The 115,343-nt window shown below is 41.6% G+C and carries 115 protein-coding genes, 2 tRNA genes, 1 pseudogene and 1 riboswitch (1 of these 119 running past the window's edge); of the genes and pseudogenes, 35 read left to right on the forward strand and 83 right to left on the reverse strand.

The genetic code is table 11. The features are described 5' to 3' along the window. Window positions 1-55: 55 nt before the first annotated feature. From ACSSWA_RS06345 to ACSSWA_RS06380, 8 genes and pseudogenes are all read right to left on the reverse strand, one after another. The gene (locus tag ACSSWA_RS06345; RefSeq protein WP_437355720.1) at window positions 56-967 is read right to left on the reverse strand and encodes a restriction endonuclease; all 912 of its coding nucleotides are present in this window, start codon (window positions 965-967) and stop codon (window positions 56-58) included. 556 nt (window positions 968-1,523) lie between these two features. Further along, window positions 1,524-1,823 (reverse strand): annotated as a pseudogene (locus tag ACSSWA_RS06350) (HigA family addiction module antitoxin). A 500-nt stretch (window positions 1,824-2,323) separates the two neighbouring features. After that, a complete protein-coding gene (locus tag ACSSWA_RS06355; RefSeq protein WP_437355721.1) occupies window positions 2,324-2,818 on the reverse strand; it encodes an anthrone oxygenase family protein in 495 nt (164 codons plus the stop codon). A gap of 132 nt (window positions 2,819-2,950) precedes the next feature. Continuing rightward, on the reverse strand, window positions 2,951-3,904 hold the full coding sequence (locus ACSSWA_RS06360; RefSeq protein WP_437355722.1) for a hypothetical protein: 954 nt from the start codon (window positions 3,902-3,904) through the stop codon (window positions 2,951-2,953). 779 nt (window positions 3,905-4,683) lie between these two features. Continuing rightward, a complete protein-coding gene (locus tag ACSSWA_RS06365) occupies window positions 4,684-5,247 on the reverse strand; it encodes a hypothetical protein (RefSeq protein WP_437355723.1) in 564 nt (187 codons plus the stop codon). Between the two features lie 297 nt (window positions 5,248-5,544). Further along, entirely contained in the window at window positions 5,545-6,603 is a 1,059-nt protein-coding gene (locus ACSSWA_RS06370; protein WP_437355724.1) for a serine hydrolase domain-containing protein, read from the reverse strand. A 373-nt stretch (window positions 6,604-6,976) separates the two neighbouring features. After that, window positions 6,977-7,744: a hypothetical protein gene (locus ACSSWA_RS06375; protein WP_437355725.1), complete on the reverse strand. Its 768-nt coding sequence runs from the start codon at window positions 7,742-7,744 to the stop codon at window positions 6,977-6,979. A 204-nt stretch (window positions 7,745-7,948) separates the two neighbouring features. Beyond that, complete coding sequence (locus ACSSWA_RS06380; protein WP_437355726.1) at window positions 7,949-8,371, reverse strand: hypothetical protein; 423 nt, start codon at window positions 8,369-8,371, stop codon at window positions 7,949-7,951. Window positions 8,372-8,781: 410 nt separating this feature from the next. On the opposite strand from ACSSWA_RS06380, the gene ACSSWA_RS06385 reads away from it, so the two are divergent. Together ACSSWA_RS06385 and ACSSWA_RS06390 are read left to right on the forward strand one after the other, a co-directional pair. Further along, window positions 8,782-8,856: transfer RNA gene (locus tag ACSSWA_RS06385), tRNA-Arg, on the forward strand. Window positions 8,857-8,877: 21 nt separating this feature from the next. Beyond that, the gene (locus ACSSWA_RS06390; RefSeq protein ID WP_437355727.1) at window positions 8,878-9,168 is read left to right on the forward strand and encodes a hypothetical protein; all 291 of its coding nucleotides are present in this window, start codon (window positions 8,878-8,880) and stop codon (window positions 9,166-9,168) included. Here ACSSWA_RS06390 and mgtE read toward each other — a convergent pair. The 10 genes from mgtE to ACSSWA_RS06440 all read right to left on the reverse strand — a co-directional run bounded on the left by mgtE (window position 9,165) and on the right by ACSSWA_RS06440 (window position 17,513). Continuing rightward, the gene (gene mgtE / locus ACSSWA_RS06395; protein ID WP_437355728.1) at window positions 9,165-10,547 is read right to left on the reverse strand and encodes a magnesium transporter; all 1,383 of its coding nucleotides are present in this window, start codon (window positions 10,545-10,547) and stop codon (window positions 9,165-9,167) included. The genes ACSSWA_RS06390 and mgtE overlap by 4 nt on opposite strands. Before the next feature lie 89 nt (window positions 10,548-10,636). Beyond that, window positions 10,637-12,217 (reverse strand): aldehyde dehydrogenase family protein, encoded by a 1,581-nt coding sequence (locus tag ACSSWA_RS06400; RefSeq protein WP_437355729.1) that lies wholly within the window; start codon window positions 12,215-12,217, stop codon window positions 10,637-10,639. 56 nt (window positions 12,218-12,273) lie between these two features. Continuing rightward, entirely contained in the window at window positions 12,274-13,026 is a 753-nt protein-coding gene (locus ACSSWA_RS06405) for a LytR/AlgR family response regulator transcription factor (protein ID WP_437355730.1), read from the reverse strand. Beyond that, on the reverse strand, window positions 13,026-14,072 hold the full coding sequence (locus ACSSWA_RS06410) for a sensor histidine kinase (protein WP_437355731.1): 1,047 nt from the start codon (window positions 14,070-14,072) through the stop codon (window positions 13,026-13,028). The genes ACSSWA_RS06405 and ACSSWA_RS06410 overlap by 1 nt, the downstream gene beginning before the upstream one ends. A 12-nt stretch (window positions 14,073-14,084) precedes the next feature. After that, window positions 14,085-14,834: a LiaF transmembrane domain-containing protein gene (locus tag ACSSWA_RS06415; RefSeq protein ID WP_437355732.1), complete on the reverse strand. Its 750-nt coding sequence runs from the start codon at window positions 14,832-14,834 to the stop codon at window positions 14,085-14,087. Window positions 14,835-14,843: 9 nt separating this feature from the next. Further along, on the reverse strand, window positions 14,844-15,539 hold the full coding sequence (locus ACSSWA_RS06420; RefSeq protein WP_437355733.1) for a LiaF transmembrane domain-containing protein: 696 nt from the start codon (window positions 15,537-15,539) through the stop codon (window positions 14,844-14,846). A 119-nt stretch (window positions 15,540-15,658) separates the two neighbouring features. Continuing rightward, window positions 15,659-16,126, reverse strand: a complete 468-nt coding sequence (locus ACSSWA_RS06425) for a nucleoside-triphosphatase (RefSeq protein ID WP_437355734.1) — start codon at window positions 16,124-16,126, stop codon at window positions 15,659-15,661. Next, window positions 16,092-16,778: a hypothetical protein gene (locus ACSSWA_RS06430; RefSeq protein WP_437355735.1), complete on the reverse strand. Its 687-nt coding sequence runs from the start codon at window positions 16,776-16,778 to the stop codon at window positions 16,092-16,094. The genes ACSSWA_RS06425 and ACSSWA_RS06430 overlap by 35 nt, the downstream gene beginning before the upstream one ends. 66 nt (window positions 16,779-16,844) lie before the next feature. Further along, window positions 16,845-17,186, reverse strand: a complete 342-nt coding sequence (locus ACSSWA_RS06435) for a hypothetical protein (protein WP_437355736.1) — start codon at window positions 17,184-17,186, stop codon at window positions 16,845-16,847. Beyond that, a complete protein-coding gene (locus ACSSWA_RS06440) occupies window positions 17,187-17,513 on the reverse strand; it encodes a carboxymuconolactone decarboxylase family protein (RefSeq protein ID WP_437355737.1) in 327 nt (108 codons plus the stop codon). Window positions 17,514-17,635: 122 nt separating this feature from the next. On the opposite strand from ACSSWA_RS06440, the gene galE reads away from it, so the two are divergent. From galE to ACSSWA_RS06465, 5 genes are all read left to right on the forward strand, one after another. Then, a complete protein-coding gene (gene galE / locus ACSSWA_RS06445; protein ID WP_437355738.1) occupies window positions 17,636-18,613 on the forward strand; it encodes a UDP-glucose 4-epimerase GalE in 978 nt (325 codons plus the stop codon). 3 nt (window positions 18,614-18,616) lie between these two features. Next, window positions 18,617-19,183 carry a dTDP-4-dehydrorhamnose 3,5-epimerase gene (rfbC, locus tag ACSSWA_RS06450; protein ID WP_437355739.1) on the forward strand — a complete coding sequence of 189 codons (567 nt, stop codon included), beginning with the start codon at window positions 18,617-18,619 and terminating at the stop codon, window positions 19,181-19,183. Further along, the gene (locus ACSSWA_RS06455) at window positions 19,180-20,508 is read left to right on the forward strand and encodes a UDP-glucose dehydrogenase family protein (RefSeq protein ID WP_437355740.1); all 1,329 of its coding nucleotides are present in this window, start codon (window positions 19,180-19,182) and stop codon (window positions 20,506-20,508) included. Before rfbC ends, ACSSWA_RS06455 begins: the two co-directional genes overlap by 4 nt. A gap of 181 nt (window positions 20,509-20,689) precedes the next feature. Then, complete coding sequence (locus tag ACSSWA_RS06460) at window positions 20,690-20,971, forward strand: hypothetical protein (RefSeq protein ID WP_437355741.1); 282 nt, start codon at window positions 20,690-20,692, stop codon at window positions 20,969-20,971. Between the two features lie 9 nt (window positions 20,972-20,980). After that, the gene (locus ACSSWA_RS06465) at window positions 20,981-21,631 is read left to right on the forward strand and encodes a YdeI/OmpD-associated family protein (RefSeq protein ID WP_437355742.1); all 651 of its coding nucleotides are present in this window, start codon (window positions 20,981-20,983) and stop codon (window positions 21,629-21,631) included. A 34-nt stretch (window positions 21,632-21,665) separates the two neighbouring features. On the opposite strand, the gene ACSSWA_RS06470 is transcribed toward ACSSWA_RS06465, so the two are convergent. After that, window positions 21,666-23,366, reverse strand: coding sequence for a short-chain dehydrogenase (locus ACSSWA_RS06470; protein WP_437355743.1), 1,701 nt, complete (start codon window positions 23,364-23,366; stop codon window positions 21,666-21,668). Between the two features lie 145 nt (window positions 23,367-23,511). Between ACSSWA_RS06470 and ACSSWA_RS06475 the strand changes: the two genes are divergently transcribed. The 4 genes from ACSSWA_RS06475 to rlmB are packed head-to-tail and all read left to right on the forward strand — an operon-like array spanning window position 23,512 to window position 26,537. Continuing rightward, entirely contained in the window at window positions 23,512-23,985 is a 474-nt protein-coding gene (locus tag ACSSWA_RS06475) for a PTS sugar transporter subunit IIA (protein WP_437355744.1), read from the forward strand. Between the two features lie 17 nt (window positions 23,986-24,002). Continuing rightward, on the forward strand, window positions 24,003-25,265 hold the full coding sequence (hisS, locus tag ACSSWA_RS06480; RefSeq protein WP_437355745.1) for a histidine--tRNA ligase: 1,263 nt from the start codon (window positions 24,003-24,005) through the stop codon (window positions 25,263-25,265). Window position 25,266: 1 nt separating this feature from the next. Then, the gene (locus ACSSWA_RS06485) at window positions 25,267-25,779 is read left to right on the forward strand and encodes a hypothetical protein (protein ID WP_437355746.1); all 513 of its coding nucleotides are present in this window, start codon (window positions 25,267-25,269) and stop codon (window positions 25,777-25,779) included. A 14-nt stretch (window positions 25,780-25,793) separates the two neighbouring features. Next, entirely contained in the window at window positions 25,794-26,537 is a 744-nt protein-coding gene (gene rlmB, locus ACSSWA_RS06490; protein ID WP_437355747.1) for a 23S rRNA (guanosine(2251)-2'-O)-methyltransferase RlmB, read from the forward strand. Here rlmB and bshA read toward each other — a convergent pair. Next, entirely contained in the window at window positions 26,534-27,661 is a 1,128-nt protein-coding gene (bshA, locus tag ACSSWA_RS06495) for an N-acetyl-alpha-D-glucosaminyl L-malate synthase BshA (RefSeq protein WP_437355748.1), read from the reverse strand. The two genes, rlmB and bshA, sit on opposite strands and share 4 nt — an antisense overlap. A gap of 85 nt (window positions 27,662-27,746) precedes the next feature. On the opposite strand from bshA, the gene ACSSWA_RS06500 reads away from it, so the two are divergent. The 3 genes from ACSSWA_RS06500 (at window position 27,747) to ACSSWA_RS06510 (ending at window position 32,115) form a co-directional block, all read left to right on the forward strand. Then, window positions 27,747-28,610 carry a carbohydrate kinase family protein gene (locus ACSSWA_RS06500; protein ID WP_437355749.1) on the forward strand — a complete coding sequence of 288 codons (864 nt, stop codon included), beginning with the start codon at window positions 27,747-27,749 and terminating at the stop codon, window positions 28,608-28,610. Beyond that, window positions 28,607-29,509, forward strand: coding sequence for a dTDP-4-dehydrorhamnose reductase (gene rfbD / locus ACSSWA_RS06505; protein ID WP_437355750.1), 903 nt, complete (start codon window positions 28,607-28,609; stop codon window positions 29,507-29,509). Before ACSSWA_RS06500 ends, rfbD begins: the two co-directional genes overlap by 4 nt. A 68-nt stretch (window positions 29,510-29,577) precedes the next feature. Beyond that, complete coding sequence (locus ACSSWA_RS06510) at window positions 29,578-32,115, forward strand: DUF3160 domain-containing protein (RefSeq protein WP_437355751.1); 2,538 nt, start codon at window positions 29,578-29,580, stop codon at window positions 32,113-32,115. A gap of 261 nt (window positions 32,116-32,376) precedes the next feature. Here the strand turns inward: ACSSWA_RS06510 and lptB are convergent, their stop codons facing one another. The 23 genes from lptB to ACSSWA_RS06625 all read right to left on the reverse strand — a co-directional run bounded on the left by lptB (window position 32,377) and on the right by ACSSWA_RS06625 (window position 52,895). Next, the gene (lptB, locus tag ACSSWA_RS06515; RefSeq protein WP_437355752.1) at window positions 32,377-33,108 is read right to left on the reverse strand and encodes an LPS export ABC transporter ATP-binding protein; all 732 of its coding nucleotides are present in this window, start codon (window positions 33,106-33,108) and stop codon (window positions 32,377-32,379) included. 1 nt (window position 33,109) lies between these two features. Then, window positions 33,110-34,474 (reverse strand): OstA-like protein, encoded by a 1,365-nt coding sequence (locus ACSSWA_RS06520; RefSeq protein WP_437355753.1) that lies wholly within the window; start codon window positions 34,472-34,474, stop codon window positions 33,110-33,112. A 3-nt stretch (window positions 34,475-34,477) separates the two neighbouring features. Continuing rightward, on the reverse strand, window positions 34,478-35,011 hold the full coding sequence (lptC, locus tag ACSSWA_RS06525; RefSeq protein ID WP_437355754.1) for an LPS export ABC transporter periplasmic protein LptC: 534 nt from the start codon (window positions 35,009-35,011) through the stop codon (window positions 34,478-34,480). Continuing rightward, on the reverse strand, window positions 35,008-35,985 hold the full coding sequence (locus ACSSWA_RS06530) for a KpsF/GutQ family sugar-phosphate isomerase (RefSeq protein WP_437355755.1): 978 nt from the start codon (window positions 35,983-35,985) through the stop codon (window positions 35,008-35,010). The genes lptC and ACSSWA_RS06530 overlap by 4 nt, the downstream gene beginning before the upstream one ends. A gap of 3 nt (window positions 35,986-35,988) precedes the next feature. Continuing rightward, a complete protein-coding gene (locus tag ACSSWA_RS06535; RefSeq protein WP_437355756.1) occupies window positions 35,989-36,747 on the reverse strand; it encodes a hypothetical protein in 759 nt (252 codons plus the stop codon). Next, window positions 36,734-37,210, reverse strand: a complete 477-nt coding sequence (locus ACSSWA_RS06540) for an HAD hydrolase family protein (RefSeq protein ID WP_437355757.1) — start codon at window positions 37,208-37,210, stop codon at window positions 36,734-36,736. Before ACSSWA_RS06540 ends, ACSSWA_RS06535 begins: the two co-directional genes overlap by 14 nt. Continuing rightward, window positions 37,200-38,015: a 3-deoxy-8-phosphooctulonate synthase gene (kdsA, locus tag ACSSWA_RS06545; protein ID WP_437355758.1), complete on the reverse strand. Its 816-nt coding sequence runs from the start codon at window positions 38,013-38,015 to the stop codon at window positions 37,200-37,202. Before kdsA ends, ACSSWA_RS06540 begins: the two co-directional genes overlap by 11 nt. Window positions 38,016-38,017: 2 nt before the next feature. Beyond that, entirely contained in the window at window positions 38,018-39,046 is a 1,029-nt protein-coding gene (gene ruvB / locus ACSSWA_RS06550) for a Holliday junction branch migration DNA helicase RuvB (RefSeq protein ID WP_437355759.1), read from the reverse strand. Further along, entirely contained in the window at window positions 39,043-40,125 is a 1,083-nt protein-coding gene (locus ACSSWA_RS06555; protein WP_437355760.1) for a heparan-alpha-glucosaminide N-acetyltransferase domain-containing protein, read from the reverse strand. Before ACSSWA_RS06555 ends, ruvB begins: the two co-directional genes overlap by 4 nt. After that, complete coding sequence (locus ACSSWA_RS06560) at window positions 40,118-40,525, reverse strand: cobalamin B12-binding domain-containing protein (protein WP_437355761.1); 408 nt, start codon at window positions 40,523-40,525, stop codon at window positions 40,118-40,120. Before ACSSWA_RS06560 ends, ACSSWA_RS06555 begins: the two co-directional genes overlap by 8 nt. 60 nt (window positions 40,526-40,585) lie before the next feature. Continuing rightward, the gene (gene kdsB / locus ACSSWA_RS06565) at window positions 40,586-41,347 is read right to left on the reverse strand and encodes a 3-deoxy-manno-octulosonate cytidylyltransferase (protein WP_437355762.1); all 762 of its coding nucleotides are present in this window, start codon (window positions 41,345-41,347) and stop codon (window positions 40,586-40,588) included. Window positions 41,348-41,358: 11 nt separating this feature from the next. Continuing rightward, window positions 41,359-41,649 (reverse strand): Asp-tRNA(Asn)/Glu-tRNA(Gln) amidotransferase subunit GatC, encoded by a 291-nt coding sequence (gene gatC / locus ACSSWA_RS06570; protein ID WP_437355763.1) that lies wholly within the window; start codon window positions 41,647-41,649, stop codon window positions 41,359-41,361. 18 nt (window positions 41,650-41,667) lie between these two features. Beyond that, window positions 41,668-42,924: a VWA domain-containing protein gene (locus tag ACSSWA_RS06575; protein WP_437355764.1), complete on the reverse strand. Its 1,257-nt coding sequence runs from the start codon at window positions 42,922-42,924 to the stop codon at window positions 41,668-41,670. Between the two features lie 75 nt (window positions 42,925-42,999). Beyond that, entirely contained in the window at window positions 43,000-43,593 is a 594-nt protein-coding gene (locus ACSSWA_RS06580; RefSeq protein WP_437355765.1) for a hypothetical protein, read from the reverse strand. Between the two features lie 39 nt (window positions 43,594-43,632). Further along, the gene (locus ACSSWA_RS06585) at window positions 43,633-44,730 is read right to left on the reverse strand and encodes a M48 family metallopeptidase (protein ID WP_437355766.1); all 1,098 of its coding nucleotides are present in this window, start codon (window positions 44,728-44,730) and stop codon (window positions 43,633-43,635) included. Next, on the reverse strand, window positions 44,727-45,482 hold the full coding sequence (locus ACSSWA_RS06590) for a tetratricopeptide repeat protein (protein WP_437355767.1): 756 nt from the start codon (window positions 45,480-45,482) through the stop codon (window positions 44,727-44,729). Before ACSSWA_RS06590 ends, ACSSWA_RS06585 begins: the two co-directional genes overlap by 4 nt. Beyond that, entirely contained in the window at window positions 45,479-47,305 is a 1,827-nt protein-coding gene (locus ACSSWA_RS06595) for a BatD family protein (RefSeq protein WP_437355768.1), read from the reverse strand. Before ACSSWA_RS06595 ends, ACSSWA_RS06590 begins: the two co-directional genes overlap by 4 nt. 18 nt (window positions 47,306-47,323) lie before the next feature. After that, window positions 47,324-48,055: a tetratricopeptide repeat protein gene (locus ACSSWA_RS06600; protein ID WP_437355769.1), complete on the reverse strand. Its 732-nt coding sequence runs from the start codon at window positions 48,053-48,055 to the stop codon at window positions 47,324-47,326. Further along, a complete protein-coding gene (locus ACSSWA_RS06605) occupies window positions 48,052-49,095 on the reverse strand; it encodes a VWA domain-containing protein (RefSeq protein ID WP_437355770.1) in 1,044 nt (347 codons plus the stop codon). Before ACSSWA_RS06605 ends, ACSSWA_RS06600 begins: the two co-directional genes overlap by 4 nt. Window positions 49,096-49,097: 2 nt before the next feature. Continuing rightward, window positions 49,098-50,093 (reverse strand): vWA domain-containing protein, encoded by a 996-nt coding sequence (locus ACSSWA_RS06610; protein WP_437355771.1) that lies wholly within the window; start codon window positions 50,091-50,093, stop codon window positions 49,098-49,100. Then, a complete protein-coding gene (locus ACSSWA_RS06615) occupies window positions 50,086-51,027 on the reverse strand; it encodes a hypothetical protein (RefSeq protein ID WP_437355772.1) in 942 nt (313 codons plus the stop codon). Before ACSSWA_RS06615 ends, ACSSWA_RS06610 begins: the two co-directional genes overlap by 8 nt. Beyond that, on the reverse strand, window positions 51,021-51,896 hold the full coding sequence (locus tag ACSSWA_RS06620) for a DUF58 domain-containing protein (protein WP_437355773.1): 876 nt from the start codon (window positions 51,894-51,896) through the stop codon (window positions 51,021-51,023). Before ACSSWA_RS06620 ends, ACSSWA_RS06615 begins: the two co-directional genes overlap by 7 nt. A 15-nt stretch (window positions 51,897-51,911) precedes the next feature. Beyond that, on the reverse strand, window positions 51,912-52,895 hold the full coding sequence (locus ACSSWA_RS06625) for an AAA family ATPase (protein WP_437355774.1): 984 nt from the start codon (window positions 52,893-52,895) through the stop codon (window positions 51,912-51,914). Window positions 52,896-53,074: 179 nt separating this feature from the next. On the opposite strand from ACSSWA_RS06625, the gene ACSSWA_RS06630 reads away from it, so the two are divergent. Beyond that, the gene (locus ACSSWA_RS06630; RefSeq protein WP_437355775.1) at window positions 53,075-53,734 is read left to right on the forward strand and encodes a class II aldolase/adducin family protein; all 660 of its coding nucleotides are present in this window, start codon (window positions 53,075-53,077) and stop codon (window positions 53,732-53,734) included. 40 nt (window positions 53,735-53,774) lie between these two features. Further along, window positions 53,775-55,295: an AbgT family transporter gene (locus ACSSWA_RS06635; protein ID WP_437355776.1), complete on the forward strand. Its 1,521-nt coding sequence runs from the start codon at window positions 53,775-53,777 to the stop codon at window positions 55,293-55,295. Window positions 55,296-55,298: 3 nt separating this feature from the next. Here ACSSWA_RS06635 and ACSSWA_RS06640 read toward each other — a convergent pair whose 3' ends face one another. After that, entirely contained in the window at window positions 55,299-55,817 is a 519-nt protein-coding gene (locus ACSSWA_RS06640) for a lipocalin family protein (RefSeq protein ID WP_437355777.1), read from the reverse strand. Window positions 55,818-55,843: 26 nt separating this feature from the next. Next, window positions 55,844-56,818 (reverse strand): DUF1028 domain-containing protein, encoded by a 975-nt coding sequence (locus ACSSWA_RS06645; protein WP_437355778.1) that lies wholly within the window; start codon window positions 56,816-56,818, stop codon window positions 55,844-55,846. Between the two features lie 124 nt (window positions 56,819-56,942). Between ACSSWA_RS06645 and ACSSWA_RS06650 the strand changes: the two genes are divergently transcribed. Further along, window positions 56,943-57,626: an FKBP-type peptidyl-prolyl cis-trans isomerase gene (locus ACSSWA_RS06650; RefSeq protein ID WP_437355779.1), complete on the forward strand. Its 684-nt coding sequence runs from the start codon at window positions 56,943-56,945 to the stop codon at window positions 57,624-57,626. Between the two features lie 31 nt (window positions 57,627-57,657). Here the strand turns inward: ACSSWA_RS06650 and trxB are convergent, their stop codons facing one another. Genes trxB through ACSSWA_RS06670 form a run of 4 tightly spaced genes read right to left on the reverse strand, consistent with a single transcriptional unit; the run spans window position 57,658 to window position 60,798 of the window. Next, window positions 57,658-58,608 carry a thioredoxin-disulfide reductase gene (trxB, locus tag ACSSWA_RS06655; protein WP_437355780.1) on the reverse strand — a complete coding sequence of 317 codons (951 nt, stop codon included), beginning with the start codon at window positions 58,606-58,608 and terminating at the stop codon, window positions 57,658-57,660. A gap of 41 nt (window positions 58,609-58,649) precedes the next feature. Beyond that, entirely contained in the window at window positions 58,650-59,582 is a 933-nt protein-coding gene (queG, locus tag ACSSWA_RS06660; RefSeq protein WP_437355781.1) for a tRNA epoxyqueuosine(34) reductase QueG, read from the reverse strand. Between the two features lie 32 nt (window positions 59,583-59,614). Next, window positions 59,615-59,950, reverse strand: coding sequence for a nitrite reductase small subunit NirD (nirD, locus tag ACSSWA_RS06665; RefSeq protein ID WP_437355782.1), 336 nt, complete (start codon window positions 59,948-59,950; stop codon window positions 59,615-59,617). Then, complete coding sequence (locus tag ACSSWA_RS06670; RefSeq protein ID WP_437355783.1) at window positions 59,947-60,798, reverse strand: MBL fold metallo-hydrolase; 852 nt, start codon at window positions 60,796-60,798, stop codon at window positions 59,947-59,949. The genes nirD and ACSSWA_RS06670 overlap by 4 nt, the downstream gene beginning before the upstream one ends. 51 nt (window positions 60,799-60,849) lie before the next feature. Here ACSSWA_RS06670 and ACSSWA_RS06675 point away from each other — a divergent pair, with 51 nt between their 5' ends. After that, window positions 60,850-61,743: an endonuclease/exonuclease/phosphatase family protein gene (locus ACSSWA_RS06675; protein WP_437355784.1), complete on the forward strand. Its 894-nt coding sequence runs from the start codon at window positions 60,850-60,852 to the stop codon at window positions 61,741-61,743. A 46-nt stretch (window positions 61,744-61,789) separates the two neighbouring features. On the opposite strand, the gene ACSSWA_RS06680 is transcribed toward ACSSWA_RS06675, so the two are convergent. From ACSSWA_RS06680 to ACSSWA_RS06720, 9 genes are all read right to left on the reverse strand, one after another. Next, the gene (locus ACSSWA_RS06680; protein WP_437355785.1) at window positions 61,790-62,122 is read right to left on the reverse strand and encodes a 4Fe-4S dicluster domain-containing protein; all 333 of its coding nucleotides are present in this window, start codon (window positions 62,120-62,122) and stop codon (window positions 61,790-61,792) included. Window positions 62,123-62,246: 124 nt separating this feature from the next. Beyond that, complete coding sequence (locus ACSSWA_RS06685; protein WP_437355786.1) at window positions 62,247-62,957, reverse strand: TPM domain-containing protein; 711 nt, start codon at window positions 62,955-62,957, stop codon at window positions 62,247-62,249. A gap of 14 nt (window positions 62,958-62,971) precedes the next feature. After that, the gene (locus ACSSWA_RS06690) at window positions 62,972-63,577 is read right to left on the reverse strand and encodes a LemA family protein (protein ID WP_437355787.1); all 606 of its coding nucleotides are present in this window, start codon (window positions 63,575-63,577) and stop codon (window positions 62,972-62,974) included. 16 nt (window positions 63,578-63,593) lie between these two features. Beyond that, window positions 63,594-64,955, reverse strand: a complete 1,362-nt coding sequence (locus ACSSWA_RS06695; RefSeq protein ID WP_437355788.1) for a PFL family protein — start codon at window positions 64,953-64,955, stop codon at window positions 63,594-63,596. A gap of 30 nt (window positions 64,956-64,985) precedes the next feature. Then, on the reverse strand, window positions 64,986-65,414 hold the full coding sequence (locus tag ACSSWA_RS06700; RefSeq protein WP_437355789.1) for an ACT domain-containing protein: 429 nt from the start codon (window positions 65,412-65,414) through the stop codon (window positions 64,986-64,988). Continuing rightward, the gene (locus ACSSWA_RS06705; RefSeq protein ID WP_437355790.1) at window positions 65,411-66,250 is read right to left on the reverse strand and encodes a hypothetical protein; all 840 of its coding nucleotides are present in this window, start codon (window positions 66,248-66,250) and stop codon (window positions 65,411-65,413) included. Before ACSSWA_RS06705 ends, ACSSWA_RS06700 begins: the two co-directional genes overlap by 4 nt. After that, window positions 66,247-67,110, reverse strand: coding sequence for a hypothetical protein (locus ACSSWA_RS06710; protein ID WP_437355791.1), 864 nt, complete (start codon window positions 67,108-67,110; stop codon window positions 66,247-66,249). The genes ACSSWA_RS06705 and ACSSWA_RS06710 overlap by 4 nt, the downstream gene beginning before the upstream one ends. Next, a complete protein-coding gene (yidD, locus tag ACSSWA_RS06715) occupies window positions 67,097-67,519 on the reverse strand; it encodes a membrane protein insertion efficiency factor YidD (RefSeq protein ID WP_437355792.1) in 423 nt (140 codons plus the stop codon). Before yidD ends, ACSSWA_RS06710 begins: the two co-directional genes overlap by 14 nt. Before the next feature lie 85 nt (window positions 67,520-67,604). Next, window positions 67,605-68,753, reverse strand: a complete 1,149-nt coding sequence (locus tag ACSSWA_RS06720) for an acyl-CoA dehydrogenase (protein ID WP_437355793.1) — start codon at window positions 68,751-68,753, stop codon at window positions 67,605-67,607. Between the two features lie 118 nt (window positions 68,754-68,871). Here ACSSWA_RS06720 and rlmN point away from each other — a divergent pair, with 118 nt between their 5' ends. Genes rlmN through ACSSWA_RS06755 form a run of 7 tightly spaced genes read left to right on the forward strand, consistent with a single transcriptional unit; the run spans window position 68,872 to window position 75,075 of the window. After that, entirely contained in the window at window positions 68,872-69,933 is a 1,062-nt protein-coding gene (rlmN, locus tag ACSSWA_RS06725; RefSeq protein ID WP_437355794.1) for a 23S rRNA (adenine(2503)-C(2))-methyltransferase RlmN, read from the forward strand. A gap of 16 nt (window positions 69,934-69,949) precedes the next feature. Next, entirely contained in the window at window positions 69,950-70,459 is a 510-nt protein-coding gene (locus ACSSWA_RS06730) for a hypothetical protein (protein ID WP_437355795.1), read from the forward strand. Further along, a complete protein-coding gene (locus tag ACSSWA_RS06735; protein WP_437355796.1) occupies window positions 70,459-70,893 on the forward strand; it encodes a hypothetical protein in 435 nt (144 codons plus the stop codon). Before ACSSWA_RS06730 ends, ACSSWA_RS06735 begins: the two co-directional genes overlap by 1 nt. 49 nt (window positions 70,894-70,942) lie before the next feature. Then, entirely contained in the window at window positions 70,943-73,273 is a 2,331-nt protein-coding gene (locus ACSSWA_RS06740; RefSeq protein ID WP_437355797.1) for a TonB-dependent receptor, read from the forward strand. 4 nt (window positions 73,274-73,277) lie between these two features. Continuing rightward, a complete protein-coding gene (locus tag ACSSWA_RS06745) occupies window positions 73,278-74,168 on the forward strand; it encodes a DUF4249 family protein (protein ID WP_437355798.1) in 891 nt (296 codons plus the stop codon). Window positions 74,169-74,212: 44 nt separating this feature from the next. After that, window positions 74,213-74,536, forward strand: a complete 324-nt coding sequence (locus ACSSWA_RS06750; RefSeq protein WP_437355799.1) for a DMT family transporter — start codon at window positions 74,213-74,215, stop codon at window positions 74,534-74,536. A gap of 2 nt (window positions 74,537-74,538) precedes the next feature. Continuing rightward, a complete protein-coding gene (locus tag ACSSWA_RS06755) occupies window positions 74,539-75,075 on the forward strand; it encodes an RNA methyltransferase (protein ID WP_437355800.1) in 537 nt (178 codons plus the stop codon). On the opposite strand, the gene ACSSWA_RS06760 is transcribed toward ACSSWA_RS06755, so the two are convergent. Genes ACSSWA_RS06760 through secA form a run of 4 tightly spaced genes read right to left on the reverse strand, consistent with a single transcriptional unit; the run spans window position 75,076 to window position 81,387 of the window. Beyond that, window positions 75,076-75,732, reverse strand: coding sequence for an AlbA family DNA-binding domain-containing protein (locus ACSSWA_RS06760; RefSeq protein ID WP_437355801.1), 657 nt, complete (start codon window positions 75,730-75,732; stop codon window positions 75,076-75,078). It lies immediately after the preceding gene. Next, a complete protein-coding gene (locus ACSSWA_RS06765; protein WP_437355802.1) occupies window positions 75,729-77,960 on the reverse strand; it encodes a tetratricopeptide repeat protein in 2,232 nt (743 codons plus the stop codon). Before ACSSWA_RS06765 ends, ACSSWA_RS06760 begins: the two co-directional genes overlap by 4 nt. 17 nt (window positions 77,961-77,977) lie before the next feature. Continuing rightward, on the reverse strand, window positions 77,978-78,316 hold the full coding sequence (locus ACSSWA_RS06770; RefSeq protein ID WP_437355803.1) for a P-II family nitrogen regulator: 339 nt from the start codon (window positions 78,314-78,316) through the stop codon (window positions 77,978-77,980). 8 nt (window positions 78,317-78,324) lie between these two features. Then, window positions 78,325-81,387 carry a preprotein translocase subunit SecA gene (secA, locus tag ACSSWA_RS06775; RefSeq protein ID WP_437355804.1) on the reverse strand — a complete coding sequence of 1,021 codons (3,063 nt, stop codon included), beginning with the start codon at window positions 81,385-81,387 and terminating at the stop codon, window positions 78,325-78,327. 164 nt (window positions 81,388-81,551) lie between these two features. On the opposite strand from secA, the gene ACSSWA_RS06780 reads away from it, so the two are divergent. Beyond that, window positions 81,552-84,335, forward strand: a complete 2,784-nt coding sequence (locus ACSSWA_RS06780; RefSeq protein WP_437355805.1) for a hypothetical protein — start codon at window positions 81,552-81,554, stop codon at window positions 84,333-84,335. 5 nt (window positions 84,336-84,340) lie between these two features. Here ACSSWA_RS06780 and ACSSWA_RS06785 read toward each other — a convergent pair whose 3' ends face one another. The 7 genes from ACSSWA_RS06785 to greA are packed head-to-tail and all read right to left on the reverse strand — an operon-like array spanning window position 84,341 to window position 91,691. Further along, window positions 84,341-85,423 (reverse strand): DUF4837 family protein, encoded by a 1,083-nt coding sequence (locus ACSSWA_RS06785; protein WP_437355806.1) that lies wholly within the window; start codon window positions 85,421-85,423, stop codon window positions 84,341-84,343. A gap of 49 nt (window positions 85,424-85,472) precedes the next feature. After that, window positions 85,473-86,138, reverse strand: coding sequence for a diacylglycerol/polyprenol kinase family protein (locus tag ACSSWA_RS06790; RefSeq protein WP_437355807.1), 666 nt, complete (start codon window positions 86,136-86,138; stop codon window positions 85,473-85,475). After that, complete coding sequence (gene ftsH, locus ACSSWA_RS06795) at window positions 86,128-88,200, reverse strand: ATP-dependent zinc metalloprotease FtsH (RefSeq protein WP_437355808.1); 2,073 nt, start codon at window positions 88,198-88,200, stop codon at window positions 86,128-86,130. The genes ACSSWA_RS06790 and ftsH overlap by 11 nt, the downstream gene beginning before the upstream one ends. Window positions 88,201-88,217: 17 nt before the next feature. Beyond that, a complete protein-coding gene (gene hpt, locus ACSSWA_RS06800) occupies window positions 88,218-88,772 on the reverse strand; it encodes a hypoxanthine phosphoribosyltransferase (RefSeq protein WP_437355930.1) in 555 nt (184 codons plus the stop codon). Then, window positions 88,769-90,121 (reverse strand): tRNA lysidine(34) synthetase TilS, encoded by a 1,353-nt coding sequence (tilS, locus tag ACSSWA_RS06805; RefSeq protein ID WP_437355809.1) that lies wholly within the window; start codon window positions 90,119-90,121, stop codon window positions 88,769-88,771. The genes hpt and tilS overlap by 4 nt, the downstream gene beginning before the upstream one ends. Before the next feature lie 9 nt (window positions 90,122-90,130). After that, window positions 90,131-91,219, reverse strand: coding sequence for a bifunctional diaminohydroxyphosphoribosylaminopyrimidine deaminase/5-amino-6-(5-phosphoribosylamino)uracil reductase RibD (ribD, locus tag ACSSWA_RS06810; RefSeq protein ID WP_437355810.1), 1,089 nt, complete (start codon window positions 91,217-91,219; stop codon window positions 90,131-90,133). A 1-nt stretch (window position 91,220) separates the two neighbouring features. Further along, window positions 91,221-91,691 carry a transcription elongation factor GreA gene (greA, locus tag ACSSWA_RS06815; protein WP_014855120.1) on the reverse strand — a complete coding sequence of 157 codons (471 nt, stop codon included), beginning with the start codon at window positions 91,689-91,691 and terminating at the stop codon, window positions 91,221-91,223. A 174-nt stretch (window positions 91,692-91,865) separates the two neighbouring features. Between greA and ACSSWA_RS06820 the strand changes: the two genes are divergently transcribed. Continuing rightward, window positions 91,866-93,029: a thioredoxin family protein gene (locus ACSSWA_RS06820; RefSeq protein ID WP_437355811.1), complete on the forward strand. Its 1,164-nt coding sequence runs from the start codon at window positions 91,866-91,868 to the stop codon at window positions 93,027-93,029. A gap of 53 nt (window positions 93,030-93,082) precedes the next feature. On the opposite strand, the gene ACSSWA_RS06825 is transcribed toward ACSSWA_RS06820, so the two are convergent. Then, a complete protein-coding gene (locus ACSSWA_RS06825; RefSeq protein ID WP_437355812.1) occupies window positions 93,083-93,727 on the reverse strand; it encodes a hypothetical protein in 645 nt (214 codons plus the stop codon). A gap of 94 nt (window positions 93,728-93,821) precedes the next feature. Between ACSSWA_RS06825 and ACSSWA_RS06830 the strand changes: the two genes are divergently transcribed. The 7 genes from ACSSWA_RS06830 to rpsU all read left to right on the forward strand — a co-directional run bounded on the left by ACSSWA_RS06830 (window position 93,822) and on the right by rpsU (window position 101,770). Beyond that, on the forward strand, window positions 93,822-94,331 hold the full coding sequence (locus tag ACSSWA_RS06830) for a class IV adenylate cyclase (RefSeq protein ID WP_437355813.1): 510 nt from the start codon (window positions 93,822-93,824) through the stop codon (window positions 94,329-94,331). Further along, window positions 94,318-97,410, forward strand: coding sequence for a PD-(D/E)XK nuclease family protein (locus ACSSWA_RS06835; protein WP_437355814.1), 3,093 nt, complete (start codon window positions 94,318-94,320; stop codon window positions 97,408-97,410). Before ACSSWA_RS06830 ends, ACSSWA_RS06835 begins: the two co-directional genes overlap by 14 nt. Window positions 97,411-97,581: 171 nt before the next feature. Continuing rightward, window positions 97,582-98,358, forward strand: a complete 777-nt coding sequence (locus ACSSWA_RS06840; protein WP_437355815.1) for a helix-turn-helix transcriptional regulator — start codon at window positions 97,582-97,584, stop codon at window positions 98,356-98,358. A gap of 644 nt (window positions 98,359-99,002) precedes the next feature. Beyond that, window positions 99,003-100,418, forward strand: coding sequence for a M14 family zinc carboxypeptidase (locus tag ACSSWA_RS06845; protein WP_437355816.1), 1,416 nt, complete (start codon window positions 99,003-99,005; stop codon window positions 100,416-100,418). 8 nt (window positions 100,419-100,426) lie between these two features. Then, window positions 100,427-101,023 (forward strand): sigma-70 family RNA polymerase sigma factor, encoded by a 597-nt coding sequence (locus ACSSWA_RS06850; RefSeq protein ID WP_437355817.1) that lies wholly within the window; start codon window positions 100,427-100,429, stop codon window positions 101,021-101,023. A gap of 1 nt (window position 101,024) precedes the next feature. Then, on the forward strand, window positions 101,025-101,492 hold the full coding sequence (locus ACSSWA_RS06855) for a universal stress protein (protein ID WP_437355818.1): 468 nt from the start codon (window positions 101,025-101,027) through the stop codon (window positions 101,490-101,492). Window positions 101,493-101,566: 74 nt separating this feature from the next. Continuing rightward, the gene (rpsU, locus tag ACSSWA_RS06860) at window positions 101,567-101,770 is read left to right on the forward strand and encodes a 30S ribosomal protein S21 (RefSeq protein ID WP_437355819.1); all 204 of its coding nucleotides are present in this window, start codon (window positions 101,567-101,569) and stop codon (window positions 101,768-101,770) included. 24 nt (window positions 101,771-101,794) lie between these two features. Here rpsU and ACSSWA_RS06865 read toward each other — a convergent pair whose 3' ends face one another. The 10 genes from ACSSWA_RS06865 to ACSSWA_RS06910 form a co-directional block, all read right to left on the reverse strand. Continuing rightward, the gene (locus ACSSWA_RS06865) at window positions 101,795-102,640 is read right to left on the reverse strand and encodes a TIGR00730 family Rossman fold protein (RefSeq protein ID WP_437355820.1); all 846 of its coding nucleotides are present in this window, start codon (window positions 102,638-102,640) and stop codon (window positions 101,795-101,797) included. A 73-nt stretch (window positions 102,641-102,713) separates the two neighbouring features. Then, window positions 102,714-103,055: a preprotein translocase subunit SecG gene (gene secG / locus ACSSWA_RS06870; protein WP_437355821.1), complete on the reverse strand. Its 342-nt coding sequence runs from the start codon at window positions 103,053-103,055 to the stop codon at window positions 102,714-102,716. Window positions 103,056-103,077: 22 nt separating this feature from the next. Then, window positions 103,078-103,151 (reverse strand) — tRNA-Met (locus tag ACSSWA_RS06875). Between the two features lie 63 nt (window positions 103,152-103,214). Continuing rightward, window positions 103,215-104,039 carry a M48 family metalloprotease gene (locus tag ACSSWA_RS06880; protein WP_437355822.1) on the reverse strand — a complete coding sequence of 275 codons (825 nt, stop codon included), beginning with the start codon at window positions 104,037-104,039 and terminating at the stop codon, window positions 103,215-103,217. Beyond that, window positions 104,036-105,046, reverse strand: coding sequence for a FecCD family ABC transporter permease (locus ACSSWA_RS06885; RefSeq protein ID WP_437355823.1), 1,011 nt, complete (start codon window positions 105,044-105,046; stop codon window positions 104,036-104,038). The genes ACSSWA_RS06880 and ACSSWA_RS06885 overlap by 4 nt, the downstream gene beginning before the upstream one ends. Then, window positions 105,025-106,011 carry a GTPase ObgE gene (obgE, locus tag ACSSWA_RS06890; RefSeq protein ID WP_437355824.1) on the reverse strand — a complete coding sequence of 329 codons (987 nt, stop codon included), beginning with the start codon at window positions 106,009-106,011 and terminating at the stop codon, window positions 105,025-105,027. The genes ACSSWA_RS06885 and obgE overlap by 22 nt, the downstream gene beginning before the upstream one ends. Window position 106,012: 1 nt before the next feature. Then, window positions 106,013-107,566, reverse strand: coding sequence for a hypothetical protein (locus ACSSWA_RS06895; protein ID WP_437355825.1), 1,554 nt, complete (start codon window positions 107,564-107,566; stop codon window positions 106,013-106,015). A 100-nt stretch (window positions 107,567-107,666) separates the two neighbouring features. Further along, complete coding sequence (locus ACSSWA_RS06900) at window positions 107,667-108,437, reverse strand: succinate dehydrogenase/fumarate reductase iron-sulfur subunit (RefSeq protein ID WP_437355826.1); 771 nt, start codon at window positions 108,435-108,437, stop codon at window positions 107,667-107,669. Window positions 108,438-108,462: 25 nt separating this feature from the next. Next, the gene (locus ACSSWA_RS06905) at window positions 108,463-110,373 is read right to left on the reverse strand and encodes a fumarate reductase/succinate dehydrogenase flavoprotein subunit (protein ID WP_437355827.1); all 1,911 of its coding nucleotides are present in this window, start codon (window positions 110,371-110,373) and stop codon (window positions 108,463-108,465) included. Next, window positions 110,373-111,041: a succinate dehydrogenase cytochrome b subunit gene (locus tag ACSSWA_RS06910; RefSeq protein ID WP_437355828.1), complete on the reverse strand. Its 669-nt coding sequence runs from the start codon at window positions 111,039-111,041 to the stop codon at window positions 110,373-110,375. Before ACSSWA_RS06910 ends, ACSSWA_RS06905 begins: the two co-directional genes overlap by 1 nt. A gap of 191 nt (window positions 111,042-111,232) precedes the next feature. After that, window positions 111,233-111,420: riboswitch (cobalamin riboswitch) on the forward strand. Between the two features lie 121 nt (window positions 111,421-111,541). On the opposite strand from ACSSWA_RS06910, the gene ACSSWA_RS06915 reads away from it, so the two are divergent. Then, window positions 111,542-113,452: a TonB-dependent receptor plug domain-containing protein gene (locus ACSSWA_RS06915; protein WP_437355829.1), complete on the forward strand. Its 1,911-nt coding sequence runs from the start codon at window positions 111,542-111,544 to the stop codon at window positions 113,450-113,452. 3 nt (window positions 113,453-113,455) lie between these two features. Here ACSSWA_RS06915 and ACSSWA_RS06920 read toward each other — a convergent pair whose 3' ends face one another. The 3 genes from ACSSWA_RS06920 to ACSSWA_RS06930 all read right to left on the reverse strand — a co-directional run. Next, window positions 113,456-114,079 carry a pseudouridine synthase gene (locus ACSSWA_RS06920; RefSeq protein WP_437355830.1) on the reverse strand — a complete coding sequence of 208 codons (624 nt, stop codon included), beginning with the start codon at window positions 114,077-114,079 and terminating at the stop codon, window positions 113,456-113,458. Then, window positions 114,066-114,998: a sensor histidine kinase gene (locus tag ACSSWA_RS06925; protein WP_437355831.1), complete on the reverse strand. Its 933-nt coding sequence runs from the start codon at window positions 114,996-114,998 to the stop codon at window positions 114,066-114,068. The genes ACSSWA_RS06920 and ACSSWA_RS06925 overlap by 14 nt, the downstream gene beginning before the upstream one ends. Window positions 114,999-115,110: 112 nt before the next feature. Further along, window positions 115,111-115,343 carry the end of a peroxiredoxin gene (locus ACSSWA_RS06930; protein ID WP_437355832.1) on the reverse strand. It continues 418 nt past the right edge of the window, so 233 of the gene's 651 nt are visible here — the last part of the coding sequence; the start codon falls outside the window, past its right edge — the gene reads right to left on this strand; its stop codon occupies window positions 115,111-115,113.

Genomic DNA, 115,343 nt, shown 5'->3' on the forward strand with positions numbered 1-115,343 from the left:
TGTGGAGCGCCAGCGGAACATGCGTCCACTGCGCCCGGTTGTTATGATTCTCTTTTTATTCATCTGTAAAATAATCTAAATCGACTTTCTTGACCTCGTATTTGGCAACCGGTGAAACACCCACGTCATTGTCAATCATGTATTGGGCAAGTTGTTCGCCATCAATAAGAATGATTTTGGTATCTATTTTACTCACATACTCTAGAGCTTCTTTTGAAAAATTCGATGTTGTGATAAATATGCCTTTCCTTGCTCGCTGTCCTTGAAGAGCTCCCGCAAACTTTTGTATTTCTGGTCTACTGACGGTATTTTCCCATCTTTTCGCCTGAATATAGATAATATCTAGGCCAAGCTTGTCTTCCTTTATGATACCATCTATTCCTTCGTCTCCACTTTTGCCTATAGCCTGTCCAGCATCTTTCCGACTGCCTCCATATCCCATTTTGACGAGCAACTCGACGACGATTTTTTCAAACAGACTTGGGGGGCATCGCTTAATTTGCTGCAAGATTTCCTTCGCAAGGTCCTCTCTTAGATTTTCATAGGCGACCTCCAATGCCTCTGCTGGAGTTTTTTCCGATTCGTCCTTGCTGTTTTCTTTAATCTTGCCTTGTGGTTTTCTCTTGCGTTGCCTAAACTCCCTGAATTCTTTGAACCGCTCCAGAAACTTTACATCTATTTTTTGTGGAGTTTTCTTTAAAACTTCAATACCTCTATGGCTGATTCGGAAATATCCTCTTCGCGTAGGTTCGATTAACCCAGCTTGTTTCAAATATGTTCTAGCCCAGGCCACTCGGTTATCGAAGATGGCCTGTTGTCCGCTAGGGAGCATTTGCTTCAGTTCATCATTTGTCAACTTGAATTGCGTTGCAAGATGATCGATGGCCTCTCTCAGGGAATGTTCCTTTTGATCAGCAACAAATTCAAGAAGAGGAAGCATGCAGCTTTGGTAATCAGGAATTGCCATTCAATATACCTTTTTCATCTTTTATCATAACTATTACTTATACTGCACAAAATATTTAATTGGGAAACGATATACTGTATTCTTATGCAGCATATCATTCCGATTATTTCGTTTTGCTTCAAAAAACACAATATTAAAAAATAGAGTCTGCATAATATTATTCCTCAACCGTATCAGTCTGACGAACCACAGTAACGCTTATAAAAATAAAACCCATTTCGGTCAGTTTGTTCGGATTTGCCCATCGGGGCCCTCATTGCTTTACTTCTTAAACTGAAAATAAATTTATTCAAACTTATTGTCAACATATTTTTCACGGATATCTGCAAGATATGCGTCGACTGCTAAATTAGAATAGAGCGCGTGATTGAGGGACGCGGGGTTGGGAAGGTTAAGTTTGGTATTTTTTGTTTAATCGGTCCGTATATAAATCTGTCTTAATATAATAACTGTTTCCGGCAGAGTTCGCGGCGGTTTTCGTATTGAAATCCCTTCTACCGGAATATGAAATATCCGGTTATTGAGAACCGTAATTTTAATCTATTCCGGACTGATTCTATGCCTTTTGCTGCGGCGCGTTTGTTTTTATTTTTGTCAGTATCTCTTGTTTGTTTTTCTTTCTTCTTCGATATCATAATCGTTTTGAAGACCAAGCCAGAATTTTGCTGTCGCCGAAATACGATGATAATCTCAACGCCGTATCGGCGGTAATTCTCCTTTTACCTTTAATTATCCGTGATATACGAGTCTGCGGTATACCGGTATCTTTTGCTAATTTGTAAGCAGTAATTTTAAGAGGAAGCAAAAACTCCTCGAGTAAAATCTCTCCCGGATGTATATTCTCTAATCTTTCCATTTTTATCCTCCCAATATTAATGATAGTCCACTATCTTAACATCGTGCGCATTATTGTCAATCCGTCTGAATACAATTCTCCATCGGTCGTTAATTCCAATACTTTAAAAATCGGAACCCCGTAATTTTTCTACTGGCGGGATATTGTAATAAGCGTTTACATTAAAAGCAAGACTTATTCTTATTTTAACCGCCGTAAATCCTTTGATTCCGTTCACAACTAAAGAATGAAATACAGCAAAAAACCCGCCTGTCGAGTAATTATTATCTCCGCACGTTTTTAAATTAAACAAATCAATTCTTGGCAATTTGTTCGAAAACGCTCATTTTTGCCATACCATACTCTATGGTAAGTTGAAACCAATTCTACGCAAACTTATTGTCAATAAAATTTTTTTAATGAATGCGCAAAAACGCATATCCTTATAATCCGGGAATAGAATGCAATCGCAGATCGCCTGCAGGAGAGTTTATCTTTCAAATCAGAGCGCTTACGTTAAGTCATACGTTAAGCAGCAAAATTATTAACAGTATCGAAGCAACGGATGAAGATACCGTTCTTATTCTATTCCAGCGATTCCAACGCGCCTCAAAATTATTTCGAACGGCTTGACATGCCGCTTCGTCTTCCGTATCGGTATTAATCAATTGCAATTTATTATTTAAAGGCACATTGATTATTATTGTCGGGACGTGAACTCCCGCTAAAAAAATAATAAAAGAGGACAGTATGATTATTGAATTATACTTTTCCAATTCCTGGAAACCCAGTATAACCGTTATGCCCAAAGCCGCGACAGAACCTAACCATAGAATTATGAATATCGGTTGACGGTTTTGAATTACGTTATCAATTACCTGAAATGTTTTAATAAATTCCCTGTTGCCAAGCGTTTTTATACCCGGCATTACAACAATCGTAAACGCCAGCAAAAAACCCGCTACAAGCGAGCAAAAGAATGCCGACGTCATCAGAAAAACGTGAAATAAATTCATTTATTACCCCGAATCAGTTAATATTCATTTATCAAAGAAAAATCTCAATCGCAAAGCATACATTTACCGTTTAATAAAAGCGCGGACTTTATGCTGATCCGTATCTTTAACAATCACTAAACAGAACGCTTTTTATTTTGGACGGGCAAATATAATCCCTTTAAGCCTGTCGTATTTATCGGAATCAGGAGCGGAGATATTATCGCCTGAAGTCAGGTTGTACCAATATTTACTGTTCAGGCTCCATTTATAAGCGTAAGGTCGTTTGTGCGCGTTTTCGCTGATTAAATATTTCATTTTGCCGAATCCGATTCCGCTTTTATTACCGTTAAGCGCTTCCGCTATGGGTTTGGAATTCATCGTACGCGTGTCAGCCGTCTTCGTGTGAGCGCTCGAAACGGCATCCATCACTTGTATTAAAACCGAATTATCGCTATTCACTTTGCCAACATCCCAGGCAATCATAACATGACCAGTGGTTGGATTTTTCGTATCTATTCTCCAATTATCGTCATACCTGGCGGCAATAATATCGCCTCTCTGCAAAGAATCGATCGAAGTGAAAACCTTCCAGTATTTGTTTTCGGCGGAAATATTGTCCGGATTTACGAGAATTACGTCTCTGAAATAATCATAAAACGAAGCAGCCAAGGGTCTGCTCGGCTTTTTCCTCGTTCCGTTTGTTTTCATTATACTCGTTAAGTGATCGACTAAATCCCGGTAATGACCGGGCAAAACTTTTTTGATAGCAATTATTCCTACAAATCCGCTGCAGTCGTATTTGTAAATTCCCTTTTGTTCGTCTATAACGCTGTCTTTCGAATGCACGTATTTCGTAACTTTCATATTATTCCAAACGTCAATACATCTGTTAATAAGCTTTGCCTGCGGAGAGTTGCCTGCTGCAGGGGTAAGATTGGGAACAACTTCGCCCGCGCCCGTCAACGAACCTTCGAGTTCGTCTTCCAGAATTTCATAATCGGAATCTGAATCGTCAATTTCACCGCCGCTTTCAACCGAATCGCAGCCTATCAGCGCGGCAATAATCATTAAAAGGCTTCCGAATAAATACGCTCTTTTAGTCATTACAACCTCCTCTGTATACTAATTAAGAATGAATTTATATGTTTATCCCGAATGTCCTAAATAAGTATACACCGCTGCGGTCTGTAATTTTTTTCGCCGGTATCCGGTCGGGAAGGGAATCGGGTATTTGCTTCTCGGCGCGGGACTCAAAAACCGGTTTTTATATTTTTTACAAACGACCGGAAAGGATTTCTTCCGGCTGCTTACAGAAAACAGAAATTACGTTACGTCCTAACGCCCGGACACGCGCTCTATTTTAACATGCTTTGCCAGGCAAGCGATGTGAGGGAATTTGCAATGAAGCCGAATTCGTATTCGCCCGGGTTCTTAATATTTTATACCGTTTCCAATTCTTTGTAATTATCGATTACAAAACCTTTGATAGATGATTGATTTTATGAAAAACAATTTCTTGAATATTCGGACTCCCCGGATGCCCTTTGCGACCGGAAGTATGAGGATTGTTTGTTATCAGATGCGCATTTTCCACTTAATTTGCGGTTTTGTAAAAAATTTTTCCTTTCTTAACTACTTTTAATTCATGCGAAGTACAAACTGAACATAAATATAACATAATTATTATAATAATCAATCTTTTTCCGGGACAACGGAGTTACATCCGGCATTTGCCCCTTCAACGGCGACGACGTACGGAACGGTTTTTTGTGTCTGTTCCGTACGAATCTATACATTAAAGCGTAATCTACAAATCCGTTTCTCCTGAAGTTAATCTATCATAATCTATTAGTCTTAAAAAATGATCATTGGCGAAAAACAATTCATACGTTTAGAGCCATTACCGTTTCCCTGTATGCGGCGGCGACTAACAATTGAACTCCGAGACAAAAACAAAAAATCTCGGTACCGGACAATCTGATTTCCCGCCAACTTTTGATTTTTATGCCTTTCCATTCCCGCAAAGTATAATCGTAAATACCGATTCCGGCAGTAGCGGAAATGGCAAGAACGTAGGCAGTCATTTCAATGCCGCCGATGCTCATGCCGAGAGCGGCGCCGTCTAATGCATTAAACTGTCTTAGGTCGGAGGCTGCAAAAGAATTTGTGCCGGATACAAGTCCGCTAGTAACTGCCAAAAGGACATTGACAAAATAACCGGCAGGCATTCCGTACATGCGCTGCAGATTCGAAAGCGAGCAGACCGGAAAAACAACTCCCAGATTAAAAAGAAGCGTAAGCGCAAATTCTTCCGAAAAGAATTTGCCGACGCAGTCAAAGAACCGATGGCAAACTGCGGACTTCCGCGCATAAAGCCTTCGGGTAATAAATAATTTCCGGCAAGAAAAGAAATCATATGCAGTAACGAATGGAGTCCGTACAACCACAAAAACCTTTTTAGAACGTTTTCCCGTATTTCTCCGCGTTGCCCCCGCATAATTTTACCTCCGTAAAAAACGCCCGGGAATTTATTTCTTTATTTACACCCCGTTCTGCGGCGCTCAATTTGTCCGCTGCTGTTTAAGACGTAAATTTAAAATATAAGCAGACAGTTTATTAGTCAATGAAAAATTAATACGGAGCGTTTATCTGCGTTTACCGGGAGGGCTTTAAGGTATACAAATCTAAGAGGATTGTCCGGGGAATATCATTGCGCGGTTCCGTTATCCATCGTTTCTTCGCCTCTATGATAAAACAGTTGCGCTATCAATTATTTTTTTCAGTATATCGACTATTCGATTATACATTATTTCCGACATATTCCAATTGTAACCGTCAAAGTTTACCGTATTTGTAAATTGCACTACTACGGCGTCTATATCTTGATGATATTCGGCGATAGTCTGATAACCGGGAATCAAACCCGTATGCCCGTATTCATAAATCGAGGAATAGATTTCCCGTTCTTTTTCATCTTGAAAAACAGAACCGTCATTAAGCGCGCGAATAAATTTGCTCAGGTCTCCGGCGGTCGCAAGCATCGATGCGTTGTCGTCCGCCTTCAAGTCGCTTTCGTAGCCGACGTAATATCCGCTCATTACGTCATCCAAATTAACTTCTTTAATAGAACCGTATGTATTATTCAGATTCAGCGGTTCCAATATATTTTCTTTAATATACCGGAATTTGCTTTCCCCTGTAACTTTTTCGATGATTTCAGAGAGCAACAAGTAATTCGTATTGCTATATTCATAATCCGTATCCGGTTCGAAGCCGGCAGGTAAATCGAGTATCAAATCCAATCGCTCCTTATCGTTCTGCTTCGGATGCGCCCAGTAATTGTATGTTCGCGTGTAATCGGGTATTCCGCTGCGATGCCGCGCCATCATTTTAATTGTTATTTTATCGGCGTTTTCTATTCTGTCCGCCAGTTCGGGAAAGTAACCGGAGAGAGTATTATCCAACGACAAACGTCCTTCATTCGCCAATTTGGCGATTGACACTGCCGTGTATAACTTGCCCACGCTCGCTATTTTGAAGAGCGAATTGGGATCCGCGGGAATTTTGTTCTCTCTGTTTTTATAACCCGAAACGTAAAAATCCGTTCGATTCCCTTTCGTATTGACGCAAACAATTATACCGTCGAATCCGCATTCGGAAGCTTTATCCGCCTGCAACTGAACAGCTTCGGGAAGAGGCTCTATCCATGCCTTTACAATAGGCCAGGGAACGTAATACAACGAGATAATTGTTCCGACGAACAACAGTATTTTTATGATTCGTTTCGACTTTATTTTATTCATTTGTTTACTCCTCGTCTTTAAAAAAATCCGGTATAACGTCGAACCCGTTATTAAATTTCCGAAAATCGTTGCGCAAATCGTTAAAGTCGTCAAATCCGCAAAATCATTCGAAATCGATAGATGAACAAGTCGGAAAACATTGATGGAATTATTATGCCCGCCGGACTAGTTTATTCGCCGCGTTTTTCCGGTTCGGTAAAAAGAATTATCGATATTAGTAACCACATTTATCCTGGGCGTTATCAATTGCCCGCAAATACCGGCTTGCAAGTTACGCAACTATTACATTAAATATCATAATTATTACAAGAAGGTCATCCGGTAAATACGGAAAACGGCGTCCTGCGGGAGTTCCTTAATCTATCCGGAACCGTCAGGGTTCGTTTTTCAGAACCGTGCTGAAATACATTTCGCCTCTGCCTCCGAACAGCTTTATATAAACGGAGTCTCCGTATCTTTTTGAAAACCGTTTGACCAGGTTTCGGGTTATCAGCGTGTCCCCTTCGAAAGAGCGGAGAAAAAATTCGCCGTACGGCATGCCAAGAACCGAATGCGTGTCGAAATTGCCCTGCGAATCGATATCGAAATACGTATATTGACCCGGTTTGAGATTATGTTCTTTGGCTCCGAGAATCTTTAGCGAATCCAAGAATAACCCGTAATGATCAGGACGTATCGATTCGGCTTGTCCCCAAATTATATACGCCGGTATTCGTAATATTGTATTTTGACGACAAATAATAATATTGTTCGGCCGGATTTTCATATCGAATGATTCGTACGAAACAGTTATAACGCCGGTAATCTCCTTGCCGTTTATTATAATCCGTATCGTATAGGAACCATTCCGGAGTTCGCCCAGATTAAACGATACGGAAGCGGGCATTGAAATCGCGGGACCAACTTCGGGCAGTATTATTTCTTTAAGTTCGACTCGAATCGAATTGTTTATTATACTAAGACTTCCGTTAATTTTTGCGCCGCCTTGCGAATAGATTCTTTTAGTATAGAATGAAAGAGCCGCGCTTCGTTTTCCCGGTTTAATTTCTTCTTTAATACCCATAATAATTTGAGAATCAATCGGCTCAAGCGGTACGATTACGCTGTCTGTCGGCTCGTAGTATATTGGGCTGGTTAACATCCCGCCCTTCTCATTACAACTTACGAATAAAACGGCTATTGCCGCGACGCTCGATATTGTTATCAAACATCTCATTTTACTTCAAAATCAATTACATCTTTCAAAATAACAGTTGCGACGCCGGGACTTTACTTTTTCTGAAAAGCAGCCTGCATGCCTGCGGCAGAGCGTACGGATTGAACGGTCGGTTAAAACGCTGTAACTTTAAAAACCTTTAAAGGTTATCTGGTAATTGGAACTTCTTGCTTTTTCAATTAATTTATGAAATTCATCAAAGCCATTAACTCCTAATATCTTTTTCGATTTTGTACGAATAACTATTTTTTTTGAAGTATGATTTTCTATGGAAATGATTTCATCAAATCTTATTTTTCTTTTTTTATTGAATATGTTATACAAAATCAAAAAATCTTGATATATATCTATTTTGACTGGACGATTGAAATATATTAACCAATTCCAAAACGCAAATCCCCAAAAAGGCAGAGCCAAAAGAAGTTTAATATTATTAATCTCTGCATACTTAAAAAATATTATTAATATTATTACAAAAAATACCGGGAAAACCCAAAGACTGTATTTTAGCGTCTTATTGAGTTCAATAGAATATTCTGCTTCTTTACTCATATTTTTACCCGTGTTATAACTATTAATTATACTGCACAAAATATTTAATTGAGGAATAATATCCCGTATTCTTATGCAGCATATCATTCCGATTATTTCGTTTTACTTCAAAAAACACAATATTAAAAAATAGAGTCTGCATATTATTATTCCCCAACCGTATCAGTCTGAAGAATAATTGTAACACTTATAAAAATAAAACCCATTTCGGTCAGTTTGTTTGAATTTGCCCATCGGGGCCCTCGTTGCTTTACTTCTTAAACTGAAAATAAATTTATTCAAACTTATTGTCAATAAAAAATTTCCGGCGCGCGATTACGGATTCTTCTGATAATCCTTTTAAGTTAATCCGCATTTGTATTTGTCATTTTTTGCGCAAGGCGATATATTTCGAAGTGGAATTTGGAAATGCCCCCGTAGCTCAGCGTGGATAGAGCAGCGGTTTCCTAAACCGCGTGTCGGAGGTTCGAGTCCTCTCGGGGGTACAAAACTTATTCGAGGGAAACGTGAAAAAATTATTGACCACTCTGATTTTCGCTCTGGTGGATATAGTCTGCTTTCTTCAGGGCTCCGTAATCCTTGTATACGCCCTCCTTCATGTAAAATACAAAGTGGAAATAGCGCGCGCCGAAGGATTTAATTCAGTCGAGCTCAATAATCTGCCCGTCGCCATCGGCGGATACTATTACTATCCCGAATCGTATATTAAAATAGCTATGATCGGAATCGGCCTGATTGTAACGGGCGTTTTAATGCGAAGCTGGCGCAAAAATTATATCGAACCGCAAAATCTCTAAGGCAAAAGCGTCCCGCTTAACATTATGTGAGCTACTGTAAAATAAATTACGATTCCCGTTACGTCCACCAGAGTTGCGACAAACGGAGCAGACGAAGTCGCCGGATCGAATCCCAGTTTTTTCATTATAAAAGGAAGCATCGAACCCATTAAACTGCCCCAGGCTACCACCCCGATAATCGAACAGGCGACGGTAATCGCAAGTAAAATCCAATGCTCGCCGTAACTGTAACCCGCATATTGCCAGACGGTAATTCGTATAAAACCGATAATTGCCAGAATAGCGCCAAGCATCAATCCCGTTATTATTTCCCTCCTGAATACATAGAGCCAATCTTTCAAAGTTATTTCATTCAAAGCCAGTGCGCGTATAATAAGCGTTGAAGCCTGCGAGCCGGAATTGCCGCCGCTTGAAATAATCAACGGAAGAAAAAGCGCAAGCACTACTGCCTGACTTATTTCGTGTTCGAAAAATCCCATTGCCGTGGCGGTAAACATTTCGCCTATAAAAAGAATGCTGAGCCATACCGCCCGTTTTTTAATCATTTTCATAACAGGCGTATCGGGATAAGGCTCTTCGAGCGCTTCGACTGCCGCGCTCTTATGAATGTCTTCGGTGGTCTCTTCTTCGGCAACGTCGAGCACGTCGTCTACCGTGACGATACCGACCAATACGCCCGACGAGTCGGTAACGGGCAGAGCGATTCTGTCGTATTTCTTAAAAACTTCGATTGCAGTTTCCTGGTCGTCGTTTACTTTCAGCGAAACAAAATTTCCGTCCATCAATTCCGATACTTTAGTATCGAGCGGAGCCAGCAGAAAATCCCGAATCTTAATATCGTCTATTAATTTTCCCCTGTCGTCCACTACATATAAAATGTTCAATGTTTCTTTGTCGTGTCCGTATTTTCTGATATAATCGAGCGTTTCCTGAACCGTCCAATTTTCCCGGATAGCGATATAGTCGGGAGTCATTAAACGCCCGACGCTGTCTTCCGGATAGCCGAGCAGCTGCTGGGCTATTTTTCGTTCTTCGGGCGTCAGGTAGCTGATCATCTGTTTGACGACGTTCGGCGGCATCTCTTCGAATAATGCCGTACGGTCGTCGGGCGACATCTCGTTGAGAAGTTCTGCTATCTTTTCCTGACTGAGGGATTTGATTAAATCTATTTGAGTGTCGTAATCAAGATATTCGAACACATCCGCGGCAAGCTCCTTCGGAAGAAGCCTGAATATCAAAGCCCGTTCGTCTTCTTCCAGATTTAGAATTAAATCCGCTATATCGGTAGGATCCCAATCTATTAGAATGTCCTTGAGTTCCGAAAAATTTCTTTTTTGAATTAATTCTTTGATTTCGGGATTGACAAGCATAGTAAGCATAAGTCACCTCCATTGAGTGGCGAGGTACTGAATTGATTAAAATCGGCAGGTCAAAATAATACTTTAATATTAAAAATCACACTCTAAATTCAATATTTCTTAAATTCCGCTATAATTTTATTTATCTCATCCTCGGAGATGCCGCTGCCGAACTGTTTGTTTGATTCTTTTTTCGTAAAAGAAGAATTGAAAGAGCCGACAGGCGGATTGCCCGCACGCGCTCTCAAGCGTTCTTCGATAATATTCGTAAATCCGGAGGCTCCCGCTTCCGTCCTTCTAACTCCGGTTCCTTCCAACGAATCGACCGCGTTGCCTTTGTTAACCGGATTGGTTTCGAACGCCAGAGTTTTAATATTCATCAAATGAGAAGCCGTAACGTTTTCCGAAATAATCGAACCTCCCCACGTGCCGGGTCCCAAAGTCATCGATGGCGTTAATCCCGTCGTGTATCCGACGGCGCCTACGGACGAAGGCGTGTTTACCACGATACGAAACGCGGGTTTTTCCAACGCAAATTTCAATATGATTTCCCTGTCGTTCGAATGGATTGCCATCGTGTGACCGATGCCTCCGAATTCGAGCAGTTCTATCGAACGGTGGCATCCTTCGAGCCATCCGTCAACCGTATAAAACGCCAGTATGGGCGAGAGTTTTTCGATCGAAAGCGGTTCGTCTTTGCCGACTTTCGTACATTCGGCAATCAATACCGTCGTGTCCGGAGGGACTTCGAAACCTGCGTAGGAGGCGATCCACGGAGCGGGTTTGCCCACTATATCGGCGTTCAGTTTGGCGCCTTTGGCGACTCGTTCTTCCAGAAGTTTCTTTTCTTCGGGATTTAAGAAATAACACCCGAGTTTTTTGGCTTCTTCGATAACTTTTTCTTTGATCGGACGGTCGACAATCATCGCCTGTTCCGAAGAACACAAAACGCCGTTGTCGAAAGTAGTGCCGTAGACAATATCCGCCACGGCTTTTTTAACATCGGCGGTTCTTTCTATAAAAGCCGGAACGTTGCCCGAGCCTACGCCGTAAGCAGGTTTTCCCGCGCTGTATGCCGCGCGCACCATCGGAGTGCTTCCCGTAGCAAGTATAACCGCAATGTTCTTATCGTGCATCAATGCGTTCGTGCCTTCTAGCGTGGGAATAGTCAACGTCTGGATTAAACCCGCCGGAGCGCCCGCTTTTTCGGCGGCTTCGGATAAGACATTCATTGCTTCGGCTGTCGATTTAACGGCTTTCGGATGAGGACTGGCTACAATTCCGTTCCTGCATTTCAACGATATAATCGCTTTGAACATTGCGGTCGACGTCGGATTGGTCGACGGAATCAAAGCCGCCACAACTCCCATCGGCTCTGCTATTTTAACCACTTTGCCGTTGCTTCTTATATCGATTATACCGACGGTTTTGAGGTCTTTAATCGAATTATAAACATCCCTCGTGGCAAACTGATTTTTGATAATCTTGTCCGATACTTTGCCGAAACCCGTTTCCTCGTGAGCCATACGCGCGAGTCTTTCGGCTTCGCGAAAGCCGGCTTCGCTCATCGCTTCGACTATTTTGTCCACCTGCTTTTGATTGAAATGCTTGAATTCCATCTGAGCTTCTTTTGCGCGAGCGGCTAAATTGCGAGCCAGTTGAATCGACTGAAGGTCTTTATCGAAGTCCATTTGCTTTCCGAATTTTTCCTCAAATATAAGGACTCCCTTTTCAAAGGTCAATTAAATTACCCGTTCATTATTTCTTTCAGTTTTTGATAACCCGATTTGCTGACGGGAATCTTTGCGCCGTCTTTAAGGATTGCCCTGTAGGATTCTTTTTCGAAGAGTTCGAGCTGCTTGACGGCGTCGAGCCGCGTTATGTAGGAACGGTGCAGACGGATGAAATTCTCGGGGTCCAAATTCTTTTCGAACCACTTCATGGTTTTCTGCTTGAGGAAATTTCCCCTCGCCGTATGCAGCATTACATAGTCGTCCTGCGCTTCGATATAATTTATTTCGTCGACGGAAATAATAAGAATATTATTGTTGTGTTTAACGACCACTCTTTCGAGCCGCTCGCCCTTTTCCCTGTCGGTTTCTTTCAGTTTATTCAGTTTGTCCCGTAGATCCGATTTATTGCCGATCGATAATTTTGCTTTGTCGAGCGCGTCTTTGAATCTTTCTTCCGAAAACGGTTTCAACAGATAATCGATTGCGTTTACTTCGAAGGCTTTGATGGCGTATTGATCGAATGCCGTAGTAAATACGATAGCCGGAGGTTCGTCGATCAATTCGAGCATTTCGAACCCCGTTATTTTAGGCATTTGAACGTCGAGGAAAATCAGGTCGGGTTTAATTTCGTTAATCAACTTTATCGCTTCGAATCCGTTCGAGCACTCGCCGGCAATTTCGAATTCGTCGTACTCCGAGAGATACCGGGACACAACTTCGCGCGCGAGCTTTTCGTCGTCTACAATCAGCGTTTTTATCTTTTTCATTATTTCTCCGGTATGTAAATATTCACCCTGAAAATTCCGCCGCTTTTATCCGTGGAAATCAAATTCTCGTTGTCGTAAAAGAGTTTGAGACGGTTTTTAATATTCTTCAAACCGATGCCTTCGCCTTTGCGGGGAACGGCTTCAGGATCGTAATTGTTTTCCAGACTAATTTTGAGGAATCCGTTTTCTCTTTTGCATTTGAGTTTAATGGTTACTTTTTCGACGCTCTCGTACACTCCGTGTTTTATTGCGTTTTCGAACAGAGGCTGAAGCAGCATGGCGGGAACTTCGCCTCCGCGGCAATCCTCGTCGCATTCTTCGACGTAATCGAATTTGTCCCCGAATCTTACTTTTTCGATGTCGAGATAGAGCCGCGAATTTTCGAGCTCTTCTTTCAGGGAATTTGTCCGGTTTTCATTACGCGATAAAGTGCCTCTTAAAAAAGAGGAGAGTTTAATCGTCATTTCCCGCGCTTTTCCCGGATCGCTCAACGTCAGAGAAGCGACTGAATTGAGACTGTTGAAAATAAAGTGGGGATTGATTTGATATTTAAGGGACTTCAATTCGGTCTCTTTTACAAGCGTCCTCAGTTCGGCTTCCTTCAATAATTTATCGTGAAAATTATTGTAATAAATAAGAACGTAATCGACAGAGATAATTATTACGTAGAACATAATGCCGGCAATCGAACGCCAAATCAAACTGTCGTTCAGCATTGTCAAATAATTCCCGTCGTCGATAATGTTCGAAAGAATAAAATACGAAGCTCCGAGCCAGAAAGCCGTAATTATTGCAGCCGAGGCTATATGATTAAGTATAATCTTGTAGGCGGGATAATTGTCGAGCGAATTGAAATTTACCATATACCAGAAACTGAGTCCCACAAAAGCGTAAAGTCCGTTAAATACAATGCCGTCGGCAATCGAATATCCGAAAGGCATATCCACAATAAAAAGAAGAATGAGCGACTGCGCCGCCGCAATAAATATCCAGAGCAGGAAATAGATTAAGAGCAGCTTTTTATTTTTGATAAACGGATTAATCATCACGGTTAACCGTCATGAATAATGGACTTCGCAGCCGCCGAAAACGACCGAGCCTTTTAAAATCAACAAACCTTCCTGATTCTCTTCGGCGCCCGGCATAACATAACGCTTATCGTCGAATCCACCGAAGACAGACGTAATATTCGAAATCACTTTCCAATTTTTCGGCACAAAGAGCGTGCACCCACCCATAATGCAGCTGACGTCGAGTGTAACAGCTCCTTCTGCGAGTTTGGAATTGTCGAAATTAAGCTGAAGGCTGCCCATAATAATGTTGATTTTACCGCCGCTGAAATTTTCCGAACGAATCACTTTATTGGCGCTTGTAAGTATGCATTCTTCGTTGATGAAATCCTCGTTTTCGGTATAGACAAAATCTTTCGTCTCCGTTTCCGCATCCTGCGATTCCTCTTCGGCTTCTTCCCTTTTTGAGTGATGGCCGTTTCTTTTCAGTATAATAAAGAGTCCGATAATAATAATGATAACAGGCCAGAAGTCACGGAATCTCAATACAAAGAAAGGATTTACAATTCTGCTTACAATTCCGAAAATACCGATTGCAAGAAAAACAATACCGACCGCGCTGTTTTTCGATTTCGAAAGAACCGCAATGCCGATAATCAGAAAGAGCATATGCCATGAAAAGACAATGTGCCGGAATGAAAAGTCGATCATAAAAACGTTGTCGATTAAAAGCAAAGCTCCGGCGATAATCAGAAGAATGCCCAGCCAGTTCGCGCCTGATCTTTTTGAATTATCCATTTCGTCTCCTTAGTTTTTAATTTCTCCGCCGCCGAAGATAATAATTCCTTTTATGTAAAGAATTTTGTCCTCGTCGAAATCCGAATCGGGAATCTTTCTTCTGGAATCCGAAAAGCCGCCGAAAATAGGAAGCACGTCGACGACGATTTTCCAGCCAGGCGGCGCTATCAAAGTGGCGCCTCCGAAAATGATTGTTATATCGAGTGTGTTGTCGCCTTCGGCAAGTTTGCAATTGGTCAGATTAATTTCGGAACCGCCGAAAATCGATACGATATTGCCGCCCCGGAAATTATTTATGTAGTAATTCTTGCTGCTGCCGCCGAATACTGATACTTCTTCGATTGTTCCTGATTCTTCGCCGGATTTCCCGCCCTCCGGTTCAGGTTTATGACGATAATGTTTTTTTCCGAAATTATATTTGGCTCTTCCGCCCTGCCTGAACAAAATATAAAAACCCAGAAGGATAAGCAGCAGAGGCCACAATTCAGGAGCTATATTGAACAATCCGATGCCGATAAAAATCAGCCCGGCGGTTTTGCTACGCGTAAGGAAAAAGATCAATATTCCGAACAGGATAAACAGATATTCCCACGAATAGACGAATTCCGGCAGCGTCAGAATTTCGTAATTGTCGAGCAGGAATAAAATTCCGAGCGCCACCAGAACAAATCCCGTCAGAATTCTCGTTGTCATATGACTTTGCATTTTTACTCCGTTAATACATTCCGACTGCAAATTAATAAATTGAGATTGAGCTGAAACGGCAAATCGGCGAATTGCGGATTTTTATCGGTAAATCGATCTGTTTTTTGGACGCCGCGGCATCAAATAATTTCGTACGGCTCGCGAATAATTTCCGGATCGACAATCTTAAATTTATCCGCAACTTTATCAAGCAAATTTTCCCTCACGACCAATATCAATTGCGCCGCGCCCGAGAATTCCAGCGCATAATTTAAAGCATCGGCGAGTCCTTCTCCTTCCAATTCAAGTTTACCGATTTCATCGAATACGATAGCGCCGTAATTTTGCTTTACGGCTTCGATTAAATTGTCGTTCGCCCGGCGAAAGGCATTCCGGCTGAAACGAAATTTCCCTACGGAAAGCTCGTCTTCTTTCCCTGCGGGTTCCAGCGAGTAAACCGTTCTGCTTTGAATGTGATAAAGGAATCGCTTCTCATTAATAACCGGTTGAAAAATTCCGTCGACGCCGGAACGCGCCGCAGCCCATTTGAAAAGCGCGGTAGTTTTGCCGGTATTAATAAGCCCGGAAATAATTTTTATATTGGACATTCTCGTCGTTCATTGTAAGAAGCAAAAAGAAGGAAAGCGAAAAGAAAAAGATCAATCGTTCGATTCCGAGGTACCTTTTGGAGACCGACCAGCTGTTGTTGAGAATTGCGCGGAAACTCGGGAACAGATCTGTTATGCTGTTGATTTCCGAAGCGTGCTCGAATTTTTCCTTTTCGATAAACCTTTTGAATTTTCCGATTACAATCGGCGATATTATGCTGAACCAGATGAAAGAGATAGTCAACGAACGGAGCAGCATAAAGACAACGCCCCAGAAACGATTATAATTATTAAGATAGTAAGAGAACACCAGCAGGAAAAGGCAAAATACGATAAACAATATACCCGACGGTCGCTGCCACCACCTTTTGACTTTTTTCTCCTTAACCAGAAAATTATCCGACGTTATCAGATGGAAAATGTAATAGGCTTTATAGTCGTCGTAAGATCGCCTTACCCATTTGGGAATATTTGCGGCTTTCAGTCCTACCACGATACCGGCAATCAAATGCGCCCCCACGTAGAGAGTAATAATCATCATGCTGAAACTGAATCCCGAACTGGTATCGAATTTATAGAACTGAAGAACGATATAATCGGCAAATTCATTGAGCGATTCCCAGAACGTAAAACCGAAGAGAAGCGTTAGCATGAAGAGACGCTGAAAAGCCGAATACAAAAGCGTAATAACGCCGAGTAAAAACGTCGCCGTTCTGTGCTACTTGATATAAGTATACAAATAATAACCGAGGAAAGCCTGCACGGCAATTGCAAAATAGGAATTCAGCGGGCTGTACGGACTAACGACGGCTTTTACCAATGCGGCAAGCAGAGCCGATTTCAAAATTATCTTTTTGTCTTCGGAATAATAAGCCAGAAGAGAGATGAATATTACCGCCGCCACGCTGAGGAATAGTCCCGTCAACGGAATTTTGAGTATGTGTAAAATACCGCCGAACGCCGCTTCGCTGAACGCCCAGAGCGCGGTTATTCTTTTCAGATCGATTTTAACTTCGTCCGGCTTCGGAGAATTAAATAAATCTTCGGTAATAAATCTCAATTATTTCTTTCCCTTTTTTTTGTCGAGAATATCGTCGATCCAGCTCATTACGGCCATCGAAGCGGGAAATCCGATTGTCGGAATAGCCAGAAGCGCCACCTGTCTAATTTCCTCGTTTTTGATTTTTGCTTTGACGGCTTTTCGCACCTGAGCGTGAACCGCTCCTTCCATCATTGCGCCTGCTGAAAGCGCCAGTTTAATCAATATCCTCGTCTTCTCGTCGAGCGGACCCGCTTCGTGGACCGCGCCTCCCAGTTTTTCGTACGCTACTGCCACCTGGGGATATTCTTTTAAGAATCGTTCAAATCTCTTGGGTAATTTTCCCATCTCCCGCCCTGATTGTTTTTCTTTTTATAAAGCTCAATGAGCTTTGACGAAATTATTATAGAGTTGAAAATATAATTTTGTATTTTTACAAACAACAAAAATTTTTTCAGGGTGAAATAAAAGTGAAAGTATTGGTCACAGGCGGAGCCGGATATATCGGTTCTCACTTCGTCAAATATCTTGTAAAAAATAATTTTTCGCCGGTCGTGCTCGACAGTCTCGTAAGAGGCCACCGCGAGGCGGTTGTCGATTCGGTCCCGTTAGAAAATGCGGATTTGCTCGACTACGACTCGCTCGAAAAAGTAATCAACAAACACAAGCCCGAAGCTATTGTACATTTTGCCGCATTCGCTTATGTGGGAGAATCGGTCGAAAATCCCGAACTCTACTATACGAATAATGTGTTGGGAAGTTTTAATCTGATAAAAGCCGCCGTTAAACACAATATTAAAAAGTTTGTCTTTTCTTCCACCTGCTCGATTTACGGCAACCCGCTTAACGTGCCTATTTCGGAATCGGAACCCGCAAAACCGATTAATCCGTACGCAAACACCAAACTCGTAATCGAAATGATGTTGAAGGACTTCGAATACAAGTACGGTTTGAAACACGTTTGTTTGAGATATTTCAACGCTGCGGGAGCCGACCCCGAAGGAGAAATCGGGGAAAGCCATTCTCCCGAGACGCATTTAATTCCGATTGTGCTCGAAGCGGCGCTGGGCAAACGCGAAAAAGTTTTTGTTTTCGGAAACGATTACGACACTCACGACAGAACGTGTATCAGAGATTATATTCACGTGATGGACCTTGCCGACGCGCATCTGAAAGCCCTCCTTTATCTGGATAAAGAAAATTCGACGTCGGAAATTATCAATCTCGGCACAGGCTCGGGTAATTCCGTTCTGGAAATAATAAAGAGAGCCGAAGAAATTACAGGCAAAAAAATAAATTACGAAATTACCGGTCGACGCCCCGGCGACCCAGCCGTTTTAGTAGCCGACAACAAAAAAGCGCGGAAACTTCTCGACTGGAAACCGGAATTAAAAATCGAAGAGATTCTTTCGACCGCATGGAAATGGCATTCTAATCCCAGATACTGATTAATGATTTTCGAAAAAGTACATATCGACGGACTTTTAATAGTAAAACCCGACGTTTACGAAGACCCACGCGGTTTCTTTTTTGAATTGTTCAACAAATTCAAATATGAAGAGGCGGGCATTAAATTCGACTTCGTCCAGGATAATATATCGAAATCGGTAAAAAACACGATCCGCGGACTCCATTATCAGGTCGGTGAATTTGCTCAGGGCAAGCTCTGCACGGTTTTAAAAGGCAGGGTACTCGATGTGGCTGTCGACATTCGTTACGGATCGCCGACGTACGGCAAATATTTCTCCTACGAACTCGACGACGTTAAAAAAGAACAGCTCTGGATTCCGCCCGGATTTGCTCACGGTTTTTCCGTTTTGTCGGACGAAGCAGTATTCATGTATAAATGTACTGCGCGTTACAGCAGAGAACACGAACGCGCAATTTTGTTTAACGACGCGGATTTAAATATCGATTGGCGAATTAACAATCCGGTTGTATCGGAGAAGGATTTGAAAGCCAAACAATTCAAAGACATAGAACACGATTTCATATTCAAACGGGAGGGCAATCAATGAAATTAGCCGTAATCGGTACCGGATATGTAGGTTTGGTAAGCGGAACCTGTTTTGCAGAAATGGGCAATACGGTCATCTGTGTGGACAACAATCCGGATAAACTCGAAAAACTGAACAAACGGATTGTTCCGATTTACGAACCGGGACTCGAAATTTTATTCCAGAGAAATATCGACAAAAAGAGGCTTTCGTTTACGTCCGATTTACGCCGCGCGGTTGAAGAATCGGAAATAATCTTTTTGTGTCTGCCCACGCCGCAGGGCGAGGACGGTTCGGCGGATTTGAAGTATGTATTCGGCGTCGCCGAAGAAATCGGCAAAATACTGCAAAGTTTACCGAATAACGAATTCAAAATAATCGTCAACAAGAGCACCGTTCCTGTCGGAACTTCCACGGCAGTCCGACAAATAATAGAAAAATACAATATCGAAAATTTCGAAGTGGTTTCGAATCCCGAATTTTTGAGGGAAGGATTTGCCGTCGACGATTTTATGAAACCCGACAGAATAGTCATCGGAGCGAGGAATCCGAAAGCGTTTGAAAAGATGAGAATTCTCTACGAGCCGTTTGTGCGCCAGGGCAATCCGATTTTCGAAATGGATCCCGAAAGCGCCGAAGTGACGAAATACGCTTCGAATTCGTATCTGGCAATGAGAATTACGTTCATGAACGAGCTGGCAAATTTTTGCGAAAAAGCCGGGGCAAATGTGGAAATGGTTCGCAAAGCGATGGGCTCCGACAGCAGGATCGGAAAACGGTTTCTATTCCCGGGAATCGGCTACGGCGGCTCCTGCTTTCCCAAAGACGTAAACGCATTGATTAAAACGTCGGAAGAATTCGGCTCGCCGATGAAAATTCTCAAAGTCGTCGACGAGGTAAACAAAAACCAGAAAGAACTTCTGGTCAAAAAAGTTAAAGAGCATTTCAACGGAAATATCGAAGGTAAAAAGTTTGCGGTGTGGGGACTCTCCTTCAAGCCGAATACAGACGATATGCGCGAAGCTCCTTCGATAGTAATAATTAATCAGTTACTCGACTCGAATGCAAAAGTGGTAGCTTACGATCCGGCGGCAATGGAAAACGCTCGTTTCTATTTAGGCGACAAACCCGCATACGCTCAGGACCAATACTCCGCCCTGCCGGACGCAGACGCTCTCCTGATTTTGACCGAATGGAACGAATTCAGAAATCCCGATTTCGACAAAATAAAAGAACTATTGAAAAACCGATTGATTTTCGACGGCAGAAATATCTTCGACCCCGCAAAAATGAAAGAGCTCGGATTTACCTACTACAGCATCGGGCGCAAACCCGTCAAAAATTAAATTTCATCGTTCATTTTCCCAATGCCCGTCGTTCCGGCGGGCATTTTATTTAGAGAGTTAAAACGATAATGCGTATCAAAACGGGACATTATATCTTTAAAACGTTCCGTTTTTTTATTAATTACCCCTAAAATCGAGGCACGATTTGTGCGATAATAAAGAAAAGAAATATTTAAACTCCATGAAATTAAACGAAATCATTTTTCATATTCTTACTATCTCATTTGCGCTGGCGCTAATTATAATTCTTTTTTCTTATACCATTACCAAAATCCGAAAGAAGAATCAACCGCCTGTAAATCGAATCAGCCGGACGCCTCCCATTATCACTCCGAAGACGCATATTATTCTACCGCGTAAAATCAAAGTGGTAAAGCAATACGATTTTAAGAAAGAGATGGAAAGTCATCAGATAAAAACGCGCCGTTATAAAATTATAAACGAGGAAATCCATAAAAGATAATTCAGATAGATGACGGGAAAGAAAAACAATCCGTATTACAGAAAACTCCGCCTTAAGGATAATCAAAAATTATTATTGATAAATCCGCCGGAAGAATTCGCGCGACTGATGTCTTCCTTCAATCCCGGCACAAAAGCGCGCAAAGGGATTCTTTACGATATAATTTTTCTTTTTTCGGAAACAAAGGATATCTTAAAGAAAGAACTGCCGGCAGCAATAAAAAAATTGAGCAATCAAGGAATATTGTGGGCTGGTTTTCCCAAAAAATCTTCCGGAATTTCGACCGACCTTAATCGCGATTCATGTTATGAAATCCTGCAGGAAACGGGAATGCAAATATTGACTTTAATTTCCGTAGACGTAAACTGGTCGGCTTTCGGGCTACGGGCGGGCGCAAAGCCTCAAAAGAAGGAAAACGGAAACCGGAAATCGGAATACATCGACGCCGAAAAGCGATCGGTTATTATTCCCGACGATTTAAAGAAGGTTTTTAAGACGAATAAAAAAGCTTACGATTTTTTCGAAACGCTCTCGTTTACGAACAGAAAAGAATATGTTCTCTGGATTACCGGCGCGAAGAAAATCGAGACCAGGGAAAAACGGATTAAATTAACAATCGAATATTTGATCGAAGGTAAAAAAAATCCGCACGAAAAATAAAGCCGCCGCCCATGACGAGGCGGCGGCTTATTCATCAGGCTTTCATTCGTTCGCCTTTTTCTTCCTTACTAAAAATCCATCCTACAACTTTCCCGATGTCGATTTTACCGAAGTCGTTCCAGTATTTTTTGTTTCTCACGTGCATCGAACTCGTGTCGTCTTCGGGTATCGAATTCGCTTCGGCTATTATTGTATTAATCCTGTCGATCCAGGTTTCCATATTTTTCTCTCTTAAGTCCACCCAGCCGTCATGCGCCCACATATCGATATTTTCCGGAGTTATGTTCAATTCGTTTTCCCCTCTGAACGGCGGTATTTTCATTGTATTTCCCCGCAGAAGCGACTTGCCGTCGGGCAGCAGTATCGGAATGCCGATTGAAATTATTTCGTTTCTCAGTTTGTCGTTTTCTTTAATAAACTCAAATACTTTCTTCGACAGTCGAGCCGGCGAATACTCCGGTATTTTTTTCATTTCGCCCGCTACGTGTCGCAGTAGATTTATTTCGTGCAAAAGTTTCGAAAGGCGCGGCGGACCGAGCAATTCAAACGCAACGCTCTCTTTATTATGGATGTTTTCGAGTTCTTCCAGTTTCTCCACCGCCGAATGTTGCAAGAAGCCGGCTCTGTAAGTCGGCTCGAGCGTCGCATTGTCGAGCGCGTTAATAATATCGTGACCGGTATTGCCGCCTTTAATTTCGTAAATCAGGTCGTCGGCAATTTCTTCGGGAGTAACATATTCCATTTGTCCCTGAGTCGTAATTGCTTCGAACTCGCCTCTCGAAAAAGTGCCGTTCTCGCCGGTATCGATATAAACTGACTTCAACGACTCTCCCGTCGACTTGAATTTTATGTCCGGTTTCAAATTCAGTTTCCCTTCCAATCGAACCGCGTCGTTGAGACCGACTTCCTGAATTTCGATCGGCTTGCCGGCTTTTCTGATTTCGCCGAACTCTATTTTCTTCCATGCAATTGCTGCGGTCGGTTTAATTTCTTTTGTAATGGGACCTTGAGGAGTTCTGCCCATCAAAAAGAGGAGTAAAGTATGAGCGCCGGCGACGGCGGATTTACTCAAAAGAACTCGCGAGGGTTTTTCTTCGCTGTGCGTGTAAGGAATGTTCAATCCCATTCCTCCTGTTCCGCTTGTGCCTATCTTAAAATAAATTTTCGTGCCCGCTCTGCTCATTGCGTTGTATAGAATTTGAACGTGTCGGATAATTTGAGGCACGTATTCTGTGCAAAAGAGTTTTTCCATTTCGCTTTTAAGAATTTCGGCGTCGGAGCCTTCGTTTATCAATCTTTTAATCCGGTAATAAGTCGAATAAACGTCCTGGTAAGCGATTGCCGTTGCCGAATTAACGCAGTCGATAACTATATCGGGTTTGAATTCCATAATTAGTTTATAAGCCGCCGAAGACTCCAATATCTCATCGCTCAATTCTTCCATAATATCGCGCATCATTATTCCTCGCGATTCGGGATTCTCGAGCAGCTCCATACGATTCTTGTCTTTGAATTCATGTCTTACGAAAATATTGCCCCACCACGGAATAAAATAATCTTCCGGCAAACCCGGAAATTCTTTTTTTAATTTTTCAACCTGTCCGAGGGCTTCCTCCTTTTTAAGCGAAGTGACGATAATTCTTTTCGGCTTTTCGCCCACTAGTTTACGGGTTACCGCGTTGCCGACCAGACCCCATGCCCCCAGAACCAGAACCGTTTTGTTTTGAATATCCATTACAACTCCGTTTTTTATTTTTAATGAAAAATTAAGGTTAGTTTTATCCGATTTCAAGAAAATTAGTAGTAAAAGGAGCGGGTTCGTTGATAAAGGGATAAGGGTTTCTTAAATTTGTACCAGTAAAAACTCAATTGGATATTAGATGAAAGTCTCGGAAATATTACAGCCAGACAAAATCATACCCTCTTTAAAAGGCAGATCAAAGACAGAAGTAATCAATGAGCTTGTAGATTTATTTAAAGACGACGAACGCGTCAAAGACCTTGAAGGAGTTCGGGAAGCGGTTCACGAACGGGAAAAAATAATGTCGACCGGCGTCGGAAAAGGTTTTGCAATTCCGCACGCAAAGTCAAACGGCGTCAACGATATAATTGCTGCATTCGGCAAACTCGACGAGCCGATCGATTTCCAGGCTCTCGACGGTCAGCCCGTTAACCTGGTCTTTTTATTGGTCGGCAAAGAAAATCTCGTAGGTCCGCACATCAAACTCCTCAGCAGAATTTCAAGGATGATGAACAACGAGGAATTCAGAGAAAATCTTGCAAAGGCTCGTACTGCCGAAGAAATTTACAATCTCTTTGTCGAAGAAGAAAAACAATATTTCGAGATTAACTAACGCCGGATTTCTCCTTAATGATTAAAGCAATTACAGGCACAAAAGATATCCTTCCGGGCGATATACCCAAATGGCGGTACATCGAAAATCTCGTTCGCGCAATTTTCGAAGAATTTAACTACAGCGAAATCAGAACGCCCATATTCGAAGAAACCCGGCTTTTTGCGCGCGGTATCGGCGAAGAGACGGATATTGTAAGCAAAGAAATGTATACATTCGAAGACCGCGGCGGCGTGAGCTTAACTCTCAAACCCGAAATGACGGCGGCGGTCGTAAGAGCGTTGATAGAACATTCGCTTCATAAAAAATCTCCACTCAACAAACTCTTTTATATCTCCCCCATGTTCAGGCAGGAAAGACCTCAAGCGGGAAGACTGCGCCAGTTCCATCAATTCGGCGCCGAAGCCATCGGCGGCAACGACCCTTATCTCGACGCCGAAATGATTTTGATTGCTTACGAAATTTTAAATGAAATCGGTCTGAAAAATTTAAAAGTGGTAATCAATACTCTCGGAATTCCTTCCGAAAGAGAATCGTATAAAAACGATTTGAAGAATTATCTTAAAAGTCATTACGACCGTCTTTCAAACGAAAGCAAGAGAAGATACGAAACGAATATCCTGAGAATCTTCGACAGCAAAGAGGAACAGGATATCGAAATAATGAAAAGCGCGCCTCTTTTAATCGATTCTTTAGGCAGAGAAAGCATAGAACATTTCGACAAAGTTAAAAATGCGCTCGAAAAACTCGGCGTTAAATACGAAATCGAGCCGAAACTCGTAAGAGGCTTGGATTATTATACGCACACAACATTCGAGATCGTAAGCGGCAGCGTCGGCTCGCAAAGCGCATTGTGCGGAGGAGGCCGTTATAACGGACTTGTGGCTCAACTCGGAGGCGACGATTTACCCGGCGTGGGATTCGCAGCAGGAATAGAACGGATATTGCTCGCCTGCGAAAACGAAAACATCCTCAATATTCCCGAAGACAAAATCGACGTATACGTGGCTCTGCTCGACAAAAACCTCGACGAGGATTCTTTCATTTTCACTACGCTTCTCAGAAAAAAAGGATTGAAAGCGGAACGCGATTATTTGTCGAGAAGCTTAAAGGCGCAAATGCGCGAGGCAAATAAATTGAACGCTTCTTACGTGATCTTTTTCGGCGGCGAGGAATACAAAGACAAAAAAGCCGTATTGAAAAATATGGAGTCGGGCGAACAAACCGGCATTCCGATTGAAGATATCGATTCAGTCGTTGAAAAAATAAAGCGAGGTTGAGATGCCTCTGAGAAAAGTGGAAGATCCGCCCAAGATTCCCAAAACCCGCAAAAAGAAAGCCGAATCAGTACTTAAAGCTGTCCCCGCTCCCAAACCCGACAAAGTAGAATATTTTTGCAAACTCTTCTTCAAATACGATAAAACGGAGAAGAAACAATATCTTATAATTCGCCTCGAAACGGCGGCTTATTTTACAAGTTTTAAATACGAAATAACCTACGACCTGCTCGAAAAAGAAAACGACATCTATATAATAATTACCGGACTCAAGGCGAGAATGGACCTTGTGCCGGAAGTTGGCCCGGCTACATGCGAATTAAAAAAGGATATTCTCGAAGGCAAAATCAAAATTAATCTGGCAAAACAAGACGGCGCAATCAACGGCGCCGAATACCTGCTTGATTTTAAAAACAGAAAAATCGAATTGGTCGAAGAATTCATGCCCCCCAAAAAGAACAACCGCGTCTTTTCCAAATTCGAAGTGGATAAAGATAATTTTAGTTTTGCCGATTAATAAGGAATCATAACGTGGAAATAATTTACGGCAGAAAACCTGTACTCGAAGCGATTAACGCCGGTGAAGAGATCGAAGTAATTTACGTTGCATACGGACAGCGCGGAGAAGCAATCAACCGGATATTTACAGCCGCTAAGAAGAACAATCTGAAAATAACTCAGCTCTCGTCGAAAAAATTCAAGCACTTTGCGGGCAATCTAAACGCTCAGGGCGTTATAGCTATTAAAAGCCTCTATAAATTTATCGACTACCGCGAGTTGATCGACGGCTCCTTTAAAAGCAAAGAGCCGCTTATACTAATCCTCGACACGTTACAGGACACGCATAATCTCGGAGCCGTATTGAGAACGGCTGAGTGCGCGGGAGTAGACGGAGTGATTATAACTTCGAATAACAGCGCTCCGGTTAACGAGACTGTAGCAAAAATTTCAGCCGGGGCATTGTCGCATTTGAAAATTTCGAGAGCAGCAAATCTTATTCAGCCGATCAAATATCTGAAAGAAAAAGGATTCTGGATTGTAGGCGCTCATTTAACGGACAAGTCGGTAAATTACGACTCGGTTGATTATTCGGGTCCGATTGCTTTGATTATGGGAAACGAAGAAAAAGGGATACGCCGGCTCGTCGCAGAGGAATGCGATTTTCTCGTTCAAATTCCGATGAAAGGAAAAATCGATTCCTTAAACGTGTCGGTTGCAACGGGCGTAATCCTTTTTGAAATTAACCGCCAGCGCTCGACCAAACAGCCGGATTAACTGTTCAATACCTTTTCGTAATATTCAATATATTTCGGCACAATCAATTCTTTATCGAAATGTTGTACCGCTCTGTTTCTCGAATTTGTTGAAAATGTTTTATACTTTTTTTCGTTGGTGAGCAAATCGAGGACATATTTAGCCATTCTTTCTACGTCTCCAATTTCCGCAATATATCCGGTTTCGTTATGCAAGATTAATTCCGGCAAGCCGCCTACAGACGAACTAACGACGGGCAGACCGCAAGCCATTGCTTCCAGAGCTGATAGTCCGAAACTTTCGGATTGAGAAGGCATCAAGAAGATGTCCGCAGCGTTTAGAATTTCGGGCAGGGCGTCCTGCTTGCCCAGGAAAATCACTTCTTTCTGAAGATTCAACTCCCTTGCCAGGCGTTCGCATTCCGAGCGTTCAGGACCGTCGCCTACGAGCAGCAATCTCGTCGGAATCTGCTTGTTTACTATATCGAGTATCCGGATTGTGTCGGTCACTCTTTTAACGGCTCTGAAATTGGAAGTGTGAACCAATACTTTTTCGCCGTTGGGCGCAATATGTTTTCTGAATTCGCTGCCGTCCATCGGACGATATTTATTGATATCGATGAAATTATAGATAACCTCGATATCTTTTTCGATATTAAAATTAGTCAGAGTTTTTTCTTTTAGAAAGCGTGAAACCGCCGTTACTCCGTCGCTCTCTTCGATGCTGAATTTAACCAGAGGCATGAATGACGGCTCCAATCCCATCAAAGTAATATCCGTGCCGTGCAGCGTTGTGATGAATTTAATATCCCCATTCGATTTTTTTCTTATCTGTTTTGCGAGGTAAGCGCTTACCGCATGAGGGATGGCGTAATGAACGTGCATTAAATCGAGATTTTCATACTCGATTACTTCGAGCATTTTACTCGTAAGCGAAATGCCGTAAAGCGAATGCTCGAACAACGGATAATTTGCCATTTCCACTTCGTGATAAAAAACATTTTCCACGAATCGATTCAAGCGATGCGGTATAGCATAACTAATAAAATGAACCTGATGACCTCTTGCAGCCAGAGCCAATCCCAATTCCGTGGCAACTACTCCGCTGCCCCCGTACGTAGGATAGCATGTTATTCCGATTTTCATAATTTTTCTTCTAATTTTTTGTAACTTTTCATCATTCAACAAATTCATGAATTAAACTGTTCACAATATATTAATTTTTAACGATATGAATATTGCATTGATCGGACATTCGATAATCGATTACGTTTCCCTTAAGGGAAAAGAATTCGTTAGACCGGGCGGAATCTACTATTCGGCGCTCGGTATGCTTTCTCAAATAAAACAAGGGGATAATATTTTTTTAATAACCGGAGTAGATAAAAATCAATTTTCGCTTTTTAATTCCCTATACGGCAAATTGCGCACGGACTATGTTTACAATTTATCCGATATGCCTTCGGTTCTGTTGATAACAGATAAAGAAGGAGAACGGGAGGAAATCTATAAAAATCTATCCGGGAAATTAAGCCTTCCCGAGATCGACTGGAACGACTTCGACGGTATTTTGATTAATATGATCACCGGTTTTGATATCGACTACAATCAACTTGCGGATATAAAAAGAAATTTTAACGGACCCGTTTATTTCGACGTTCATACACTGGCGCGGGGAGTCGACAGCAGGAACAGGCGTTCCTTCAGATCCATCCCCGAAATCGACAAATGGCTGGCAAACATCGATATTTTGCAGTGCAACGAAAGCGAACTGAAAACCGTTTACGATTACAGCGACCGGAAGGAAGCCGCCGAGGAAATAATGAAACACGGGGTTAAAATTGTTCTTATTACAAGAGGAAATTCCGGCTCCCAGCTTTTTTATATATCCGGCGACAGGACGGAAACGATTGAACTTAAAGCCGAAGACGTGGAAGAAGTAAACAAAATCGGGTGCGGCGACGTCTTTGGGTCGGTCTTCTTTTATTCATATCTTTCGACCCGGGATTTGAATTATTCTCTGAAAAAAGCCAATTATTTTGCGGGTTTAACCGCGGCGGGAAAAATCGAAAATATTATTAAAGCGAAATTATGATTAAAACGAGAATATTGGTCATAGGATCGAACGGGATGCTCGGACGACGTCTTGCGAAATATTACGCTTCCAAACAGGATAAATACGAACTGTTGTGCGCTTCGATCGAAAAGACTTCGGCAATAAAATCAGTTCCTTATAAATCCGTCGATATCACCGACAAGAACAGCGTAAAGAATATTACGCTCGATTTCTTCCCCGACTTTGTAATTAACGCAGCCGCATATACGAACGTGGACAAAGCCGAAACCGAACGGGAACAGGCATGGAAATTAAACGTAACCGGAGTGGAAAATCTGGCTTTTTATTCGTGGACTATCGACGCTCATCTTATACATATTTCTACGGATTATATTTTCGACGGCAAGAACGGTCCTTATACCGAAACCGATCGTCCGTCGCCTATCAGTTATTACGGCAGGACAAAGCTTGCCGCCGAAAATTCTATCCGCGCAAACGGAGTAAGATATACCATACTCAGAACAAACGTGCTCTATGGTCCCGCGAAAGAAGGCAAACCCGACTTTGTCAAATGGGTTATAAATTCTTTGAAAGAAAACAAAGCAATTAACATTGTAACGGATCAATACAACAATCCGACTTTTACAGACGACCTTGTGGACGCAATCGCCAGAACAATCGAGTTCAGAAAGGAAGGAATTTATAACATCGGCGGCAAGGAAATCCTTTCGCGTTACGAATTTACGCAGAGAATAGCGGACTATTTCAAACTCGACAAAAAGTTGATACGACCCGTACTTACGAAGGACTTAAAACAGCCGGCGCCCAGACCTCTGAAATCGGGATTGATTATTCTCAAAGCTTCGACGGAATTAGGATATCAACCGCGTTCTATCGAAGAAACTTTTGCAATCATTAAATCGGAATTGGATTTATAGCGCAGCCATTTTCTCTTTAAATTTTATACTTTCTTTCATAGATTTACTTTCAAATTAAGGGGGCTATTATGAAAGTAAAAGTTTCGTTTTTAATTTTATTTTTGATTCCGTTTCTTTTATCGGCTCAAAATTTCAGTTTGCAGAGTTACAAGGAATTTTTGAACTCAAATCTTAATATGCCGCCGGACAAACTCTACTCTCTTTTTGACGCCGGTAAATTCAAGGGATCGATCGGCGACAACATCGACGAGGCGAAATATTTCGATTCGATAAAAATCAAGTACGAACTTACCGAAGACGAAATCGAGCTGCTCAGAAAAAACGGTTTTGTAGTTACGGAAAGAATCAGCGGCGCCGACTTTCTGCATCTTTATCTCGACCTTTATAAAAACGACATACCCGCGATTGTAACTACGGACGCTATCTTAAATGCGTTTCACCTTTCGTACGACGTCATCCTGAAACAAGTGGAGATAGAATCGATAATTCCCAAACTCAAAGTTTTGTTAAAAGGGATGCACGGGGCTTTGCCCCAATTGAAATCGAAGTACGGCTCTTTTCCTGAACTCGTTCCGATGTTAAAAGACGCGGAAGTTTATACTGCTACGGCTCTAAAATTATTGGGAGAAAATTACGAACTTATTTATCAGGACAATAAAAAAACTCTGGATGAATTATCCGGACTGATAGATAATCTTAGCGCCGCCGGTTATCCGCTCTTTTCTTCCCAAGAAAGAAAAATCGATTTTTCGCAATTTAAGGTGCGGGGTCATTACGAAGATACATACTATCCCGAACTGGCTTCCTACTTTAAGACGATGATCTGGCTCGGCAGAACCGAGCTCTATCTTATTCCTCCGGAAGAGGCGGCAGACACTGTTGCAAAAGAAAACGTACAAAGACAGATTATCGACGCCTTTTTAATATCCGAATTGATTGAGACTGCGGGAGTTTATGACGAATACGCGTCGATTGATAATTTATTGAAAGCGTTTGTAGGCGAGCAGGATAACGTTACGCTTGAAGAATTAAGGGAAGTATTTAACGAAGCTCGAATTCTGTCGGCTGTCGATTTAATCGATACGAACAAAGTAAATGAATTTCAGAATATTCTTTCTACCAAGCCTTACGCCGATCAAAAAATACTTTCTCAAATATTGATGAGCGATCCGATGTCGCCCGATCAGATAAAGCCGGCTTCAGCTTTCCTGCTTTGCGGGCAGAGATTTGTAATCGATTCGTACATAACAAACAACGTTACCTTCGACAGGATTCTTTACAACAACGAAAAGATCCGCAGGATGCTCCCTTCGCTGCTCGACGTTATGTTCGCGCTCGGAAATTCGGCGGCTGCCCAGTTGTTAAAAGAAGAACTGGAACGGTATCATTACTCCGCCAACATAGCTTCCCTGAGATATTTGATCGATTCGTACACGGACGAATTCTGGAACAGTTCGATTTATAATTCATGGCTTAACTCGATACGAAGTTTGAATCCGCCGGAAGACAGGTCGGGTTTTCCGGAATTTATGCAAACCACAGCATGGTGGCAGCAAAAATTAAACACTCAGCTTTCGGCATGGACGGAACTCCGCCACGACAATCTGCTCTATGCAAAACAATCGTATTCCGGCGGTGTTGTATGTTCGTTCCCGCAAGGCTACGTCGAACCGTTCCCTCAATTCTATGCAAGAATGAAAACGCTTGCGGAAAATACTTATGCCAAATTCGAAAGTATAGCCGGCGAAAATGAATCTCTGAAAAATTATTTTACGTTTTTCGGCAGCGTGATGGATACACTGAAAACTATAGCCGAGAAAGAATTGAATTCGTCGCCTTTAAATGAGAATGAGATCAGATTCCTCAAAAATCTGCTGTACGAAAATATGGTGGGCTGCGCTCCGGTATTTAACGGCTGGTATTATCACTTGATTTACAAAAGTCCGTACGGCAGCCGCGAAGAAGCTCCCGATTTAATTGCCGCCGATTATCACACAAGTCCGACAGACGAATTGGGTAATATGGTAGGCTGGGTAAAACATGCCGGCACCGGAAAAAGGAATCTGTTGATTGTCGCAGCCGAGCATCCGAACGAAGGATTAACTGTTTTTGCAGGACCTGTCAACTCATATTACGAATACGTTACCAACGGTTTTTATCGAATAAGCGATTCGGAATGGCGGGAAGAATATCTGAACAAAGCGCAAAGACCGGAATGGGCAAACGTTTATCTTGCCGACTCAAACGGAAGAAAAATGCCGTCGGGCGCGCAACTGATTACAAGCGTTGAAAGATACGAAAACGAAAACGGTATAATCCCGACAGAGATTTACGCCCGGAATTTCCCGAATCCGTTCAACATAAGCACAATAATAAACTTTTCCGTTCCTGCATCGTTAACGGGTTCTTACGTGAAACTGAACATCTACAATATTAACGGAGAGCTTATTAAGACGCTCGTGGACGAAGAACTTCAGGCGGGGAATTACTCGACGCAATGGAACGGCACGAACCAAAACGGAAGAACCGTTTCAAGCGGAATTTATTTCTACGAAGTCCGCGTCGGAAATTTAAGCAAAGTCGGGAAAATGAATTTATTGAAATAACATATCGTTTAGAACAACGTTTTATGATTCATATCATAGAATAGTAAAATAATATTTATTAATTTTACGGTTAGAACTATAAAATTATGAAATATGGAATTCCAAAACTGGTCTATCGACAAAGGGGATTATAAAAGAGATAAAACAGCCACGTGGAGTTATCAGAAGAAACTTATCAGAAGACGGCGAATAAAAAAAATATTACTGTTAATTCTTTATATAACAATCCTCACATTTGCGACATACATAGTAGTAGAAGGTTTATGAGTAGCGGTCGAGTCTGAATTTTTCGCCGAGATAAAGTTTGCGCACTTCTTCGTCCTCGGCGAGATCGTGAGCCGTGCCTTCCTTAAATATTTTTCCGTTAATTAAAATATAGGCGCGGTCTACAATACTCAACGTTTCATGAACATTATGGTCGGTTATTAAAATACCGATTCCTTTGTGTTTGAGGTTGGCGACTATATTCATGATATCTTCTACGGCAATCGGATCTACGCCGGCGAAAGGTTCGTCGAGCAATATAAATTTCGGATTAGTAGCCAATGCCCTTGCAATTTCGGTTCTTCTTCTTTCGCCCCCGCTAAGCTGAAATCCCAAACTTTTCCGTACGTGTTTGATTCCGAGTTCGTCCAGCAAGGATTCGAGTCTCTCTTCCCTTTCGGATTTGCCAATATCGATCATTTGAAGAATCGCCATAATATTGTCTTCGACGCTCAATCTTCTGAAAACCGAAGCTTCCTGCGGCAGATAGCCGATTCCCATTTTAGCTCTTTTGTACATCGGCTCTTCGGTAATTTCATTGTTGTCGATAAATACTCTTCCGCCGTTTGGTTTAATCATTCCGACAACCATATAGAAAGTAGTTGTTTTACCCGCGCCGTTCGGTCCCAAAAGCCCTACCACTTCTCCCTGCTCCACGGATATCGAAACCCCGTTTACGACGGTTCTTTTTTTATAAATTTTTTTCAGGTTTTCGCCGCTTAATTTCATTTTATTTTCCAAGTGTTCGGTTTCTTATAAACTCGTCTTTAACCGGCCGGTTTTTAATAAGAATAAAATCGGGCAAAGTAAAATCGAGTTCTTTTTCTGAGACAAGATTTTCCGGATAATATTCGCTTGCCGGTTTTCCGAAAAGTTTCACTTTGTCGACTTTATTGTTCTCGAAATAAATCTCCGCATTTTGCGCGCTCGATTTTATCAATCCGTTCGGTTTATCTTCTTCGTAAAGGTAATAAATACTGAGCATTTTTCCAGTTACTACCGTTTTAATCAGTTTGCCGTCATCAAAAAACATTTCGAATTCCGCGCCCGAAATCTGGTCGTACCGATTAGGGTAGTCGGGATTCCAGGTAACTATAAGGGCGTTTAAAGTTGTTTCGGCGTCCGATTTGATTATCATTCGTTCAAGTTTATTATCATTAGTAATAATATCGATAGTGTCGCCGAGTATTTGAGTTTCCTCGTTCCATATAACAGGCGGCATTCGATCGTTCGGCAATTTGTATGTGTGAATTCTGTTTTCATTCCTGTAAAAAATCGAATAATTATTGACCGATGCAAATTCTCCCTTGAGCATTCTTACCGAGTCGGCGCAAACCAGGCGGTTTGTGGAATCCGAAAAGGATTTCATAATTCCCGCTTTCACAAACAAAGTGTCGGTCTCGCCTGAGTCGAGCGTGTCGATTTTCATCAGGAATGCGTTCCCAGTTACTTTCGAATAATCTTTTTTGTTTTCAAGATAATCGCCTTTGATCAGCGTCCCGTTTTTCAAATCGTTGACGCTTACGTTATTATAAGCGAACGCAGCATTCTCTTCTCTGTAATTAATCAAACTGTCAGCCGAGATTATAAACGCAGTGTCCGTTGCCGTAACGCCGCCTGCGGCGACAGCTTTATCGCTGTCGTCGTAATAATAGAAACGATCGGCTTTTAATGTAGAGACCGAGTCGCGTATAACCACATTGCCGTAAAAAAAAGCTCTTTTCTCGTCGTAGTAATAATAGCCGTTATCGGCTGTCAATCTGATATGCCCGTCTGTGTAATCGATTCCGTTATTCGAAAAACTTACTCGCGTGTCGTCGTAATAAAATCCACGGGACGTTTTAATTACAATACTGTCCTGGACGGCAACTACATTTCCGATTAACTCCGCTCTGTTTTTTGTAATATATTGAATTGCGGTATCGCATCTAATAACAACGTCGTCCTGATACATCACTACGTTGCCGCGCACTTCGCGTATAGTTTCGCCGTCGATTCTTTTGCCGATCAGACTGTCGCCTTCTACGCGCAGCATTTTGCCCTGTCCGAAGCCCGCAACGGCTGTTAATAATATTATAAAGAATATTTTCTTCACAGATTATTCCCGGTTATTCAGAGTTGCCGAATATGTAATCTTGAAAATCACGTAATTAGTCATCTGCTGGTCGGACAGGAAACCGTAACCTTCAATAATCTCGTCTTTCGATTTAATAGACACAAACTTATCGGTAAGAATTTTCCTGTCGGAATTTCTCCACATCAGTTCGCTCGTTTTAAGCGTCGTTCCGCTGTCGTTAACAGCGAACACACTGTCGTAAGCGAACATATCCATGGTTCTGTCGTCTACTTTGCCTCTGAGAGAAGTAAGCGTGGTTGTTTTTTTATTATTGTCATAAAAATCGATTTTTACGCCGTCGAGAAGCGTAACTCTCTTTTCGTCAAATTTTCGCAGATGGTCGGCGTATAAAATTGCTTTCAAAACCCCGTCGTTGCTGAATATAATTTTAGAATTCCAGCTTTCGTGAGCCGGAATTTCACCTTCGGCGGGAGCGTCGGCGACAACCGGTTTTACGTTGTCGCCGGTACATGCCGAAATTATTACTACCGGTATTATCAGGAACAAAAATCTCATCTTCGCTGTAGTCCGAGTTTTACGAGATCGTGCAGGTGAACAATTCCGACGGGAATTTTGTAATCGTCAATTACAATTAACGAAGTAATATTATATTTTTCCATTTCCTGCAGCGCAAACGAAGCCAGCAGATCGGGTTTTATGGTTTTGGGATTAACCGTCATAACGTCCGAAGCTTTAAGGTCTTTCAGGTCGAGCGTTTTTTCCAGAAGGCGCCTCAAATCGCCGTCGGTAATTATTCCCGTTAATAATCCGTTCCGGTCGACCACGCACGTAGTGCCGAGACGTTTCGAAGTAATTTCGTAAATCGTGTCCTTGAGAGGAGTATCTTCATTAACCACAGGAACGTCTTTGCCTTTAATCATAATTTCTTCGATACGTAACGAGAGGCGTTTGCCGAGGCTGCCCGCGGGATGGAGCAGAGCAAAATCCTCGGGAGTAAAACCCCTCATTTCCAGAAGCGCGATTGCGAGAGCGTCACCCATAGCCAACGCCGCAGTAGTAGAGGCGGTCGGAACCAGGTCGTGAGGGCACGCTTCCTGTTCTACGGAAACATTCAAACAAACGTCGCATTCCCTTCCCAGCTTCGATTCTTTAGCGCCTATCATTCCGATTATCTTAACGTCGATTCTCTTGAACATCGGTACAAGATTCAACAGTTCATCGGTATTGCCGCTTTTGGAAATCATAATTACAACGTCGTCTTTTCTAACCATTCCGAGGTCGCCGTGAAGCGCGTCGGTGGGATGCATAAATATTGCCGCAGTGCCGGTCGAATTCATGGTCGCCACTATCTTTCTGGCAATCAGCCCCGATTTTCCCATTCCCGTAAACACTACTCTACCTTTCGAAGAAAGAATAATCTTAACCGCCTTTACAAATGAACCGTCGATGCTTTTTTCCAATCCGAGAACGGCATTTCCTTCTATCTTAATTACTTCTTTGCCTTTGGCTATAATTTGCTCTTCAGACACTTATTACCTCTTTTTTGTTTTCAATAAAGAAAATAAGCCGAACAAACTTTTTCTTTCCGGTTTTTCTTTCAGCTCAAGCTGTAAATCGAGCCTTCTAATATATTTATTGTAGAAGTATAAAGCTCTTATAAAATCCGCGTCTTCAAATTTATCTAAGTTAGCGAACAGATAATTCGGATTACTTACTATCTCGGGATATTGTATTTTTCTGGATCGCATTAATTCATTGAAAAAATTGGAAAGCGGGATTAAATAATTTATGCCCGTTTCGTATTCATAAAGCCAGATTCTTTTGAGGACGGGAGCTACGGCGAGCGTATATTTGTTTTTTACCGCTTCAATTTCTCTCACATCGGAATTATCGAAAGGAGCTTTCATGCCCGGCTCCCATGCTGCGTATGTTTCGACGCTCAATAATTTTCCGGGAGAGCCTTCGCTCATGTCTTTGGCAATCTCTACTTCGAAAACATCGTCTTCATAAGAAGAGATTGTAATATAGACTTCCGCGTTATCATATTTTATTCTGCCCGTTGAAATCGGAGTGGTCGAATAAGTATCCGGGTTATTTCCGTCATATCCTGCGGGCGCGAGTATTAATTTATATGAACCCTGAACCGGATCGCCGGACAATGTTTGTCTTTTTAAAACGATAGAATTCTCGATCTTATTCCGTATTGAATTATATCCGGGTTTGTCTTCGGGCAGAATGGCATAAATCCATTGTTTTTCGAGCGCGTCGATATTTTTCTCAGAGTTCGTCATTGCCGTCGAGATAATCCAAAATCTCCTTAAAAATTTCCCCGGCGTTTCCGCCGTTTAAAATAAAGTCGACAACTCTTTTGACTTCCCTGCGGGCTGTGCGCGGAGCCGCCGAAAGTCCGCATAAGCTCAACAGCGGTATATCGAGTATATCGTCGCCTACATAAAAAGCGCTTTCGCAATCGAGATTCATTTTTTTCAAAAGCAGTTTTGCGGCTGAAACTTTATCGATGCTTCCGAATGCAACGTAACAGTTTTCGATTTCATTCAATTTTTCAACAAGCTCGTCTTTTTGTCTGGCGGTAATTACAGCCAAAAACAGATTTCTTTTTTTGAATTCCTTTGAGTACTTTGAAACCGTTTCGATTAATTTACCGGAATCTTCGTCGTTATGAATAAGCACGCCGTCGAGGTCGAATACAAACAGTTTAATGTTGCTCAGTTTTTCCTTAATATTAATATTCACTTTTCACAATCTCGTCAATTTTCTTAATCAGCGTCAGAAGTTCTTCGAGTTTATTCAGCGGCAATTGACTGCCCGCGTCGCTCAATGCTTTAGAAGGCTCGGGATGAACTTCAAGAAAGAGACCGTCGACGCCGACTGCAGCGGCGGCTCTGGCAAGAGTATTAATGAATCTCGGTTGACCTCCGCTGATTCCTCCCATACTCGGAATTTGAACCGAGTGCGTGGCGTCCATAATCACGGGATAGCCGGTTTCCTTCATAATTTCCAGACCTCTCATATCGACAACAAGATTATGGTAACCGAAAGTGGTTCCCCTTTCAGTCAATAAAATTTTTTTGTTGCCGGTCGATTCGATTTTCTCGACAACAAATTTCATATCCTCCGGCGCCAGGAATTGTCCTTTTTTAACGTTGACCGCTTTTCCCGTATTGCCGGCGGCTATCAATAATTCGGTTTGTCTGCAGAGGAAAGCGGGAATCTGAAGCACGTCGGCAACTTCTGCCGCTTTTTGAATTTCACTTTCCGTGTGAACGTCGGTTAAAACCGGCAATTCGAAATCTTCTTTCACTTCCTTGAGTATTGCAAACGCTTCATCTATCGGAAGACCGGTGAACGAATTCAGGCTTGTGCGGTTTGCCTTTTTATAACTCGATTTGAAAATGTAGGGAATGCCTAATCCCCCAGTAATCTTTTTAATTTCTTCCGCCGTGCGTAATGTAATGTCTCTGTTTTCAATGACGCAGGGTCCGGCAATGAGAACAAATCCTTTGCCTTCTCCGATTTCAATGTTATCAATTTTTACCATGCTTAAAATAAAGTTTGTTGATTGTTCTGAATACCGCGTTTGCGATTAAATCGGGCGTACGCAAGATCCGTCGCTTCTCTTCCTCGCGGGGTTCGTTGAATAAAACCCTGTTGAATTAAAAAGGGCTCATAGACTTCTTCGATAGTTCCGGCGTCCTCGTTTACTGCTACGGCTATTGTATTCAAGCCGACGGGACCGCCGTTGAATTTTTCAATTATCGTAAGAATGATTTCCTTATCCATTTCGTCCAGACCGTCTTCGTCTACTTCGAGAGCCGTCAAAGCCTTGCGCGCGATATCGACGTCGATAGATTTTTTATTTTCATAATCGGCAAAGTCTCTCGTCCTTCTAAGCAGTCTGTTTGCAATTCTCGGAGTTCCTCTGGAACGTTTGGAAATTTCTTCGGCTGCGAGGTCGTCGATCTCGATATTCAACAACCGAGCCGACCGGTTAATAATTTTCTTAATCAGAGGGCTGTCGTAGTAATCGAGACGGGCTTTGATTCCGAAACGGTCGCGCAGAGGAGCGGTCAGAAGACCGGCGCGCGTTGTGGCGCCGATGAGTGTGTACTTGGGCAATTTTATCTGTACTGTCCTGGCGTTCGGCCCGCTGTCTATCATTATATCGAGTTTAAAATCTTCCATTGCCGAATAAAGATACTCTTCAACCACGGGACTTAAACGATGTATTTCGTCAATAAAAAGGACTGAATGTTCCTCCAGGTTTGTCAGCAATCCGGCAAGGTCGCCCGGTTTTTCGAGAACGGGACCCGAAGTTACTTTTATCTTAACTCCCATTTCGTTTGCAATGATATGAGCAAGAGTTGTCTTTCCCAATCCGGGAGGACCGGTTAGCAAAACATGATCCAGACTATCTCCTCTTTTGAGCGCCGCGCCTATAAATACCTTCAAATTGTCAGTAATTTTACTTTGACCCGTGAACTCATTAAATGTTCTGGGACGAAGCGTATGCTCAAGCCTTACATCGTCGTTATTGGCGGTGGGATTAAGATTTTCGGTTCTTTTCTTCAAGTTCCCGCTACCTCTCTTTTTAAAGTTAATTTATACTTTTCAATTCCCCATACCATAATAATCATAGCAACAATCATAACAATTGCGCAACAAACAGACAAATAAAGATTCATACTCTTTGCAAAGATTGCGTTAAGCCCCGGCACCCATGCGCTGCCGTAAAGAATTATCACATGAACGGCATAAACGACGAGCGTGTGTCTTCCGACCCATTTAACTATATCCGGTATGGTATCGAGTCTTAGCGCAGTATACGACATAATACTGTTGAGCAAAATAACGGAACCAAGTCTCAACGATATATAATAATAAGCATTATTTTGCGTGAAATCGAACAAATTGATATAGTTGAATATATGCGCCGCAATTAAAAGGAAGACTCCGATTATCATTAAATTCCTGCTGAATCGGGGGGATGTGAAAACATTCGGATTTTTGGCCAGGTAACTCCCGAGCAAAGCTCCGCTTATTACATAACCCGCCCACGGGAAAAACGGAAACAGCGAACCGGTTTTATGATAAAAATAAGCCGCAAGCGGAACCGGTAGTATTTCCGCCCAATTAATTTTTTCGGTATAAGGATAAATTATAAAAAAGAAAAGCGCTCCCGATAAAAATACAGCATAGCTGTTTATTTTCAAAGTCTCGCTAAAATATTCGAGTATCAAAATAAACAAAAGTCCGAATCCGATTAAGTGAAGCGCGTCCGAGGCAAAGAAGATGTACCACTGCTTCAATGAAACATATTGGAAATCGACAAACGAGTGAGTGGGAAATCTCAACATATAACCGATTACAACCAGTGTAATAAAGCGTCTGAAACCTTTATAGACTCTCGGATTTTCCCAGAACGGCTTATTTTGAAGTTTGAGCAGGTAAGTAAAAACTACACCGGACGTAAACATAAAGATAGGCGCAGTTATGCCCCGTTTGATTAACCAGAGCTGATATAACCATGAATCCGGATTTCTGAATTGGTCTGCAAGAAAAGTATCTGTCGTATGACCTTCTACCATCATCAAAACAGCCAATGCTCTCATCAAGTCGAGATATATTATTCTTCTCGGAGAATTATTCATCGTCTGTTTGTACAACCCATTTTTTCAGAAAGTCTATAATTTCGGTAGTAGGAGCGCCGGGCGTAAAAAGTTCGCCAACGCCCATTTCCTTCAGTTTCTTGAGGTCTTCGTCGGGAATAATGCCGCCGCCGAAGAGCAGCACGTCGTTAAGATTTTTCTCTTTCATCAATTCGAGAATTCTCGGAAAGATAGTCATGTGAGCGCCCGACAAAATACTAATGCCGATAGCGTCGACGTCTTCCTGCAAAGCCGCTTCTACAATCATTTCCGGAGTTTGTCTCAGACCGGTATAAATTACTTCCATACCGGCGTCTCTCAAAGCCGCCGCTACAACTTTCGCGCCTCTGTCGTGACCGTCGAGACCCGCTTTGGCTACAAGCACTCTGATTTTGCGTTCCATACCTTCCTCTTATTTTTTTATGTCACTAAAATAAAATGGTTTAAAGGAAAAGACAATTTGTCATCTGCGAGATTTGACGTGCCGCTCGTAAAAGCGGCGGGCAATTTCGAGGTCTTTTGGTGTGTCGACAGAAAGGCTGTCGTATTGTGTTAAAACCACTTTGATTTTAATTCCGTGTTCGAGCATTCTCAGCTGTTCAAGTTTTTCTATCCTTTCGAGGTCAGTTTGATTCCACGATGTAAATTTAAGCAGCGTTTCTCTTCTGTAAACGTAGAGTCCGATATGTTTGTACATTTCGCCCGCTTCAACTCTTTCGAGATTTGTTCTTGCGTCTCTTACGTAAGGAATAGGCGAGCGTGAAAAATAGAGCGCAAAATTATTATAATCGAAAACCACTTTTACAACCGACGGGGATTTCATTTCTTCGACTGTTGTAATACGCCTTATAAGAGTCGATACTTCTACGTTTTTATCGAAGAGTAGAGGTTCTACGGCTTCGTCGATCATTTTGCCTTTGATGAAGGGCTCGTCGCCCTGTATATTCACAAAAATGGAAGCGTCCGGAAGATGCTCGGCAACTATTGCTATACGATCCGTTCCGGAATTTACTTCTTTCGGAGTCATATAAACTTCGGCTCCGAAATCTTTAACGACCCGATATACTTTGTCGTCGTCGACGGCAATTACAACTTTATCGAGAAGTTTCGACTTTTTGGCGTTCAACCATGTATGCTGAATCATCGGCATGCCTCCGATGTCCGCCAGGGGCTTGCCCATAAGTCTTGTTGAAGCGAAACGAGCTGGAATTACTCCGACAATCATAGCGGAAATAATTATTTATTAATCACTTTTGGAACTTTAAAGAACTCCTCGTCCTTGGCGGGAGCGTTTTTAAGAGCGTCTGCTCGGTCTATCGATTCAACAAGCTTATCTTCCCTGAAGACGTTAATATTTTCTATAGGATGAGACAACGGTTCAACTTCTTCGGTATTCAGCTCGTTCAGTTTATCCATATAATTTAATATTTCATTCAGCTCTTCGGTGTATTTACCAATTTCCTCGTCGTTAAATTTCAAACGGGCAAGTTTGGCAATATATTCCACGTCTTTTTTTGTAACCGACATAAAATTTTTCTCCCCTAATTAATTGGAATAAAATCCTTTGCTGTTGAACGTTCCCAGCACAAAAGAACCTTCTCCGTTATACGAATTGTTCTTTATCCTTATCATTAACGTGTGATTCTTATCTCCTCGTTTAGGACTTTGATACGAAATCAGATAAAAGCTGTTTGCAAATTTATCTACTTCCGACTTTATTTGCTCGAATTTGGAATTTAATTCCGATACGCGCGATATCGGATAATAGCCCGCCGTTCCGATTGAGTTTAAAACGGCAGGTTGAATTTCCTCTCCCAGTCCGACTGCAAAAACAATTTTATTATATACTGAATTGACAGCCTCGGTTAAAGAATGGGAACCCTGAGTGTCTCTGCCGTCGGTAAAAAGAATCATAAAACTCTGAATAACGCTATCCGCAGTAAAAACATCATTCAGCAGCGAGGCGCCTTCTATTACCGCGCCGTATAAATCGGTCGACGAATATCCCGTTTGATAGCGCTGAATGCTTCTCTGGAGAGAATCGGAATCGCTCGTAAAATTTGCCAGTATTTCCGTATGTTCGGAAAATTGCAGAATGGCTATTTCCTGTTCGCTGTATTTATTCGATATAAATTCCGAAGCCGCTCTTCTTACTGCGTCGATATTATCTTTCAGGCTTGTGCTGTTGTCAAGGAGCAAAACCGTTCGCAACTTATAATTGATTCCCTCCTTTTTACTAACCGACAGTCTGGATTCGGAAGGCGAAAGCGGTTCTCCGTCTTCGAACACTTCGAAATCGGACGGCTGTAGATCGGAAACGCCTTTTCCGGATAAGTCAAGCGCCTGCAGCAAAACGCGCACGCTGCTGGGTTCGGCGGTTTCAATCTTGTAAAGCTTCAATATATATCCGGCGGAAGGCTGACCGGTCGCCGTCGTCGTAAAACTCCAAATCGGTCCAGCTATTTTAGAACCGTCTTTGAAATATGCAATTACCTGCCAATAATATGTGGTAGAAGGTTTGAGATTTGTCAAAAGGTAGGACGGTTCGTTTAAACTGTCCGCGTAAATAATATTCGGCGGATATGATTCTCCGAAATATAAATCGTACCGCAGGGCTTCCTCCGCCTGCCATTCCAATTTAACCACAGTCGACACATTGGTTTTATTGTTTTCCGGGCTCGGCGAATGCGGCGCATTTGCCTCGCTTAAGGAAGGCTCGGTTCCGGCTTCCTTGTCGAATTGACAGCCCGCCAATAGAATCAATGCAAATATCAGACAATATCTTGCAATTAGCTTAATCAAGTTCAATAATTCGTTTTATGCAATTCAAATATAATCAGATTGATAGAAAGAAGCGGTATTTTAATAGACATCTGTTCAATCCAATTCCATCTCTACAGATTCATCGGAGTTTCGGGTAATAAGAAATTCAATGTATTTACTCGTGTAATTTTCCTGAATATCTTTTTCCCCGATCAAATCGGCTCTTATCTGAACGGTCAATCGCCCCAAGGCTTTGGCAATTTCTTCGTAATTATCGCTTATATCCCTGTCGCGCGTACATTCCGTTATAACTTGTAGAAAACGGTAATATTCTTCCAATACAGGCGGAGCGGCTACAATTGCCAGTCGGTGCGTCAAAAACTGAAGCTTAATGACCTCTTCAGACGCTATATTATCCGTCAACGACATTTCTTCCAACAGATCGATCAATGATTCGTATACCTTTGTCTTCAGTTCCAGAAATTTAATGCTCTGTTCTTTTTTGATCTCGACGGCAGTCTGCTGGTTCAGCAGCGCGGCTGTAATTAACACCGTTGCAACGGTTCCCAATACTATTAATGTTATTTCCTGCGCGAATGGAATGTCGTCGGTAATCTTATAAGTGTATCGGAAATAAAAATAACCGCCTATTATTATGACGGCTGTAAGCGAGAGTATTAAAATTTGTCTTGCTGATATTCTATTCACTGTTTACCCTATATTAGTATTAATCCTAACGCAAAGTTGCTATAATTTTTTTATATAGCCAATTCTTTTTTTCAACGAAGGGTGGCTGTAAAAGAACCATTCGACCAACGGATGAGGATCTTTATCGGCAAGATTTTGTTCCGACAAAGCTTCGAGCGCGCTAATAAAGTCCTCTTTATTGCCGGTTGTTTTGACCGCGTATTCGTCCGCTTCGTATTCGAATTTTCTCGATATGGAATTCATTACCGGAGAAAGGGCTATCATAATAAATCCCAGGGAAATCGCCAGCAGCGGCAGCGCAGCAATCCTGTCAATACCGTCAAAACCGAACAGGGCAACTGCACAGGCGTAAAGTTCCGCCGCCAGATAGAAGCTCAAAAAACTGAAAACCGTACCGATTAAAATATTTTTTATAATATGCTTTTTCTTGTAATGTCCGAGTTCGTGCGCAATCACGGCAATTATCTGTTGAGGCGAATAATTATCAAGCAAAGTATCTGCCAATAATATTCTTTTTGATTTGCCTAAACCAGTAAAAGCAGCGTTGGCTTTTTTTGTATTCTTACTCATATTGAATTGCATGACGCTTTCCACTTTCAGTCCCGCATTTTCAAAAAGCTCTTTAATTTTATCCTTAACCGGGTCATTGTCGAGCGGCGTTATTTTATAGAAAACCGGCATGATAACGAGAGGCACAATCCTGGCGAGAAACACCGAGAACAAAAAAGTAACAACGCCGAACGGCAGCCACCATAAATTACCGAACTTCTTAAGCGTCCAATAAAATATCAGAATAAGCGGAATGCCGATTGCGCCGCTTACCGACAGGCTTTTAAGTTTTTCTATTATCCACGACGCAATATTTTGATTCGACAAGCCGTATTTATGTTCAAGCAGATAATCTTCGTAAAAATCGAAGGGCAGCAGAATCGAATTTATTATTATGCCCGCGAATGCAATAAATAAAATCAATGCAATGTAATCGTTCCCGTTTAAAGACAGCGCTAATCGTTCCAGGCGCGCGCTCCAACCGCCGGCAACAAACAACAGAAGCAGAATAAACGACAGGACGGTTTTGGAAACGGATACGATTATTTTAATCCGGTTATATTCTTTCGATTTATCATCCGTTATCATATTTGTCCGACAGCGTTACTTTCCACCCATCCCACTTTACCGTCCGGCAGTTTTATTTTAAGCCAATCGCCCACTTTGTCGATCAGTTCCATTTTCAAACCCTCGTGTACTACGAATGCATCGTTGCTGTTTTCATCCGGAGCCGCTTTAACGCTGTATACGCTTTCCACCATAACCCCGTATCGCACCGATTCTTCTCTGTTGTATCTTGTGTACAGAATTATCGAAAGTATAATCAACACCGGAAGAACAAATGAAGCCGTAAAGAAGGAGAGTTTCTGGATATTAATCTTTCTGGAAAGGAAGTACCCGCCAAGACTCGCCATAAATATCAGATAAACGGAAATTACAATTACCGCCCATCCGTCGAGCGAAAGAGAAGCCACTAAGGCGTCCCACCATTCGACCAGAAATATACGGGGAACTTCTTCCACTTTATCAACCGTTCTTGCTCGTGCAATCCGAAGATTATAAAGAATGTCCTCGTCGCCGGGTTCGAGCTTCAATCCTTTTTCATAATACAAAATGGCATAGCCGATCTTACCAGATTTGAAATACGCATTGCCGAGATTGTAGTAGAGCGCGGGGCTTTCGTATCCTGAATTGATAATTTCATTATAAAGTTCTATCGATTTATCGTAGCTCTTCTGCCGGTAAAAGTCGTTGGCTTTTTTAAACAGCTCCTCGGGAGACTGAGCCGTTAAATTAAAACTCATAGCTAAAATTAAAAACGCCGTTAATCGCAGTTTCATTTTTTCTTCTCCAGATATGAATCGATTTCGACTATTGTTTTAACTGCGGTGTTGTAAAACTCGTTAGCTGAAATTACGGTTTCTGATTTAGGGGCAAACCTTACAAACTCGCACTTTTCCGATATATCCTTAATTTTACCCAGCAGTTCTTGCGGTACGTTATAAGCGCTCAATTTTTCCAGAGCCAGTTCAATTGTAAATTCCGATTTGTCGATGCCCAATTTGTCTTCCAGATACCCGAAAAGGGCGGAAGACAATTCGGAGTAGAATTTCTCTATATCGTTATTGTCGAGCGCTTTTTTGGCGGCTTTCAATCTTTTCTTTGCGGCTTTCTCAGCCTTTCTGTATTTGAGCAAACGAACGTCGCTTTCAATTTTTTCTTTCCTTCTGTTGATCAAAATCAATACCATCAAAGTAAGAGGCGAGGCGACCAAAATAATCCAGAACCACGGTTTTATCAGCGCGGATTCTTCTTTTTTCGTCAAACCCAAATCCGAGGTTTTGATATATCTTATATCTTCGCTCAGAAGTTTAATGTCTTCTTTGGAAAATCCTGAAGCCGGCGACTCATATTCGCCGACGCCCTTCAAAACATTAATTTCGTATTCCGGCGATTTAATTGTCACGTATTTTTTTGTTGACGGATTGAAAAAAGAAAATTCCGTAGAAGGGATTACCTTTTTTCCGGGCGTTCTGGGAACAATCAGATATTCGGCAATTTTTTGACCGGATATTACGGAGCCGCGATTAATATTTTCATAGACTTTCGGTTCATATTTTTCTATGCCTGCCGGCAGCAGGGGTTCGGGCACAGTTAACAATTTTATATTGCCCGTTCCGGAAATCGTGTACCGGAGCGTAATGCTTTCGTTTGTGTAAGCTTCCTTCTTATCGATTTCGGTCTTTAGCGTAAAATTTCCCACCGCTCCGTTGAACGAAGCCGGAACGTTTTCCGAAGGCAGAGGGATTACATTTATTTTCAGAGTATTCGAGCGCGCTGTATATTCGATCGTTTCCGTTCTGCCGAAAAAGGAATCGTTAAAAAATTCGTCGAATATGTCGTTGCCCGACCTCTTTCGTCTGATTATAACGGGCACATTCAGTTCGAAAGGTGTTACGCTGAGCGCTCCGGCGCGCGTAGGAAACAAAGCTACTTTTTTAATTTCTGCGACCCGGTACCTTTCGCCTTTATAAGTTCCAATCGTAAAATTGATAGTCTGTCTCGGTTCGATTTCTTCAGCCCAGAATCCCTGGTATTGTGGCAGTTTATTTATTTGTGGCGAGGCTATGTTTACTTTAGTATAAAGTTTATAAGTTACCGTGATTTGTTCTCCGACGTATGCGCGGGTTTTACTTGCTTCCGCCAGTATGAATACGCTTTTGGCTAATTCTTCTTCAGTTATTTCGCCCGACGAAGTTTTTTTATCCTGCGGCGTTCCTTTGACTACATTTATCGTTATCGGTTCGGACTTATATATTTTGCCTTCGTAGTCGACGCTCGCTTCGCCTATTGTAAATTTACCGATGCCCGAGGGTTGAAGTATATAAGAATAAGTTAAGGACGCCGACACTTTGCCGTTTATTATTTGCATACTCGTAGATTGATTAGGTCCGCTCAAAACTCTGAAACCTTCAAAAGAAGGCGGACTGAAATTAGTCAAATTATGAATCGACTCCCCTTCGAAAGTAAAATAAACCTGAAATCGTTCGTATTGCGATACGGTTGTTTTGTCGACGCTTGCGCTGAAACTTTGCGCACGGAGCAGAGCGCCGCTACAAATAATCAGAATCAGCGTTACAAACTTTCTAATAGATTTTTCCATAATCCACCCGGTGTTGAATTACCAATCTTTTTCCGTTTTAACGGGTTTACCCTGCATCTTACGCAGCTTTTTTTGCAATTCTTTTTCGTTGTCTTTTAACGCATCGAGTATTCTTTGCGCTTCTTCTTTGGAAATCTGATTTTTCTGTTGCTGTTGCTGCCGTTGTTGATTTTGTTTGTCGTTTTTATTTTTGTTATCGTTCTGGTTGTCTTTATTGTCTTGGTCGTTATTCCGGTTCTCTTTTTTATTCTGATTATTATTTTTATCCTTGTTTTGATCTTTATTTTGATTCTGGTTTTGGTTTTGATTTTGATTCTGCTGTTGTTTCATTTTATTCAAAGCGTACGAAAGATTATACTTGGTTTCGAGATCGTCGGGGTTTAGCTTAAGGGCATTCTTGTAAGCTTCGACGCTTTCTTTATATTTTTCCTGCTTCAGTAATGAGTTGCCGATATTGTGGAATATTTTCGCTTTCAGGAAATTATCGTCGGTAAACGAGAGAGCATTTTTGAAGGATTGAATGGCTTCGTCGTATCTTCCCTGTTTATAATACGCGTCGCCCAGGTTGAAATGACCTTCGAACAAATCATTCTTTTTATCGAGACTTTTCTTAAAATTCACTTCGGCTTCGCTATACTTTCCGTCTTTATATAACTCCGCGCCTTCGTTTATTAAATTTCTAACGCTCTGTCCGTAAGCGACTCCCTGAAGCAAAAGAATAACAGCGCAATATATTATTATCCTCTTCATTCCGAAACCTCTCTCATATTTACAATTTTAGCGGCGAATCGGGACTTATTGTAAGAAATCAGAAAGTCGAGCAGCAAAAGAATAATCGCAGGCGCAAGAAAATAATAAAAACGGTCTTCATAATCGGTTATTCTTTTGGCGCCGTATTCGGTCGCTTCAATTTTTGCCAGGTCGTTATAAATGGCTTCCAGTTCGTCTTCCGTGTTCGTGCCGTGATAGTACTTGCCTCCGGTTTCACCGGCAATTTTCTTAAGTATCTCGTCGTTGAGTCGCGTTAACACGATTTCGCCGTTTGTATCTTTTTTATATCCTGTGCGAACTCCCGCCTGATTATAAACCGGAATAGGAACGCCCGAAGCCGAACCGAGACCTATCGAATAAATCACCACGTCTTTATCTTTTGCTTTTTCAATCGAAGCGTCGATATCGCCTTCGTGGTCTTCGCCGTCCGTAATCAGGATTATTGCTTTTTGCGTCGGGTCGTCGTATTTGAACGAATTCAACGCAAGGTCGATAGCTGCGGCAATTGCAGTGCCCTGCTGCGGAACGGAATTAAAGTCGACAGCGTTCAGAAACAGATTGGCGGCGTTGTAATCCGTCGTAAGGGGAAATTGAATGTACGCCCTTCCGGCAAAAACAATTAAACCCAGGCGGTCGCCCTGAAGCCTTCTAATCAGTTTGGATATTTCGTATTTGGCTTTTTCGAGTCGATTTGGTTTTATGTCTTCCGCCTGCATACTTTTCGATACGTCGAGCAATATATAAACGTCGAAGCCGACTTGCTTTACTTCTTCGACTTTTGTTCCCACCTGCGGATTTGCCAGCGCAATCATCAGAAAGGAAATCGACGTTATAAAGAATCCGAACTTAAGATGTTTTTTTAAACCGCTGTAGGACGGCATTAATACGGTGTGCAATATAGTATTACTAAATCGTCCTAATAGTTTTGTCTGCTTTTTATAAAGGTATAAATAGAGCGCAATCAACAGCGGTATCAAAAACAGACCGTATAAAAATTCGATATGTTCAAAACGAATCATATTCAAGGCAGCTTTCTTAAATAAAATTTATCCAAAGAAAATTCCGTCAGCAATAAAATCAAACCGCCCAATGCCCAAAAGAAAAATAACTCTTTTGCATGACGGTACGAGGTCACTTCCACTTTAGTTTTTTCGAGTTTATCAATTTCGTCGTAGATTTCAGCCAGTTTACGGTTGCTCGTAGCGCGGAAATATTTGCCGCCCGTAATTTGAGAAATCTGTTTAAGCAAGTTTTCATCGATTTCAACCGGCACCATCTGCCTTCTTATACCGAAAGGCGTTTGAAACGGATAAGGCGCCTGTCCCAGCGAACCTACTCCGACTGTATATATTCTTATGCCGAACTTTTGAGCTATTTGCGCGGCTGTTACCGGATCAATTTCGCCAGCGTTATTGACTCCGTCGGTCAATAATATCATTACTTTACTTTTAGCGTTGCTGTCTTTAAGCCTGTTAACTCCGTTTGCGATTGCGTTTCCTATTGCTGTTCCGTCCTGGATCATGCCGCTTTTTATTTCTGCCAGAAGATTCCGCAATACGTTGTAATCGATCGTAAGCGGGCATTGAGTAAAACTTTCCCCCGCGAAAATTACGAGACCGATTCTGTCGTTCGTTCTTCCTCTTATAAAATCTCCGATGACGTTTTTAGCGGCTTCGAGACGGTTGGGCTTGAAATCCTCCGCCAGCATACTGCCCGAAACGTCGAGCACAATTGCAATATCGATTCCTTCGGTATAAATATTTTCTCCGCTCGAAAATGTTTGAGGTCGCGCAAAGGCAATTATCAGCAATCCGATTCCGAGCAATCTTAATACAGCCGGCAGGTGAACCAATCTTTCCTTAATGCCTCCGGGCACGTCTCCGAAGAGCTTCAACGAAGGAAAGAGAATCGAGGGGGAATATTTATCGCGCTTTTTCCAGCAGTAATAAAAAAGCAACGGCAATAACAGCAGTAAATACAAAACCCATTGATTTGCGAATTCAATATCCTTAAACATTTTCTTCAGCCTCTACTTCCTTTTGGGGATAGTAAGCAGTCCGCTCGACAATTTCGTACGCCTGTTTCATCATCTCTTCATTGACTTCGGGAAGCGGTTCGAATTTTGCAAACTTTACCATATCCGCATTATTGAAAAACCTTTCCGAAGTATCGATTATCTTTCCGCCGTCATTACTCTTCCTTAGCTCGTCAATAATTTCGGAGGTCGTTTGTTCAAGAGCGTTGAATCCGAATCTTTCTTCGAAATATTTTCTGATTATTTCCGTTATCTCGCTGTGGTAATCTTTTATAAATCCCCGCTGCCATAATTTCTTTGCTTCGAGCTCTTTGAGGGAAGCCAGAGCTTTTTCGTGCGGCGGTATTTTGACCGTCTCAACTGATTCTTCCGCTGCGCCTTTTTTCTTTTTCCGGTAACGGTAGGCAATATAAATCAGAGCCAATACGATTAAGACGACCAAGATTATCAAGAATATCATCAGCCAGTCTAACGGTATTGTTACGGGAGCTTTTACGTCGCGTATATCTTTTTCCGGATCTATTTTTAGAGAATGAACATTTACAACCAGACTGTCGACAAGAGCAAGTCCCGTATCTTTGCCTGCTACATATTTTATACGAAATGAGGGAATTGTTACGCGCGCCGAATCATAGTATGAAAACAGATAGCCTCGCTTTTCGATAATCTTATTGTCGACTTTATCAATTGAAGTCGTAAGAGTGTCGATAAATTCGAGATTTTTCAAAGAATCTTTTATCGATGGCATCAATATTTTAACGTCCGGCGAACGAGTAATTTCCAGCTGATATTTAATATAGTCGCCGATTTTATAGTCGGAAGTGTCGGTCGTCGCCTTAACCGAGACTTGCTGAGCGTTAATTCCCCCCGCAATAAAAATAGAAAGGAGAATATTTATGAATATCCGGTTCACCATCTTCTTTCCCGCATCTTGAAAAATTCAACCAAAGGTTTGACATAGGATTGGCTGGAATCTATTTCAACCGAGTCGATTCCTCCGGAAATAAAAATCGATTTTCTGTAATCGTTCAATCTCCGTATAGTTTCAAAATAATTTACCTCGAAATCTCCGCTGTTAGTATCGACAAATCTGACTCCGCCGGTTTCGGGGTCGTGAAATTTAATCAGTCCGAATCCTTTGAGTTCTTTTTCTCTCCTGTCGTTAAGAACGATTCCAACGAGGTCGTGTTTTTTGCCGACTATTCTTAGGATTTTGTCATAGCCTTCATCCAGAAAATCCGAAATCAAAAACACAATGGCTCTCTTTTTAACCGCATGATTCAGGTATTCGAGAGCTTGTTTGATATTTGTTTTGTTGCCCCGGGGTTCGAATGAAAGCACTTCCCTGATCAATCTGAGCGAATGAGTTTTTCCTTTTTTGGGAGGAATAAATTTTTCGATTTGATCGGTAAAAAGAATCAAACCGACTTTGTCGTTGTTTTTAAGCGCCGAGAAAGCCAGGATTGCGCTCAATTCGGCGGCTATTCTCTGTTTGTTTTTCTCTCCGCTTCCGAAAAGCAGAGAGCCGCTCATATCGACCATAAGAATAACCGTCAGTTCTCTTTCCTCTTCAAAGACTTTCACAAACGGGTGTCCGAAACGAGCAGTTACGTTCCAATCGATATTTCTGATATCGTCGCCGATCTGATATTCGCGCACTTCGGCAAATTCCATTCCCCTGCCTTTGAATACGGAATGGTATTCGCCGGAAAACAATTCGTTTACCAGTCCGCGCGTGCGTATTTCAATATGTCTTACTTGTTTGAGTAAATCTTTGGCAATCATTATCGAATCCGGATATTAAGGCACTTCCACTCTGTTAAGTATTGTCTGGATTATTTTTTCGGAAGTAATTTCTTCCGCTTCGGCTTCGTATGTAACGGCGATTCTGTGTCTCAGCACGTCGTAACAAATCGAACGGACGTCTTCGGGAATTACGTATCCTCTCCTTCTTATAAAAGCCATAGCTCTTGCGCCTAGCGCTAGATTGATTGTGGCTCTCGGAGAAGCTCCGTAACTAATTAAATCCGTAAGTTCGTCCAGTCCGTAGTCTTTCGGATTTCTCGTGGCAAAAACAATGTCGAGTATATATTTTTCAACTTTTTCATCCATATAAACTTCGTGCACAAGGTTTCGAGCGCGCAGTATGTCGTCCGGATTAATTACTTGTTTAACTTCGGGCAAACTTTGCGAAGAATTCAATTTCATTATTTTCAGTTCTTCTTCCCTGGTGGGATATGTTATTTTAACTTTGAGCATGAAGCGGTCGACCTGAGCTTCCGGCAAAGGATATGTGCCTTCCTGTTCGATCGGGTTCTGAGTCGCCAAAACGAGAAACGGTTCGTCGAGTTTGAAGGTAGTGTCGCCAATTGTAACCTGGCGTTCTTGCATAGCCTCGAGCAATGCGCTTTGAACTTTTGCGGGAGCTCTGTTTATCTCGTCTGCAAGTATGAAATTGGAAAACACCGGTCCTTTTTTAATTGTAAAGTTGCCGTCTTTTTGATTGTAAATTAAAGTGCCGATCAAATCGGCAGGCAATAAATCCGGCGTGAACTGAATCCTTTGAAATTTGGCTTTCATCGAAGAGGCGAGAGTTTTAATTGCGAGCGTCTTTGCCAGTCCCGGCACGCCTTCCAAAAGCACGTGACCGTTGCCCAACAATCCGATAACCAGCCGTTCGAGCATATATTTTTGACCGACAATCACTTTGCCGATTTCATTAAACAAAATGTCAATGAACTCGCTTTCGCGTCTGATTTTTTCGTTTAATGCCGAAATGTCCAATTTGCCACCTCTATATTTTTTAAAATCGTTTGGTTTTACAAAACTCGCATACAAAAGTTTCTGTAATTTTTACGAAACGTAAATATAACAATATTCGAAAAGAGACGTGCAATTCGATTATTATAGTCAGAATTGATCGGATTTATTAAATTGAGCTGCTACAAAAAAAGAGGTACTATATGAAAAAGATAATATTGTTATTTCTGATAATAATCTTCGGATGCAAGGCGCAATCGGACATCGAATACAAGGAATATAAAGACCGATTGATCGAAACAGCCAAAAGGTGTTACGACCGGCAGCTCTTCTGGGGCTCCGGCGGCGACATAAGCGTGAAGATTCCGGGTACTGATAAGTTTATTGTCAAATCGACCGGTTATTCGCTCGGTTCTCTCGATTACGATAGAATTACGACAATGACGCTCGACAATGAAACGATTGACGGTAAAACCCCATCGCACGAGGCTCCGATACACGGCAACATCTATAAAATCAGAAAAGACGCCGGAGCAATACTTCATATGCACGCTCCGTATTCGACCGCCTGGGCGACTGCGGGAATGACAGTCCCGCCGGTGACACAACAATCCGTTAAATTGCTCTCAAAATGCGGCATTGTTAAGTACCATCCGGTAGGCTCAAATGAACTAATTGACGAAATCACCGATTTATATAAAGACAAAGAAATAAAAGTAGTTTTTATGGAAAATCACGGCGTGTTTGTAATTGGCAAAGATCTGGAAGAACTGCTCAACAATGCAGAACTTGTGGAAAATACCGCCCGCATAGCTTATTTATTAAAATCAATCGGCGCTCCTAAAGAATTCAAGTTCGAGTGAATTTCCACTCCAAAAATTAAAATGAAACGAAAGAGAGAAAATGCAGAACAATAATACGAATAAATACATCGACAAATTTTTATCAATAGTAGAAAACGTCGGCAACAAGCTGCCTCATCCCACAACATTATTTGCGCTTTTTGCCGTATCCGTTGTTTTCTTATCGTGGATAGTCAGTCTTTTCGAATTTTCGGTGGTTCACCCGGGCACAGGCGAAGTAATTACACCTGTGAATTTACTCTCCGTCGAAGGCGTCCATCGAATAATCTTAAATATGATTACGAATTTCACTTCGTTTGCTCCGCTTGGCACAGTACTGGTTGCTTTACTCGGAATCGCAGTCGCCGAACACAGCGGTTTGATTGGAGCGGTTTTAAGATTGCTTGTGCTTAAATCGCCGCCCAAGCTTTTAACATTCGTAATCGTATTTTCGGGAATATTGTCCAATACCGCCAGCGAAATCGGCTACGTGCTTCTCGTTCCGCTCTCGGCAATAATTTTTCTTGCCGCCGGGCGTCATCCGATAGCGGGACTGGCAGCCGCGTTTGCCGGCGTATCCGGAGGATACAGCGCGAACTTATTACTCGGTACGATCGACCCTCTTCTTGCCGGACTTACTCAAGAAGCGGCGCACATTATAGACAAGTCATATGAAGTAAACGCCGCGGCAAATTATTATTTCATGTTTGTTTCGACATTTTTTATTGCCGCTGCCGGCACGTGGGTCACGGAAAAAATTGTGGAACCCAGACTGGGCAAGTATTCCGGAAGCGTGGAAGCGGAAGAAATCAAACCGCTCGACAGTTCTGAAAAAAGAGGGCTGAAATTTACAGCATACGCAGTCCTGCTGTTCACGGCAATAATTCTTGCGGGTATTTTACCGGAGAACGGTTTTCTCAGAGAAATTAATACAGGCAGCATTCTTAAATCTCCGTTTCTGAAAGGTATTGTTGCGTTTATATTTCTGGGAGGACTGATTACCGGTTTAGCTTACGGAATAGGCGCCGGCACAATCAAAAACGACAGCGATGCGGTAAAAGGGATGAACAAATCGATGGAGACCCTTGGATCTTACATCGTACTTGTTTTCTTTGCAGCTCAGTTTGTCGCATTTTTCAACTGGACAAATTTAGGGTTGATCGTAGCGGTCGAAGGCGCTAATTTTCTAAAAGCCTCAGGCTTGGGTCCCATTCCACTGTTGATAGCCTTTATAATTATTTCGGCAATAATTAATTTATTCATCGGAAGCGCCTCGGCTAAGTGGGCTGTAATGGCGCCTGTTTTCGTGCCGATGTTTATGCTTCTTGGCTATACGCCCGAACTGGTTCAGGCGGCTTACAGAGTAGGAGACAGCATTACTAACATCATATCTCCGATGATGTCTTACTTTGCTCTCATTATTGCATTCGTGGGGAAATACGACTCTAAAGCGGGAATAGGCACGCTGATTGCGACAATGCTGCCGTATACTTTTACTTTTTTTGTTATATGGGTAATATTATTCATTATCTGGTTCATACTCGGCATTCCAGTCGGTCCGGGCGCGCAAATGTTCCTCTGATATTTATTGACTGCCGAACTCGAAGTCCTCGGGATTATAACCGTTTTCTTTAAGTATTGAAAATATCCGGTCGAGGACTTCGCTGTTCAGTTCAGGAGTACGGCTTAATATCCAACCGTATTTTCTCGACGGCGTTCCTACAATCGCCCAGTTGTAATTTTCATCCAATCCGATAATCCAGTAATCGCCCCATACGGGACGCCATCCCAGAATGCTGAAAAAACTTACTTCCAGTTTGGAGTTCGTTTTTTTATCGACAACGCGCGCTATGCCTTCGGCTTTATCGATCTTACCTTCTTCGTCAATACAGGAATTTACAACTTCAATTTCTCCGTTCTCTTTTATCTTGTACAGTGCAGTGGTTCCCTTTATGCAATGATCCTGAAACTTGTTTGGTATTTTTGCAATTTCGTACCAAAGACCTGCGTACTTACTTATGTCTACATAGTCGACCGTTTTGAGTTCGTTGCTTTGCGCCCACAATAATCCGGTAAAAAGTATCAAAAGAGATAAGGTTTTCATATCAGCCTCTTAAATTTTTACTGATTCTATAAATCCATAATCAAATTCAGGCTTTCTTCCGTAACGTTTAACAAACCGCTTGGTACGAGTCTCGGAGTAAGCGTTTTCCAATTTTTATCTTTATCGAAGACTTCTTTGAAAAGTTTAAGCGCGTCATCAATTCTTCCGTTATTAGCAAGCGTAACCGCCGTCCAGTATTTCATTTCGAGATTATCGGGAAACATCTCCATCGCGGCGGAATATTCTTTCATGGCTGTTTCCATGTCGTTTTTTTCTACTGCAAGATCGCCGTTATTCATATGTTCATAAGCCCTGTGCACTTTAAGAAGTCTTTTCAGTTCTTTTATCGGTTCGGGATGATCGTCCACTCTCAAGTCGACCAATTTATCGAGCCATATTTTACCTGTCGGTTTGCCGGAGAAGACCAATAAAGCAGCCGACTGTTTGCCTCTGATATCTCCGCCGGCGTTTTCTGCCGCTTCCAGAGCCGCTATCATTCTCTCGGCAAGAGGACCTTTTGCATTTTCAAACGCTTTCGACATTGCGCCCCAGATTCTGTCGTTCGACATCAAATTAGCCTGAACCGAATAACCTTTGCCTTCGATGTGTCCGGCGGGTTGTATGCAATTCTTACCCGTGAATGCCGCTACATTTCCTTTAGCGTCGAGGATTGCCAATTGTCTGTATTCCCTTCCTTCGTCGTCGCTCAAAAGTTTATCAACCGCTTCTTTAGGCGTTAATCCTTCTTTCAAGAGCTCCAGCCCCCGAGGACCGAAAGAAACGTTTACGAACGATTGAGTTGCGACCACTCCGACACCCGCTTCGCCCCAACATACGACTGTTCCTACCGAGAACCAGTGCGATTGAACCGCAACCCCGATTTCTCCAGTAGTCGAATCGTAAGCGACTATTGAATATGTGTGAGCAAACGGATTATTGTTATAGAATGTCTGCGCCGTTATTACAAACGGAATTAACAATAACAATATTATTTTCTTCATAGCTTTGTCTCCCGATTGATATGTTAAAGATAAAGGAATGAAAGAGATTAGTCAATCGATTTGCTATTCATAGCGGCAGGATATATTTTCAACAATCACAATTTATTAATTTACGGGAGTACAAATGAAATTAACCGGAATAATTGCGTTACTGCTCATATCAGCCGGAATAATATCGGCGCAGCAGGAATCCATCCTCAAGACTGCGGAAGATTCAATCAGTTACAGCGTAGGTCAAAGTATCGGAAAGAATATAAGCGATCCTCAATTAAAAATTAACTACGAAGTTCTTTTTCAGGGATTGAAAGACCAGTCGGAAGGAAAATCGCTTTTGACCGACAGTCAGATTCAAACTATGATGATTCGATTAAATCAGAAACTGATAGCTATGAGGAATGCAAAGATCGACGAACAAAAAGTAAAGAATAAAAAAGCGGCTGAAGAATTTCTCGCAGAAAACAAAAATAAAGAAGGCGTGGTTACCCTTCCGAGCGGATTGCAATATAAGGTATTAAAAAGCGGCGACGGACCCTCGCCTAAAGAAAACAGCGTTGTAAGGGTACACTACAAAGGGACAACAATCGACGGTAAAGTTTTCGACAGCTCGTACGACAGAGGCGAACCCGCGGAATTCGAACTCGACAGAGTAATCAAAGGCTGGACAGAAGCATTGCAGCTGATGCACGTAGGCGACAAATGGATGCTTTACATACCTCCGGAATTGGGTTACGGCGAAGCGGGAGCCGGCGAAGTCATAGAACCTAATTCTTTGCTGATCTTCGAAGTTGAACTTCTTGACGTAAAATAAAAAAAGGGAGGCAACGCCTCCCTTATTCTTTTTAAGCCAATTCTTTTTCTTCCAGCCAATGTTGCGCATCGAGAGCAGCCATACATCCGGTTCCGGCTGCGGTAATTGCCTGTCTGTATTTTTTATCGGCAACGTCTCCCGCGGCGAATACGCCTTCAACACTAGTATGCGTGCTGCCGGGTTTTGTAATAATATATCCGGTTTCGTCCATTTCGAGCTGTCCTTTGAAAAGAGAAGTGTTCGGCTGATGTCCTATTGCTATAAAAATTCCGTCGGCTTGAATTTCCGTTGTCGAACCGTCTTTAGTATTTTCGAGAATTGCGCCCGTAACGGACTTTCTTCCGTCTTCTTCTTTACCCAAAATTTCTTTGATTACTGCGTTCGTAATGAATTTTATTTTCGGGTTTTTGCCCGCTCTTTCGAGCATAATTTTCGAAGCTCTGAACTCGTCTCTTCTGTGAATAATCGTTACCTCGGAAGCAAACTTTGTCAAATAAGTTGCTTCTTCCATTGCCGTATCGCCGCCACCGACAACCAGCACTTTCAAATCCTTAAAAAAGAATCCGTCGCACGTCGCGCAGGCTGATACTCCGTATCCCATATATTTCTTTTCGCTTTCGAGACCGAGTAATTTTGCAGAAGCTCCAGTTGCAATAATAACCGAATCGGCTGTGTGGGTTTCGTTCTCGGATTTAATTACAAAAGGACGTTTCGAAAAGTCGACTTCGGTTACGTTTTTGAATACGCATTTGGCTCCGAATTTGCACGCCTGCTTTCTCATAATATCCATCAGTTCAGGTCCCTGAATACCGTTTTCGAAACCTGGATAATTTTCCACTTCAGTTGTAATCGTAAGCTGACCGCCCGGCTGCATTCCTTCGAAAACAATCGGATTCAAATTGGCTCTGCCCGTATATAAGGCGGCTGTCAATCCCGCTGGCCCCGAACCGATTATTATAACTTTGTGATGATTTTCGTTCATAATTTCTCCCGTATTTTTAATTTCATTAGATGTAAATATATTCAATTCGATTCAGAATCGATCAGAAATCGAGCGTTTCGTTTTAGCCCCTTCAATTTCGATCTTTTTATCGGACTCACGTTAAACTTCTCTCTGAACTCTTCTTCGGTCATATTCATAATATCTTCCAATAAATATTCTTTTGAAGCAACCGGTTTGAAGGCTTCTTCATTTGCGGGCATTGAAAATTTTTTATTCCACGGGCATACATCCTGACAAACGTCGCATCCGAAAAGCCAATTGTCAAACTTTCCTTTGAATTCCTCCGGAATTTCTCCTTTGTTTTCGATTGTTAAATACGATATGCATTTGTTCGAATCGACTACGAAGTCCTCGACAATAGCATTCGCTGGGCAGGCGTCGATACATGCCCTGCAAGTGCCGCATAATTCGTTAGCCGGTTCGGAATATTCAAATTCCCTATTGTTTATCAAATTTGCAATAAAAAACCAGCTGCCCATATTCCTGTTAATAATATTCGAATGTTTTCCCATCCAGCCGATGCCGGACTTAAGAGCCCAGACTTTATCCATAACCGGACCGGTATCCACATAAGATTTCGAGACAAAACCTTCGTCCAATTTTTTCAGTTCTTCTTCGAGCAATTCAAGTTTGTCCCAAATTATCAGATGATAATCTTTTCCCCAGGCGTATCTGGAAATTTTTCCGTGATGCGGCAGATTGGAATGTTTATCGTCGATGTAATAATTCAAGCCGAGACTGATAATCGATTTTGCTTCGGGCAGAATATTCTTGACATCGGTTCTTTTTTCAATATTCTTTTCCATGTATTTCATGCCGGCGTGGTATTTACGGTCGAGCCACTGAGCGAGCTTTTCCGTTTCTTTATGGAGCGTTTGATACGGCGCAAAACCGACTAAATCGAATCCGATTTCCCTCGCCTTTTCGATTACGATTTCATTCGTAAGTTTCATGACATGATCAATAAATTTTAATTATAATTCCGTTACCAGTCGGGGAATCGATTATCAACTTTAACATAGACGTCGTCGCCGAGCAGTTTTACTTCGTAAACGCTAATGCCTCTTCTGCCGTTGGGCATCGAACCGTCCTTCAAATTAAATTTCCAGCCGTGCAAAGGACAAATCACATATTCGTTTTCGACAATGCCGTCGTACATAAGATGAGTTTTTTGATGAGGACAAATATTGCTTACGGCATAAACTTTATTTCCGACTTTGAACAATGCGATTTCCGCATCGTTTACAAAAAATTGTCTGCCTTCTTCGTCTTTTAATTCGTTTATGCTGCAAACTTTTACAAAACCGTCCTGTAAGGTCATGGCAGTCTTTCGAATTTTTCTTTGACTACGATTGCGTTTTTTTCATTTCGTTCCAGAGTTGCGGCGGCGCTGAACGGGTCGTGTTCGAAAAATAGAATCCAATTTTCTTCGACTGCTTTATTTAGCGTTTCAATTTTTTCATTCAATGTAACCAGCGGCTGGAGATCGTAGCCCATTATATAAGGCAGAGGAATATGCGACGTAAACGGAATCAAGTCCGCGCAATAAAGAAGAGTAGTAACCGGATCGGATATTTTAACCAGCTGCTGCCCAAATGTGTGTCCGTTGATTTCTATTAACTCGATTCCTTCGGTTAGTTTTTGATTTCCTTCGGTAAAGACGACCATATTTCTGTCCGCCAGCGGTTTGTATCGTTCGATGAAGTAGCTTGCTTTGTCCCGCAACGAAGGTTTCATTGCCCATTCATATTGTTTTTTTTGTATGTAATAAGTCGCATTCGGAAAAGAAGGCTGCCATTCGCCGTCGACGAATTTTGTGGCTCCTCCGGTGTGATCGAAATGAAGATGGGTAATTATAACGTCAGTTATATCTTCCGGATTAACGCCGTTTTGCGACAGCGATTTTTCCATCGAAAATTGCGAGTTATCAATGCAGTAAATACCGGCAAATTTTTCGCTCCAGTTAGAGCCCACTCCCGTATCAATTAATATTTTTCTTTCGGGCGAGTCCAAAAGAAGACAACGCGCGTGAAGAAGAATTCTGTTTTGTTCGTCGGGCGGATTTGTCTTTTCCCAAAATATTTTCGGCACCACGCCGAACATTGCCCCTCCGTCGAGTTTGAAACTGCACGTTTCGACGGGAATAAGTTGAAAGCTACCTATTTTCATAAATTTTTCTTATGTTTTTTGTAAAATAACAAAATAATACAAAGGTATATAATGAACGTCCGCAACAGGCTGCTTAGTTCAGTTTCATTGTTTATAATTTTTTTCGTAATCAGTTGTTCAACCGCAAATCTACTAAAAAAAGAAGAAAAAGACGCCGTACCCATTAAAGTAATGACGTTTAACATCAGATACGGCAGCGCCGAGGACGGAATAAACAGCTGGGAAAATCGAAAAGATATTACTTTCGAAGTTATACGGAATTATTATCCGGATTTACTGGGAATGCAGGAAGCGCTCAAATTTCAATTGGACGAAACGCTCAATCAATTCCCCTATTATAATTATACGGGCGTCGGCAGAGACGACGGAAAAACCAAAGGCGAATATGTGCCGGTATTGTATTTGCGAGACCGGTTTATTGTAGATACAAGCGGAACTTTCTGGTTTTCCGATACGCCTGATGTTCCGGGTTCGAAATCGTGGGGAAATGAGATTACCAGAATAAGCAGTTGGGCCCGGCTTTATGATAAGTTTACCGGGAATGACCTCGAAATTTACAATCTGCACCTCGACCACAAATCGATGGAATCGAGAATCAAAAGCGCTCAACTGCTGCTAAAAAAAATAAATAAGAATATTCCCACAATAATTACGGGAGATTTTAACAGTTCCGAAGACGAAGAGACTATAAAACTTATATTAAATAACGGCTTTACGGATACCTATCGATTCCTTCATCCGAAATCCGAACACGAAGGCACCTATCACCGTTTTTCAGGAGACGATACGGGTAATAAGATCGATTTCATCTTTGTGTCAAAGCATTTTAAAATTCTCGGGTCGGACATAATTAAAACGTACAGGTTGACGGACGACAGGAAGCTCTATCCCTCTGACCATTTTCCCGTAACGGCGGAAGTTGCAATAAAATCTTCTGCGGAATAAAAGATAAATCCCGAAGCTTTTTAACGCTTCGGGACTTGAAATAAAATTATCTTCCTAACGAATCCAGATATTCTTTCTTTTTGAGGAGCGTTTCCTTGTCTTCGACATGATTCGGATCGGGTACGCAGCAGTCAACCGGACAAACGGCAGCGCATTGCGGTTCATCGTGGAAGCCGACGCACTCGGTACATTTGTCGGGAACTATATAAAAGTAATCATGCGAGAAAAATCCAGTAGCGCCTGAAGGAGCCGGATCGTCGGGACCGTAGGTTTTACCTGCCAAAGTCCATTCTGCTCCGCCTTCATAAATTGCATTGTTAGGGCATTCAGGTTCGCAAGCGCCGCAATTAATGCATTCATCGGTTATCATTATAGCCATTTTTCAAATCTCCTGGTTTAATTGGTAAAAGAAAAATTTAGTTTAAAATCTTTGTAAAACCAATGAAATAATAATAAAAGGATAAAATAACTTCAAGGAAAAAAGGACTTTTTCTCTTGAAATATCACCAACTTCCGCTGGCTCCTCCGCCGCCGAAAGAGCCGCCGCCTCCGCTGAAGCCTCCACCGCCGAAACCGCCTCCGCCCCAGCCGCCACTTCTTCCGCCTCCCATCGAACCGATAACCAGCCAGGGCAGCAGTCCTCCTCTTTTTCCGCCTCTGGTTAAAAGCAAAAAGAGAATTATCATTATTATGTAGCCGATCGGAAGTTTTACTTTATCTTTTTCTTCGCGTTTATCGTTCGTATACTCGCCTTTGACAGCCATCATAATTGCCGCAATTCCGGATTTAATGCCGGTGTAGTAATCTCCGTTTCTGAAATATGGTCTTACTTCGTTTCGAAGAATCGAACTAGCAAGCGCGTCCGGCAGCGCCCCTTCCAATCCGTACCCGACTTCAATGCGCATTTTTCGATCCTCTTTTGCAACAAAGAACAAAACGCCGTTGTTTTTTCCGGCTCTCCCGATTTTATTCTTCTCGGCAACCTCGTAAGTATAATATTCGATCGGATAACCCTGCAAAGAATTTATCATTAGAAATACTATTTGAGTGGAAGTCGAATCGTCAAAACTTTTTAACAAATAATTCAGCTCGCTCAGCTGCGACTGAGCGAGCGTAGAAGTAAAATCGTTGGCGTAATTTTTTAGCAAAGGTATTTCCGGCTGCGCCGACAATTGAAATGAAAACAGAAATAATATAAAAGCTATTTTTTTCATCAATAAAAGATTCCCTAAAATTGAACTCTGGGAGCTTCTTCAGCTCCGGTTGCCGCCCGGAAATATTCTTTTTCCTTAAAGCCCGCCATATTGGCAATTAAAGCTGCCGGAAACCGTTTTATTTGCGTGTTGTATTCCTGAACCACCTGATTATATTTCATTCTTTCGACTGCAATTCTGTTTTCCGTTCCTTCGAGCTGAGCCTGCAGCTGGAGAAAATTTTCGTTGGCTTTTAATTGCGGATAATTTTCCGAAACAACCAACAATCTCGATAATGCGCTGCTCAGTCCGTCCTGAGCCTGCTGGAATTTTCTGAAAGCCTCGGGATCGCTCAACTGGTCGGGCGAAAGTTTTATTTGACCTACTTTCGCTCTTGCTTCGGTAACCGCTGTATAAGTTTCTTTTTCGAAATTGGCTACGCCTTTTACGGTTTCCACAAGATTTGGGATCAGATCATATCTCCGTTGATATTGATTTTCCACCTGACTCCATGCCTGATTGACCTTTTCGTTCAATCCGATCAGATTATTATACACGCCCACGCCCCATCCGACTATAACAAGAATAAGAATTATGATAGCCGCGACAATGCCGAGCGCAATCATTAAACCTTTTTTCATCGTACCTCCTGAAATATTAATTTGTTAGACTTCTCATCGGGGCAGGAATTCTGCCGCCTCTGTTTATAAAACCGGCGCTGCAAAGTTTTTTAACTTCCATTACCGGAGCTTTTCCCAACAGACCGCCATAATCTACAAAATCGCCGACCACTTTACCGAAAGCGGGAATTATTCTTACCGCCGTAGTTTTATCGTTAATCACTCCGATAGCCGATTCGTCGGCGATGATACCGGCGATTGTTTCAACGGGAGTGTCTCCGGGTATAGCGATCATATCGAGACCCACGGAACAAACAGCCGTCATGGCTTCGAGTTTTTCGAGAGTCAGATTTCCGTTTTGAACCGCCCTAATCATTCCCATATCTTCGCTGACCGGAATAAAAGCTCCGCTGAGTCCTCCCACGGAAGAACTTGCCATCAAGCCGGCTTTTTTAACTGCGTCATTCAACATAGCTAAAGCCGCCGTTGTTCCCGGAGCTCCGACGTCTTCGAGTCCCATTGCTTTTAGAATGTCTCCTATACTGTCGCCCTCAGCCGGAGTCGGCGCCAGAGAAATATCGACTATACCGAACGGGATTCCGTTTTTCTCGGCTACTTTTCTGCCGATCAATTCACCCGCGCGCGTAATCTTAAAAATAGTTTTTTTAATAACTTCTGCAAGCTGCTGCAGATCGACGCGTCCGGCTTCACGAATTGCGTCGAGCACAACGCCGGGACCGCTAATACCGACATTCAACACAACTTCCGGCTCGCTGACTCCGTGAAACGCTCCGGCAACAAAGGGATTGTCCTCTACCGCATTGGCAAACACAACCAGTTTTGCGCAACCAATCGAATCGTTGTCTTTTGTTAATTCGGCGGTTTTTTTAATCGTTTCCGACATCAATTTGACAGCGTCGATATTGATTCCGGTTTTTGTGGACGCTACATTGACGCTCGAACAAACGCGTTTTGTAGAAGCCAAAGCATGCGGTATCGAGTTAATTAATTCCTTTTCGCCGTTTGTCATTCCTTTTTGAACCAACGCCGAATAGCCCGCTATGTAATCGATGCCGATATCAGCCGCCGCTTTATCGAGAGTTCGCGCAATTTCTATGAATTCCTCCTCTTTGCAGGAATCGAACGGTATAGATATCGGAGTTACGGAAACTCTTTTGTTGGCAATCGAAATGCCGTATTGAGCTTCGATTTCCTTTGCGTATTTAACGTGATTTTTTCCGTAACGAATTATCTTGTCGTATATTTTCTGACAGGTCACTTTAATATTCCTGTCGGAGCAATCCCTCAAACTAATTCCCATTGTAACCGTACGAATGTCAAAGTGTTCAATTTCCGTCATCCGTATGGTTTCGAGGATTTCTTCGAATTCGTATTGCATAATCGGATAATCTTTTTTTTGTGATTGTGATTAAATTCTGTGCATGAATCTGAAAACGTCTTCGTGCTGTAAATAGATTTTTATTTTAAGGTCTTCGGCTACTTTTTGCATTTCGCGTTGAACTTCGCTCAAATCCTTCGGAGAAGCGGTAATATCGATAATCATTATCATTGTAAAAAAGTCGCCCATAATTTTTTGACTCAAGTCGAGAATATCGCAGCTGTTTTCGGCAAGCGCTTTTGTAACGGAGGCAACTATTCCGGGTTTGTTCAATCCGAAAGAAGTGAGAATAACCCTGCCGGAATCGAGGTTTTTGTTTTTCAGTTCGATATTGTCGACGTCCATCGTTTCGATTTTGGAGCGGACGGCATTTTTAATTTCGTCTTTAGTGGCTCCCAATCCGAGTTCTTCGATGGTTTCGAGCGTAATTTTTCTGATAATATCTTCCGTGATTTTCATGGTTTTGCTCCATCGTAATTTAACTGGAAATAAGTTAGAGCTTTATTAAAAATCTCTTTGTTTCTGTCGTTTGCTTTTTTTTCCGCCGCCTGAATATTACCTCTGTAAAAGCGAAGCCATAACAGAGCGCCGTTTGCCATGCCGTCGAAAATTCGCTCGGCTGCAAATGCGTCGGCGGTAATATAGCCGAACAATAAATTATAGCCGAGGGAAATAAATCCCTGCAGATAATTTCCCGTATAAATAAGACCACTTCCCGGCACAATATAAGAAATTGTTTTTGCAAAAGTAACCGAATATTTTTGTTCGATAACATTCCTGCATACGCGCTGCATATCATACGACAATTGATTTTCTTTTAATATCCGGTAAGCCGCTTCCCAGTTTTCGTCAAAAATATTAATCCAGGCTCTCCAGTAATTCAGAGAGTCTCTCTTGCCGCCGAATTTCCCGTCTTTTTCAATTTCATCGATTATTTCGTTTGCTCTTGGCAAAGTGCCTCTCAAAATATTAGCTCTTACCATTTCAATTTTTGCCCTGAACTCTTTCTCGTCGTTATCGGCGTCGAGAGAAGCTTTGAAAAAATATTTTACGGCGTCGTCGAATCGCGCGCCGGCTTTGTACGATTTCCCTATCATTAAATTACAGTAGTACGAGTATTCAGGCAGACTGTTTGTCAGTTCGGCAAAAAAACCGAGCCTTTTATATTCGGTGATTGCTTCAAAATAATTCCCGCTTTTATACAAACTGTCGGCTTTAGCCTTTATACTCTCAAGAGAATTTTGAGCGCTTAATACGGAAACAAACAGGAATAATATTAATAGTAATTTTTTCATTTTACATTCAGATCCGGCATGTAATAATTTCTCGATTCAAAATAAAATCTGATTTTTTTGTCGGAATCAATACGGATTCTTGCGTTGTAGATATTTGCGGCTGCAATCGAACCGTAAATATTTCCGGCGTAAAACGCCGCCGCCATTCCGGCAAAAAGGTAGCCTCTGAAATTATGATCGTGTTGGAACGCCGAAACGGAGAGATAAGCCGTAAGCCCCGTAACAATAAACGAAGTAATCCCGTCGCTTATATTGCCCGTATAAATTTTTCCTGCGCCCGGTATAATAGCAGACAGAAGACCCGCCTTCAATTCGCTTTTAACGGGCGGATTTGTTTTAAGATAATATAAACTTTTTATTTCGGCTTTGTTCGAATCGGGGAAGAGATTGAAAAATTCTAAAGTATCCCGCGCCCTTTTGCCTTCGTAAAGATATGATATCGCCGAAAGCAGTTTCAAGTTTGTTTTGTATTCTTCCGGCTGATAAACCTCGAATTCAACCTCTTTTCTGAAACTATCGAAATTGCCTGTTAGAAAATTCGACAGATGAAATTTCAATTTTGCCTTCTCTTCAAGACTCGAGTTAAAGAAGAGTGATTTGAAATTAGCCGCCGCTTCTTCGTAACGCCGCATGTTAAAAAAGCAATCGGCGTATTTAAAAAGCGCCGTATCGTTATGGGCAAATCTGAGATAAGCTCCGTATTCATCGAGCGCGCGCAGATAGTCGTTAGAATCATAAAGATAATCGGCAAATTTCAGACGATATTCCGGAGAATAAAAATCGATTTGGGCTGTTTGAGCTATAAGCCTTGAATACAAAGAAAACAAAAGAAGAATCGGAAGCAGCTTACTTATCTTCATTCGGAATCGCCTGATATTTATTCGGTAAAAGAGAATAGATTTCCGGCGGATCGTAATATTTTCCGTTTTCCGAAACCGGATAATCTTCAAGTCCTTTGAAAAAATTAATGTCTCTTACAAAACGATCTGAAAACATCAGGAATCCTTTAACAATACCTTCCGTTTTAATCGATCTGACAAAGAAGGCCGAACAGGAAGGCTCAAAGGGACAATTATCTCCGTCCAGATCGGAAATAAAATACCGGTAGCCGTTAGCCAGCAAGGACAGAAAATCGCCGGTCTGCGTTTGAGCGGCATTGATATTTACTCGCGTATAATTAATGTCGACGGCGCTCCATTTTGTCCACTCTGACTGCGCGTATAACGATCCGCTTAAAATCAATATAAACAGATATACCCGTTTCATCATTTGCATAAAGTTAGAGAGTTCTAAAATAACTAAATTTAAAGACAAGATGCAGGGCGGAATCGAGAATTCCGCCCATTAAATGCGTTTAATCGAAATGTTTTAATATTTCCCGAGCAATAACGATTTTCTGTATTTCCGAAGTGCCTTCGTAAATTTCAGTAATTTTTGCGTCGCGCAGGTATCTTTCCACCAGGTATTCTCTCACGTATCCGTAACCGCCGTGAATCTGAATAGCTTCGAGTGAATTGTCGACGGCTACTTTCGAAGAATATAATTTAGCCATCGCCGCAGCCTGGATATAGTCCATATGCTTATCCTTAAGAAATGCCGCTTTCAACGTAAGGAGCTTGGCAGCTTCGAGATTGACCGACATTTCCGCAAGCTTGAACTGAATTGCCTGCAGATTTGCTATTTCGGTTCCGAAAGCCTTACGGGTTTTGGAATACTTAAGCGCGGCGGAAAAAGCGGCATCGGCAATGCCGCAAGCTTGAGCCGCTATGCCGATACGCCCCCCGTTCAATGTATTCATCGCTACATTAAATCCTTTGCCGATTTCCCAAAGTATATTTTCTTCGGGCACTTCGCAATTTTCAAATAACAACGAACACGTGTCGCTGCTGCGTATACCCAGTTTGTCTTCCTTCTTGCCGTGAGTAAATCCGGGAGTCCCTTTTTCTACGATAAAGCAAGTAATCCCTTTATGGCGTTTTTCCCTGTCGGTTTGAGCAAACACCAGGTAATAGTCCGCATTTATTCCGTTCGTAATCCAATTTTTAATCCCGTTGATAATCCACCTGTCGCCTTTTTTAACTGCCGCGGTATGCTGATGAGTGGCGTCGCTGCCGGCTTCGGGCTCGGACAACGCAAAAGCTCCCAATTTATCGCCCCGAGCCAGCGGTTTAAGAAATTTTTCTTTCTGATAATCCGTACCCCATTCTTCCAATCCGTAACAAACCAGCGAATTATTCACCGACATAATGACTCCAAGACTCGCGTCCACTTTTGAAATTTCAATCATAGCCAGCACGTAACTGATAGTGTCCAATCCGGCGCCGTCGTATTCCGGCGGCACCATCATGCCCATAAATCCCAGCTCCCCCATTTTTTTAACCAGATCGTGCGGAAATTCGGCTTTGATATCGCGTTCGACTGCGGACGGAGCCGCTTCGTTTTCCGCAAATTCTCTGGCTATCTGCTGAATCAACAGATGTTCCTCGGTTAAATTAAAATCCATAAATGCTCCCGCATTCGTTAAAATTATTTTGTTTGATATGAAACTACGGAATGAAATTTCGAATAGCAACCGAATTATTGACGGGCAATTAATCCGGCGAGTATGTATATTTGCCTGCATGAGTGGAAATTCTAAAATAATATTAAAAGGGCTCACTCTCAATGAGCTGCGCGGTTATTTTGAATCGATAGGCGAGGCTAAATATCGGGGCGACCAGCTATTTAACTGGCTGTATAACCACATAGCTTTCGCTCCCGAAGAGCTTTCGAATTTTCCTAAAAATTTACGCAATCGATTGGCAGAAGAAACAGAGTTAACCACGCTTACGCTTCAGGACAAGCAACACTCCGGCACGACGGGGACGGTAAAATTCTTGTTTTCAACAAAAGACGGGCACAAAATAGAATCGGTGTTTATTCCCGACGGCGACAGAAATACCCTTTGCTTGTCTACTCAAGTCGGTTGTCCTCTCGACTGTAAATTTTGCGCTACGGGACTGATGGGCTTCAAAAGAAATTTGTCCGCAGGCGAAATTACAGACCAATACCTGATCATAGCTTCGAACTACGGCAAAGATAAAATTACAAATATAGTTTTTATGGGAATGGGCGAACCGTTGACGAATTACAAAAACACTTTGGCGGCAATCGAAATATTCACGCACGAACTATCCAAAGGATTGAGCCGCAATCGCATTACGGTTTCGACGGCGGGAATACCGGATAAAATCAGAGAGCTTGCCGACAGCGGATTTCGAGTTAAGCTTGCATTCTCGCTCCACTCGGCATTTGACGATGTTCGCAACAAAATAATGCCCATCAATAAAAAGTATCCGCTCCGGAAGAATTTCGAAGCTTTAAAATATTATGCAACGAAAACAAAAACGCGTATTACATTCGAATATACAATGCTTAAGGGCATAAACGACCGGGATGAAGACGTTAAAGAATTAGCCAAATTGTGCAGCCGGATTCCCTCCAAAATAAACATCATTCCGTTTAACAGCATAAAACATATGAATCCGGGAGGAATATCCGCGGAATTGGAACCAACTCCATATGAAGAGATTATAAACTTTGCAGATAAATTGAGACAGCGAAACATAAGCGTTTTCATAAGAGATACACAGGGCGACGATATTGCGGCTGCCTGCGGACAACTGGCAGTTAAATACAACTAAACAAAGAGGAGCAACCATGAAAGCAGTAATCATCATCCTGCTTTCGTTTATTCAAGTTTATTCTCAATCGGAAGTGGAAAAAGCAAAAACCGTTTTAATACTGCCTTTTTACGAAAGAGAGTTCAACGTATCAAGCGAATTATATCATTCTCTCAAAACGGGTTTTATGAGAGAAGATTATATAGTTCTTTCAAGCGACAGCGTCTGGAATAAACTCGACAGTCTCGATATTTCATTTAACGATATCGATTCCGAGATTGCCGATTCGATAAAAAAAATAATCGACTGCGATTTAATAGTCTACGGAAGAATCGACGAAGACATTAAACCCCGCACTTCGCCCGCGCACGACAGAAACGTTTCTTACAAGCCTTTTATAATAAAGGTATACGACACGCGTTCACAATCTCTGGTTCTCTACGAAAGGATGGAACTTATAAACAGGTGGGGACTTTTCAGCGACAATACGGAAATACACGATATCGGATATAAAACGGCGTTGAAATTAAGAACGCGAGGGTATTAATGAAAAATCGCGCACTCGTTCTGATTGCGATAATTATTCTGTGCTGCGGCTGCGAGGAAACGAATTTCGAGCCGGAAACTTATAATTTCCGGTTCGAGCAATTGCCCGGCTGCCAGACTCTGGTATATAATAATTTGGAGAAAGCCGGAGCGGACAGTTGCTTTAACTACAGCTTTTTCGAAAAATTAGTTGTTGAATTTTGCGTAAGCGGTAATTGCTGTCCCGATTCCAATCATTTCGCAGTCGAAAGTAAAGCGCTCGGCGATACAATTACAATATCGGTTCGGGACACTGCCGCCAATTTGTGCAGGTGTAATTGCAATTATATTATATTAACCGAATTTCAAAATTTGACCGGGGACAATTATTTTGTCAAATGCACGGATAAGGAATCGGGCAGAGTTCTCTACTTGAAAGAAGTAAAGCGCCGCTGACTTCTTCGTAATTAATTCGTCTAACACCGGTGAATATTCTTTGTTTTGTATGAAAAAGTCGATACTAATTTATATTCTCTTTACTACTCTTATTTTTTCGCAAGGGAAAGGGACATTAAGCGGATTTATATACGACGCGTCCAACGGAGAGGCATTGATAGGCGCGAATATTTATCTGAAAGGAATTAACCTGGGCGCCGCTTCGAACGGCAGCGGTTACTTTGCCATTCCGAATATTCCCGAAGGATCGCACGAGTTAATTGCGAGTTATATCGGTTACAAAACTTTTCAAACAAAAATTACAATTAAAAACGGCGAAGAAAAGAGACTCGACATTAAATTGGAACCCGGAGCTGTCGTAAGCCGGGAAGTTGTTGTTTCTGCAGACTCGGTCGGTATGCCCGAAAGATTATTCAATAAACCTGTTTCTAAAATCGACCTTTCGCCCGTACAATTGGGAAAAGTGCCTCAGGTTGTGGAAGCCGACCTCCTCCGAACGCTGCAAAGCATGCCCGGCATAGTTCCCGTTTCCGATTTTTCGTCGGCAATTTATGTGAGAGGCGGCACGCCCGATCAAAATTTATTTTTAATCGACGGCACTGACGTTTACAATCCCGAACATGCCTTCGGATTGTTTTCAACTTTCAATACCGACGCAATCAAAAAAGTGGAAGTTTATAAAGGGGGCTTCGGAGCCGAATACGGCGGTCGCCTTTCGGCTGTGATTAACGTTATAAACAACGATGGAAACAGAAATAATTTCGAAGGGAAAGCTACGTTGAGTTTGCTTACCCTGAACACCACATTGCAAACCCCGATAGGCAAAATCGGTTCGCTTTCCGGTTCTTTAAGACGCACTTATCTCGACCAGACGCTGGCAAAAGTAATAGACGATATACCCGACTATTACTTTCTGGACGGAAACTTAAAAGCCTTTTTCGACATTAATAACAAGAATAAACTAAGCGTAAGTTTCTACGGCGGTATTGACTACCTCGATTTTAAATTGGACAAAGACCGTCCGCAGTCCTTCGGATTCAAGTATGTTTGGGGAAATCAGACGGGAAGCATCAACTGGAGAACTATCTTTTCGCCGAAGCTCTTTGGAAATTTTTGGATTACAGCCAGCAGATTTTTTTCCGATTTTAATATCGATATAGTGGAATTCAGCGAGGCAAACAGAATCGAGGATTTTACAATCAAGGGAGCGGTCGATTATTTCTACAGCAAAGAATTTAATTTTAAATTCGGATTCGAACAGAAAAATATTAACGGGGCGTTGAAGCAGGAATTCACCTCGGCGCGCATCGACGTATCGAAACACCGCACTCTCTATTCGTTTTATTTCAGCTCGCAATGGGCGCCCAATCCGCTCTGGGATATCGAAGCGGGTATACGATACGACTATTTCGTTTCGGACAGAAATTTCAGCAATCTCGATCCGCGCTTGACCGTAAAGTACAGACTTACCGAAAAAAGCAATCTTAAATTTTCAACCGGAATATTTCATCAATATGCAAACAGGATACCGAGGTTATTCTTCGTGAGTATTTGGGTAAGCGCCGACGATTATATTAACGGTTCCAGTTCGAATCATTACATACTCAGTTATCAAAGGATTCTGTCAAACAATATCGAATTCGAGATCGAAGGTTATTACAAAACTTACAATAACATCTATTCATTCAACTCGAATTACCGCGCCGAAGTCGAACCTCAGGGATATACCGAAGATAATTTGCCGGTGTTTGCTTCTACCAAAGGATTATTCAATCGGGGCGACGGATATTCGAGAGGAATTGAAATTTTACTGAGAAAAGACGCGGGCGCTTTAACAGGATGGCTGGCATACTCATACGCACAAACCGAATATCTGATTGACAACGTGAACAAGAACAATTATTTCAATCCGCGCCACGACAGAACTCACGCAATTAATTTTGTTCTCAATGCAGATTTAAACAATCTTTTCAACGAGTTAAACGGCAGAGAATTTACAAACAGCGACAAGCAATGGAATCTGGGTTTAAATTTCACTTACTTTTCCGGGCAGCCGATAACGCTTCCAGCATCGGTCTATATTGCCAACTCGGTTCCCGACTGGGACATAACCAAAAACAGTTTGCAGCTCTATCCTTCAGGCATAAACGAATTCCGGCTGCCTTACTACGCAAGGCTCGATTTGAGTCTCAATTACAAAATAACATACGACGGCTGGTCGCTTTCTCCTTATCTTCAGGTATTTAATCTTCTCAACAGAAAAAATGTATGGTTTATACAATACGAAAACGAAATAGAAAACAATACCGCGAAATTGAAAGTAAAAAACGTAACTATGTTTCCAATACTTCCGAGCGTGGGAATTACAATAAAATTCTAAGAATATGAAAAAATATTTATTGGCAATATTGAGCCTGTTAATGGCTGCATGCGGCGAAGGAACCGTTGAAATCGGCTCCGGACAGTACAAGCCGAAAATTGTAGTGGAAGGCTATTTAATTCCGGGCAATCCGATAAAGGGAATCAGAATAACAAGAAACTTCCCCATTAACACTCAGCCCAATCCTTTCTCTCTAATTCTAAAAAATGCAGACGTAAAAATTACCGACATGGAAACGGGCAGAACCGAGGCTCTGGTTTATAACGATTCCACATTTTCATTCGACGGCGCATCCGATTTTATTGTGGATTACAATAAATCTTACCGGCTTACAATCGAAGCGGATATCGACGGGAACAGACTAAAAGCTTCCTCAACAACCACTACGCCGGCAAAAGGTTTCGAAGTAATACGGGAAGAATCGATACTTGATTCGATGAAGTACCGTCAAACCGGCGAGGACGGTAAAGTCAAGAATTTCAAAGTAGTATTTAAGCCGTCTCCGGGAGCCGGCTTTTACGTGTTTTCCATCGTCGCGCTCGACGCGTCGTATTCTTCTTTTATATATGAAAATCCGTATATCGAAATAGATTCTTACGACCTCGACGAAAGTTTCGATAATTTCAGAAATCAGTTAAAATGGCTGCAATTCGTAAATTCATCCGCGGAAAAAATCGAGTACAATATCGAATGGCTCGACACGTGGTTCTACGGCAGATACAGATTGACAATTTATGCGGGGGACGAAAATTTCCGTCGATTCCTGTTAACACACGGCAGCGTTCAGGATCCCGACGGCAATTTTCATGAGCCGTTGATGAATTTCGAAGGCGACGCAATCGGCGTATTCGGTTCGTATCTTGCCGATACGCTCTATTTCAAAGTTCTTAAGTAATATCATTCCATATTTATTATCTTTACCGAAAAAATATTTTTCTTATGGGATGGATCTACATTTTTATCGCCGCTTTGTTCGAAATAAGCTGGGTCGTGGGATTAAAGTACAGCAACGGACTTACTAATCTGAATGCGAGCATATTTACAATTATAACAATGCTCCTTAGTTTTTATTTTCTGGCTCTCGGTTCAAAGGAATTGCCGATCGGCACTGCTTATGCAGTATGGACAGGAATCGGGGCTACCGGTACCGTTGTCTACGGAATACTCTTCTTTAACGAGTCGAAAGACTTATTAAGAATCTTTTTTATTATGATTATCATCATCGGAATAATAGGATTGAAATTAACCGACAAACAAATCTGACTATGAGAAAATTATCGCACGAAGAAATTTCAAAAAACAGAAGCACATTGGAAACGCTTCACAGCGTCAATAAGCTGCCGGTTTATGCCGTTCTTCACAATATCAGAAGCAGTTATAACGTCGGCTCGATATTACGCACTTCCGACGGAGCCATGGTCGAAAAGCTCTATTTATGCGGATTCACTCCGGCTCCTCCCAAAAAAGAAGTGCTTAAAACTTCGCTCGGCGCCGAAGAGAGCGTGGCGTGGGAATATGCAAAAGATACTAAGAGCGTTATCCGCGAACTGAAGTCAAAAGGAATAAAAATTTGCGCTTTGGAATTGACCGACAAAAGCCAGCCGTATTATAACCTTACCAAAAACGATTTTCCTCTTTGTCTTGTGGTGGGAAATGAAATCAGCGGCGTGACGGACGATATTTTAGAACTGTGCGACTTTTCGATAGAAATTCCGCAATACGGAATTAAGCAGTCTTTAAACGTAGCGGTAGCATACGGCATCTCGATATTCGATTTGAGAAGAATCTACGATACAAAATAATCATCCGGCGTAAGTAAAATAACTTTCGCCCCTGTCGTTGATATGAATGAGCAAAATATTCGCTCGCACGAGTTTTATCAAAGTTCGAGACGCTCTACGCTCCGATATATTTGCAATTTTACATAGCGTTTTGACCGTTATTGTTTCATATTTATCGAGATATTCAAAAACTATCTTTTCATTTTTTCCAAGGGAATAATTTTTCAATGAGACTCCGGAGGATTGGGTCTGTAACAATTTAATCATTTCCTTGCTGGCCTGGACGCTCTTATCGTTAATTCTGACGTAAACAAGCGCGGTGTTCAAATCCAGATTTTGCTGATAATCCTGCAGACGATGAGGTTTGATATTCGATTCTTTTACTTCGACCACCAATATTTCTTTGTTTTTAACCGGAACGACAAACGTGGAATATTCAACCGGCGGTTCTATAAATTCCCGCGCGGTTTTTTCGATTAACTCGAGGTCGGATTTTTCGCTTTCTATTCCGTAAATTGTCTTATCGTCGTCAACTCCGATCAATAAGTAGCCGCCGCGCGTATTGGCAAAAGCCATCATTTCTTTGGCGATTTTTTCGTAGGAGGAAAAACGTTGTTTGAATTCCACATAAAGATTTTCTCCTCCTTCGATCAATTCAAATATTTTCCTGCGGTTCATTTCAAAAGCTTTTTCTTGGCAGAATCGGCTTTTTCCTCGTTTCGTATAACGGCGGGTTTTAGTGTATCCGGTTTGGATTCATCGGGTTTTTCTTTTTGCATCAACTCCTTTTTCATCAATTCTTTTTTCCGATTAACCGAATCGGGCAAGTTTTTATTGTCGGAAGTTTCTTTTACCTTTACCGTATCTTTAGCTTCATTCAGCTTTTCGGCTTTTTCCTTTTCCACCCTTTCCAGCTCGTCCTGATACGTCTTATACTTTGCCGCCACCGCTTTGCCGTATGGGGTAGACAGGTAATCTTTGGAAGTTAGAATTCTGTAATAAAATGCCGCCGAATCGTTTTTCGCCTGTTCCTCGTATATAAATCCGATATAATAAATTGATTTCGGGGCATACGGTGAACGCGGATGTTGAAGATAAATATTTTTGAATGCCGCTATGGCATCGTGATAATTTTTCTGATAATATTTTTTCTCTGCTTCGACGTATAATTTTTCAACGGGGTCTTCCGCTTCTTTAACTTCTGTTACATCTTCGATTAAGCCGAGCTGTTTGCCTGCAGCCGTATATAATTTATGCCCCGGATAATTGTCGTATATTATTCTGAAAAGACTGTCGGCTTTTTCTTTTTCTCCGTTCGACTCGTAATAAGTGCCGAGCGCGTAAAGCGTGTTTACTTTGTACTGACTTTCGGGATATTCTTCGAGAACTTTATTGAAATATACCAATGCGGAATCTGTGTTGTTGAGCTCCGAATAGAAAAGATTTCCTTTTTCGAACAGGTTCCCGGCAATCAAAGATTTAATCGAGTCGACGCTAATTGCAGGGCGAGAAGGTTTTTTAGCTTTCCCTTTTGCAATCAGTTCGATTAAAGAAAGATTCTTCTCGGACAAATTAGTCGTGTCGCTTGCCGTCGTGTCGCTCACAGCGACAGTATCCTGCTGCGGTTCATCTCCTCTTCCTCTTCTCAAAGGATTGTTGGTTCTCGTTCTGTTCTGTTCCATCTTCTGCCTGTTTTGCGCCACATACTGTTTAAACGCAATGTCGTAGTCAACCGAATCGCGAATGAACCTGTCGGGATTGACCGCATAAACATATTGCAGGTTTAAATCGTTAATCTCGTTGTTTAGCTTGAAATATTTATCCATTACCTTATTATGTGAGACTATTTCGGCTTTCAAATCTTTGTCAATCAAAGGAGACGTAACAGCTTTATTATAATATTTATACGCGCTGTCGAAATCCCCTTTATATATTTCATAAATTTTGCCGATCATAATGTCCGCCGAAACCGCGGAATTTTTCTTTTTGTAAGTGGTATCGATATCCTTGTAGATTTCCAGAGCTTTATCAATATCTCCTTTCTCGTAATAAATATTACCGAGTTCCAGGACTATTCTGTCTTCCTGCTCTTTAAATTTGCCTTCGCCCAATAAATCATTAATCAATTCCTCGCTTTCGTCGACTTTTCCGAGGTCTCGCATAAGTCGCGCATATTCGATTCTGCTTTCGAATTCGACGTCGAATGAGGGAGAGAAGTCGAGAACACGGGCAAAAGATTCGAGAGCTTTTTCTTTATTGTCCAGAAGCAGATAGATTTTACCGAGTTGATAGTAGATTAACGCTACGGTTTCATCGTCTTCGGCATTTTTAAGAAATTCATTACACTCGGCTACGGCATCTTCGTAGCGCTCTCTGAAAAGAAGGAACGCTATCTTTGTAATAGAAGCTTTTTCGAATAATTCATATTCTTCCTCGGTTAGAGCCGTTTGTTTAACTTCTTCTATAAGCCTTAAACCTTCCTCGAAATTTCTAAGCTGCAAATGAGTTTTAGCCAGCCACAGTTTATTTTCGAGCGCGTAGTCCGATTCCGGAATTGCGGACAATTCGATAAACTTCCGCTGCGCCCTGGCGTATTCCTGTTGATAATAGAACGCTTTTCCGGTAAGGAACAAAGCGTCGTCAACATAGGAAGACTCGGTGTCGAACTGCAATATTTTTGAACATTTTTCAATAACTCTCGTAAATTCCTTATCGAGCTGAGGACGTGCTTTTTCAGTTCTGAAAGCAAAAGGATCGGTTTGTTCTTTCAATAAATCTTCTTCGGCGCGTTCAAAGATAGTCTTTGCATTGTAATATGTATTGAAATAAGTGGTGAAATTTTTCCATAGGCTGCAAGAATAGAACAGAAACGCGAGCGTAGTGAAAATAAATATTCTCTTGAACATATAATTACCGTTAAATTTCAAAGCGCTTCGGTGCCCGATTCGTCGGTGCGTATTCTGATTGCGTCGGAAATATCGGATATAAAAATTTTGCCGTCGCCTACTTGTCCGGTTTTCGCCGTCGACAAGATTGCGTCGATTGCTTTTTCGAAAATCGATTCGTCGACTACGACTTCGAGTTTAATTTTGGGAACGAATTCAATTTGATATTCGCTTCCGCGGTAAGTTTCTTTATGACCCTTTTGTCGTCCGTAGCCGCGGACTTCAGTAATGGTCATACCTCTGACCCCGACTTCGAGGAGAGCCTCTTTGACTTCGTCGAGTTTGAAAGGACGAATTATGGCTTCTATTTTTTTCATAAAGTCCTCTAATTAGAAAGTTTGCCGTGGCAATTTTTGTATTTTTTTCCGCTGCCGCACGGGCACGGGTCGTTTCTGCCGATTTTCTCTTCAACTCGAACGGGCTTTTGTTTGACCATAGTCGTAGTGTCTTCCTGAGGCTGCGCTCTCAGACCGAGATTGTCGGCGGAATCTTTTATTGTGCTTATTCTTGAAGGCTGCCTTCTGCTCCGTTCCTGAACTTCGACTGCCCCCTGTGGCCAGAATTTGAATGCAAAAGAGATAATCTCATTTCTAATTGTGTCGAGCAATTGAACGAACAACTTAAAAGCCTCGGCTTTGTATTCGAGCAGCGGATCTTTCTGACCGTAAGCTCTCAGTCCGATACCTTCTTTAAGGTCGTCCATATCGCGCAGATGCTCTTTCCATTTTTCGTCGATAACGCTCAGAACGGCGTATCTTTCGAGCCGCGACATCAATTCCTCGCCGAGCATCTCTTCTTTACGCTTATAAAAATCTTTTGCCGCTTCCAGGATTTTTTCCTTCATTCCGTCCTTGCCGAGTTTTTCAATCGCTTCGGGCTCGAATTTTATGTCGACAAGAATCCTTTGGAACAACTCGTCGTGTATTACATCGAAATTACCTTCGTCAAAATTCTCTTCGACCAGGGAATCAACGTACTCTTCGAGGTATTCCATAATTTCGCCTTTGAGGCGTTCGCCTTCGAGAGCCTGGCGTCGTTTTGCATAAATCACTTCGCGCTGCTGATTCATAACGTTGTCGAATTCCAGCAGTCTTTTACGGATTGCAAAGTTGTTTTCTTCGACTTTTTTCTGGGCTCTTTCGACGGATCGGCTTATCATCGGATGCTGAATCGCTTCGCCGTCTTCCATGCCGAGTCTGCCCATAACCGAAGTTATCCGGTCGCCGCCGAAGAGTCTCATCAGATCGTCTTCGAGCGAAATGAAAAATTTGGAAGTACCGGGATCGCCCTGTCTTCCGGCTCTACCGCGCAACTGCCTGTCGATGCGGCGCGATTCGTGTCTTTCAGTACCGAGTATATAAAGACCTCCCAGCTCTCTTACGCCCGCTCCCAGTTTAATATCAGTACCGCGTCCCGCCATATTGGTCGCTATCGTAACGGCGCCGGGCTGACCCGCATAAGCAACAATTTCAGCTTCCCGCTGATGCTGTTTTGCGTTCAATACGTTATGCGGTATTCCCTGTCTCTTCAACATACGGCTCAAAGTTTCGGATACTTCCACGCTCGTAGTACCCACCAATACCGGGCGGCGCTGTTCGCGCAATTCTTTTATTTTTTCGATAACAGCGTTGTACTTTTCTCTTTTAGTTCTGTAGATCGCATCGTCCTCGTCTACTCTTATAACCGGCTTGTTTGTAGGAATGACAACGACTTCCAGCTTATAAATTTCATAAAATTCATTTTCTTCCGTCTCGGCAGTACCGGTCATACCTGCAAGTTTTTTGTACAACCTGAAATAATTCTGGAGTGTGATCGTAGCCAGGGTTTGAGTGTCTCTTTCGACCTTAACGTTTTCTTTTGCTTCGATTGCCTGATGTAGACCGTCCGAATATCTTCTGCCGGGAAGAATACGGCCAGTAAATTCGTCGACTATTGCAATTTTACCGTCCTCTGTAACAACATACTCGACGTCTTTTTCGAAGAGCGTGTATGCTTTTAATAACTGATTAATAGTATGAATTCTGTCGGAACGTTCTGTAAATAATTTATAGAGTTCGTCTTTCTTTTTAAGTTTGTCTTCCGGAGAAAGATTCGGATCGTTTTCAATTTTACTTATTTCAGTGCCGAGGTCGGGAATAACAAAAAATTCTTTGCCTTCGTTGCTGCCGGCGGCTAATTCTTCACGACCTTTTTCGGTCAGGTCGATTTGATTGAGCTTTTCGTCGATAGCAAAATAGAGTTCCTCGTCTATTTCCGGCATTCTCTTCGCATTTTCTCTCAGGAATTCCAATTCGGTCTGCTGCAATAATTTTTTGTATTCGGGTTCGGAAAGAAGTTTCATCAAAGCTTTGTTTTTCGGAAATCCCCTATAGGCTCTTAAAAGCAAGACGCCGGCTTTTTCCCTGTCCTTAGGGTCGCCCGTAGCAAGCAAGCTCTCGGCTTCCTTAACTATCGAAGCGACCAGATTGGCTTGTTTCCTGAAAAGACGTTCGACGCGGGGTTTCATCTCGTCGAATTTATGTTCGGTTTTTTCGACCGGACCGGAGATAATGAGAGGAGTTCTGGCTTCGTCGATAAGCACCGAGTCGACCTCGTCAACTATCGCATAATTGTGACCTCTTTGAACGCAGTGACTCTTATCGATCGCCATATTGTCGCGCAAGTAGTCGAATCCGAATTCGTTATTAGTGCCGTATGTAATATCGCAGTTGTATTCTTTAATTCTGTCTTCCGGCGCCATATTATTGAGTATACATCCGACGGTTAGTCCGTGGAATTTGAAAATTTCGCCCATCCATTGACTGTCGCGTTTAGCCAGATAATCGTTTACGGTTACAAGATGGACGCCCCTTCCGGTAAGAGCGTTCAGATAGAGAGGCAGAGTAGCCACCAAAGTTTTACCTTCGCCTGTAGCCATTTCCGCAATTTTACCCTGATGCAGTACGATTCCGCCCAAGAGCTGCACGTCGTACGGGATCATATCCCAAGTAATTTTCGATCCGGCAACTTCCCACGATTTGCCGACAAGCCTTCTGCACGTATCTTTAACGACGGCAAAAGCCTGGGGTAAAATTTCATTTAGAATTTCCTCGTATTTATCGTCGAGTTCTTTTTCAAGCTCTTCAATTTCGTCGTAAACTTTATGCTTTTCGTCGGCGTCCTCTATATGAGCCAGGCTTTCTTTGAGTTCATCTATTTTATTGCGGATTTCCGCAGTCTCAGACTGGATTTTCTCCTTAAATTCAACGGTTTTTGCTCTCAGTTCGTCGTCGGTTAAGTCTTTTAGTTTTTCGTATTCCTCGTTGATTTTGTCGACTACAGGCCATAATTCTTTTAAGGCTTTGGTATTCTTATCTCCGAAGATTTTTTTCAAAAGCGTACTAATCATCAATCACTCCTGTTTTTCGAAGTTGAAAGTTAAATAATGAGGTTCTGAAATGCAATTCAACGTCATTTTACACACTTATAAAGCAGATACTTCAGATTGTTTCTTCATTCTGTTAAAATTGGAATGGAATATTCTTATCTTTGTTTTCAAACCTTCTTAAAGATATGAGTAAAAAGAAATTTCGATTTTCCGAAGAATTTACGAACAGGTTCATTGAACTCGCGGAGGGTTTACTCCGCTCCGATGAATTCGAGTCGGTTTTAAGTCTTCTCGAAGAGGAAGCCTCGAAATATTATTTTTCTCCTTCTTCCGAAGTAAATTTGCTCAGAGCTCTCAACGCCATCTACGATAAACGCAGTTTTTTAAACGAGCTTTTAGTCTATCCCCGCCATACGGAAATTCTAATAGCCATTACCGCCAGCAGCAATTATCTCACGGACATAATCGTGCGCAATCCGGAATATCTTTACCAGACTTTCGATCAGGAATATCTCGAGCGCTCCCTCGAAGAAAACAAACTGAAAAACGAATTGATTTCGGGTATCGGCAGATATTCAACCGTCAACGCAAAACTAAATTACATACGCCAATTCAAAAAAAGATATATTCTAAAAATCGGTTTAACCGATTTATTGGGGATAGAAAATCTGGAAGAAATTACTTATCAGCTGTCAGCGCTTGCAAAAGTTGTCAATTCAGTTTTATTCGATTTTTGTTATTCGGAAATTTTGAAAAAATACGATCTGAAAGACGTCGACAACAAATATTGTTTATGCGCTCTCGGAAAATTGGGAGGCAACGAACTGAACTACAGTTCGGACGTCGACATGCTTCTCTTTTACGACGAGAACCGGTCGTACGGCAATAAAGAATACCACGAAATTTTGTCGGAAGCGGCTTTGCTATACATAAAATATTCAACTGAAATTACGGAAAGAGGTTACATTTACCGCGTTGATTTCAGATTGAGACCAGACGGCAAATATTCGCCGCTGTGTAAATCGTATGCGGACTACGCCCGTTATTACGAAGCCCGCGGCGAAGATTGGGAAAGGCAAATGCTCATTAAACTCGATTATGTTTCGGGCGACAGAGAGCTTTACAAAAAGTTTTATGATTTTCTGCAACCCTACATCTTCCCTTCATCATTCACCAAACCGCTCAAGGCTCAAATCAAAAAGATGAAGGCAAACATTGAACTTCATAACAAATCCGACCAAAACGTGAAATTGTTTGCAGGAGGAATTCGAGACATCGAATTTACCGTGCAGGCTCTGCAATTGTTAAACGGCGGAAGAATAAAAGAGCTGAGAACGGGCAATACATTAAATGCCTTAAGAGTACTAAATAAGCATAAATTATTAAGCGACAAAGAAGCCGAAATATTTAGAACCGCATACATTATTTATAGAAGAATCGAGCACTTCCTTCAATTGATGAACGACACTCAGACCCATTTGATTCCGGAAGAAGGCGAACTGCTTTTCAAGCTTTGCAACTATCTCGGATTTAAAAATCCGACGGAGTTCAATAAGAAATTGGAAACGTATAGAAACGAAGTAAGGAAAATATATAACGACATACTCGGCGAGCCGGAAGAAGAGTCATCGGATTTATTCGACGATATAATATTTGCCGATATAAATCGCGCCGGAAAAAATCTCAAATACCTCCGCAGCGGAATCGGCTACCTGGAGCAGAAACAGTTTGACGCACGGACAATTGAGCTTTTTTCCGCATTGGAAAAGCCGTTAGCTTCGTATCTGAAGAAATCGGCGTCGCCAGATATTGCCCTCGAAAATTTCACGAAAATTATCAGATCGACAAAATTCCCCTCAATCTGGTATACGCAGCTTTCCAACGAGGATTTATTCAAAGGCTTTTTGCGAATATGCGAGTTCGCTTCGAAAGCCGTCGATGTAATTGTAATGGATAAACCAGCCGAGGAGTCGTTCCTTTCCGGAGAAGTATTTCTGAAAAACTTGTTCGACGACCTTAGTAATTTCAATCTGAACAAGATAATACTTACCGCGTCGCTCCAATACGCTTTAGGCTTTATCGACGCAAGCAGAGTTTCGGAAATTTTGTGTGAATTCATCGATTCGGTAATCCGCGAAGAATGCGACAACTATAAAGATAAATTCCCGTTTTTCATTGCGGGGCTGGGCAGCTACGGCACAATTAAAATGCACTTTGCGTCGGATATCGATTTAATAGTAGTTACGGATGATATCACAGAACATCCCGATATACACGCCATATTTCAGAAAATACTCGGAAAGCTCAAGGACAAACTTCCGACGTTTGAAATCGATTTTCGTCTTAGACCCGAAGGAAAGAGTTCGCCGCTTGTCTGGGATATATCAAATTACAAACAATATTTGAAGAGCAGAGCCCGCACGTGGGAACTACAGGCTTTATGGAAATCTCGTATGATAACGGGCAATCCGGAATTATTCGAAGATTTCGGGAAAGAAGTAATAAATAGAGTAAACGAATCAGAAACCGGCAGTCTTAAAAAAGATATTCTGGAGATGTACAAAAGGATACAGAAAGACGAGATACTCAGAACAGGCGATACGTTCAATATAAAGAAACAACGCGGCGGACTTCTGACAATCGATTTTTTGACTCAGTTTATTGCGCTTTCCAGCGTTGATATTTTCGAATCCACTTTCGGCAAGCCGACAAATTACACCTTGGAATTCCTGGCTGAAAATATTAATAAAAATGATTTTGAAACCCTGGCTAAAAACTACAAAAAACTAAAAGAAATAGAACTCGCAATTCAAATAATATTCAATACCAAAAGCACAATCGTGCCGCTGGCATCCGATAAGAAAAATCTACTGGCTGCATTTTTCGATCAAGCGCCGGAAGAATTCATGCATCAATTCAACGCCATTGTAAAGGAAAACAACCGGCTGTTCGATAAATATACGTCTTGAGCCGATTATTCGAGCTCTTCGAGCAATTCTTCTTTTTTCTCGGGATCGACTTCGCGTTCTGTCATAAACGACTGCAGTAAGACGTCTACCTGCTGAATCAATTTCTTCTTATAATATTTAGGCGCATAAATTGAAGCGTCGAGCATATACAACCGTCTGGTCGGTTCGTCATAAAACGTATAATTAATAAACGGACCTCCCATCGAACCGTCCGCCATCTTCCATAATCCCTGAGTCATCAGTGCGTAACGTCCCAGGAAATTGACTTCTTTAGTCGTTCTGTAATTATCTTCGATTATAACGTAACTAGAATCGTCCGAAGTGCGGTAAAATTTTTCGGTAATCCTGTTTCGAATTGCATAAACAGAATCTTTATTCAGAAGCAGAGGAGACGCATTGTCGATCCAGTGAACGAAAATCCATCTTTCCATATCGGTGCCCGGAGCCCGCCTCAGCCATACGAAATTGTGTTCGGGATTGTCGATTGCCAGATGGTAATCCGCCTGAACGTAAATAAGCCATCCGTAATTTTTGAGCAGCTTGGCTTCTATTTCTTTCTTTTCGTATCGTGAATTGTATAAGCTCTTGAAGAGACGTTCGTTGGAGATTTTCTGAAAATAGTAGAGCAGATTTTCATGTTCGTTCAGAATTTTTTTGCTAAGCCCGGTCAGGTCGTTAGCCGTAAGTATCATAACCAGCTGTCCTCTGGCCCACAAGTCGTACTTATTAATCACAAAAACAGAATCCTGGCGCACCATCTCCTTAACCTGAGAGTCGAGCAAACCGTCGATATACTTAGAAGTATTCGAACCGCTGCCGAGAGGAGCGGCAATTATAATGTTCTTTTTGTTTTTGTATTTGTCGAGCTCGGAGATATCTTTTCGAATGAGGATAAACAAATTTTCGGGCTGCGGCGTATAGATTATCTTGCTAAAAACCGTCAACAGCGAAGCTTCGATCTGTTCGTATTCGGTGGAATCCGCGAAGACGTAAATTTCGTCTTCGTTGCCTGTGGCGCTTTTCTTTGCATCGCAGGCTGCTACCAATGCAATCAATAGCGGAATAAGTAATAGATTTCTTGTTTTCATGACTCAATTCTATTTTTTGACTTTATACACGGGGCTTTGGGCAATTGTTTCAGTAAGGAACATTATGAAGAACGAGCGACATATTGGGAAACAGAAGCGCATACAAAATCCACATAACAATTCCCACAGAAATCGGAATGGTTAGATTATCATCCAGAAATCCCGCCGATAAATTTTCTACAATCGCTCCGACTGCTACTGCGGCAAATCCGATAAAATATTCCGCCACGCCGCCAGTTACTTTAGGAGTGAAAAGCACAACCAGTCCTGAAAAGAAGAAAAATGCGAAAGTACCTTCGAGACTTTTTCTTAAGAGCGGAGTATGCCCGAATTTTCTGCCGACGAGAGCAGCCGCAATATCGCCTATAATCAAAACAGCAAAAGCCGTAACGGCAATTACCTTCGGAAAAACCGACACTACAATAACGGCGGAAATCAAGACATAAGTCGCGCCGTTCAATCTTTTTGTCGAATGGTCTTTTTCATGATTACGCAGAAGGAATCCGAATATCTTATAGAAGAAATCGCTGACCGGCTTAATATAATACCTGCCGAGGTCGATTATAAGGGAGATTGCCAGAAGGGGCGCAAGTATACTGAGCGCCAGCTCCCTGGTTATATGGTAATAGATAACCGGAATCGATAACGAGCACAGATGGATTGCCTTTCTGAGCACTTCGTTTTTGTAGTCGATAGTAGCGTAATCAGTCGGCATTATCCGGCTTATCGTTATTGTCTCCGGTTTCTCTCTTCTTTTTTTCTTCGAGTAATTGCTTGACATGTTCCGGGACTTCGTCTTTTTCTTTTTTATTTTCGCTGTTATTCCTTTTTACCGGGGGCAGTTCTTCTCCTTTGATAATTTTTTCGATTTCTTCGCCGTCGAGAATTTCTCTTTCGAGCAATTCTTTCGAAAGTTTATGGAGCAAGTCGATATTATCTGAAAGAATTTTTTCCGCCCTGTTCATGCAAGTCACAACAATATTCTTAATTTCGTCGTCGATTTCCTGGGCTGTTTTTTCGCTGTAATCTTTATGCCGTGTAATTTCACGTCCGAGGAAAATTTCTTCTTCTTTAGAGCCGTAAGAAAGAGGTCCTAATTTTTCGCTCATTCCCCACTCGCAAACCATTTTGCGGGCGATATTGGTGGCTTTTTCGATATCGTTTCCCGCCCCGGTAGTAAATCGCTTGAATACGATTTTTTCCGCAGCGCGTCCTCCGAGTGCATAAGTAATCATCGATTCGAGGTATTCTTTCGAATAAGTATGTTTTTCGTCGACCGGCAGGTAAGTAGTTACGCCGAGAGCTCTGCCGCGCGGTATAATTGTAACTTTGTGAACCGGATCGGCTTCGGGAAGCATTTTAGCAACGAGCACATGACCGATTTCGTGATATGCGGTAATTTTCTTTTCTTCTTCGGATATAATAAGGCTCTTGCGTTCCATTCCCATCATCACTTTGTCTTTGGCTTCCTCGAAATCTTCCATTGAGACTTTCTTTTTATTCTTACGCGCAGCCAGCAGAGCGGCTTCGTTAACCAGATTTGCCAACTCGGCGCCGGCTAATCCGGGGGTAGCTTTTGCAAGCACGCTTAAATCGACGTCGGAATCGAGAGGAATTTTACGGGTATGAACTTTGAGAATACCTTCCCTGCCTTTTACGTCGGGACGATCGACTACAATCTGTCGGTCGAATCTGCCGGGTCTCAGCAATGCCGGGTCGAGAACGTCGGGTCTGTTTGTAGCAGCAATAATAATTACGCCGCTGTTTTGTTCGAAGCCGTCCATTTCGACCAGAAGCTGATTCAAAGTTTGTTCGCGCTCGTCGTGACCGCCGCCCAGTCCGGCTCCTCTGTGCCGCCCGACGGCGTCAATTTCGTCTATGAAAATAATACACGGAGCGTTTTTCTTGCCCTGCTCGAACAGGTCGCGTACGCGGCTTGCTCCGACGCCCACGAACATTTCAACGAAATCGGCTCCCGATATCGAAAAAAACGGCACGCCGGCTTCGCCTGCAACTGCGCGAGCCAGTAAAGTTTTGCCGGTTCCGGGAGGTCCCAGCAAAAGTACGCCGCGCGGTATTTTACCGCCCAATTTTTGAAATTTACCCGGCTCTTTCAGAAATTCGATTATTTCTTCGAGCTCCAGTTTAGCTTCGTCCGCGCCCGCCACGTCTTTAAATGTAACTTTTATAGCCGATTCGGTGATCAGCTTTGCGCGGCTTTTACCGAAGTTGAACAAGCCTTTGGCGCCTCCGGCTCCGCCCTGCATTCTTCTGAATAAAAGAATCCAGACGCCGAATAAGATAATCCATGGCAGGAATCCCAATAAAATGGTCGTCCATTCGTTCGTATCTTTGACGAATGTAAACTTAATGTTCTTTTCTTTCCACAATTTTACCTGTTCGGATAAAACAGGCTCGATAAGAGTAACAACGAAGACCTTAACTTCTACATTCACTCCGTTCAGACGGACGTTTTCCTGCGATTTGAGTTTTCCTTCGAAACGGTAGTCGTTAATGTCGGTTTTATATACTTTTGCTTCGGCAATTTTATCCTGATTCAAAAAGCTTTCGTAAACATCATACGGCACTTCAACGGCGTTTTCCGCTCCTGTACGCATAAATTGCATTATAATGACGGCAATTACTATAATTGCGCCCCAGCTAAAAACCGTTCTTATGATTTTCGACCAGTCGAATTCACCGTCGGGTCTTTGATCGTTGTTATTGTTCAGCGGTTTTTTCGGTTTAGAACTTTTCTTTTTATACTCGTTTGGCATTCCTTTATAACCTCAATTTATTCACTCAATACATAAATAGATTTTAAGTTTCTGTATTTTTGGGCGTAATCGAGACCGTAGCCGATTACAAATTTGTCCTTAATTTCAAATCCAATATAATCAATTTTAACGTCATATTTTAAACTGCCCGGTTTAACCAGCAGCGAAACCACTTTCATGCTGGCGGGATTGTGTTCGGCAATCAATTCTTCGATATATTTTATCGATAAGCCGCTGTCCACTATATCCTCAACGATAATCAAATGCCTGTCGGAAATGTCGGCGTTCAGGTCTTTGATAAGTTTAACGTTGCCCGAACTGATTTTTGAATCGCCGTAGCTCGACAGTTTGAAAAAGTCGACTTCGCATTTGATTGTAATATGTTTCATCAGGTCGGACATAAACATGAACGAGCCGTTCAAAACTCCGATAAAAATCGGTAATTTCGTTTTATAATCGGCGGAAATCTCCTCGCCCAATTCTTTTATTCTTTTTTGAATCTCTTCTTCGGTAATGTAGGGCACAAACTTTTCCGTTCCGACCCATATTTCATTATTAACGGGATTAATCATTTCATCCATAACTTGTATATCTTCCTTGTATTTGTTGATATTTTAAATCGATCGTCTATCCTTAAACCGACGACCCAGACAATATAGTTCCCGTTGGTCACGACAAGCTGATTTTTCCTTTCGACGGGAGCCACTTTGGAATCCGTAAGAAAATCGGAAACTTTCTTAAAATTTCTCATTCCCAGCGGAATAAATTTATCGCCGGCTTCCCATTTTCTTACGGTAAATTTATCGGATAAATTGTCTCCCGAAATATATTCAACTTTTCCGGATTTTGCGTAATCGACTTCGGTTTTGTCGACGGCATCAATTCCCATCGAACGCCCCAGAATATTAACAGAGGTTCCCGGCGTAAGATTTGCGCTTAATTCCCCTCCTTCTTCCCTTTCATAAATTGTAATAACTCCTCTTTGCCTAACGGCGCAGAGCCGGTTTTTCAATTCGATTGTTTTACCCGTTTGTTTCAACCCTGCTATTGATTTCAAATCCGAGTAATCGAGTTCGGCTTTCCAGATGTTCCTTACCGCTTTTCTGATTGCATCGTTAAGGAGCGCTGTTTCCGTATTCTTATACGCTGAAGTTTTTACCGACAATTTATTTTGCTTAACGGTAAAAAACGTTTCCGCGATTTTATTAATTTCATGATCTATAAAATCAGAATAACTCTCAATAATTTTGGACGTACGAAAAACCGCTTCGTCGAGAGACGGATTTATCTTCTTAAGGAGAGGAATTATTTTATTTCTAATATAATTCCGCCTGTAATCGTTTTTAAGATTTGTACGGTCGATTCTGTAATCGATATTTCTGCGGGCAAGATACGATAAAATTTCATCCTTGGTTAATGCAAGCAGAGGACGAATGATATTATCCCTTTTAACAGGAATTCCCGAAATGCCGTTCAACCCGGTTCCGGCGATTAAATTGAGAAGCGCCGTCTCGGTATTGTCGTTTTTATTATGTGCCGTAACAATCTTGGCATTCATTTTTTTCGAGAGCTCGAAGAGTTTTTCATATCTCAGATTACGGGCGGCTTCTTCAATCGAGAGTTTATACTTTTTTGCAAATTCCTTTACATTCAGATCGATTACGGTAAGAGGTGTTTTTAGTTTATTGCAGAGAGAAATAACAAACTCACGGTCGCGGTCGGATTCCTTCCCTCTCAGATGATGATCGAAATGGACGGCGTGGAGCGAGCATTTATATTTTCCGGAGTATTTGATAAAAAACGAAAGGGCGAAAACCGAATCGGGTCCCCCACTGAGAGCAATCAGTAATTTGTCTCCTTCACTGACAAGTTCGTGTTCTTTGATAAATTTAATTACTTTTTCTTCGGTCTTTTTAATCATTCAGAGCCCTTACCTTCTCGTAAGACGAATCAAAGCATCTTCTCCGATTTTTCGCACGTCGTTCATCTGGAATTTATAAGCTTTAGAAAGACTGTTTATTCCGAGCCCGCTGCACAATGGAATTCCTTCGCAGAGCAGTTTTGGAGCAATAAACAACAGAATCTCGTCGTCGAGTTTGCTTTTTATAAACGACGAAAAAACTCTGCCCCCTCCTTCAACGAGTATCGAAGTAATTTTCAATTTGCTAAGTTTTCTCATTAGCGACTTGAGGTCGATCATCCCTTCCGAAGTTACAGGCACAAAGATAAACTCGACTCCGGCTTCGTAATATTTAGCCAATTTCGGCAGGTCTTTGTTTTTTTTGTCGGTAACAATTATCAGGTTATTATCTTTGTTTTTTCGTACGAGGTCCGAATTCGGTTTGAGTTCCAGACGGGAATCGAGCACAATTCGTTTTGGATTGCGTCCTTCGACCAGTCTAACCGTTAAAGAAGGTTTGTCGGTTTTAACGGTATTGTACCCGACAAGCACGGCATCGTACTCGGAGCGCAATTCGTGAACCAAACTTCTCGATTCTACGGAAGTAATCCACTTCGAATTGCCGTTAATGTCGCTAATTTTTCCGTCGAGAGTAAGCGCCATTTTCAAAGTAACATAAGGCAATTTGGAAGAGCTGTATTTCAAAAAGAAGCGGTTTAAATCGAACGATTCTTTTTCCATCACTCCGGAAATTATCGAGATTCCGCTTTCTTTCAATTTTTTCATTATTTTATTGTAAAAAAGCGAATTGTTGTCCAGAACGCCGAAGACCATCTTTTTGATGCCCGAATTTCTAAAAAGCGAGATATATCTTTCTTCTTCGCCGGAAGCGATAACCGGATTAATATTCGAATAGAGTACGGAACCTTTCGGAATGTTTTTTAATTTCGATAAAAGAATAAATTCTGGCTGTTCCGACGAACGGTCTTTGAGAAATTCGGCGCCAACAATCTTACCTTCGTTTACAATAATTACGCCTCTAAGGGAAAGCGGGCTTACCGTCCCTTTCCCTTTTTCCGCCAATTGAAGCGTAATTTGAATGTACGATTCTTCTTGCAATTTATTCCAGCTCTAAGATTTCAAATTTTATAATGCCAGCCGGAACTTTTGCCTCTACGGTCTGACCGACCTTAGCTCCTATTAACGCCTGTCCGACAGGCGAAGAAATTGAAATTTTACCCGCCTCGAGATTTGCTTCTTCCGGAGATACGAGAGTGTATGTGTAGGTTTTTTGATTTTTAAGATTTTTTACTTTCACAGTAGAAAGAATATGAACCTGGTCTTTCGGCATATTCGATGTGTCAATTATTCTGGCTCTCGAAAGGAGTTCTTCGAGTTTACTAATTTTCATTTCCAGGAGACCCTGTTCTTCTTTGGCGGCGTCGTATTCGGCATTTTCCGATAAATCGCCGTGCGCGCGGGCTTCGGCAATTTTTTCCGCCATTTTTTTTCTGCCGTTTGTTTTCAATTCATTAAGTTCTTTTTCGATTTCCCGCATACGCTCTTTACTCAAGTATACAAAATGTGCCACTTCAATAACTCCTTTTTCTATTTTTGTCGTTTCGTAAAAAAAAATTGCCACCGCTTCCGCAGTGGCATCGAAAAAATAAAAATATTCGTCGAAGTTTTCAACTATAAACGGCATTCAGCTTTCAATTCTCTGACTGCTTTCTTAAATTTAATATCCGAATACCGCAGGGCAAAGATGAACAAAAAATTATTATATCTGGTTTTGTTTTCGATTGCGATGGCTTATCTTGAAGCGAGCGTAGTGGTTTATCTGCGAAAAATCTATTACCCCGCCGGTTTTCGTTTCCCTTTGCAACCGATTGAACTTGAGACGTTAATAATAGAAGTCGGAAGAGAAATTTCCACTTTGCTGATGTTAACGGCGGTCTCGTATATATATGGAACAACTTTTCGAAAACGGTTTGCGTCATTTCTGATGGCATTCGGCATATGGGATATTTTCTACTACATATGGCTCAAAATCCTGATCGGTTGGCCGTATTCGCTTTTCGACGACGATCTGCTCTTTTTGATACCGATACCGTGGATATCGCCCGTATTGGCTCCGGTTATCGTATCGTTGTTTTTTATCTTATATTATATTCTGGAGTCGAGGACAAAAGAAGGGAAGCATCCCGTAAATCGCGGCGCTATTATGCTTTCGTCGACAGGAACAATTTTAATTCTAATATCGTTTATGTGGAACGTTAAAGAAAGAATTCATTCGAGTTCACCGGTAGAATTTCTTTGGGAAGTTTTTATAACGGGAATAATATTCTGGTCAATAAGCTTATTAATCATATACAGAAAAAAGGAGAAAACTATGGCTACAGAAACATTAAAACTCGGTTCCGAAGCGCCCGATTTCAGTCTGGAAGGCGTTGACGGCAAGACATACTCTCTCGAAAATTTCAAAGACAAAGATGCGCTAATTGTCATTTTCAGCTGCAATCACTGCCCTTACGTAAAGGCATATGAAGACAGAATAATAAAGATTCAGGAAGACTATGCTCCAAGAGTACAAGTCGTGGCAATCAATTCAAACGACGACGTGAACTACCCCGAAGATTCGTTCGAGGAGATGAAAAAGAGAGCCGCCGAGAAGAAATTTAATTTTCCATACCTGCGGGATGAAACGCAGGAAGTAGCAAAAGCATACGGAGCGACTCACACTCCGGAAATCTTTTTGTTCGATAAAAGCCGCCAGCTCCGCTTTCACGGCAAGATAGACGACAACTGGCAGGATCCTTCGGCAGTAAAGCAAAATTACCTGAGGGACGCTCTCGACGAATTGCTCGCCGGTAAAGAAATATCCGTGCCCGAGACTTTTACAATCGGATGCACTATAAAATGGAAATAAAAAAAGGCTGCTTGCGGGCAGCCTTTTTTAATAATTCAAATTTCGCTTCATCATCAATACATTATTCCGAGATTCAGGGTTATATAAATATGTCCGAAATCCTTGCGCACTTTTCCTTCAAGGCTTTCTACTCCGTCGTCGAGCATATGAATAAAATAGTAACGCACGTTAAGCCCGGCAAGATTTTTTTTGCTGATTCCGAAATTTGCTCCGATGCCTACATATCCGCCTGCGGCATAATGCATTTTAGCGTCTCCGAAAGAGGAGAAAAATTCCTTCTCGTAGGGAGTTGTAAGTACAAACGTGGGACCGACGCCTGCATTTACATAAGGTCTTAAGTTATCCGTCAGCGTATTACTGAACAATCTGTAATGAACTCCGAAATTAAGCGGAATGAGGAATACCCGGTTCTTTTTCCCGATAACATACGGAATACCGAAATACGGATCGATATATTCGATTTCCCTCTCGTCTTTCGATTCCGATACGGAAAGGTCGGCAAATCCGGTAATATTTTCGCTCAAACTTTTTCTGAAGAAAGTACCTAATCCGAATCCGCCTTCACCGAACATAATGTCAATACCCCAGCTGTTCTCCGGAAATACTTCGTTTGGTTTTTCCGGCGCAAGCTTGCCAATGCGTTGCCCGTAGATTGAGATCATTGGCATCAAAATCATCATCAACACAAATCTTTTCATTTCACTCCTCCTTTTCGACCGTTCAATCAATTTTCTCAACTAATATGTATATTAGACAATAACAAAAACAAATTTAATTCCCGATAGGTTTAAAATGCCGCAAAACCTGGAACTAAAAGTAAGGGTCAAATCTCACAGAAGATTTCTTACTCACTTAAAAAATAACAATATACCTTTTGTTTCTCAATTAAATCAGAAAGATATTTATTTTGCATACGACAACGGATTGTTAAAATTAAGGATTGAGAACGGAAAATATTCGCTTATAAAATATAACCGGAACGAGTCCGGGAAACGATGGAGTAAATATCGAATTCTGAATTTGGACGGCGACGATCCGTACGACTATCTGAAAGATATTCTTCGAATCGAGACTGTTGTTGAAAAGAAGCGCCTGTTGTATCTATATAAAAACACTCGCATCCATCTCGATTATGTGAAACGATTGGGGTATTTCATCGAACTGGAAACCGTTTTAACCGGGAATAAAAAAGAAGCCGCCCGGGAGTTCAATTTTATAGTGGAACTCCTTAAATTGAGGAACGAAGAAGAATTAAGATGCTCATATAAAAATTTAATCGACTCGCTTTATGATTCTGACTAAAGAACAAAATTCGAACTTCAATATTCCTGAAGCAATTCAAAACCTAATAAATTCGAAAAAGCTTAACGAGGCTGTATTTCTCGTTCCGACTAACAGGAAAGCCCGGCATTTAAAGAAAGAACTAATTTCCGTAACTCCAGGACGTTCAACGGGAAAGATTAATATCGAAACGCTTTCCACTTTAGCCTCGGGAATTCTCGGTAAGAAATACGACTTCAAAATTTTAAGCGACGCTGCGGCGTCGGTATTTATCAAGCAGGCAGTCAACAGCGTTAGCCTCCGGTATTTCAAAGTTTACAACGGCGACATTCCCTACGGCACGCTGGAAAGAATTAAAAATGTTATTACCGAATACAAACGGCACGGCATTACTCCTGAGAATTTGAGAGAAAACGCGGAGGAACTCGACACAAAAGAAAAACAAAAAGCGCTCGACATAGCCGATATTTACGAAAAATTCAAGGAGAAATGTTATTCAGCAAAAGCTTTTGAAATCGGCGACGTTTATTATGAACTCTTAAATCTGGACGATAACGAATTCGAAACTAATTTCAGAGAATATTTGCCCGAGGCGCATTTTATATTCGGAGACGAATTTATTGAATTTACAAATCCCGAGATCAAAATTCTGAGCAGAATATCGAATATCAAAGGCGTGCGTCTTTACATTAACTTCGATTATAATATAGACAATAAATATCTTTTCGGTCATCTCGACGAGGGTTATAATAATTTCGGAAAAGAAGGCTTTGTTAAAATTTACGACGCAAGCGGTTATCCGGAGAGCAATTTTAAACAAAGACTGAAAGAAAATTTATTTAACCTCTCCCCGGACAAAAGAAAATCCAATAAAACCGGAGAAAACATTTTAATTCTTAAATGCGACGACAGGGAGGCGGAGGTCGAGACCATCTCCAGAGTAATAAAAAAATTAATAAAAGAAAAAAATGCCGACCCGCATCGTATCTGCGTCGTTTTTAATAACATACAGAATTACTCGGTAACCGTACGAGATGTTTTCAGAAAAAACGGACTCCCGATAAATTTGACGGACAGATTTACGCTTGCGAACAACAATGCCGTCAACGGTATTATAAATTTTCTCGAAATCATCGAAAGCGATTATTTCTATCAGAATATATTGAGAGCCTTAAGCAACAGTCTCTTGAACGCCGGCGACATTTCCGCCGCAAATCTATCGAAGGCGGCGGTTGAATTAAAAATTATTGCCGGCAAAAAAAATTGGATATCCGCACTGGAGCAGGCTGCCGAAGTTGAGAAATTTTCGATATACGGCGACGACGGCGGAGTTTCTTTGACTCAGGCAAAAAGAGATTTTGAGAAATTAGTAGAATTCCTGAGCCCGTTCGAGAGTCTGACCAATGAATATTCCATTGAGGAATTCGGCAAATCCCTGAGAGAATTCATTTATAAATCCGGGCTGCCTTTTAAAATATTATCCGACGGCACGGACAGAAGCATAAGGGAAGAAAACATTAGGGCATTCGAAAAATTCATCGAAACTCTGGACGAAATTTTTTACTTACTCTCGGAGGAATACGGAAAAGAAACCAAATTCAAACTAAGTTTCTTTATTGAACAGTTGAGGACTGTAGCGCAATGGACGCGGTTCAATACAAAAGAAAAATCCGGATACGGCATTACTATTACAACGCCCGATGAAATAAGGGGACTGAAATACGACTACCTTTTTATCGGCGGACTATGCGAGGGGGACTTGCCTACAAGATATAATCCCGAAATCTTCTTCAGCGGCAAATTCAAAAAGGGAGCCCGGAAGCATCAATTGGAAGAAAGATATCTTTTTTATAAAACATTATGCGCCTGGGAAAAGCAATTATATTTATCGTACCCCCTTTCGGACAACGGAAGGGAATTAATCAAATCTACCTTCTTAAGCGAATTAGAATCTCTGTTTGAAATTAAAGAAGCCAACATACGGGAACTAAATAAATTTATTTATTCCGAAGAAGAATGGCTGATTAATTACGGTCAGGGGCAAAAATGCGATTACTTATTTACAAGAACGGATACCGGCAATATAGATAAAGCCGTTAATATCGAAGCGGCTCGCGAACAAAACCCCGAAGATTCCGGATATTGCGGTTTCATAGATGCCTCAACTATGAATAAATACGGCAGCCTTCACGGTGACAATGTCTTTTCGGTTTCGCAATTGGAAACCTACGCCCGCTGTCCATTTAAATATTTCATAGAAAGAATATTAAAAGTAGAATCGGAATCGCAGCCTTCCGAGGACGTCGAATCGTTAGAACTGGGAAATCTGTTGCATTATATTTTATTCAAATTCTATCTGCAAGTAAAAAAAGAAAACATAAACATTGTAAAAGACAGGGAAAAAGCCGAGAACCTAATTTTTTCAATTGCCGAAGAAGCAATAGGAGGCGGAATTTTCAGGTCGCCTTTTTCATTCTTCGAAAAAGAAATAATATTGGGAATAAATAATGACAGGAGACAGTCCATACTATACAGATTTCTCGAAAAAGAAATCGAATATGCGCAAGACGGATTCCGTCCGGCTTACTTTGAAGTATCATTCGGCAGAAAAAAACTGATAGACGTCGACGAGGACTTGAGCGCGGTTGAAGCAGTTGACATTACCCCGAATCTCAAACTCAAGGGAAAAATCGACCGAATAGACATTCGGGGAAATACTTTCGACATCATCGATTATAAAACGGGCAGCGCCAAGCTATCCGGCAGAGATTTGGAAAAAGGATTGTCATTGCAGCTGCCTCTGTACGCTTATATAGCCTCCCGACTCCTTAATAATTCCATAGGCAAGGATTTTACGCCTCATGAACTCTATATTTACACTTTAAAATACAACAATAAATCCTTTGGCAAGAATTCGCTAAACAAAGCCAGAGATAAAACTACTATATATGATAAGATCAAAAATGCCATTGAAAAGGCGGAAGTATTTGCCGAAGGTATAATGACAGGCAAATTTCACATTTCCTCGCACGAAAACAGAGAAACGATAGCCTGCAGATTCTGCAATCTTTCGAGTATATGCCGCGTAAAAAATAATTGAAGCCCACGTATAAATTCACTATTTTATGTTACTTAATATAGAAAAAGAATGGATACAGTTAGGATATTATTTCTGGTTATATATGTGAGTTACCTTGGACCTCTTATTAGATTCAAAGGTCATAAATTATTCTATTTCTTTTTTGTATATGCTATCTCGGATCCACTCTTATTGATTCTATCAACTTATACAGGAATGGAAGTCTACCATTACTATTATTATCTTTTGATTTTATTAATAACAATATCGGTATTGCCGGATTTAAATATAAAGTATAAATCATCAATAATATTCAGTACGTTATTTTATCTATCGATAGATCCCGATCCTTTAGATAAAGTAATAGCAATAATACTTTTAATACTATTCCTTTGCTTCTATTTTGCGAGCACTTTCGTCAAAAAACTCATAACTGAGAAAAAAGCATATCTTTATTTGTTAGCTCTCATAGCGATTCATTTTATTATAATTGCATCGAAGTATTTATATTACACGGACAACGATTTGCTCAAAGAGTTATATCCGCTTCGTCTGTCAGCCAATATAATTCTTGTTATACTGATAACAATTGCTGGACCTGATTATTCAATTCCGCTCAATTTGAAAATTTTTGATAAACTTGCAAAAAAACGACTCAGCAATATCGAATCGCCCTTAACTTTCATTTCCGAGCTCAAGAAATTAGGACTTACAAATAGAGAAATCGAAATACTGAAATATATCGGAGACGGCTACACGTCCAAAGAGATAGCTCAAATTTTAAATCTTTCAAAAAAAACAATCGATTATTACAGAAGCGTAATAAAAGATAAGCTAAATGTCAGTACAAAATCGGAATTAATGCAAATAGTTAAAGATAAAAACTTAGAAATCGAACAATATTTAAAAAATAATAACAATCTTGATATCGACAATCCCCCTTCGAGTCTGCAAACCTCCAACAACTAAAATTTAAGGCAAATTAGTACTTTTTTAGGATTTTTTCCCCTTGATATTGGGAGTTTATCCCTATCTAATCTGTAATGAATGATTTATTTTTGTAGTATGTCGAGGGCGCCATTAGGGCCGGATTGTTTGTTGCAATCCGGTCTGGAAGTGGCAGGGATTATGAAAATGACTAAAATTTTCCAAACAAATAAAAATAAAATTATAAATATTGCAAATGCAGTACTTTATTATTTATTAATTTTTTATCTTTTTATTAATTCATTATTGTCTTTGCTTCAGCCGAAACCTTTGTTCGATAGATTAACGGGAGATATTGGCATTACTCCAGAAATAGCTTTTTTCTCTGTAACTTTAATGCCATTATTCAGTCTAATTCTTAGCGTGCTGCTTTTCTTTAAAGTTAAAACTAAATTTATATTGACTATAATTTCGATAACTTACTTTATCCATTTAATTATTTATTTAACGGTATTTGTTTTAACAGATTTCCTATTGCTGACAGAACTATTAACAACCCTTATTATTATTTTTATTACGTCAATCCTGCTTAAATACGACGCTCCCGTCTTACGATAGCCAAAATATTCTACGGCTGAATTTCGTCCATTTTATTCATAATTTTAGATTACTAATTGAAAAAGCTTATGTTATCTAAAGAAACAATAGAATTACTGCAGCATAATTATCCCGGTTATAAAATTGACGATATAAATGCAGATTATATCCATCCGGATAATTTTAATAGAATATTGAATAGAATCATTAAAGATTTTTCTGTTGAAGTAGCGGGTGAATCTGCCGGCGGAAAGAAAATTTTTAAGATTAAATACGGACACGGTAAAACTAAAATATTAATCTGGACGCAAATGCACGGCGACGAGCCAACCGCTACCGCCGCTATTCTCGACCTGCTTAACTTTCTAAACCGTCAGGATGACATTAATAATTTGAAAAAGAAAATTAAAGAAAATCTTACATTATCTATTATACCGATGCTCAATCCGGACGGAGCAGAATTATTTACACGCGAAAATCTTATTGGTATTGATATAAACCGAGATGCCTTACGGCTTCAATCTCCCGAGGCAAGAGCTCTGATGAAAGAATTCGAAAATTTCGGTCCTGATTTCTCATTCAACATGCACGACCAAAATCGTTACTATACAATCGGAAGCAGCGATAAACTGCCGGCAATTTCATTCCTCGCTCCGCCGTTCGACTACAATTGCTCTTTGAACCCGGAGAGAATCAGGAGCATGAAACTTATTGTAGAACTTAACCGGCTTCTTTCGATCATTACTCCTGACTCAACTGCCAGATATAACGACGAGCACGAGCCGAGGTCATTCGGCGATAATTTTGCAGGCAAAGGCTCAAGCGTTATTCTTATAGAATCGGGGAATACGCTTGAACCCGGCGGAAAAGAATTTATACGCAAGCTGAATTTTTTCCTTCTTCTGACGGCGCTTGACTCAATTGCCGATAATTCATACATGAATAATGAGGAAAAACTTTATTTCGACATTCCAGAAAATAAAGAAAGGATGTACGACATCATTCTTCGAAATACGGAGATGGAAAAAAATAATCATTCCTATATTGTCGATATAGGGATTAAAAGGGCAAAGAAATACGACGTTAAAAAACAAAGATTCTATTACAAAAGCAGCATTGAAGAAATCGGAGATCTTTCTACTTTTACGGCATGGGAAGACTATGACCTTAAAGGATTTTCCATTAAGCCGTTAAAATATTTCCCAAGCGTAAATGTCAAGGATTTCACAAATACCGATATAACCGAATTATTAAAAAATGGTTACGGTTTTATAGCAGGCGATATACAAACCGGCGACGGCGCTTATACTTTATTGCCAATCAATCTTGCAAAATCAAATAAACCGCACTTTGATTTAAAAATCGGAGAGCCCGCAAATTTTATGCTGTCGAATAAAGCAAACGAATATTATATTCTGATTAACGGTTTTATGGTATCGGACAAAGAATTAAATTGCTTACGGGATTTATCGGACAAAATCGCGAACGCCCTTGTTTATGATTAGCACAGCAAATGACAAAAGAAAATAACATAACGACCAATCAAGACGTTTATAAAGAATTCGAGCAGGAAGCCATTCCTCACATGAACGCTCTCTACAATTTTGCATTGAGACTGACAGGCGACCCGGACGAAGCGGACGATCTTCTTCAGGAAACTTATCTCAAAGCGTTCAGATTTTTCGACAAGTTTGAAAAAGGCACTAATTGCAAGGCATGGCTATATCGCATTATGAAGAATTCGTTCATTAACGACTATCGCAAAATTACCAAAGAACCGACAAAAGTAGATTACGAGGACGTACAGAATTTTTATGAAACTATTAAGGCGGAAGAAGTTACGTTTAATCATTATCAGTCCGATGCGTTCGGCAATCTTCTTGACGACGACATTACCGGAGCAATTTCGAATCTGCCTGAGGATTTCAGAACCGTAATAATATTAAGCGATATCGAGGGATTTTCTTACGAAGAGATAGCCGATTTTGTGGATATTCCGGTTGGCACTGTCCGCTCGAGGCTTCACAGAGCAAGGAAAATGCTCTATTCAAAGCTTTTCGATTACGCTAAATCAAAAGGTTTCCTAAAAAAAGCTGGTAAAAACAGGTAATATGAAAAACGTAAAAAATATTATAATGCCGACAGATTTCAGCAAACTGTCGCTTTCCGCATTCGAACTCGTAAAGCAAATATCGGAGCTGATTAATGCCGAAATACACATAATTCATGTGGCGGAAAAGAATCCGCCGATAATTTCGATGAAGTCTTACAATATCGACGAGAGCGAATTAAAATCCAGGTACATGGAACAAACACGGGAAGAACTGGAAAAGATTGCCGAGGAATTGCGGGACGAGACCGACAGCAAAATTAAGTCAGTTCTTTTGACCGGACTCGATTTTGAAGAGATTGTTAAATATGCGGCTGAGTTACACAAACCCGACGAAGCCGAATCATTAATCGTAATCGCGACGCACGGCAGAACCGGTTTAATGCATACATTGATGGGAAGCGTAGCGGAAAAAGTAATCCGCTATGCAAGATGTCCCGTCTTGGTTGTTCCTCATATGTCCGATTGATTCTTTTCGAATTTATTTATAAGTTTGAATGCTAAATAATTTTTTATAGAATCAAATAAAGGCAGGTGATAAGAGTGGTAGGCATCATAGTCCAGGAAAACGAGAACATCGACAAGGCTTTAAAGCGCTTCAAAAAGAAATACGAACGTTCCGGTATTCTTAAAGAATACAAGAAGAGAACGTTTTACGTTAAGCCGTCGATTGAGAAAAGGATGGACATGATCAAAGCCAAGAGAAGAGCTTCGCGAGAGCAGGCTCTCAGAGACAGAAAGGCTTGACAAAAAACCCCGGCTATCCGGGGTTTATTTTTTTCCGTTATTTTCGATTAAACTTCCCTTTTGATTCAGGAAATGTTTCTTGAAATGAGTCGTTATCTTATCGAAGGCTTCGTCCACCGTATTGCAAAAATCGAATAATTTCATATCTTCCTTGCTGATTGTGCCGTGCTCGATTAACGCGTCAAAGTTAATTATTTCTTTCCAATAAGCTTCGTCGTAGATAATAATTTTCATCTTCTTGGTTACTTTCTTTGTTTGCACCAGAGTCAACACCTCCATCAATTCATCCATAGTGCCGAATCCGCCAGGGAATACGATAAGAGCCTTAGCCAGATACATAAACCAGAGCTTTCGCATGAAAAAGTAATGAAATTCGAAAGCAAGTTTATTATCGACGTACTTATTAACAAATTGCTCGTAAGGAATGCTTATGTTCAAACCGATCGAATGACCGCCGGCTAAATAAGCGCCTTTATTTGCCGCTTCCATAATACCGGGACCGCCTCCGGTGCATATGATAAACCGGTTCCCGTTCCCGTCGAGCTTCTTCGACCAAAGCGTTAATTTTTTTGAAAGTTCTACGGCGTCTTCATAGTATTTCGACATTTCCAGAAGTTTAACAGCTTTGTCAAATTTTCTTTTTCCCGCCGGAGTGTTTTGCTTTTTTGCAGCGTTTACAAGTTTCAATGCGTCTCTTCTCGATATAATTCTAGCCGAGCCGAAGAAAACAATAGTATCTATAATATTATTTTTTTCGAATCTTGATTTTGGTTCGTAATACTCGGATAATATTCGAATTGTTCGAGCTTCCGCAGAATTTAAGAATTCGGCGTTTTTATAAGCTTTGACAGGTCTTTTTGATTTGCCCATTTTTACCTCGGATGGTTATAATAGGGAAGAATGAAACGGGCGGACAAATACCGTCCGCCCTTTTATTAAAAAATTACTGAGTCGGTTGTTCTGTCGATTGTTGAGGCAAAACTGGCGTAGCCGGCACTGATTGTTCGCCGCTGCCCTGAATTACGCTTTCACGTTCAGTTATTGTAGATTTGCCCGGAAGAAAAAACAGATTGATTAAAATAGCCAATACAATCAACGCTCCCGCCAACCACCATGTAGATTTGCTCAAAAAATCCGCCGTTCTTCTCGAGCCGAACATTGTGCCGAACTGTCCTGTCCCGCCGAAAGTTCCGGCAAGTCCTCCTCCTTTGCTCGACTGCATCAAAACTACTACAATCAACAAGAAGGATATAATCAATGCTATTGTAACTAAAATGCTGTACATTCTTTATCTCCAAAAAAAATTGTAGCGAGGGAGGGATTCGAACCCCCGACACGTGGATTATGATTCCACTGCTCTAACCTACTGAGCTACCTCGCCAGTCATTTTAAAATCGGATAGTAAATATAAAGAGTTGCATCCCAAAGTTCAAGAATTTTTCTCTTATTGCATTTTTGATTTAATAAACTTCTGATATTCTTCATAGAAAATTCCCGGCGCTGAAGTGTCTTTGTATGTCAAAACATTCAAGCCCATTTCCGAAATTCTTTGTTCTGTACTTTCAATTCTGTCGAGAGGATCGGGGTGAGTCGACAGAAACGTCGCAATGCCGGCTTCTGCGGTCGATATCTTACCGTCGTCCCGCAACTTCTCGAAAAAGAATTTGACGCTGCCGGGATAAAACCGTGTATCTTTCAAATATAAAATCGAATATTGATCGCTCTCGTCTTCGTTTGAACGGCTGTTTGCAAGCAGCGCCAAACCTGTAAACATGTTGGCTGCAAGCTCGGCAAGCTGCGTCGGATTATTTCCCAAAACAATACTCATCACAAACGAAAGACCGTATGCAGCGGTTATTCGCTGCGTCGCATGCCGTCTTTCAACGTGAGCAATCTCGTGTCCTATAACTCCCGCAAGCGCCGCTTCCGAATCGAGATATTTTAGCAATCCCGTATAAATATAGATGTAGCCACCCGGCACGGCAAAAGCATTCAGCACCGAGTCGTTATCGATAATTTCCATGCGATAGTTATATACAGTCCTTTTTTTTACTTCGGGCGAATTTAATATTTCGTTGAAAATGTTTTTCTCGATATAATTTTTCAGTTCGGGATTTTTGTCGTATATAGGATATTCCTCCGAATTTTTTCGTATCTCCTCGTCGAATTTTTTACCGAGCGTAACTTCGTCGCTGTCGGTAAATAAATTTATACCGGTAGAACATGCCGCCACAAAAATTATAAGGACTAAAGATGTTTTCTTTTTCATATTGCCTCTGAGGTTCTTCTTTTTAATAAATAAATAAAAACGGGCGCGCCGATTAGAGATGTTATTGCGCCTACCGGCAGTTCAGCCGGCGAAATGACCGAACGCGCGATCGTATCGCACAATATTAAGAAAACAGCGCCTACGATAAAAGACGCCGGGAAAACAACCCGGTTATCGTTGCCGAAAATCAATCGGCATACGTGAGGTATTAACAACCCGACAAAACCGATAATTCCGCTGACAGATACAAGCGAACCTACAAGAAAGCTTGTTAATAAATATGCGCCGGTCTTCAGCAGTTCGGTGTTTACTCCCAATTGTTTGGCTGTGTAGGCGCCCATACTGAGAATGTTAAATTTATTTGACAATGCCGTTAGCAGCAAGGATACAGACAAAGACACAAAGAGCACAGGGTATACATGTTCTTTGGGCGCCATCGAGATGTTGCCGATAAGCCAGAAAACAGCAGTCCTCAATGAATCGTTCAACATACTCATCATCAACAAAATTAACGCAGAGAAAAATGCGCCTACCATCACTCCCGAAAGCAACAGAGTATTCGGTTCGATTTCTCCGTATCTTTTGCCGAGGATAAAAACTAACGCCATTACAAGCAGAGCCCCGGAGAAGGACAGAATTTGAGTGCCCGCAAAAGTAAATCCCAACACGAATGAAAGAACGGCGCCGAACGTACCACCGCTCGATATACCGAGTATGTAAGGTTCTGCCAGCGGGTTCATCAGTATGGATTGAAAAACAGCTCCGGCAATCGACAAACCTCCGCCTATCGCCAGGGCATATAATATTCTCGGCAATCTGATATCAAAAATAATACGCGACGCCAATTCGTTCTTTTCGCTTCCTGTAAAAATTCCTATCAGGCTTTTTATTCCGAAATCAGCGCTTCCAACAGAAAGAGAAAATATTATCGCTCCAAGCAGAACAAACAATAAAGATGTAATTTTGATTATATAAAGCGACGGGGTCAGTCTTTTAATTCTTTCCATAATGTATCCAGCAATTCATCGATGCCGTAGCCGCTTACAGCCGAGAAAACGATAATCTTTTCCTTGTGGTTATTCAACGTCAATGATTTTACTTTTTCAATTTGGTCATGCGTCAGCAAATCCGCTTTCGATATTCCGAATATTTTTTTCTTAGCTGCAAGCGTTTTCGAATAATTCTTTAATTCTTTTAAAAGAATATCAAAGTCGCGTTGATAGTCATCCGAAATTGCTTCTACCATGATTAATAATATTTTCGTCCTTTCTATATGTCTCAGAAATTTCAATCCCAATCCTTTCCCTTCATGAGCGCCTTCAATAATGCCGGGAATATCGGCAATTGTAAAACTGTCGTATTCTTTATAACGAACAATTCCCAGATTGGGTTCGAGAGTGGTGAAAGGATAATCGGCAATTTTGGGTCGCGCTGCGGAAACCGCTGAAATCAAAGTGGATTTTCCGGCGTTGGGGAAACCGACGAGTCCCACATCCGCAATTAGTTTTAACTCGAGAATGACGTTCTTCTCTTCGCCCGCTTTTCCTTTTTCGGCGTAACGCGGAGTTTGATTGGTCGGCGTCGCAAAATTACTGTTTCCTTTCCCTCCTTTTCCGCCTTTGGCTGCTACAAATTGTTTCCCGTTTTCATTCAAATCGCAGAGAACCATTCCGGTTTCTTCGTCTTTAATAATTGTGCCTACGGGAACTTTAATAATTATGTCCTTTCCGTTGCGTCCGTCTTTTAAAGAATTACCGCCCGGTTGACCGTCTTCGGCGATATATTTTCTGTTGTATTTAAAATCGAGCAAAGTGCCTAAATTGGAGTCGGCTACAAATATAACGTCGCCGCCTTTGCCTCCGTTGCCGCCCGCCGGACCGCCTTTTGGAACGTACTTCTCTCTTCTAAAAGCTACCGCGCCGTCGCCGCCTTTCCCGGCTTTGACATAAATTTTTGCATAATCGATAAACATATCAGGATTCTTTTCCGAAGTGTTCGCTAATGATTGATTTGAACAATTCCGCTTCTTTGCCGGCGGAATCGATATTCCTGTTGAGCAACGCTTCATTTATTATTGCATAGGCTTCGTATATATCTTTCGACCTCGAAACATTTTCTATTACGTTCGTGAACTCTTCAATATCGTAATCGAATATAACTTCTATAATCTTATTAATGTCCTTGTTTTCAAGCAATTTATTCAGGTCGATTTTTTCTACATTATCTTTCTCATTGTTTTGAACGGCATCCGGTTCTTCCTCTTCTTCTTTCGTTTTTTCAATTTGCTCATCAGGTTCTGCTCTTTTCAGCAAAGTTATTTCTTCTTCCTCTTGTTCCGGCGTTTCGCCGTTTTCCTGAATTTCCTCTTCTTCATCTACTATATGAATATCAACATTCGGCGGTTTATAAGTAATCGAAACTTCTTCTTCAACAATATCTTCCTGTTCATGAATTTCATCTTCGTCGCTTTCGGCATTCTCTTCCCTGTCAGCCGTCTGTTCAATCGATTCTTCCTTCGTCTCTACATCTTCCGGATGACCGTCAAACAGAGTTTCCTCCTCGTTTGCTTCCTCAAGCTCCTCGCTTTCTTCAGCTTCTATTTTTTCATCCTTATTTTCTTCGAGTTCTTCCCGAGTAATATTAACGGAATCGTGTTCCTCAATTTTTTTTTCTATTTCAGACGAATCGACTTTATTAATTTCGACCGTCTCTTCAACGTTCTCCTCTTCCAACTCCTCATTTTCTTTTTCCTGAACATTTTCTTCAACCGACGGTAAAATAGCGCCGAATTCTTTCATAAGGTCCTTAACGTTGCATCTTATCGATTTGTCGTCGCCGTACATAATCCGGAGCTTTTTGATATGCCGTTCCAATCCTTTTTCTTTCAAAAATTCTTCAATTGCGAGGAGAGGCACTTTATTTTTTTGAAGTTCCCCGATATTGAAAAAATCCGCCATCGATTTAAGCGCTCCCGAGAGTAAACTCTGCAGATTAGTTTCTTTGCCGATGTCGTCGATTTTTTGCAGGAGTTCGGAGAATTCTTCCGAATTCAACGAGATGATTTTCTTTTTGTCGATATACGAGCAGATAATCTTTTTCAGGTATGAATAATAATATAGATAATTTAGAATCTGTTTGATTTCGATACCCGTACGATGATTGTTCTCGTCGAATATGAATTTTGTAAGCGTCCAGCGCGGTCTTGCCAGGAAGTTAACGTTGAACGATGAAGCGTGCAGCAATAATTTCGAAACAAAATCGGAAGATAATTTTTTTGTTCTTTTAACTTCCTCGTTTATCAAAGAAAAGTAATGCGAAATTTTTTCGCCTGAATAATCGAAAACAGAACTGCTGAGAAGTTTCTGTCTGTCTTCGAAAATGATATAATCGATTTCGGCGGAGATGTAATTGAGAATTGCCGGGTGAAGTTCCAGGTTTTTCAGTTGTTCGTAAGTAAAGTACGTACCGAGCCTGTTAATTTTGTTCAGGTTAAAGTCGTAAATAAATTTTATTTCTCTTTCGAACATAATTAAGCCCGGCGAATTAAAGTTATTAATTTACGGAAATCACATTCCAATAATACCAAAAAGGTCAAAAAAAATCCCGACATTGAATGTCGGGACTAAATTAAGCGTCGACCTCTTCGGTCTTAACTTTAGCCATTATGAACTCCCTGTTCATCCTGGCAATATTTTTAATGGAAATACCTTTAGGGCATTCAGCTTCGCATGCATATGTGTTTGAACAGGCTCCGAATCCGAGTTCATCCATTTTTTTGACCATTGCCTGCACTCTTCTGTATCTTTCCGGTTGTCCCTGCGGAAGGAGCGCAAACTGAGAAACCTTGGCGCTTACGAACAACATTGCCGATGCGTTTTTGCAGGCAGCTACGCATGCGCCGCATCCGATACACGATGCGGAATCCATCGCTTCCGAGGCAATATCTTTCGGAATGGGAATTGTATTGCCGTCGGGCACGCTCCCTGTGTTGACAGAAATAAAACCGCCTGCTTCCATTATCCTGTCGAACGCCGACCTGTCTACCATCAGATCCTTTATTACAGGAAAGGCTTTTGCGCGGAACGGCTCGACCCAAATTGTGTCCCCGTCTTTGAAATTTCTCATATGCAATTGACACGTGGCAATTTTAGGAATTGGTCCGTGAGGATGACCGTTAATAACCAATCCGCAGGTGCCGCAAATGCCTTCGCGGCAGTCGCTTTCAAATGCAATCGGGTCGAGATTTTTACTTTCGAGTTCGTTGTTCAATTCGTCGAGCATCTCGAGAAAAGAAGTATCCGGCGAAACAGATATTTTATACTCCTGAAAACTTCCGGCTGCGTTTGGCGCCGGTTGTCTCCAGATTTTCAAAGTAAGATTTAATTTTTTTTCTTCCATTTTAATACCCTTAAACTTTTCAGTATTATTTGTAACTTCTTGTAGCTAACTGAATATTTTCGAATTCAAGCGGTTCTTTTACAAGTTCCCAGTCTCCTAGTTCTTTGAATACCCAGGCAGCCACATAAGCGTATTCCTCGTCGTTTCTGAGCGCTTCGCCTTCTTCGGTCTGGTATTCTTCCCTGAAGTGAGCGCCGCAAGATTCATTGCGGTTCAGAGCGTCGCGTGCCATCAATTCGCCTAACTCGAGATAATCGGCAACTCTGCCGGCCCTTTCCAGGCATTGATTGACATCTTCGTTTTTGCCTACGACATTTACGTTTTTCCAGAATTCTTCTCTCAGAGTTTTAATTTCTTCTATTGCTTCTTTAAGTCCTTTTTCGTTTCTCGACATTCCGACTTTGTTCCACATTATTCTTCCGAGCTCTTTATGGATACTGTCGACGGTTCTCTTGCCTTTTATCGAAAGCAGTTTGTTAATCATATTCTTAAGGTTTTCTTCAGCTCTGTCGAATTCCGGATGAGAAGTTTTTACCAGTTCGGGTTTTTCGGAAGCGAGATAATTTCCGATTGTATACGGCAGAACGAAATAGCCGTCGGCGAGTCCCTGCATCAGAGCGCTTGCGCCGAGACGGTTTGCGCCGTGATCGGAAAAGTTGGCTTCGCCCGCTACGAACAATCCGGGAATTGTACTCATCAGATTGTAATCGACCCAGAGTCCTCCCATAGTATAGTGAGGCGCGGGATAAATCTTCATCGGAACTTCGTACGGATTTTCGCCGGTTATGGTTTGATAAATTTCGAACAAGTTGCCGTATCGTTCTTCGATTACTTTTTTACCGAGACGTTTAATAGCGTCTCTGAAATCGAGATAAACGGCTTCCTGACCCTGAGCGCCTCTTCCTTCGTCGACTACTTCTTTTGCCGAACGTGAGGAAATATCACGCGGACTGAGATTTCCGTACGAAGGATATTTTCGTTCGAGATAGTAATCGCGTTCTTCTTCCGGAATATCGTTCGGGTGTCTTTTATCCCCTTTAATTTTGGAGACCCAGATTCTGCCGTCGTTACGCAAGCTTTCGCTCATCAGCGTAAGTTTCGACTGACCTTCGCCGTGAACCGGCAGGCATGTGGGGTGAATCTGAGTGAAACACGGATTTGCAAACGCAGCGCCTTTTTTATGAGCGCGCCAGATTGCCGTCGCGTTGCTGTTCATTGCGTTTGTGGACAAAAAGAATACATTTGAATAGCCGCCGGTAGCCAAAACAACCGCATGAGCCGAGTATTTTTCGATTTCACCGGTAATCAAATTTCTTACAACTATTCCTCTTGCCACTCCATCGACCACGACCAGATCAAGCATTTCTCTCCGCGAATAAAGTTTAACTTTACCCAGGTTGATTTGGCGGTTCATTGCGGAATAAGCGCCAAGCAGCAATTGCTGTCCGGTTTGTCCTTTTGCGTAAAAGGTTCTTGAAACCAAAGCGCCGCCGAATGACCGGTTTGCCAGAGTTCCACCGTATTCGCGCGCAAACGGAACTCCCTGCGCAACGCACTGATCGATAATGTTGCCGCTTACTTCCGCAAGACGGTATACATTCGCTTCCCGCGAACGAAAGTCGCCGCCTTTGATTGTATCGTAAAACAAGCGGAATACCGAGTCGCCGTCGTTTTGATAATTTTTTGCGGCGTTAATTCCGCCCTGTGCTGCTATACTGTGCGCTCTTCTTGCGCTGTCGTGGAATGTAAATGCTTTAACATTGTATCCCAATTCGCCCAGCGTAGCCGCAGCCGACGCGCCTGCCAATCCGGTTCCAACTACTATAATGTCATATTTACGTTTATTGGCAGGGCTTACCAATTTCATGTTGAATATATGATTAGTCCATTTTTCTTCGATAGGACCAGCCGGAACTTTTGAATCTAATTTTACCATCAGTTACCTCCGTAAAAAAATAAAAAGTAGATAGGAATCGAGGCAAAGCCGATAACCATTATATAAGTATAAATATCTCCCAATTTTTTGATCAACGGAAAATATTTATTGTTATTCCAGCCGAATGTTTGAAATGCGCTCTGGAATCCGTGCTTTAAATGAAAGCCGAGTAAAATAATCGCCGCTACGTAGAGCAACGAATAAACCGGGTCGCTGAACGCCTCCACTACAATATCATAATAATTATGAGATTGCGCCAGCGGATGACCTAAATTGAACGAGACCCAGAATGTTCTAAGATGAACAACAAGAAAAATAAAAATAACGCTTCCGCTCCAGATCATTGTTCTGGAAAACAGCGTGCTGTTTTCCGAAGAAGCGCTAACTTTATAATTAACGGGGCGCGCCTTTTTGTTTCCGTACCATACGCGCACAGCGTCATAGATGTGAAAGACAAATATAAGAACGAGTATCAATTCGATTACTCTTACCAGAGGCTTGATATTTTCCAGGTTTTTAACAACCGCGTTAAACAACTCGGGTCCGCCGTAAAGCGTCAGATTATTAATCAAGTGAATAATCAGGAAGAGCAAAAGGCAGACTCCGGTTAGAGCCATTATGAATTTTTTGCCGATTGATGAATTCAGTGCATTAGCGATCCAACCCATTAATTATCTCCCGTATTTAGATTGTGGTTGAATTTAATTATTAGAAGTGCCTTTGAGGAATGTGAATTTAAACGCGTAATCACGATCAATACCGAATTTTAATTATTCGTTAATTAAGATAAGTTTATTAAATATCTTTTTCAAAGGAAATTTTATTATTGAATTACCCGGAATTTTTCTATATTCGCTCAGTTCTTAAAAAAGTTTGCGGTGTCACAAAAGACTTAATAGGGAAACCGGTGAGTGGATGCAAATCCGGTGCTGCCCCGCAACTGTGAGGGACATTTAAATCCTTCGGCAATAAGCCACTGGAAAATTTTCCGGGAAGGCGTCGAAAGGAGTCCCGAGCCAGGAGACCTGCCGCAAATTAAGAATAATCAACCTTCGCGGGTGAGGTTTTGATTAACGAATCATCTTATTTCAATTCGTTCCGATCTCCTAACCCACGAAGTTACAACTTTTTAATCAACCGATTTGTCACTTAAAAAGGAGTAACTTCCATGAAAACTATTATTACAACCCTATTAATTATTTCATTTACCTTATTAAAAGCCCAGACCGACACATTAAAAACATCGCTGTCGGAAATAGTAGTAACCGCGACCAAAACCGAAACTCCGTATTATGCCATCGGCAGTTCCGTTACTGTATTTACGCGCGATGAAATCGAAAAAGCTCACGTCAACGACGTAATCGAACTTCTAAGAAGAGCTCCCGGCGTTTCGATTACTCAACAAGGAGGACCCGGCAAGATATCGTATTCTTTTATAAGAGGAGCCAACTCCAGCCACACTCTGGTTTATATCGACGGCGTTAAAATGAACGACCCGACCTCGCCCAACAACGCTTTCGATTTCGCCAACTTGACCACCGACGATATCGAACACATTGAAATCGTCAGAGGGCCTCAAAGCACTTTATATGGCGCGGACGCAGCGGCGGGCGTTATAAATATTATCACCAGAAAAGCAGGCGTAAATAATTATTCGCTCAACTTGGAAGGAGGCTCTCATTCCACATACAAAGGAACTCTTAATTTGAATAGCGCTCTCGGAAAGCTTAACTACTTTATCAGTTTGAACAGATTTGCAACCGAAGGAATTTCCGCAAGCAATTCCAGATACGGCAACACCGAAACCGACGGCTATAATAATAACGGCGTTACTCTTAAACTTAATTATCCTCTTCTAAGCAATCTAAAGGCGGAATTCCTTTATAAATATATAAAAACAAAAACCGACCTCGATCAAAACGATAAATTCGGAGACGATCCGAATTATACGTATAAAAACGAAGAACAGATTTTCAAATTCTCTCTCAATCATAATGGTTTTAACAATAAGCTCGAACAATCGCTGGTTCTATCGGCAACCAAGCGTTTTGCAAATACGCTCGATTTACCGGACGAGTCAAGACCTTCAACTTCGTCAGACAATTACAACAGAGGAGCGCGCCTTTCCGCAGATTTTACCAACACGTTGCGTTTAGACTACAACACAATTACCGCGGGAATTATATACGAGAAAGAATCCGCATACACAAATTACATAAGCAATTCGGAATGGGGCGAGTATATCAGCTCGTTTCCCGAATCGTCCCTGGACAATGTGGGATTTTATTTACAGGATCAAATTAACATAAAGGGGAAATTTTTCGTCACCGCCGGAGTCAGGTACGACAAACACAGCAAATACGGCAACAAAACAACATACAGAATAGCTCCGACATATTTTATTTCTGAGACAGGCACAAAGATCAAATTTTCTTACGGCACAGGCTTTAAAGCTCCTTCATTATACTATCTGCTCGACCCGCTATACGGCAATCCGGAATTAAAACCGGAAGAAACCAAAGGGATGGATTTCGGAATCGAACAATATCTCTTCGATAACAAGCTTACAGCAGGTATTACATATTTCCGGCTCGATATGAATAACATGTTCGGTTACGACGCAAATTTTAGAACAATAAACATAGCCGAGGCGGAATCGAACGGAATTGAAGCTTACGTTAATCTGAAAAATTATCACGGCGTCGACTTAAACATTAGTTATACATACAACAAAACGAAAGACAAATACGTAAACAGCGAGGATTACGATAAAGAGCTTTTGAGAAGACCCGTTAATCAGTTTTTTATATCCGCAGGATATCAGTTTGACCGTTTTTATTTTTCGGGCGAATTAAATTATAAAGGAATTAGATATGACAAAGATTTTTCCGTTTATCCCGCTAAAAGAGTCGAATTGAATCCTTATACTCTCGTCCACGCATCCGTATCGTATAAACTTACAGACAATATAAAATTATACGGAAGAGTTGAAAACCTCTTCGATGAGGATTACGAAGAAATTTTATATTACGGCTCTCTCGGCAGGTCGTTTTACGGAGGGATTAATTTAAGTTTGTGAAACTCAATGCTGCTTCGCATTGGATTCCAAATGCGGGGCAGCTTTTTCATTAATTATTTTTAAAAATTCCGAAAGCGTTTTACCTTTCAATATAATTACTTCGCCCGGATTCATTCTTGCAATACGAAGATTTTCAATGCGCATTCGCACAAGCCTGAGCGTAGGATAACCGACTGCGGCAGTCATTTTTCTCACCTGTCTGTTTTTGCCTTCTATTAACGTAATGCTCAGCCAGGTAGTAGGTATGTTCAGCCTTTTTCTTATTGGAGGAATTCTATCGGGAAGGTCGGGCGGGTCAATCAATCTGACTTTAGCCGGCAAGGTCTGCTTTCCTTTTATCATCACTCCTTTTCTCAATTTTTCGAGCGCCGATTCGTCGGGAATTCCTTCAACCTGCGCATAATATTCCCGTTCGTGACAATACTCGGGATTAAGCAATAATGAATTTATTCTTTTATCGTTTGTTAACAGCAGCAATCCTTCGCTGTCCATATCGAGTCTGCCTACCGGATAGACATCTTTGGGAAACGGGAAAAGCGATTTTAACGTGCGCCTTCCCTTGTCGTCCGAAAACTGAGACAGCACGCCGTAAGGTTTGTAAACAAGGTAGTATTTATACTTTTTCATTATTCCAGGGTAAAATAATTGAGAAGCGGGCGCCTTCGCCCTCTCTGCTTTCCACCGTAATTTTTCCGCCGAGACGTTCTATCATTTCTTTGCATATCAGCAAGCCGAGTCCTGTGCCTGTTTCGTTCTGAGTTCCCGCCGTCGAGCGATTGCTTCCGGGTTTGAACAAGGTTTTCAATCTGTCAACGGGAATACCCACTCCGGTATCCTGTATTGATAGTTCCAGATTGTCCTGATTGAATTCACACCTCGCAATAACTTTATCGCCGGTGTCCGAATATTTAATTGCATTCCCGACTAAATTATTCAAGACGGAATTGAGCATATATTCGTCGCTTTTGATAACCGCGTTTTCATCTATCTCATTCATCAACTCGACATTTTTCTTTTTTGCGTTTGCCGAATGAAGATTAAAAACTTCGCATACTTTATCGTACAGATTGATTTCTTTAATATTAATATCCATTCTGTTGGTTTGAAGCCGCGACCATTCGAGCAAATTTATCAAAAGATTATAAATATTCTTCGAAACGGAGCGGATTCCTTTAGCCAATTCCAATTTAACATTGTCGTCGAGATCGTCGAACTCTTCATAGAGCATTTCGGAGTAACCGAGCAAACCCTGGAAAGGATTTTTGAGGTCGTGTGAAATAACGGAAAACATCCTGTCTTTGTCCAAATTGGATTGCTGAAGCTCTTCGGCTTTTTCAAGTAATTTTTTTTCCGTTTCCTTTCTTAGCTTTATTTCTTCCATTAAAGTATTATTGAGAATTTCGAGCTGCTGCAGTTTAATGTGCAATTGATTCTCGAGTTCTTTGCTTTTTTCTTTTATTCTTCTTACAAGAAAGTAAACCGTAATGCCGGCGGCAAAAGAAAGCAGAAGTACGAATAATAATATTAGTTCGACGTTTATATTCATTTAATCGACAAAATTTATAGATATTCAAGCGATTAAAATAGAAAAAGAAAGGTTTAATTGTAAAGCGGAGGGAAGGAATAAAAAAGGCTGCCGTGCGGCAGCCCATTATTAATCACAACGATTTAAAAGTAAACCACCAGTCGTAGCCTTCAGCCGAGGATTTTCTTTTTTCTGCTTCGGCAATATCTTTCGGCGGCGGAACGATTACTTTATCCTGTATCAATTCGTTGTTTGGCCAGTTTTCCGGCATTGCGACTTTGTTAATATCCGAAATTTGAAGAGCTTTGAGAGCTCTCAATACTTCGTCAATTTGTCTGCCGATTTCCTGCGGATAGTAAATCATAA

The organism is Melioribacter sp. Ez-97 (assembly GCF_051488665.1).
GTDB lineage: Bacteria > Bacteroidota > Ignavibacteria > Ignavibacteriales > Melioribacteraceae > Melioribacter.

Bases quoted from the DNA above. Each gene is read 5' to 3' on its own strand.
- ACSSWA_RS06695 (WP_437355788.1), bottom strand. From the start codon at position 64,955: ATGCAATACGAATTCGAAGAAATCCTCGAAACCATACGGATGACGGAA.
- mgtE (WP_437355728.1), bottom strand. From the start codon at position 10,547: ATGCTTACTATGCTTGTCAATCCCGAAATCAAAGAATTAATTCAAAAA.
- ACSSWA_RS06635 (WP_437355776.1), top strand. From the start codon at position 53,775: ATGCAGAACAATAATACGAATAAATACATCGACAAATTTTTATCAATA.
- ACSSWA_RS06780 (WP_437355805.1), top strand. From the start codon at position 81,552: ATGAGTAAAAAGAAATTTCGATTTTCCGAAGAATTTACGAACAGGTTC.
- ACSSWA_RS06585 (WP_437355766.1), bottom strand. From the start codon at position 44,730: ATGATAACGGATGATAAATCGAAAGAATATAACCGGATTAAAATAATC.
- ACSSWA_RS06835 (WP_437355814.1), top strand. From the start codon at position 94,318: ATGATTCTGACTAAAGAACAAAATTCGAACTTCAATATTCCTGAAGCA.
- ACSSWA_RS06710 (WP_437355791.1), bottom strand. From the start codon at position 67,110: ATGAAGATAAGTAAGCTGCTTCCGATTCTTCTTTTGTTTTCTTTGTAT.
- ACSSWA_RS06895 (WP_437355825.1), bottom strand. From the start codon at position 107,566: ATGTTCGAAAGAGAAATAAAATTTATTTACGACTTTAACCTGAACAAA.
- nirD (WP_437355782.1), bottom strand. From the start codon at position 59,950: ATGACCTTACAGGACGGTTTTGTAAAAGTTTGCAGCATAAACGAATTA.
- ACSSWA_RS06670 (WP_437355783.1), bottom strand. From the start codon at position 60,798: ATGAAAATAGGTAGCTTTCAACTTATTCCCGTCGAAACGTGCAGTTTC.
- tilS (WP_437355809.1), bottom strand. From the start codon at position 90,121: ATGATTAAAAAGACCGAAGAAAAAGTAATTAAATTTATCAAAGAACAC.
- ACSSWA_RS06440 (WP_437355737.1), bottom strand. From the start codon at position 17,513: ATGGGAAAATTACCCAAGAGATTTGAACGATTCTTAAAAGAATATCCC.
- ACSSWA_RS06465 (WP_437355742.1), top strand. From the start codon at position 20,981: ATGACGGGAAAGAAAAACAATCCGTATTACAGAAAACTCCGCCTTAAG.
- ACSSWA_RS06905 (WP_437355827.1), bottom strand. From the start codon at position 110,373: ATGGTAAAATTAGATTCAAAAGTTCCGGCTGGTCCTATCGAAGAAAAA.
- ACSSWA_RS06455 (WP_437355740.1), top strand. From the start codon at position 19,180: ATGAAATTAGCCGTAATCGGTACCGGATATGTAGGTTTGGTAAGCGGA.
- ACSSWA_RS06345 (WP_437355720.1), bottom strand. From the start codon at position 967: ATGGCAATTCCTGATTACCAAAGCTGCATGCTTCCTCTTCTTGAATTT.
- ACSSWA_RS06825 (WP_437355812.1), bottom strand. From the start codon at position 93,727: ATGAAAAGATTTGTGTTGATGATGATTTTGATGCCAATGATCTCAATC.
- ACSSWA_RS06430 (WP_437355735.1), bottom strand. From the start codon at position 16,778: ATGCTAACGCTTCTCTTCGGTTTTACGTTCTGGGAATCGCTCAATGAA.
- ACSSWA_RS06360 (WP_437355722.1), bottom strand. From the start codon at position 3,904: ATGACTAAAAGAGCGTATTTATTCGGAAGCCTTTTAATGATTATTGCC.
- ACSSWA_RS06615 (WP_437355772.1), bottom strand. From the start codon at position 51,027: ATGGTGAACCGGATATTCATAAATATTCTCCTTTCTATTTTTATTGCG.
- yidD (WP_437355792.1), bottom strand. From the start codon at position 67,519: ATGATGAAACGGGTATATCTGTTTATATTGATTTTAAGCGGATCGTTA.
- trxB (WP_437355780.1), bottom strand. From the start codon at position 58,608: ATGAACGAAAATCATCACAAAGTTATAATAATCGGTTCGGGGCCAGCG.
- ACSSWA_RS06770 (WP_437355803.1), bottom strand. From the start codon at position 78,316: ATGAAAAAAATAGAAGCCATAATTCGTCCTTTCAAACTCGACGAAGTC.
- rlmN (WP_437355794.1), top strand. From the start codon at position 68,872: ATGAGTGGAAATTCTAAAATAATATTAAAAGGGCTCACTCTCAATGAG.
- ACSSWA_RS06915 (WP_437355829.1), top strand. From the start codon at position 111,542: ATGAAAACTATTATTACAACCCTATTAATTATTTCATTTACCTTATTA.
- ACSSWA_RS06785 (WP_437355806.1), bottom strand. From the start codon at position 85,423: ATGAAAACAAGAAATCTATTACTTATTCCGCTATTGATTGCATTGGTA.
- ftsH (WP_437355808.1), bottom strand. From the start codon at position 88,200: ATGCCAAACGAGTATAAAAAGAAAAGTTCTAAACCGAAAAAACCGCTG.
- ACSSWA_RS06400 (WP_437355729.1), bottom strand. From the start codon at position 12,217: ATGGACTTCGATAAAGACCTTCAGTCGATTCAACTGGCTCGCAATTTA.
- ACSSWA_RS06745 (WP_437355798.1), top strand. From the start codon at position 73,278: ATGAAAAAATATTTATTGGCAATATTGAGCCTGTTAATGGCTGCATGC.
- ACSSWA_RS06375 (WP_437355725.1), bottom strand. From the start codon at position 7,744: ATGTTAACCAGCCCAATATACTACGAGCCGACAGACAGCGTAATCGTA.
- ACSSWA_RS06405 (WP_437355730.1), bottom strand. From the start codon at position 13,026: ATGAAAAAGATAAAAACGCTGATTGTAGACGACGAAAAGCTCGCGCGC.
- ACSSWA_RS06470 (WP_437355743.1), bottom strand. From the start codon at position 23,366: ATGGATATTCAAAACAAAACGGTTCTGGTTCTGGGGGCATGGGGTCTG.
- ACSSWA_RS06910 (WP_437355828.1), bottom strand. From the start codon at position 111,041: ATGGGTTGGATCGCTAATGCACTGAATTCATCAATCGGCAAAAAATTC.
- ACSSWA_RS06845 (WP_437355816.1), top strand. From the start codon at position 99,003: ATGTTATCTAAAGAAACAATAGAATTACTGCAGCATAATTATCCCGGT.
- ACSSWA_RS06370 (WP_437355724.1), bottom strand. From the start codon at position 6,603: ATGAATAAAATAAAGTCGAAACGAATCATAAAAATACTGTTGTTCGTC.
- ACSSWA_RS06425 (WP_437355734.1), bottom strand. From the start codon at position 16,126: ATGTCCAATATAAAAATTATTTCCGGGCTTATTAATACCGGCAAAACT.
- ACSSWA_RS06595 (WP_437355768.1), bottom strand. From the start codon at position 47,305: ATGGAAAAATCTATTAGAAAGTTTGTAACGCTGATTCTGATTATTTGT.
- ACSSWA_RS06865 (WP_437355820.1), bottom strand. From the start codon at position 102,640: ATGGGCAAATCAAAAAGACCTGTCAAAGCTTATAAAAACGCCGAATTC.
- ACSSWA_RS06675 (WP_437355784.1), top strand. From the start codon at position 60,850: ATGAACGTCCGCAACAGGCTGCTTAGTTCAGTTTCATTGTTTATAATT.
- ACSSWA_RS06900 (WP_437355826.1), bottom strand. From the start codon at position 108,437: ATGGAAGAAAAAAAATTAAATCTTACTTTGAAAATCTGGAGACAACCG.
- ACSSWA_RS06610 (WP_437355771.1), bottom strand. From the start codon at position 50,093: ATGTTTAAGGATATTGAATTCGCAAATCAATGGGTTTTGTATTTACTG.
- ACSSWA_RS06885 (WP_437355823.1), bottom strand. From the start codon at position 105,046: ATGGAAAGAATTAAAAGACTGACCCCGTCGCTTTATATAATCAAAATT.
- hpt (WP_437355930.1), bottom strand. From the start codon at position 88,772: ATGATTAATCCCGTTAATAATGAAATATGGGTCGGAACGGAAAAGTTT.
- lptC (WP_437355754.1), bottom strand. From the start codon at position 35,011: ATGAGATTTTTGTTCCTGATAATACCGGTAGTAATAATTTCGGCATGT.
- ACSSWA_RS06590 (WP_437355767.1), bottom strand. From the start codon at position 45,482: ATGAAACTGCGATTAACGGCGTTTTTAATTTTAGCTATGAGTTTTAAT.
- ACSSWA_RS06420 (WP_437355733.1), bottom strand. From the start codon at position 15,539: ATGCAAAGTCATATGACAACGAGAATTCTGACGGGATTTGTTCTGGTG.
- ACSSWA_RS06410 (WP_437355731.1), bottom strand. From the start codon at position 14,072: ATGATTAATCCGTTTATCAAAAATAAAAAGCTGCTCTTAATCTATTTC.
- ACSSWA_RS06380 (WP_437355726.1), bottom strand. From the start codon at position 8,371: ATGAGTAAAGAAGCAGAATATTCTATTGAACTCAATAAGACGCTAAAA.
- ACSSWA_RS06735 (WP_437355796.1), top strand. From the start codon at position 70,459: ATGAAAAATCGCGCACTCGTTCTGATTGCGATAATTATTCTGTGCTGC.
- ACSSWA_RS06500 (WP_437355749.1), top strand. From the start codon at position 27,747: ATGAATATTGCATTGATCGGACATTCGATAATCGATTACGTTTCCCTT.
- obgE (WP_437355824.1), bottom strand. From the start codon at position 106,011: ATGTTTATCGATTATGCAAAAATTTATGTCAAAGCCGGGAAAGGCGGC.
- ACSSWA_RS06560 (WP_437355761.1), bottom strand. From the start codon at position 40,525: ATGGAACGCAAAATCAGAGTGCTTGTAGCCAAAGCGGGTCTCGACGGT.
- ACSSWA_RS06680 (WP_437355785.1), bottom strand. From the start codon at position 62,122: ATGGCTATAATGATAACCGATGAATGCATTAATTGCGGCGCTTGCGAA.
- ACSSWA_RS06740 (WP_437355797.1), top strand. From the start codon at position 70,943: ATGAAAAAGTCGATACTAATTTATATTCTCTTTACTACTCTTATTTTT.
- ACSSWA_RS06700 (WP_437355789.1), bottom strand. From the start codon at position 65,414: ATGAAAATCACGGAAGATATTATCAGAAAAATTACGCTCGAAACCATC.
- ACSSWA_RS06460 (WP_437355741.1), top strand. From the start codon at position 20,690: ATGAAATTAAACGAAATCATTTTTCATATTCTTACTATCTCATTTGCG.
- ACSSWA_RS06475 (WP_437355744.1), top strand. From the start codon at position 23,512: ATGAAAGTCTCGGAAATATTACAGCCAGACAAAATCATACCCTCTTTA.
- ACSSWA_RS06415 (WP_437355732.1), bottom strand. From the start codon at position 14,834: ATGGATAATTCAAAAAGATCAGGCGCGAACTGGCTGGGCATTCTTCTG.
- ACSSWA_RS06880 (WP_437355822.1), bottom strand. From the start codon at position 104,039: ATGAAAAAGAAAACATCTTTAGTCCTTATAATTTTTGTGGCGGCATGT.
- ACSSWA_RS06630 (WP_437355775.1), top strand. From the start codon at position 53,075: ATGAAAAAGATAATATTGTTATTTCTGATAATAATCTTCGGATGCAAG.
- rfbC (WP_437355739.1), top strand. From the start codon at position 18,617: ATGATTTTCGAAAAAGTACATATCGACGGACTTTTAATAGTAAAACCC.
- ACSSWA_RS06720 (WP_437355793.1), bottom strand. From the start codon at position 68,753: ATGGATTTTAATTTAACCGAGGAACATCTGTTGATTCAGCAGATAGCC.
- ACSSWA_RS06925 (WP_437355831.1), bottom strand. From the start codon at position 114,998: ATGAATATAAACGTCGAACTAATATTATTATTCGTACTTCTGCTTTCT.
- ACSSWA_RS06620 (WP_437355773.1), bottom strand. From the start codon at position 51,896: ATGATTGCCAAAGATTTACTCAAACAAGTAAGACATATTGAAATACGC.
- ACSSWA_RS06830 (WP_437355813.1), top strand. From the start codon at position 93,822: ATGCCGCAAAACCTGGAACTAAAAGTAAGGGTCAAATCTCACAGAAGA.
- ACSSWA_RS06650 (WP_437355779.1), top strand. From the start codon at position 56,943: ATGAAATTAACCGGAATAATTGCGTTACTGCTCATATCAGCCGGAATA.
- ACSSWA_RS06555 (WP_437355760.1), bottom strand. From the start codon at position 40,125: ATGAATAATTCTCCGAGAAGAATAATATATCTCGACTTGATGAGAGCA.
- ACSSWA_RS06850 (WP_437355817.1), top strand. From the start codon at position 100,427: ATGACAAAAGAAAATAACATAACGACCAATCAAGACGTTTATAAAGAA.
- ACSSWA_RS06355 (WP_437355721.1), bottom strand. From the start codon at position 2,818: ATGAATTTATTTCACGTTTTTCTGATGACGTCGGCATTCTTTTGCTCG.
- rfbD (WP_437355750.1), top strand. From the start codon at position 28,607: ATGATTAAAACGAGAATATTGGTCATAGGATCGAACGGGATGCTCGGA.
- ACSSWA_RS06600 (WP_437355769.1), bottom strand. From the start codon at position 48,055: ATGAAGAGGATAATAATATATTGCGCTGTTATTCTTTTGCTTCAGGGA.
- ACSSWA_RS06765 (WP_437355802.1), bottom strand. From the start codon at position 77,960: ATGTTCAAGAGAATATTTATTTTCACTACGCTCGCGTTTCTGTTCTAT.
- ACSSWA_RS06820 (WP_437355811.1), top strand. From the start codon at position 91,866: ATGAACAAAAAATTATTATATCTGGTTTTGTTTTCGATTGCGATGGCT.
- ACSSWA_RS06685 (WP_437355786.1), bottom strand. From the start codon at position 62,957: ATGAAAAAAATAGCTTTTATATTATTTCTGTTTTCATTTCAATTGTCG.
- ACSSWA_RS06855 (WP_437355818.1), top strand. From the start codon at position 101,025: ATGAAAAACGTAAAAAATATTATAATGCCGACAGATTTCAGCAAACTG.
- ACSSWA_RS06690 (WP_437355787.1), bottom strand. From the start codon at position 63,577: ATGAAAAAAGGTTTAATGATTGCGCTCGGCATTGTCGCGGCTATCATA.
- ACSSWA_RS06510 (WP_437355751.1), top strand. From the start codon at position 29,578: ATGAAAGTAAAAGTTTCGTTTTTAATTTTATTTTTGATTCCGTTTCTT.
- secG (WP_437355821.1), bottom strand. From the start codon at position 103,055: ATGTACAGCATTTTAGTTACAATAGCATTGATTATATCCTTCTTGTTG.
- ACSSWA_RS06645 (WP_437355778.1), bottom strand. From the start codon at position 56,818: ATGAAGAAAATAATATTGTTATTGTTAATTCCGTTTGTAATAACGGCG.
- kdsB (WP_437355762.1), bottom strand. From the start codon at position 41,347: ATGATTGTCGGAGTAATTCCAGCTCGTTTCGCTTCAACAAGACTTATG.
- ACSSWA_RS06750 (WP_437355799.1), top strand. From the start codon at position 74,213: ATGGGATGGATCTACATTTTTATCGCCGCTTTGTTCGAAATAAGCTGG.
- ACSSWA_RS06535 (WP_437355756.1), bottom strand. From the start codon at position 36,747: ATGACGAACTCTGAGAAAAATATCGACGCGCTCGAAAAACAATGGATT.
- ACSSWA_RS06760 (WP_437355801.1), bottom strand. From the start codon at position 75,732: ATGAACCGCAGGAAAATATTTGAATTGATCGAAGGAGGAGAAAATCTT.
- secA (WP_437355804.1), bottom strand. From the start codon at position 81,387: ATGATTAGTACGCTTTTGAAAAAAATCTTCGGAGATAAGAATACCAAA.
- ACSSWA_RS06790 (WP_437355807.1), bottom strand. From the start codon at position 86,138: ATGCCGACTGATTACGCTACTATCGACTACAAAAACGAAGTGCTCAGA.
- ACSSWA_RS06730 (WP_437355795.1), top strand. From the start codon at position 69,950: ATGAAAGCAGTAATCATCATCCTGCTTTCGTTTATTCAAGTTTATTCT.
- ACSSWA_RS06920 (WP_437355830.1), bottom strand. From the start codon at position 114,079: ATGAAAAAGTATAAATACTACCTTGTTTACAAACCTTACGGCGTGCTG.
- queG (WP_437355781.1), bottom strand. From the start codon at position 59,582: ATGAAACTTACGAATGAAATCGTAATCGAAAAGGCGAGGGAAATCGGA.
- gatC (WP_437355763.1), bottom strand. From the start codon at position 41,649: ATGTCGGTTACAAAAAAAGACGTGGAATATATTGCCAAACTTGCCCGT.
- ACSSWA_RS06705 (WP_437355790.1), bottom strand. From the start codon at position 66,250: ATGAAAAAATTACTATTAATATTATTCCTGTTTGTTTCCGTATTAAGC.
- lptB (WP_437355752.1), bottom strand. From the start codon at position 33,108: ATGAAATTAAGCGGCGAAAACCTGAAAAAAATTTATAAAAAAAGAACC.
- ACSSWA_RS06755 (WP_437355800.1), top strand. From the start codon at position 74,539: ATGAGAAAATTATCGCACGAAGAAATTTCAAAAAACAGAAGCACATTG.
- ACSSWA_RS06640 (WP_437355777.1), bottom strand. From the start codon at position 55,817: ATGAAAACCTTATCTCTTTTGATACTTTTTACCGGATTATTGTGGGCG.
- ACSSWA_RS06485 (WP_437355746.1), top strand. From the start codon at position 25,267: ATGCCTCTGAGAAAAGTGGAAGATCCGCCCAAGATTCCCAAAACCCGC.
- ACSSWA_RS06605 (WP_437355770.1), bottom strand. From the start codon at position 49,095: ATGATTCGTTTTGAACATATCGAATTTTTATACGGTCTGTTTTTGATA.
- kdsA (WP_437355758.1), bottom strand. From the start codon at position 38,015: ATGGTAAAAATTGATAACATTGAAATCGGAGAAGGCAAAGGATTTGTT.
- bshA (WP_437355748.1), bottom strand. From the start codon at position 27,661: ATGAAAATCGGAATAACATGCTATCCTACGTACGGGGGCAGCGGAGTA.
- hisS (WP_437355745.1), top strand. From the start codon at position 24,003: ATGATTAAAGCAATTACAGGCACAAAAGATATCCTTCCGGGCGATATA.